The following is a 111561-nucleotide window of genomic DNA, read 5'->3' as shown; positions in this document are numbered from 1 at the left end:
CTGCCTCCGGGGGGCTGGGAGGAGAGAGCAAGAGGTTCGGGTGAGAGAAGTGATAGCGATCACTCCAGCCCCGCGTCAATGGTTCGGACCAAAGAAGGACTAGACCACTCCGACGCTATTTCCCCAAGTCAGAGACCTGAGCGCACATCAGAAACCGCTCGCCACCCCGGGTGACGAGCGGTTTAAGGCTGCCTTGAGACATCCCCCCGCAAGGTTTCGTCAACAAACCAGCCAAACCCCGTTTGCACAGGGTCAGTCGGCCTCCGGCGCCTGCACGGGCATGCCGTACGCATCTGCGACGAGCTCGTACGAACGCAACCGGGCGGCCCCGCTGTGGGCGTTGGCGGTGAGCATCAGCTCGTCCGCGCCCGTCCGCTTGGCGAGGTCGTCCAGTCCGGTGCGGACCTCGTCGGGGGTGCCGTGGACGATGTTCGCGAGCCAGCCGTTCACGAACTCCCGCTCCGCCGGGGAGAAGGGGTACGCCGCCGCCTCCTCGGGGGTAGGGACCAGTCCGGGGCGCCCGGTGCGCAGCCGCAGCATCGACAGCGCGCCCGTGAGCACCTGGGCGCGGGCCTCCGCGTCGGTGTCGGCGGCCAGCGCCGAGACCCCGATGACGGCGTACGGGGCGTCCAGGACGGCCGAGGGGCGGAAGCTCTGCCGGTAGAGGTCGAGCGCGGGCAGGGTGCCGGCCGCCGAGAAGTGGTGGGCGTAGGCGAAGGGCAGGCCGAGCTCGCCGGCGAGCCGGGCGCTGAAGCCGGAGGAGCCGAGCAGCCACAGCGGCGGCCGCCCGGCGGGGCCCTGCACCGGGCCCGGTACGGCGTGCACGCGGGTGTACGGGTGCCCGTCCGGGAAGTCGTCGTCGAGGAAGCGGGTGAGCTCCATGAGCTGCCGGGGGAAGTCGTCCGCGGCCTCGTCGAGGCGCCCGGCCCCGCGCAGGGCGGCGGCCGTACGGCCGTCGGTGCCCGGGGCCCGGCCGAGCCCGAGGTCGATCCGGCCCGGGGCGAGCGCCTCCAGGGTGCCGAACTGCTCGGCGATGGCGAGCGGGGCGTGGTTGGGCAGCATGACCCCGCCCGAACCGAGCCGTATGCGGGAGGTGTGCGCGGCGAGGTGGGCCAGGATCACGGCCGGCGAGGAACTGGCGACGCCGGGCATGGAGTGGTGTTCGGCCACCCAGTGGCGGTGGTAGCCGCGGGACTCGGCCAGCCGGGAGATGGCCACGCTGGTGCGCAGGGACGCGTGGGCGGTGCTGCCGGCGCCGACGGTGACGAGGTCCAGGACCGAGAGCGGTACGGCTGCCGTGCCGTGGGCGACGCCCCGGACGTTGCCGGCCCTGAAGTCCCCGCCGTCCTTGCCGTCCTTGCCGTCCCTGCCGTGCTGTCCATGTGCGCCACCGGTGTCACTCATCGTCGCTCCCGTCCCGCCGTGTCGTCCGTACGAAGAATTCGAACCGTGGAGGGTGTCCGGGCATTCCCGGCGGACACGGGCATGGCGCATGACCATGGCATATGCCAGTGGAGTAGATCCAGGCCGAGAGGCGTGATCGAGCCATCAATCTCATCAACAGGCGCTCCACATGGGCCTCTTGATGGCTATCGTGGTAGGGCAAGCGGTAACAACCTGCTAGGGGGAAACCGTGGCGCTGAAGCCCGAGCCGACCGCGCCGTTCCACTCGGTGCAGTACGCACTACGCGTACTCGAAACGATCGCACGGCACACCGGTGGTGTGACCGACGTGCAGATCGCGCGTGAGACCGGCCTGCCCGCCGTCCATCTCGCTCCGATGCTGCTCATGCTGCGCCGGGAGGGATATGTCCTGCAGGTCTCCGACGGCGCCTACGCCATAGGGGACTCCCTCGTCCTGCTCGGCTCGGGCATCGACCGGCAGCAGGCGCTCACGGACAAGCTCCAGGAGACCCTGGACCGGCTGCGCGACTCGGTCGGCGCGGCCGTCTACATCAGCCGGTACGTGGACGGCGAGGTCAGGATCACGCAGTTCGCGGACAGCCCCCGCACCCCGAAGGTGCACGAGTGGGTCGACTTCCGCTCCGCCGCGCACGCCAGCGCGGTCGGCAAGTGCCTGCTCACGCAGCTGGACCTGAACGGGCGGCGCGACCACCTGTCCCGGCACAAGATCGCCCGGCTCACGTCGAAGACGATCGTGAACGAGCGGATCCTGTTCTCCAAGCTGGACGCCCAGCCGGCCACCGTGCCGATGCTGGACCTGCAGGAGTACGCCGTGGGCACGGTCTGCGCGGCGGTCCCGATCACCGCCGGAGCCTCGGTGGGCTGCCTGGCCCTGTCGATGCCGGTCGAGCACGCGCACCGGCTGCGCGCCGCGGCGGACACCCTGAACCGGAAGGCCGCGCCGCTGCTGCTGTCGCTCACGCTCTAGGCGTCTCGGCGGTCTTGTCAGGAGAGGCCGGAAGAGGCCGGAAAACACTTCGGGCGGTTCCCGGTGAACCGGAAACCGCCCGAAGGACAGGTGCGCCGCCAGGGACTCGAACCCCGGACCCGCTGATTAAGAGTCAGCTGCTCTAACCAACTGAGCTAGCGGCGCCTGCTGACAGAGAAAATACTACCTGGTCCTCAGGGGTGCTCAAAACCAATAGACCGGCCCTAGGCGCGGAGGTAGGCGAGGACCGCCAGGACCCGGCGGTGGGTCTCCTCGGCGGGCGGCAGGTCGAGCTTGTGCAGGATGTTCCCGATGTGTTTGCCGACGGCCGCCTCGGAGACCACCAGATCGCGGGCGATGGCCCCGTTCGACTTCCCCTCCGCCACCAGGCCCAGCACCTCCCGCTCGCGCGGGGTCAGCGCGGCGAGCGGGTCGCGCCGCCGGCGCAGGAGCTGGCGCACGACCTCGGGGTCCACCACCGTGCCGCCGCCGGCGACCGTGACCACGGCGTCGAGGAACTGCTGCACCTGCCCCACCCGGTCCTTGAGGAGGTAGCCGACGCCGCTGCCGTCGCCGGAGTCCAGCAGGTCGGCGGCGTACGAGCGCTGCACGTACTGGCTGAGCACCAGCACCGGCAGGCCGGGACGCGCCGCCCGCAGCTCCACGGCCGCGCGCAGTCCGTCATCGGTGAGGCCCGGGGGCATCCGTACGTCGGTGACGACGATGTCCGGGTCGTGGGCGGCGACCGCGGTACGCAGCTCCTCCGCGTCCCCGACGGCGGCCGCCACCTGGTGGCCGAAACGCGTCAGCAGGCCGACGAGCCCCTCGCGGAGCAGGACCCCGTCCTCGGCGAGGACGATCCTCAGGGCCTGCGCGTGGGGCTGCACGTTGGGCTGCGCGTTGGGCTGCTCACCGGGCACGGGATCTCCAGGCTCAGGACGGTCGGCCCGCCGGGCGGGCTGGTGATCGTCAGTGTGCCATCGAGGACCGCGATCCGGTCGGCCAGTCCGGTCAGCCCGGACCCGGCCGCCGGATCCGCTCCGCCGCGCCCGTCGTCCCGTACGTCGATCAGCAGCACGGCGCCGGTGTGCCGGGCGGAGACGGCGGCGCGGGCGGCTCCGCTGTGCTTGCCGATGTTGGCGAGGGCCTCGCAGACGCCGAAGTAGGCGGCGGCCTCGACGGACGCGGGCAGCCGGGGCAGGCCGGTGCCCAGGCCGGTGCCCAGGTGGGTGTCGACGGGGACGGCCGAACGCTCGGCGACGTCGGCGAGCGCGCCGGTCAGGCCGTAGTCGGTGAGGACCTGGGGGTGGATGCCGTGGATCAGCTCGCGCAGTTCGCCGAGCACCTTGCCGGCCTCGTCGTGGGCGGTGGCGAGCTGGTCCGCGAGCGGGCCCGGGGGCGCGTCCAGGCGGGCGAGGCCGAGGGTCATCGTGAGGGCGACGAGCCGCTGCTGGGCCCCGTCGTGGAGATCGCGCTCGATCCGGCGCCGCTCGGCCTCGAAGGCGTCGACGAGACGCGCCCGGGAGCGGGTGACCTCGGTGAGCTGGACCCGGAGCTCGCGCTCGCGGGGGGCGAGCAGGGCGCGGGTGAGGGCGGCGCGGGCGCCGGCGAGGGCGCCGAGCGGGTAGAGGAGGGCGGGGAGGAGCACGGCCCCGGCGGCGGCGATGGCGAAGGCGGGCGGGTAGGAGGTGACCAGCCAGAGCTTGAGCACCTTGACCTCGCCGTCGTCGGAGAGGGCGAGCTGGAGGGGAGTGGTGAGCAGGAGGACGGGCAGGCCGAGGAGGGTCCCGACGGCGACGAGGTCGACCCACCAGAGCAGGAAGCCGTGCAGGACGGCGTAGCCGAGCTCGCGCCAGGTGGCCTGCTCGCGGTAGCGCAGCCCGGCCCAGGCGAGGAGGCCGGGCTCGGGGGGCGTGCGGTGGGGGGTGGCGGCGGGATCGCCGTCGACCCAGCGCAGGCGGCGGCGCTCGACGGCGGCGGTGGGGAGGCCGGCGAGACCGAGCAGGGCGAGGAGCGGCAGGCCGATGGCGACGGGGCCGAGGGCTGCGCCGGCGGTGGCGAGGAGGACGAGGGCGAGGAGGACGGGGATGCCGGTGAGGGTGCTGCCGGCGAGGTAGCCTGCGGCTCGCCAGGGCCAGGGCGAGCGGAGGTAGTGGGCGCGGGCCAAGGCCTGCCAAGTGCTGCGCGGGGCATCGTCCATAGCCGCACGCTAACCGCGCCCCACCCACCTGAACCATGGCCCCAGGGGGCGTCGGGGGGTATCCCTGGCCCTACCCGGCCCGCCCCAACTGCCCGCGACCGCGCGGCCGAGCGGTCACGTGCCCCCGCAGCGCGAAGCCTTGACCCGAGCCGGTACGGATCCCGCTGCGCGGGGCCTTGCGGCCGAGCCGGTGCGGGTGTCGCTGCGCGGGCCTTGCGGCCGAGCCGGTGCGGGTGTCGCTGCGCGGGCCTTGCGGCCGAGCCGGTGCGGGTGTCGCTGGACCGGAGCCGGACGCCGGGCCGGGTGGGGGGCCGCTGCGCGGGGCCTCTCTCCCCGCCCCGCCCTTTCGCCGTTTCTCCCGGGCGCTGCCCGGACCCGCGCCTCAAACGCCGGCGAGGCTGGATTTGGCTGGGGCCGCCTCCCCCCGCGCGCGTCAAAGCCCTGTGGCTCCGCCCCCGACTCCGTCTCCTTCCAGCCCTGCCGGGCAGAATCCAGCCTCGCCGCACCGTCCAGCCTCGCCGGCGTTTGAGGCGCGGGGTTCGGGGCGGAGCCCCGGTGCTTCGATCCCGCCGGGCCACCTGACCAACCGGTCTCGCGTGGCCAATCCAGCCCGCCGGCGTTTGAGGCGATCTTTCAGCCCCGCCGGCGTTTGAGGCGCGGGGGTCTGGGGGCTGGCACCCAGCGGCGGTGGGGCGGGGGCTAGCGGTGCAGGAGGTCCGCTCGGCCGTGGGACTCGTACGTCGCGAGGAGGGTGGTCAGGTCGGCCTCGGTGAGGAGGGCGTAGGTGCCGGTCGGGGTTCGGTGCCAGATCGGGTCGGGGCAGCGGAAGGCGGCTCGGCGGAGGGAGACCCGGTGGATCTTGTTCGTGGCCGTGACCGGCATGGCCGGCAGGATGCGGACGTAGCGGGGGGACATCTTCGTGCCCAGGTCCGGCTGTGCGGAGAGGAAGGACTCGAAGGCGGAGGGGGAGAACGCCGCGCCCTCCCGGAGGGACACCGCGGCCATGACTTGGTCTCCGGCGACCTCGTCCGGGACCCCGTAGACGGCGACCGCCGCCGCGTCGTCCCAGCGGGCCAGGATGTTCTCGATCACCGCCGCGGCGAGGTTCTCGCTGTCGACCCGCAGCCGGTCGTCCGTACGGCCCGCGAAGTACAGGAAGCCCGCCGCGTCGCGGAAGAAGAGGTCTCCCGTCCAGTACCAGCCGTCCCGGGTGCGGTCGGCCTCCGCGGCCGGGTTGCGCCAGTAGCCCTCGAACAGGCTGCGGCCCCGGTTGACCAGTTCGCCGATGGCGGCGGAGCCGTTGAGCAGGCGCCCGTCCGGGGACAGGAGCGCGGGCGGGCATTCCGCGCCCGTCTCCGGGTCGATCACCGCCAGGTCGTCCCCCGCGCCCGCCCGGCCCAGCGCGCCCGGCGGGGTGTCCGGGGTGCTCCCCCAGCTACCGCTGGGAGGTGCCCCCATGACCGAGGCGCCGCCCTCGGTGGCGCCGTAGCCCTCCACCAGCCGCACCCCGAACCGCTCCGCGAAGCGCGCCGCGTCCACCGCCCCGGCCTCGGTGCCGAAGCCGAGCCGCAGGCTGTGGGTGCGGTCGTCGGGGCGGGGCTCGGTGGCCAGGAGGTACTGGACCGCCCGGCCGACGTAGGTGAAGTAGGTGGCCCCGTACGCCCGTACGTCGTCCAGGAACGCGGAGGCCGAGAAGCGCCGGCGCAGCGCCACCGCGGCCCCGCCGACGAGCGCGGGGAGCCAGTCGGCGATGACGGCGTTGCCGTGGAAGAGCGGCATGCAGATGTAGTGGACGTCGTCCGGGGTGACGGAGAACTGGCGGGCCAGTGCCGAGCCGGCCGCGGCCAGCCGGCCCTGGGTGCAGATGGCGGCCTTGGGGGCGCCGGTGGAGCCGGAGGTGAAGTAGAGGAGGAGGCGCGAGTCGGGGGCGGGGGTGCCGAGGGCCGCCTCGCCGGGCTTGGCGGCGGCGTAGGGGGCGAGCAGGGCCTCGTACTCCTCGGTGCCGGTGACGAGGATGCGTACGCCCGGCAGGTCCAGCCCGCGCAGCAGCGGCAGGTGGGCGCGCTCGGTGATCAGGACCCGGCAGTCGGTGTGCAGGATGTCGCGGGCCAGCTCGGGGCCGCGCCGGGTGGGGTTGATCCCGGCGACGGCGGCCCCGGCCAGGGCCGCCGCGCCGAGCCAGAACGGGAACTCGGGGGTGTTGTCGAGCAGTACCCCGAGGTGCGGCTCGGCCCCCGGAGGCATGAGGTCGACGAGGAGCGCGGCGCGCGCGGCGGCCTCCTGGGCGGTCCGGTGGTGGGTGAGGACACCGCCCTCGTGTTTCAGCCCGGGCCGGTGGTCGCCCCATTGGCGCGCTATGAGCTCCGCGACGGTTTCGGGTGCAGTCGTCGTCCGCATGCCGCCGGAGGGTAGCTGACGTTCCGTCAGAATTGAACGTCGGAGCAGGCGTAGAAGGCCATTGGGGTGTCGTTGACGGTCCAGACGGCCAGGATCAGGTGCCGGCCGCTCTTGCCGCTCGGCATGGCTCCCTGGTGGACGGTGGTCATGGCGGGGCGGGCGCCGTTGTAGGCGACGGTGAGGAAGGGCTGGGGTTCGAGGTCGGCACGGGTGAGGGCCTTGGTGCCGGTCCAGCCGTTCTTGGTGACGTAGTACTTGAAGTCGGTGGTGGAGTGGTTGGCGGTGAACTGCCACCGGAAGGCGTAGCTCTGCCCGCTGGTCACCTTGGTGGTGGGCCAGGCGCCACCGCGCGGGTTGTCGAGCTCGGCGAACTGCGAGAGCCCGCCGGAACATATCTTGCCGTCGGCGGGGCCGGCGGCCGGGAAGCCCTTGAAGCCCTCGACGCTCTGCGGCTCCCACTGGATCGCGCCGCAGTCGGAGACGGTCTTGTTGGCGCAGAGCTTCTGGCGGCTGATGGGGGTGTCGGTGTAGCCGTGGCTGCTGGCGCTGGGGGCGCCGATGAGGGTGATTCCGGCGACGAGGCCGAGGCCGAGCGCGGCGACGCCGGCCCGTCCGGGCATGCGGACGTTACGCATGATGCTCCTTGAACGTGGGGGGAGTTCGACGAGAGCGCGCGCGCTGCGTGTGCGTGTACGTGTGGGGATTCAGGTCTAGACCAAGTCCCAGATTATTGACGAGAGTTGGCCATGTCCATACCAATGGGAGAACGGGTGGTCCGGTTGCTTCCGGCCACCCGTTCTCATCGTGCTCGTCGTCCTCGCCGTGGCGCTCGGAGCGTTACTCGGGGCGCCCCGTGTAGAAGGCGACCGTGAGGTCCTTCACCAGGGCCTTGCGCTCGTAGTCGTCGAGCTCGACCAGCCCGCGCGAGGTCAGCCGGTGGACGGTGTCGTCGACGGCGTCCACGACCGAAGTCAGCACGGTGTCCCGGTGCTTGGCGTCGATCGCCGCGACCCGGCGGCGGCGCATGGCCTCGGCGACCTCGGCCGCGTACTCGATCCGGGTCGGCTGGGCCGAGAACACCTCGATCCCGACGGCCTCGGTTTCGGCCGCCACCATCCGCGTCAGCGCGTCGCCGACCGCCTCGGCGTCCCGAAGGGTCGGGGCGTCCTCGTGGAAGGCGTCGGCGGGGAGCTGGGACAGCACGCGGGCCATGGCCGATTCGACCTGCTCGGCGAGGTACTCCGTGTGGTCCTCGACGGCGAGCGTGGCCCGGGCCGTGTCCTTGACCTGCCAGACGACCTGCACGACGACCTGGAGGGCGAGGCCGCCGGAGTCCACGGCGGGCATGGGTTCGCTGCGCCAGTGCCGCAGGCGTACGTCGACCCGGCGGCGCAGGAGGAGGGGGCTGACCCAGGTCAGGCCGGTACGGCGGACCGTGCCGCGGTAGCGGCCGAAGAGGGTGAGCACCCAGGCGTGGCCGGTGCGGGCCCGGCCGAGACCGCCGAGGGCGACGAGGGCGACGATGCCGAGGAAGGCGAGCGGGGGCCAGTGGGTGGCGCGCAGGCCCTGGTAGGCGCGGGGGGTCGCGCCGAAGGCGGCCACGAAGGGGGCGGGGACGGCCCCGGCCCGCCAGAGCACGGCCGTGCAGCCGGCGAGTGCGAGGCCGCCGACGGCCACACCGACCCAGCCGGGCAGCACCGGACCGCGGTGCTCCCGGAGGCGGTCGTCGCCACGGGGGACCCGGCGGCCGGGGGCGGGCCGGGGGGCGGCCTGTGACCGGCCGGGCCGCCGGGTGGCGGGCGCGGGCATCGGCTTCGGTTCGGCGCGGAAGGGGAGGTGCACCGGGACCTCGGTGACCGAGGTACCGCGGCGGGGCGGGAGGCCGGGCAGGTCCCGGGACCCGTCCTCCTCCAGGCCGCGCGCCACCGCCTGGGCGACGATCTCGGCGACGCCGGGCCCGGGCGCGTCCGCGGGGCCGGTCTCGGGCTCGGTCTCGGGCTCGGACTCGACGGCCCGCAGGCTCAGGGTGGCCACGCCGGCCTGGGCCTCCGCGTCCTGCGGGTGCGGGATCTCCGGGGCCGCGGCGGCCGCCACCGGCTCGGGCTCGGACTCGGCCCGCGCCGCCGGCACCTCGCACCCGAGCGGGGGCACCGGCACCGGGGCCGCGGCCCGGCCGGACGAGGTCTCGGCGGGGTCCCCCGCCCCGGCCTCCTCCCGCGGCGCGCCCACGGCGGCGGACGCCGGGTGCGAGCGGGGCGCGGCCGACCCGAACGAGCCCGAGGCCACTGCCTCGGCCTCCGCCGCCCATCCCGGGTGCTCGCGCGGCGCGTCCACTGCCGCACCGGAATCCGGGCGCGGCGCGGCCACGGCCACGGCCGAGCCGTGCGAGACCGCAGCCCCGGCCTCCGCCGCCCACGCCGGGTCCGGGCGCCCCGCGACCGGCGCCGTACGGGAATCCGGGCCGGCGACCGGCTCCCGCCCTGCGGGCCACGCGGGGCGGGCATGCGATGCGGACGCGGATACGCCCGCGGGGGCGAGAGCGGGCTCCGGCGCCACCCGCCCCGCGTGGGAGCGAGGCCCTTCCGGAGCCGTACGGGACGCCGGGCGGGATGCGGATGCGCCCGCAGGAGCGGACGCGGGCTGCGGCTCGGCCGTCCACTCGCGGTGGGAGCGTGGCGCGGACGCGGCCGTCCGGGCATCCGGGCGGGACGCGGCTGCGGCTGCGGCTGCGGCTGCGGCTGCGGGAGCAAGTGCCGGCTCCGGAGCCACCCGCCCCGGGTGGGAGCGCGGCGCTTCCGGAGCCACGCGGGAATCCGAGCGGGACGCGGAAACGACCGCAGGAGCGGGCTCGGCCGCCCATCCCGGGTGGGAGCGCGCTGTTTCCGGGGCGGTCCCGGACTCCTGGCGGGACGCGGACGCGGGCACCGGCTCGGCCGCCCACTCCGGGTGGGAGCGTGGCGCTTCCGCAGCCGTCCGGGACGCCGAATCGGCCGCAGGAGCGGGCTCGGCAGCCCACCCCGCGTGGGAACGCGGCGCCTCCGGGGCCGACCGGGCATCCGGGCGGGGCGCGGGCGCCGGTCCGGCCGGCGTGCCCGGGCCGGGCCGGCCTTGGGCAGCGGCGGACGCCGTACGGGCATCCGCGTCGGCCGGGCGGGTCTGCGGGCCGGACGCTGATACCGGGTCCGGGCGGGACTCGGACGCGGGAGCGGGCTGCGCGGCGCGGGCGGGTGCCGGCTCCGCAACCGCCCACGCGGGGTTCGCGCGCCCCGCAACCGAAGCCGTACGGGCATTCGGGGCGGCGACGGGCTCCGCCGGGCGGGCATGCGGCGCGGACGGTGCCGACGCGGATGCGGGCTCCGGCTCCACCCGCCCAGGGTGGGAGCGCCCCGCTTCCGGAGCCATACGGGAATCCTGGCGGAGCGCCGAGACGGACGTGGGAGCGGGCTCGGCAGCCCACTCCGGGTGGGAGCGCCGCGCTTCCGGAGCCACGCGGGATTCCTGGCGGGACGCGGATGCGGGAGCAGGCGCGGGCTCCGGGTGGGAGCGCCCTGCTTCCGGGGCCGTCCGGGAATCCTGGAGGGACGCCGAAACGGACGCAGGCTCGGGCTCGGTCGCCCACCCCGGGTGGGAGCTCCGCGCTTCCGGAGCCACGCGGGATTCCTGGCGGGACGCGGATGCGGGAGCAGGCGCGGGCTCCGGGTGGGAGCGCCCTGCTTCCGGGGCCGTCCGGGAATCCTGGAGGGACGCCGAAACGGACGCAGGCTCGGGCTCGGTCGCCCACCCCGGGTGGGAGCTCCGCGCTTCCGGAGCCACGCGGGATTCCTGGCGGGACGCGGAAACCGCCGCGGGACCGGGCTCCGCCGCCCGCCCCGCGTGGGAACGCGGCGCTTCCGGAGCCGTGCGGGCATCCCGGCGGGACGCCGAAACGGACGCAGGCTCGGGCTCGGTCGCCCACCCCGGGTGGGAGCGCGGGGCTTCCGGGGCCATACGGGAATCCCGGCGGAGCGCCGAGACGGACGTGGGAGCGGGCTCCGCCGCCCACCCCCGGTGGGAGCGCGGGGCTTCCGGAGCCGTCCGGGAATCCTGCCGGGACGCCGAGACGGACGTGGGAGCGGGCTCCGCCGCCCACCCCCGGTGGGAGCGCGGGGCTTCCGGAGCCGTCCGGGAATCCTGCCGGGACGCCGAGACGGGCACGGGAGCGGGCTCCGCCGGCCACCCCGGGTGGGAGCGCGGGGCTTCCGGGGCCGTGCGGGAATTCTGGTGGGCGGGTGTCGGTGCGGGCGGGGCCGATCGGACGGGGCCGGCCGGGGCCACGGCGGGGTCCGGCGGTGCCGTCCGTGTCGGGTGGGGGGGTGGGGCGGGTGTCGTCGGCGGTACGCGGAGGGTGCCCGTCGTCGAGGTGGTGCGCGTGGGGAACATCGTTACCTCCGTCATGCGAACAGCCGGCGCCAGGTTTCCGGGCCCGGGTAGCCGTTGGCCGAGGCGCCGCGCCAGCCCTGCGCGCGCTGGAAGGCCTCGACGTTGCGGCGGTCGGCCTCACCCCAGCGGGGGCCCGGGCCGGACGTGTAGTACTTGCCGAAGCCCTTCTTGAGCAGCTGCCGGCCGAGGGCCTCGACGGCCGCGTGGGACTGGCCCGGGCGGAACACCGCGGACCCCGGGAAGGCCCGTACTCCGCCCGGTCCCGGCGCCGCGCCCACCAGCGGCGGGATGTCGGCGCCCTGCTTGTCGACGAGCAGGCGCCAGGTGTGCGCGCCGGGGATGCCGTCGGCGTCCGCGCCCGACCAGCCCTGTGCGCGCTGGAAGGCCTGGGTGGCCAGCTTGTCGTGGTCGCTCCACGTCCGGTCCGCCACCCCCTTGGGGTAGAAGCGGTACGCGCCGCGCTCGATCAGCATCCGGCCCAGTTGCTCCACGGAGTCGTTCGCGGCGCCCGGGGCGAACTTGTCCGCGCCCGGGAAGGTCTTTGCGGCGTCGCCCGGCTTCGGGCCCGCCGCCGGCGGTTCGGGGGCGGGCACGGCGCCCGGGACCTCCGGAACGATCCCGCCCGTCACCCCGTTGAACCGGTACGGGACGTACTTGTCCGCGTTGCTCCAGTACCCGTAGGGCGTGGCCAGCTTCCGCGTGTTGGGGCGCGTCTGCTCGTAGGCGACGTAGTGGTTGCGCGTCTCGTCGACCCAGCCGCCGAAGATGACCACGTGCGAGCCGTTGTTGGGGTCCGCCGGGTTGTGGAAGAGCAGCATGTCCCCCGGCAGCAGCTCGTCCTTGGTGATCTTCGTGGCGAATTTGTCGAGGCTGCCGGTCCACTCGTTCGAGCCGAGGTTCCAGGCCATGGAGACGTAGCCCGAGCAGTCCTGCCGGTAGCCGTCCGTGAAGTACGTGGACATGCTGTACGGAACCTGCGCGTCCAGCCACAGCTTCGCCCGGTTGATGATCGTCGTGCGGTCGATCCGCTTCACGGCGCCGGGCTTGGCGGGGGATCCGGGCCGGCCGACCGGGCCGCCCTTCGGGCCGTGCAGCGGGGTCCGGCCGCCCTGGGGGGAGCCGGGGTCGTCCAGGGCCACCGGACCGGTGACCGGGGTGGTCACGGCCACCGCGGCCGTGCCGCCGCCGCCGAGGACCACTCCCGCGGCGGTGGCCAGGACCAGCGCCCGCCGGGCCCCGCGGGCCGCGGGGTGACCCCCGTCCCGCAGCGGTATGGCCCGCGCGCGGGCGAGGGAGCGGCGGCGCTGGGCGCATCCCCGGCACACGCAGTCGCCCGCGGGCTCGTACTCCTCGAAAGCGGGCATCGGCATCTGCACATGCGTCGGAGGCTGCGTCGTCATGCGGAACCGTCCACTCCCCTGCTCGTCCCCTGCTCGTCCACTGGTCGGCCGGGCCCACATCTGATAAAGCATCAGATGTGCACGGCGCAGACATATCGTGCACGATAAACCCCTCAAACATGGGTTAATCGGACAAGGCGGGCGTGGCTGGTCACGAGCACCCGCGGAGGTGGGGTAGAGTTTTCCCTGTCAGCAAGCGCCGCTAGCTCAGTTGGTTAGAGCAGCTGACTCTTAATCAGCGGGTCCGGGGTTCGAGTCCCTGGCGGCGCACAGACGGAGGAAGCCCCTCGCAGCGAAAGCTGCGGGGGGCTTCTTCGTTTCTCGGTGGACCAGGGTCAGACCGGCGTGCCCTGGCGGGCCGCCACGCCCGTCAGGTAGGCGGAGACCACCACGTTCGCCGTGTACTCCTTGGCCGCCTTGTCGTAGGTGCCCCCGCAGGTCACGAGCCTCAGCTCGGCCCGGCCCCGGACCCGCGGGCCGTACGCCTCGTGCGCGTCGAAGGCCGCGCGCTCGTAGACCCGTACGTCCTCGATCGTGAACTCGGCGACCGATCCGTCCGCCCGCACCACCCGCACCTTGTCACCCGGCTGCACCGTGCTCAGGCCATAGAACACCGCCGGCTTGGAGCGGGTGTCCACGTGCCCCACCATCAGCGCCGTCCCGGCCGTCCCCGGCTGGACGCCCTTGCCCCACCAGCCCACCGTGCCCGGGCTGTCGTACGGGGGCGGTTCGAGCGCGCCGTCCTTGTCCAGGCCCCGGGCGATCACCGGGGCCTGGATGCCTATGGAGGGCACGTCGACGCGCTGGGGCAGGGCCGCGGCGAGCGGGGCGTGCGCGGCCGGCAGTCCCAGGCCCACCGCCCCGCCGGCCGGGCCGGTGGGCGGGGCGGGCGCCACGGTGAGCTGGCGGCCCCACAGCCACAGGCCGAGCACCAGCACGGACCAGGCGGCGAAGGTCAGCAGCCGGCCGCCGGCGGAAGCCCTGACCTCACTCATCCGGCCCCCGCTCGTCCACCGTCCGGCCCCGGGTCATCCACGGCTCGCCTCATCCACCGCTCCCCTCGTCCGCCGTTCGTCTCACTCGCCGCTGCGGCGGCGGCGCAGGGCCAGGGCCCGGCCCGCGACGGCCAGGGTGGCGACCGCGGCCAGGATGGCGCCGACCACCGTGTGCGGCAGGCTCGGGCCGTCGTCGTCGTGGTTCTTCTTGGCCGCCGCCGCGACCGGCTTGCCCGCCTCCGCGAGCTCGGCGGACATGCCGCCGCCGCCCGCGTGGACCGGCCAGACCGGTGAGGCGTGGTGGGAGGGGTGGCGGTACGGGGCGATCTGGACGGAGCCGCTGACCTTGTCGTGGCCGTCGCACGTCACCCGGATGGAGTGCCAGCCGGGCGAGGCGTGCGAGCTGATCATCGCCTCGCCGTAGAGCGGGCTGCGGCCGCCGTCGCGGCCGTAGAGGTCGACGTCCGCGACGAAGGCGGCGGACTTGGCCCGCCCCCTGGTGCCGTCACATCCGTTGACGCGCAGCTTGACCTGCGCTCCGGGGTGGGCCGGGTCCGGGTCGACCGCGATGCTGCCGCGGTCGCCGCGGTCCTCCTCGCCCGCGAGGGCGGTGGGCGCGGTCACCGCGGAGAACGCCGCCAGGGCGACGGACACGGCGGCGGCGCGGAGAGCGATCGGGACACTGCGCATGGTGAACCTCCTCGTCAAGGAGATTCACGCGCGGCGCGCCGCTCCGCATCCGGAACGGCGCCGTACGTGTCAGCCGTACGCCTCAAACGCGGTGCGCCCCGTCGGCGGTACGCGCCGCATGCGATGCATACGCCGTATGCGCTGTATACGCCGTATGCGCCGTACGTCTCAGACGAGGTCGACCAGATCCGCGATCGAGTCGACCGTCTTGGTCGGGCGGTACGGGAACTTCTCGGTGTCCGCGATCGAGGTGAGGCCGGTGAGGACGAGGAAGGTCTGCATGCCCGCCTCCAGCCCGGCCAGCACGTCGGTGTCCATCCGGTCGCCGATCATCGCGCTGGTCTCCGAGTGCGCGCCGATCGCGTTCAGGCCGGTGCGCATCATCAGCGGGTTGGGCTTGCCGGCGAAGTACGGCTTCTTGCCGGTCGCCTTGGTGATCAGTGCGGCGACCGCGCCGGTGGCCGGGAGCGGGCCCTCGGTGGAGGGGCCGGTCTCGTCGGGGTTGGTGCAGATGAAGCGGGCGCCCGCGTTGATCAGGCGGACCGCCTTCGTCATCGCCTCGAAGCTGTACGTCCGGGTCTCGCCCAGGACCACGTAGTCGGGCTCGTGGTCGGTCAGGATGTAGCCGATGTCGTGCAGGGCGGTGGTCAGGCCCGCCTCGCCGATCACGTACGCGGTGCCGCCCGGGCGCTGGTCGTCGAGGAACTTCGCGGTGGCCAGCGCGGAGGTCCAGATGTTCTCGACGGGCACGTCCAGACCCATGCGGGACAGGCGGGCCTGGAGGTCGCGGGGGGTGTAGATGGAGTTGTTCGTCAGGACCAGGAAGGGCTTGCCGGACTCGCGCAGCCGCTTGATGAAGGCATCGGCGCCGGGGATCGGGGTGCCCTCGTGGATGAGGACCCCGTCCATGTCGGTGAGCCAGGATTCGATCGGCTTGCGCTCTGCCACTGGACTGTTCTCCGCTCTCTGCGACCGGTGAGGACCGGCCACTGACCTCTGATCTCTGGTCTGTACCACCCTATCGGGGCCGGGCCGTGGACGCTTCGGCCGTCCACAGCCCGGACCACGAGGGCCTGGATCAGCTCAGGCGGACGTTGTCGACGGTCCAGTACCAGTTGTTGTTCCCGCTGTAGCGGAAGCGGATCTGGACGTCGGTGGCGCCGGCCGGGACCTGGAGCGCGAGGGACTCGGCCTTGGCGACGGCGTCGGCGGTGTAGGACTTCACGACGGTCGGGGCGCCGCCGTTGTAGGAGACCAGGACCTGGGCGCTCTGACCCGCCTCCTGGCGGTAGTGCGTCTGGAAGGTCAGGGTGCGCGTGCTGCCGCCGGTGACCGCCCACTTCGGGGTGATCAGGGTGGAGTCGAAGGTGCCCGTGTGGCTCTTGTCGTCCCACTCGTCGGAGTCGGCGACGGCGAAGACGTCACGGGAGCGGACGTTCAGCTCGCGCCACTGGTCGCGCTGCGCCTGGCTCCAGAACTCGTCGGTCGCGAAGGCCCAGCCGGCCCACTCGGTGACACCGCCGGTGCCCATCCGGGAGTTGTCGACGGACCAGCCCGCGGGCGGGGTCCGAGTGAAGCCCTTGGTGCCGGCCGGGATGCCCGTCTCGTCCACGCGCGCCTGGAGGTTCGGGCGCAGGGTGTCGAAGGGGTCGTCGTCCGGGGCGTTCAGCGGGACCCCGTCGATGCCGGGGGCGGCGACGCCGACCTGGGCGAGCGCGGTCGCGGCCACGTCGACCAGCTTCACGTCGTCGCGGACCGAACCGGCCGGGATGCCCGCGCCCTTGGCGATGACGAAGGTGCCGCGCTCCTGGATGGTCGAGCCGCCGTGGCCGCCGGAGTTGGTGTGGCCGTGGTCGGTGCCGACCAGGACCTTCCAGTTCTCCTGGGCGTACGTCGGGCGGTTCTGGACGGCGGTGAGGAGCTGGCCGACCAGGGCGTCGACGCGGGCGATGGTGTCGAGGTACTGCTGGCTGGCGGCGCCGTAGGAGTGGCCGGCCGCGTCGATCTCGCCGAGGTAGACGAAGGCGGCGTCGGGGTTCTGGTCGCGCAGCTCGGCGGCGGCCGCGGCGGCGATCTTCGGGTCCTCGTTGCGGTAGCCGTCGCGGTCGCCCTTGAGGGAGAGGCGCTTGTCGACCTTGGCGGAGAAGATCGGGCCGTTCTGGTCGGTGGAGGTGATGGGCTCCCAGTCGGCGGCCGCGTACGTGTTGAGCGCCGGCTTGGCGTTCTCGATGCGGGTCAGGAAGTCCGGGTAGGCGGTGTAGTTCTTGCCGGTGAAGGAGTTGTCCTTCACGCCGTGCTTGTCGGGCCAGACTCCGGTGGCGATGGTGGACCAGCCGGGGCCCGAGGAGGTGGCGCCCATCGGGTTCGCGTAGAGGGTGCTGCGGGCGGTGAGGCCCTGGGCCATCAGGCCTTGCAGGTTCGGCGCGTTGGCGGCCTTGACGCGGTCCAGGACCGCGCCGTCGAGGCCGATGACGAGGACCTTGTCGGTGCCGGCGGCGGCCACGGCCTCGTCGGCGGTGGCGGCGTGTGCGCCGAGGGCGGTGGCGAGCAGGGCGGTGGCGGTGGCGGCCACGGCGAGGGTGCGTCCGGCGGGGACAGCAGTGGTCACGAACTCCTCCGGGAGTGATCGTGGGAAGGCGCGGGGGACGTGCGCCGGGTCCGGACCGAAGGTGCGGTCCTCGGTCCAGACCCGTTATGCAACGGTCACTCTGCTGGCCGTGGGTGGCCAGGAAGTAACCGGTCAGCTTCCGGTTGCCGACTTCCACGCGTCGACGTAGCCGGTGAGGTTCTTGTCGATGTCGGCCCAGTCCGGCTCGAAGATCTCCACGCCTCCCATGATCTTGGTGAGCTCGACCGCGTTGGCGTCGGTCGGCTTGACGTCGGTGCGCGCCGGGAAGCCGCCGCCGACCTCGCTGACCAGCTTCTGGGCCTCCTCCCCGAGGAGGTGGTCGAGGAGCTTCTTGCCGTTCTCGGAGTGCGGGGCCTTGGCGACCAGGCCGGCCGCGTAGGGCAGGGCGAAGCTGGTGGGCTTGCCGCCGTCCTTCGCCGGGAACCAGATGCCCAGGTTCGGCATGGACTTGGACTGCGCGAAGTTCATCTGGACGTCGCCGTTGGCCACGAACAGCTCGCCCTTGTCCGTCTTCGGCGCGAGCTTGCTGGTGGAGGAGGACGGGCCCACGTTGTTGGCCTGGAGCTTCTTCAGGTACTCCATCGCCGGCTCCTTGCCGCCGAAGTCGTGCATCGCCTTGATGAGGACGGCGGTGCCGTCGCCCGCGACGCCCGGGGTGGAGTACTGCAGCTTGCCCTTGTACTTGGCGTCGAGCAGCTCCTCCCAGGTCTTGGGGGCTTCGGGGAGCTCCTTCTTGTTGTGGATGAAGCCGAAGTAGTTCTTGACGACCGAGGTCCACTTGCCGTCGGGCGCCTTGTCCGCGCCGTTGACCTTGTCGGAGCCCTGCGGCTCGTAGGCCTGGAGCAGGCCCTTGCCGTCGGCCTGCTGGATGAACGGCGGCAGCGTGATCAGCACGTCGGCCTGGGTGTTGGTCTTCTCGCGGACGGCGCGCTGCACCATCTCGCCCGAGCCGCCCTCGACGTACTTGACCTCGATGCCGGTCTTCTTGGTGAAGTCGGCGAAGACCTTGTCGTACCAGCCGTCGCCCTTCTCGCTCTTGAGGCCGTCGGCGCTGTAGACGGTGACGACCTTCTCGCCGCCCTGGGAGTCTGCGGAGCCGGCGGAGGAGGAACCGCCGCAGGCGGTGAGGGAGGCGGTGAGGGCGAGGCTGCCGACGAGGGCGGCGGCGCTGCGGAGCAGGAGCTTGCTGGGCATGGAACTTCCTTACGGGGAAAGGGAGTCAGCGGGGAATCAGCGGGATCTGCGGGGGGGGTATGGGGGCTGCGGGGGCTGCGGGACCGGCTGGGGTCAGCGGTACGAGGCCTTGGTGCGGACGCGGGAGACGGCCAGGAGGACCAGCAGGGTGGCGGCCATCAGGACCACGGCGACGGCGGAGCCGCTGAAGAGCGAACCGCGGTCGGTGGCCGTGAAGATGCGGACGGGGAGGGGCATCCAGTCCGGCGGGTAGAGCATCATCGTGGCGCTCAGCTCACCCATGGACAGGGCGAAGCAGAGGCCGGCGGCGGCCGTGAGGGACGGCAGCAGGAGGGGGAGTTTGACCCGCCAGAGCACGTAAGCGGGGCGGGCGCCGAGGGAGGCCGCCGCCTGCTCGTACGCGGGGTCGAGCCGTACGATCGCGGCCGAAACCGACTGATAGGCGAACGCCGTGACAAGGATCGTGTGCGCCAGGATGACGATCGAGCTGGTGCCGTTGAGCAGGACCGGCGGCCGGCTGAAGGCGACGAGCACGGCGAGGCCGACGACCACGGACGGGACGGCGACGGGCAGCATGAACAGCGCGTCCAGGGCGCGCTTCCCGCGCTTCTTCAGCGTGGCGGCGGCGAGCGCGGCCCAGGTGCCGACGGCGAGGGCGAGGAGGCTGGCGGCGAGGGCGGTGACCAGGCTGGTGGTCAGCGCCTGGAGGGATTCGCCGCGCACGGCGGAGGCGTAGTTCGCGGTGGTCGGGCCGGAGGGGAAGGCGCCCGACCAGTGGGTGGCGAAGGAGGCCGCGACCACGACGAGCAGCGGCAGGGCGAACAGTGGCAGGAAGAGCAGACCGAAGAGGCCCCAGGCGGCCCAGCGGCCGGTCTTGCTATGCACCAGCACGCTTGCTCACCACCCGGTAGAGGCCGAACAGGCCGACGGAGATCGCGATGTTGACGACGGCGACCACGCAGGCGGCCGCGTAGTCGGATTCGAGGATGGCCTTGCCGTAGATGAGCATCGGCAGGGTCGTGACGTCCTTGGCTCCGGTGAAGAGGACGATCCCGAACTCGTTGAGGCACATGACGAGGACGAGGCTGCCGCCCGCGGCGAGGGCCGGGAGGGCCTCGGGGAGGATCACCTGCCGCACGATCCGGGCGGGCCGGGCGCCGAGCCCGGCGGCGACCTCCAGCTGGGCGGTTTCCAGCTGGGAGAAGGCCGCGAGCAGGGGGCGCATCACGAAGGGCGTGAAGTACGTGATCTCCGCGAGGAGGACGCCCCAGGGGGTGGTGAGGAAGTGGAAGGGCCCCTCGTCGGCCCCGGTGAGGCCGGTCCAGGCCCCGTTGGCCATGCCCACGGTCCCGTAGATGAAGAGGAGGGCGAGGGTGACGAGGAAGGAGGGGAAGGAGAGGAACACGTCGATGAACTTCGCGACGGCGCGGGCCCCGGGGAAGGGCACGAAGGCGATGATCAGCGCGAGGACGAAACCGAGCACGAGACAGCCGGCGGTGGCCCCGACGGCCAGCCAGACGGTGGTCCCGAGGGCCTCGCGGAAGCCCTGCGAGGCGAAGACGGAGGCGTACGCGTCGAAGGCGCCGCCACCGCTCTCGGGACTGAACGACTGCTGGACGACCAGCCCGAGGGGATACAGGAACACCAACGCGAGCACGACGACGGGCGGCAGTACCCATACGCTGCGCGGCACGGCCCACCCGTTCCGGGCCCCTTGCGGGGCAGCGTCCCCGCCGACGCGAGCATCATTCAGCCTCGCCGCACCCTCCAGCCCCGCCGGCGTTTGAGGCGCGGGGTCCGGGGCGGAGCCCCGATCTTTCAGCCCCGCCGGCGTTTGAGGCGCGGGCACGGCGGCCGGCCGCCGGACGGCATCAGGCACGGGACACCCTCCCCCAGCTACCGCCGGGGGGACCCCCAGCGGCCAGCAGCACCGCGTCGCGCGGCTCGAAGTGCAGCGTGACCCGGTCCCCCAGCGCCGGAGTCTCCCGCAGCTCGGGGAGGTCCGCCTTGACCCGGTGGCCGTCGACGTCGACGTAGAGCCGGTGCGTCGAGCCGCGCCACTGGACCTCGGCGATGGTGCCGCTCAGCGCGTTGGGGCCGGTCCCGAGGCCGAGCAGGTGCGGCCGTACGCACAGGGTGGCCGTGGAGCCGGGTGCCGCGCGGCCGCGGTCGAGGGTCAGGGCCCGGCCCTCGAAGACCGCGCCGGACTCGGCCACCGTCACCGGCAGCAGGTTCGCGTTGCCGACGAAGGACGCGGTGAACTCGGTGCGCGGGGCCCGGTACAGCTGCTGCGGGGTCCCGCAGTCCTGGAGGCGGGCCTTGTCCATGACGGCGATCCGGTCGGCCAGGGTGAGGGCCTCGACCTGGTCGTGGGTGACGTAGAGGATGGAGACGTCGGGCAGTTCGCGGTGCAGGCGGGCCAGTTCGGCGAGCATCCCGGAGCGCAGCTGCGCGTCGAGGGCCGAGAGGGGTTCGTCCAGCAGGAGCACCCCCGGGCGGATCGCGAGCGCGCGGGCGATGGCCACGCGCTGCTGCTGGCCGCCCGAGAGCTCGCGGGGGTAGCGCCGTGCGTAGGCGCCCATGCCGGTCAGTTCCAGGGCCTCGGCGACCCGGCCGGGTATCTCGGCCTTGGGTGCCTTCTGGGCCCGGAGGCCGAAGGCGACGTTGTCCTCGACCCGCATGTGCGGGAAGAGCGCGTACTGCTGCACGACCATGCCGATGCCGCGCCGGTGCGGCGGGAGCGCGGTGACGTCCCGGCCGCCGATCAGCACCCGGCCCGCGGCGGGCCGTACGAAACCGGCGACCGCGCGCAGCGCCGTGGTCTTGCCCGAGCCGGAGGGGCCGAGCAGCGCCATCACCTCGCCCGGCTCGACGGTCAGGTCGAGGGAGTCCAGGACGGTCGTACCGCCGTAGGCGACGCTGACCCCGTCGAAGCGGATGCCGCTCACGCCGACTCCAGGAGGAGGTCCGGGAGTTCGGCGACGGAGCCGAGGACGTGGGTCGCGCCGTTCCCGGTCAGCGTCGCGCGGTCGTGGGCGCCGGTGAGGACGCCCGCCACGATTCCGGCGCCGGCGCGGCGGCCGCTGAGCATGTCGTAGGCGGTGTCGCCCGCGACCACGGTGTCGCGTACGTCGGTCACGGCGCCGGTGCGCAGGAACGCGGTCAGCACCATGTCCGGGAAGGGCCGGCCGCGGCCGCCCGCGTCGGCGGGGCAGAGGGTGAGGTCGGCGAGGTCCCGCCAGCCGAGGGCGTCGAGGATGGCGTCCTGGGTGACGCGGGCGAAGCCGGTGGTCAGGACGACGGTGCGACCGTCGGCGCGGAGCTTCTCGATGGCGGCGCGGGCGCCGGGGATCGGGGCGATGAGGCCGCCGTCGACGAGTTCCGCGTACGCCTCCTCGAAGGCGGAGTTGGCGCGCCGGGCGAGTTCCTCCGTACCGAAGAGGTGACGGAAGACGGTGATCTTGGACTCGCCCATGGTGTCGCGGACGTACTGGAGCTTGGCGGCGTGGTCGGGGGTGCCGGGCTCGACGCCCAGGCGCTCGGCGGCGCGTTCGAAGGCGCGCTCGACGAGGCCGCCGTCGGCGACGGTGGTGCCGGCCATGTCGAGGACGATCAGGTTCTGCGTGCGGTTCTCGGTCATCTGATTCACCAGCCCAGTTCGTTCGCGGTGGTCTCGGCTATGGCGGGCGAGCAGGTCATGCCGCGGCCGCCGGGTCCGGTCACCAGCCAGACGCCGTCGGCCACCTGCTGGCGGTGGACGACGCGGGTGGTGTCGGTGCACTGCGCGTACACGCCCGCCCAGCGGCGCTGGATTCGCGGCAGCGGGCGGCCCAGGAAGCCCTCGACCACCCCGGTGAGGTGCTCGTAGGGGTCTTCGAGGGTGTCGAAGGCGAAGGGGTGCTCGTACTCGTGGGTGTCGCCGATGGTCAGTCCGCCGTCCTGGCGCTGGACCATCAGCAGCTGCATCTTGTGCGCGGCGGCCACCGGCGCCTGGTCCTGCCCGGCGTTGAGGGCGTCGAGCGCGGGGGACTTGTAGGCGGGGTAGTAGCGGAAGCTGTCGGCGTCGGCGACGGACGTCGTCAGCCGCTCGCCGAGCGGGGCGGTCTGCATCATCTGGAGCCGGACGCGGCGCACGGGCAGGTCGGGGACCAGCTCGCGGACCAGGCCGGACAGCCAGGCGCCGGTGGCGAGGACGACCGCGTCGCCGCGGTGCACGTCGCCGTGGTCGTCGCGGACGGCGCCGGGGCCCGTCACCTCACGCACCTCCCGGCCGGGAAGGAACGTGTACCGGCCGGTGGCCCTGAGCGCCTCCCGCAGGTGGAGCTGGGCGGTGCGCGGCTCGACGGCCGCGTCGCGCTCGCACCACAGGGCGGCCTCGAAAGCGCCGCGCAGGGCCGGGTTGATCTGCCGGGCCTCCTCGGCGGTGACCAGCTTGTAGCCGCGGGCGGCGGCGTCGGGGCGGGCCAGGGCCGCCTCGGCGACGGCGTACTCGCGGTCGGTGCGGACGGGGGTGAGGGAGCCGTTGGCACGGAAGCCCAGGCCGGGCACCTCCGCGCCGATGCGCTCCCAGAGCTCGCGGGCCCGCAGGGCGGTGTCGAGCTCCTCTCCCCCGGCCCGTCCGCTGACCCAGATCTGGCCGAAATTGCGCAGTGACGCGCCGCGGGCCTCCGCCTCTCGCTCGATCTGGACGACCTCGTGGCCGCGTTGGACTGCTTGCCAGGCGTGCATGGTGCCGACCACGCCGCCTCCGACGACTATGACTCTCACGCCGCCAACGGTGGGCGCGGACCGTGACCCGGAAGGGTCCGTCCGGCAACGCACCGGTGAACGGCCCTCGACACTTGGACTAGACCCGTTATCTTTTTGTGACCAAAGTGCGGTGTTCATATATCCCTTTACGGCTGGTAAGGGTGGATCGACCTGCGGCTATTCGGCCCGCAGGCGGGTCGTGAAACTGAACCGATCACCACGGTAGAGCGAACGGACCCGCTCCAGGGGCCGGCCGTCCTGATCCCGCGAGAAGCGGTGGATGAGCAGCATGGGAAGGGCCGGCGGGGTGCCGATCAGCAGCGCTTCGCGGGGGGTCGCGAGCACGGTCTCCAGCTTCTCGTCGGCCTCGCCGAAGGCAATGCCCAGGCTGTCGCGGAGGTATCCGTAGAAGGAGGAGTCCGGCTGGAAATCGCCGTCCAGGCGAGGGGCGCGGGCCACCCGGATGTACGTGCTCTCCAGGCCGACGCGCTCGTCGTCGGCCAGCAGGACCCGCTCCAGGTGCCAGACGGGCTCGCCGGGCTCGGCGCCGATGCCGGGGGCGAGGTCGGGCGGGCAGGGGAACTGCTCCAGGCCGATGAGGTGACGGCCCGGGCGGCGGCCCTGGCGGCGCACGCCCTCGGTGTAACTGGCGAGGGAGAGCGGCTGCTCCAGCTTCGGGCCGGCGACGACGGTCCCACGGCCGGAACGGCGCAGCCGGCCCTCCAGCAGCAGCTCGCGCAGCGCCTGCCGGACGGTCTCGCGGGACACCTCGTACTGCTCGGCGAGATCCCGCTCGGTGGGCAGCGCGCCGCCCTCGCCGAGCTCGTCGAGGAGCCCGGAGATGCGGGCCTTGACGGCGTAGTACTTGGGGATGCGGCCGTGCTCGGGAATGCCGGAACGCACGGGTGAGCCGGGGCGGTGGCGCGGGGTCTGTTCTTCCACGGTGGGACTCTATGCGGGTCGCTGCGCGGCTCGGGCGGTCGGTCGGGCTCGCCGGGTCGCTGCGCGGCACGGCAGGTCGGGCTCGTCGGCCTGGCCGTGGGCTCTCTCGGGGCGGCGGGCTTCGGCGGTGCGGGTGGGGTCGGGCGCCGGGTCGCTGCGCGGCACGGCAGGTCGGGCTCGTCGGCCTGGCCGGGGGCTCTCTCGGGGCGGCGGGCTTCGGCGGTGCGGGTGGGGTCGGGCGCGCGCCGGGGCGTCTCCTCGGGCGCCGAACGTGTCGGGGGGTCGGCGGGCCGGGGCACCTTGCGTTCGACGCCCTGCGGGGATCACCCCGACACACACCCGCCCCTGGCGGAACCGGCGGGCGATCAGGGGCGATCGGGGGTACGCAGGCGGCGGGCTCCCAGCAGGAGCGCGCCGCCGGCGGCGAGCGCGGCCACGGCGCCCGCTCCGTACGCCCACTCGCGCGGGCCGGTGTGGGCGAGGGAGCCCGCCTCGACGGGGTCCTCCGGACCCTCGACGGAGAACCGGTAGCCGCCGGCCTCGCCGATCCAGTCGCCGTCGTCGCCCTTGCGCTGGACGAGGGCGGCGTCGGCGAGGACCTCCCCGGTGGGGGAGTCGGGGGCGAAGGCCAGGCCGACCCTGACGGTCTTGGAGCCGCCGGGGCCGACGGTGAAGCCGGCGAAGGCATCGCCGCCGTCGAAGACGGCGATGATCTCGTCGCGGTCGCTCCGCTCCAGGCTGACGGGGAAGGTGCCGCCCGGCGCGTCGAACTCCATCTGCAGGTGGGCGGGGCGCAGGGTGCGGGCCTTGTCGGTGAAGACGACGACGGGGTGGATGGCCGTGCACTCGGAGTCCGTGGTGTTGGTCAGGTCCAGGTACCAGGTCTGCGGGCCGCCGCCGGTGCGGTACACGGCCGGGCCGCCCCGGATGCGCGCCCCGATGGGGAAGGCGTGGCTCTTCCCGTCGCCACAGGTGGCGTGCGCGCGGGAGGGCAGCGCGGGTGCGGGTCGGGCTCCGCCGCCGGTGCCGATGTCCGCGGCCGCGGTGGGGGCGGTGGTGGCTACGAGTACGGCGGTGAGGGCAAGGGCTTTGCGCAGTCGCATGGAAGACCTTCGCTGCTCGCCGGACGGGACGATGATCGGACCAGGTGACAATCACCCCGGTTCTGCCCGCACCGTGCCACGCCCGCGGACCCCCACCCCGCGCGCCACGCCTGAGCCGTTCCGGTTTACGCCCGATCGCAGGACGGGTCAACCCCCGGACATCACAGCCGAGCAACTCCCCCCACCTTCCAGCCCTACTCGCCGCCAACGACTCGTACTGCGAGCCCTGCGGCCACGCTGATCGCCCGACGCCGCCCCGACAAGCAGCCCCGCGGGGCCGGGTGTGTGCCCGGGCGCTCCCCGCAGGTCGCCGGTGGCCTCGCCGCCCGGGCACAGCCGCCCCAGAGCCGGCGACGCCCGACTCCCTGGACCTCTCCCGCACAGGGTCGGGTGTGTGTCGGGGTGATCCCCGCAGGGCGTCGAACGCAAGGTGCCTCGGCCTGCCGACCCCCCGACACGTTCGGCGTCCGAGGAGACGCCCCGGCGCGCGCCCGGCCCCACCCGCACCGCCGAAGCCCGCCGCCCGCCCGATCGAGGCGCAGACCCACGGCAGAGCCCCCACCTCTCCAACCCGGCCGCACCAACTCAGCCCCAGCGACGCTTGAGGCGCAGACCCACGGCAGAGCCCCCACCCCTCAGCCCAGCCGCACCAAAATTCAGCCCCGCCGGCGATTGAGGCGCGGGGTCCGGGGCGGAGCCCCGGTCTTTGAGGCCGGCCCCGAACCCCGCCCGCGGTCCGCTACGTCCGCCCGAACACAGGGCCCAGCACCAGCTCCGCCGCCCCCTCCGCCACCCCCACCTCCGCGAGCGCGACGAACACCCCCGCCCCCCACCCCCGGAGGGCCAGCACCGACCGGACCCCCTCCAGGAAGACCCCCGGCGCCGCCGCCACCACCCGCCCCCCGAGCAGCACGCGGTCCACGTCCAGCAGCGCGACCAGATTGGCCGCAGCCTCGCCCAGGATCCGTGCCGCCTCGGGAAGATCACCTCGGGCCACCGCCCCCAGGCACAGCGCCTCCACACAGCCGCGCGCCCCGCACCGGCACGGCGGGCCGTCCAGCAGGAGCACCTGGTGACCGAACTCCCCCGCCGCCGAGCGCTCACCGCGGTAGACCTCGCCGCCCAGCCACAACCCCGCGCCGAGCCCGGTCCCGACGTGCAGGTACACACAGGTACGGGGCCCTCCGCCGACAAACGGATACGCGTACGCATCCGGCAGGGCATCCGGCACGGCATCCACACCACGCCCGGCAGCCACAGCCTCAACCGCATCCCCATCCGCCCCCGCATCCGGCCAGGCCGCCCGGAGCCACGCCCCCGCAGCCGCAGCCGCCCCGGCGTTCGTGTCCTTGTCCAGCAGCACCGGCAGGCCCAGCCGCCCCTGCAGCACCCCCCGCAGCGGAAAGCCCCTCCAGCTCGGGTACCCCGTCACCCGCCCCATCGTCCCGGCCCGGTGGTCGAGCGGCCCCGGTGCGGCCACGCCGACGCCCAGGAGCGGCAGGCCGGCCGGGTCTCCAACTCGCGCGACCGCCCGTACGACGGCCTCCACCACCGCCTCCGGGCCGGTCGCGAAGTCCAGTGGGCCACTGCTCTCGGCAACGACGCGGCCCGCCAGGTCCACCCGTACCGCCCGGAGCTCGTCGCGGTCCAGGTGCACTCCGACGGCGTGATGGACGTCCGGCACCAGCCGGAGCAGGGTCCGCGGTTTGCCGCCGGTGGACGCGGCGCGGCCGGCCTCCGCGACCAGCCCGTCCGCGCCGAGCCGGGCCGTGATCTTGCTGACGGCCTGCGGGGTCAGTCCCGTACGGGCCGCGAGCTCGGCGCGGCCCAGGCCCGCCGGGCCCGCGCCGCGCAGCAGATCCAGCATCAGCGCTTCGTTGTACCCGCGCAGCGCCGGCAGGTTCACCCCGCCGCGCCCGTCCCCGCTACCCCTGTTCACGAGTCCATTGTCCACCTTCCTTGCACTTCGACAACACTGTTGCCAAAGTGGTTCCATGAGTACCCCCGCTTCCGCCTCCTCCTCCGCCCCCCTCCGCGTCGGCCTCATCGGCTACGGACTCGCCGGTTCCGTCTTCCACGGCCCCCTCGTGGCCGCCACGGACGGACTCGCCCTCGACACGGTTGTCACCTCCGACCCGGCCCGCCAGGCCCAGGCCCGCGGGGAGTTCCCCGACGTCCACATCGCCTCCACCACCGACGAGCTGTGGGACCGCGACCTCGACCTCGTCGTGGTCGCCTCCCCCAACCGGACGCACGTCCCGCTCGCCACCACCGCCCTCGAAGCCGGCGTCCCGGTGGTCGTGGACAAGCCGCTGGCCGCCACCGCCGCCGAGGCCCGCGCGCTCGCCGCCCTCGCGGACCGCAGCGGAACCTTCCTCTCCGTCTTCCAGAACCGCCGCTGGGACAACGACTTCCTCACCCTGCGCCGTCTCCTGGCCGAGGGCGAACTCGGCGAGATCCAGCGCTTCGAGTCCCGTTACGAGCGCTGGCGCCCGCAGCTGAAGGGCGGCTGGCGCGAGTCCGGCGCCCCGGAGGAGATCGGCGGCCTGCTGTACGACCTCGGCAGCCACGTCGTGGACCAGGCGCTCGTGCTGTTCGGTCCGGCCGTACGGGTCTACGCGGAGGCCGACGCGCGCCGCCCGGGCGCCGAGACCGACGACGACACCTTCATCGCGATCACGCACGCGAACGGGATCCGCTCCCACCTCTACGTCAGCGCGACCACCGCCCAGCTCGGACCGCGGTTCCGCGTACTGGGTTCGCGGGCCGGCTACGTGAAGTACGGCCTCGACCCGCAGGAGGGCGCCCTGCGCGAGGGGCTGCGCCCGGACGGCGAGACGCCCTGGGGCGAGGAGCCCCCGCACCTGTGGGGGCGGGTGGGCTCCGGCGAGTCCCCGCTGACCGGCGGCGGAACCCCGCTGCCGACCGAGCCGGGCGACTACCCGGCGTACTACGCGGCGGTGGCGGCCGCCCTGCGCACGGGCGGACCGGCCCCGGTCACGGCGCACGAGGCCGCGCGCTGCCTCGAGGTGCTGGAGGCGGCCCGCAGGTCGTCCGCGGAGGGCGTGGCGGTGGACGTTCCCGCCACACCTGCGTGATTCCGGCCGACACGCCGCACACCGCACACCGCACGCACGCGAAAGGGGGCGGGGCTGCCGATGGCAGTCCCGCCCCCTTTTCGGGTGTTCCCTAGGCGCCCTTGAACTCCTGGCGCTGACGGCCCAGGCCCTCGATGGCCACCTCCACGACGTCACCGGCCCGCAGGTACGGCTTCGGCTCCGGCTGGCCCATGGCCACGCCGCCCGGCGTACCGGTGACGATGACGTCGCCGGGGTACAGGGTCATGAACTGGCTCAGGTACCGGACGACCTCGCCGACCGGGAAGATCTGGTCCGAGGTGTTGCCGTCCTGCTTCAGCTCGCCGTTGACCCACAGCTTCACGTCCAGGACCTGCGGGTCCGGGACCTCGTCGGCGGTGACCAGCCAGGGGCCGAGCGGGGTGAAGGTCTCGCAGTTCTTGCCCTTGTCCCAGGTGCCGCCGCGCTCGATCTGGAACTCGCGCTCCGAGACGTCGTTGACGAGCACGTAGCCGCCGACGTGCGCGAGGCCCTCCTCGGCGGAGGACAGGTAGCGGGCGGTGCTGCCGATGACGACGCCGAGCTCGGCCTCCCAGTCGGTCTTCACGCTGCCGCGCGGGATCAGCACGGTGTCGTCGGGGCCGACCACGGTGTCCGCGGCCTTCAGGAACAGGATCGGCTCGGCCGGCGGCTCCGCGCCGATCTCGGCCGCGTGCCCGAAGTAGTTCAGGCCGATGCCCACGACCTTGCCGATGCGGCCGACCGGCGCCCCGATCCGGAGCCCTTCGGCGCCCAGGACCGGAAGCTCACCGGACGCGGCCGCGTCCCGTACCCGGGACAGCACGGAGTCGTCGGCCAGCAGGCCGCCGTCCACATCCGTGATCAGGCCGGACAGGTCACGCAGGGTCCCGTCCTGGTCGAGCAGCGCGGGGCGTTCCGACCCGACGGGTCCGACACGCAGCAGCTTCATGGGCATTCTCCCGTGGTCGTGGGTGGTCGGCCCATGGGCGTGCCCCGGGCCGGCCGATGGGTTGCGGCCATCGGAGGATTGGTTGATCCTCCAAGATGTCCGACCAATCCGCAAGACCCTGTTCACGGACTGGAACGCACCGCTCCACCGGCCGCTACCGTCTCCGCCCTCTCCACCTACGCCACCTGTTCCACCTGCGCGGTCGGCTCGGCCTTCTCCGCACGCTCGGCCCGCTCCTTGCGGTACTGCAGCCAGATCCGCTCCGCCACCGACCACGCGGTGGTGGTCAGCAGGTACAGCCCGGCGGCCAGCGGCACCACGGCAGCCGTGATCAGCGTCCCGAACGACAGCAGGGGCAGTACGCCGCCCAGCTTGCGCATGACCTCCTGCTGCTCGGCACTCACCTCGGCCACGACCCCGGCCTTGGCGCCCGGCTTGGCGCCCGGCTTCTGCTTGGCCTTGCCACGGCCGGCCGGCGTCGCCGCGGCGGCAGCGGCAGCGGCCTCCGCGGCCACCGCCGCCGCCTTGCGCCCCCGCACCGCACTCCACGCCGCGACCACCGCGATCGCACCGAACAGCCCGAGGAACACCAGCCCCTGCGCCCCGAACAGGCCGCCCTCCCCCAGCGCCTCGGTCCACGTGGAGCCCAGCGGCGCGGCGAAGAGCCGGTGCCCGAGCAGCTCGTTGGCCTCGCCGCCGACCTTCGACGAGGAGAACGCCTGGTACATCACGAAGAACACCGGCAGCTGGAGCAGCAGCGGCAGGCACCCCGCCGCCGGGGTCGCCCCGCGGAAGGCGGCCCGGCTCAGCGGGTGCAGGGCGAGCCGTACGAGGACGGTGAACAGCACGATCGCGGCAGCGGTCGCGGACTGGGCCAGTACCGGCTCGAGAAGCCGGCCCAGCTCAGCAACAAGGTGGGTGAAAACGGACACGTGGGCCCTCCGGAGGGTCTCGTCGAACGTCGAAAGAGGTGCATTTCGGCGTGACGACCCGCGAGGGGCGACAACAGTGATCAGTCAGCAGAAGGCGAGAACAAGCACAAGAACAAGAACAGCAACGAGATGTACTGCGCGCCCCTACGCGGCCGTCGGGAGGGCGCGGCCGGGTGCCCTGGGCCGCGACCGGCCCGAGGCGTCGGGATCACGCTGCGGCAGGAACGCCGTGCGCTGCTCGCGATCACGTATCGCGGTGCGTATGCGATGCGGCGGGACGGGCCGCACGAGCCGTGCGGCGGCGGCCAGGGCCTCGGTGCCCACGGCCACGGTGGCCGCGAGGGCCACCACGACGGCGCCGAGCCCGGTCTCCCCGGTGAAGAGCCCGAGAGCTCCCCCGAGCAGCATCAGCGGGAGCAGTACGGCAAGGGCCCGCGAGACCCGGGCGAACACGCCGGCCATACGAACCTCCCCCTCTCCACTCCGCGCGCGCAATTCACGTACGCGTTCGATGGTAACCGGCCCTGCTGACAACGGAACGGCTCAGGACGGCTTGAGGGTTCCCCAGACCACCAGCCGGTACTTGGAGCTGTACTCGGGCGTGCAGGTGGTGAGGGTGATGTACGCGCCGGGCTCGCCGTACCCCTGATCCGGCTTCACCAGGCTCCGCGGCACGGGCGCGATCACCCCGGTGTCCCGCTCGGTCGTCTCGCTCAGGATCTTCCCGACCACGTACGTGTACCGGCGCCCCCGCATGTCGACGATCAGCTCGTCGCCCGCCCGCAGCCGGTTGACGTACCGGAACGGTTCGCCGTGGGTGTTCCGGTGGCCGGCCAGCGCGAAGTTCCCCCGCTCCCCGGGCCCGGCGGTCCCGGGGTACTGCCCGACGTAGCCCTTGTCGAGGACGGCCCGCTTGTCGATCCCCTGCGCGACGGGGACGACGAGGCCGAGGCGCGGAATGCGCAGCACGGCGTACGCCCGGTCCCGCGCCGGCGCCGGGGCGGCCCGTCCGGCTTCGGGCCCGGCAGCCGTAGCGGCGGGGCCTGGTACGGGTACAGGTGCAGGGGCGGGTACGGCTACGGGACCAGTCGCAGCCGGCTCCGGAACTTGAGGAGGGTCAGGTGCGGGATCCCGCTCCCAGGACCGCTCCAGGGCCTGGACCTGTTCCTGCGCGGCGGCCGCGGCCTGCCGGTTGGTCCACCACACCTGGTGCACCACCAGCAACAACACCACCACGCCCACGGTGACGGTCAGCTCGGCGGCCGCCCACAACACACCCCCGAGCCCACCCCGGCGCGCCCGCCGGCCACGCCCCTGAACCACCACAGGTATGTGATCCCGCACGGGCGGCACCCTAAGTCCTCCCCCGTCAACTGACCAGCAGCAGTACGGTGTGAACCATGCGCCCCGACACGCCTGCCGAGCACATCGCCGAAGCCGAGCGCCTCATCCGCACGGCGACCCGCTACCCCGAGGACCAGGAGCCCTTGCTCCTCCAGGCCGCGGCCCACCTCGAACTGGCCGACGCACGCGACCGGGCGAGCGCCCTCTACGACCAACTCCTGTCCTCCTCACCTTCCGACCCCCACCTGATCAAGGCCCTGCAGGCGGCGAACCTGTGGGAGTACGGCCACGAGGCGGAGGCCCGCGCCCTCATCTCGGGCATCCGCGCCGCCTCCCCCAAGGACCCGGCGCCGTGGGAGGTCATCGCGGAAGCCCTGGAGGCCCACGACGAGTTGGAGGCCTCGCACGAGTGCTTCACCGAAGCGGCGACCCTCCTCATCACGGAGGACGACCCGCTCACCCAGGCCACCACCGCCCTCCTGACGGGCCGCCACCGGGTACGCCGCCTCCTCGGGCGCCCGCACGACGACTGGGACATGGTCGCCGACACCCGCCACATCGGCCCGATCCCCCTCGACGAGCTCCACGACCCGAAGCGCATCTGGGCGCTGGGCTCCGACGACCCCGCCGAGCTGCGCGCCGAGATCGCCCGGCTACGCGCCGAACTGGGCGACCGCCGCGCGGCCCTCTCCCGGCCCTTCCCGGTGGCGATCCTCCACTGGCCCGCGCGCGAACTGGCCGAGCTCCTCACCTCGTACCCCACGCTCGCCTCGGAGTACACCTCGCACGAGGCTCACCTGAGGGAGATCGAAACCTCCCTCCGCGCCCTGGCCGCCTCGGGCACCACGAACCTCGGCATCGTCACCGCGAGCGTCCCGTCCTACGAGGCCTTCGCGGCCTCCGAAAAGACCTCCCCGGCCTCCCCGTCCCTCCTGGCCGAATACGCCACCACCCTGGCCGCCCGCGGCAAAGCCACCCCCTGGCCCCCCACCCCCACCTCCTCCTGCTGGTGCACCTCGGGCAAGCCGTACGCGGAGTGCCACGGCAGCAACGAGAGCGCCCCGTAGGCCCACCCTGTGAACCCAGGGTCAGCTACGAGCAGTGCTGCGGCGTTCCTGCGACAGGGTGGGTCCGGGCTTCTACCATGGAGGGGTCCGCTGTTGCCGCCGCATGTCAGGGGGCGTGATGACTCAGGATGGTGCGCTCAGGCTCCGTATGGTGCGGACGTTCCCGGCAGCGCCCGGGGTGGTGTTCCAGGCCCTGACCGATCCCGTGGAGCTGGCGAAGTGGTGGGGGCCGGACGGGTTCGGCATTCCCCGGGTGGAAAGCGATCTGCGGCCCGGTGGGGCCTATCGGATCGAGATGCAGCCGCCCGAAGGGGATTCCTTCTTCCTCACCGGCGAATTCCTGGAAGTGGAGCCGCCCGCCCTGCTGTCGTACACCTTCTGCTGGGAAGACCCCGACCCCGAGGACCGGGAGACGATCGTGATCCTGGAGCTGCACGACGACGGCACGGGCTCGACCCGGCTCGTCTTCGTACAGGGCGGCTTCGCCACCGAGGGGCGGCTCGCCCTGCACGACGAGGGCTGGTCCCAGGGCTTCGACAAGCTTGAGGGGCTGTTGAAGGCCTGAGGGGCAGGGCGGGCTGAGCAGCCTGCGGGGCTAGGGCCTGAGCGGCTAGGCGGGCCCGGCGGGATCCGAAAGAGGCGCCCTAGCGGTCGGCCGCCGCGTAGGCGGCGGCGGCCATCGTGGTGGCTGCCGTGAAGACCGCGGGCCAGGGGCCGATCTTCTTTGCCAGGGGGTGGGAGCCCGCGAAGGCGGCGAGGTAGGCCGCGCCGAGGAGGGCCGTCGTCGTCGGGGACGTGCGGCGGTGCCATTCGCGGGCCGCGACGGTGCCGGCGGCTGCGAGGACGACACCGCCCAGGGGGCGCTTGCCGGTCCAGCGGGCGGCGGCGTAGCCGCCGAGGAGGCCGCCTGCGGCCACGAGTGAGGTGGGGATCTGCGCCATGGTGGGGGCCTCCAGCCGTTCGGACGTCACCGGTCGAGGCTAACGCGGCCGGCGGGTGAAGCGGCGGGCGGCCGCCACCCCCAGCACCACGACGGCTCCGCCGAGGACACCGGGCGGGACGGTGTCCTGGACCGCGCGGGGAAGGACGGCCATCACCCCCAGGATGATGAAGAACGCCACGGCGGCGCCCCCGAGGGCGACCAGGACGCGGGTGATGAGGGTGTTGGGCACGCTGGGCTCCGGGGTGTGTGGTGCGTCCGTGCGTTCGTGAGGCTTCTTGCCCTGCCGGGTTCAACGCCCGCCCGGGCGCCGCCGATACGGGTGGTCCGCGGCACCGTACGGAAGTCGGATTTGTCGCACACCCTCCGGATCCGCGCACCTGCCCTCCATGGAACCTCCCCGGCGTAGATTCACTCTCTGAGAGGGGCGATACGACCGAAGCCGCCCAAGCCGGCCCAAGGAGCTGCAAACGTGATCTGTTATGGACCGGCCGTCCTGGACCTGTCGGACGAACTGGCCGACGCCTACGGCGAGGTCTTCTCCGCGCCGCCGTGGAACGAAGACGAAGAAACCATTCGCCAGTTCGCCGCCCGGCTCCAGGCCGACAGCCGCCGCACGGGATTCCGTACCGCCTTCGCCCAGTCGCCCGTCGGCATCGACGGATTCGCCACCGCCTGGCTGACCCCCAAGGCCTTCCCCACCGACCGCGCCTACGGGCAGGTCACCGCGCAGCTCGGCCGGCAGCGCGTACGGGAACTCCTCATCGGCGCCCTGGAGATCGACGAGCTCGCCGTACGCCCGCACGCGCGCGGCCACGGCACCGGCCGCGCCCTCCTCGCCGAGATCACCGCCGACGCCCCGGACTCCCGTGCCTGGCTGCTCACCGCACGCGTGGCCACCGACACCGTCGCCACCTACCGCCGGCTCGGCTGGCACGAGGTCGCCCCGCTGCCCGGAACGGCGAACGGCGTCGTCGTCTTCCTCGCCCCGAACCACCCCTCGGCCTGAGCGTCGCCCGCACCCCACCGGGCATACCCGGGGCATGATCACGCGTATCGCCGTCGCCCGCCGCCAGCTGAACCTGGCCACCCACCACCAGCTCAAGCAGGCCGGGATCCCGGCCGCCACCATCAGCGGCCGAAGCCGCCACGGAGGGCCCTGGCAGCGGCTCCTGCCACGGGTGTACCTCCTGCAGACCGGCCCGCCGGACCCCAGGCAGCAGGCGCTGTCCGCCGTCCTGTACGCCGCCGAGCCCGCCGCGGATCCGCTCTCCGGGGCGACCGCCGCACTCACCGGCGGCGGCGCACTCGCGCTCCTCGGCGTCCGCGGCGCCCCGCCCGACCCGCTGCACGTACTCGTCCGCTCCCCGCGCACGGTGACGGCCGCCGGCCGCGTCCGGCCCGCCTCGACCTCCCGCTGGCCCGCGACCATCCACATCCACGGCGTCCCCAGCAGCCGCCCGGTGCGGGCCGCCGCGGACTTCGCGGCCCGCACCGACGATCCGGACCTGGTGCGCTCCGTACTCGCGAGCGTCGTCCAGGGCGGCTGGTGCCACCCTCACGACCTGCACGCCGAACTGCGCGCCGGCCGTGTCGCGAACCGCCCCGCCGCCCGCGCGGCGGCGGCGGAGCTGGTCGCCGGGGTCCGCTCCATCGCCGAGGGCCGCGCCCGCGACACCCTGGCCGCCACGGACCTCCCCGCCCCGTTGTGGAACGCCCGCCTCTACGGCCCGGACGGCGCCTTCCTCGCCAGCCCGGACGCGTACTGGCCCGAGGAGGGCGTGGCACTGGAGGTCGACTCCGCGGAGTACCACTACACGCGCGACTCCTGGCAGGCCACGCTGCACCGCCGGCTGCGCCTGGAGTCCCGCGGGGTCCTGGTCGCCAGTACGACCCCGGCGATCCTCCGGGACCGGCCGGCCGACGTGATCGGCGCGCTGCGCGCACTCCTCGCCCTGGGCGCGGCCCGCCCCGCGCCGCCGGGCGTCACCGCGCGCGGGCACACCCAGCTGGAGCTGCCACTGCCGACTCCGTAGCCGGGGCGTGCTGTGCTCGGGCTACGCCCCGAAGGCGCGGGACACCGAGTAGATCAGCAGGCCCGCCAGGGCGCCGACCACCGTGCCGTTGATCCGGATGAACTGCAGGTCGCGGCCGATGTGGGCCTCGATCTTCCGGGAGGTGTGCTCGGCGTCCCAGCCCGCCACCGTGTCCGTGATCAGCGAGGTGATCTCGGTCCGGTAGGTGGTGACGACGTAGACCACCGCGCCCTCGATCCAGCCCTCCAGCTTCGCCTGCAGCCGCCCGTCGGTGGCCAGCCGCGCACCCAGCGAGATCAGCGAGGCGCGGACCCGCAGGCGCAGCTCGCTCTGCTCGTCCTCCGCCGCCGAGATGATCATCGAGCGGATCGCCGACCAGGCGGAGGCGATGACGTCCTGGACCTCGTCGCGCGCCAGGATCTCGGACTTGAGGCGCTCCACCCTCGCGCGCGTCTCCGTGTCCGACTGGAGGTCGGCCGCGAAGTCCCGCAGGAAACGGTCCACCGCCCCGCGCGCCGGGTGCTCGGGCATGTCCCGCATCTCCGTGATGAACCGGAGCAGCTCCTTGTAGACGCGCTCGCCCACCTTGCGGTCCACGAACCGCGGGGTCCAGCCGGGGGCGCCGCCCTGGACCGCGTCCGTGATCGAGTCCCCGTGCGTGACGAGCCAGTCGTGGGCCTTGGCGCAGATCAGGTCGACGGCCCGGCGGTGGCCGCCGTCCGCGACGACCCGTTCCAGGGTCTTGCCGATGCCCGGCGCGATCTCGGCGGTCTCGGCGCGCCGGGTGATCGCCTCGCCGACGACGGCCTGCACGTCGGAGTCGCGCAGTACGGTCAGGGCCCCGCGCAGGGCGGCCGCCAGCTCGGCCGTGACCCGGTCGGCGTGGGCGGGCTCGGCCAGCCAGGCGCCGAGGCGGCCGCCGATGCCGAGGGCGTGGAGGCGGGCCCGGACCACGTCGGAGGAGAGGAAGTTCTCGCCGACGAACTCGCCGAGGGTGACGCCGAGCTGGTCCTTCTTGGTCGGGATGATCGCCGTGTGCGGGATGGGCAGGCCGAGCGGCCGCTTGAAGAGCGCGGTGACGGCGAACCAGTCCGCGAGCGCGCCGACCATGCCGGCCTCGGCGGCGGCGGCCACGTACGCGGCCCAGCCGCCGGCGCCCCAGGCGTGCTGGGCGTACTTGGCCAGGACGTAGACCAGCGCGACCAGGACCAGCAGACCGGTCGCGAAGGTCTTCATCCGCCGGACCCCGCGCCGGCGCTCCTCGTCGGCGGCGTTGAACACGAACGCTCCGCGGGCGGGGGGCGGTACGGGTGGTGGTGGCGGCGCCGGCGGCGGGGCGGTGCCTCCGGCTGTGCTGCGGTTCTCCACGTGCTCCTGCCTTCCCCCGGGGGCGCCGGTTTTGTCTGCATAGCATCCGACTCCCGGGAGGCCCGAGGAGTTCCCGCCACGCCCTTTCGCTCCCGCGGGGGCGGCGGTACGGGGCCGCCCCGCGCCCCGCCCTCTCCGCTCCCGCGAGGACTGCGGTACGGGTGACCCCGCGCCCGCCTTTTCGCTCCCGCGACGGCTGCGGTACGAGAGGCCCGCGCCCCGCCGCACCACTCCCGCAACGGGCCGTACGAGGCCCCTCACCCGCCTGCGCCGCTCCCGCGACGGGCCGCACGGGGTTGGGCCCCGCACCCCGCCGTACCGCTCCCGCGACGAGCCGCGCAGGGGCCCGCGAGTCGAGCTGGCCGGTGCCGGGCCGGCCCCTGCCCGGCACCGGCCGCCCGTCGGCCGAAGCCGAGACCTCGGTGGGGCTGCGCCCCGGGCCCGTTAGCCGGAGGCGCGCCGGGCAGCGGGTCCCGCCGGCCGGGCCGCCGACCCGGCGCGGCAGCGGCGGGAGGCGGTGGCCCTGGGCCCGGAGTACGGGGTACGGGCCTCCCCAGCGCAGCGGGCAGGGCCCAGTCGGGGCGGGCGTCGGCCCCGCGGGGTCCGCAGGGCGGCCGGTCGGCCCGGGCTCGGCGGCTCCGGCAGGACGGCTCGCCCGCGCCGCGGGCCCACAGCTCGCGGAGGTCGGCGTACCGCTCGGCCGGAGGCCAGGGGCGCTACAGCTCTTTGCGGAGGGACGGGCCGCCCAGTGGGGGTTTGGGGTTCTTGACCTTGATTTCCACGCCGCCCCAGAAGGCGAAGCCCGTGACGACCACCCGCGGAGCGCCCGGCCGGGACGGGCCCGGGCTGTGGCGCTGGTCGAAGGCGCCCATGAAGCCGAAGCCCCGTACGTCGAGTTCCACCCCCGGCGGCACCGTGATCTCGATGCCGCCCATGATCGCGACGCAGTTGATCACGACCTCGCGCTGCGCGAAGTCCGCCTCGCGCAGGTCCAGCTCGCCGCCGCCCCAGAACGCCACCGCGTCGAAGCGGGCGGGCACCGTCCACCGGCCCTTGCGCTGGAACCCCGACATGACCGCGACGGCCAGCGTCGAGCTGCCCGCCCCGCCGATCCGCCCCGCCCACGGCGCCGCCCCCGACCCGGCGACCGGTGCCGGCTGCGCGGCCGGTCCCTCCGCCGCCGGAAGGTCCCGCGTCAGCGGTTCCAGTTCCGCGTACGTCCGGGACTTGTACGCCGCGTCCAGCCGCTCCTCGAATTCCTCCATGTCGAGCCGGCCCTCGGCGACGGCGTCCCGCAGACGCTCCACCACCCGGTCCCGGTCGGCATCCGACGCCCTCAGCTCCGGCAACGGCTTCTCCGGCCGATCGTCAGTCATGCGCACCAGACTATGCAGGGTTTCCCGGGAGTTGTATGGGGCGGCCCTGGACGCGTCCCTGAGATCGACCCCGGTTTTCCCCTGAGCGAGCCGACGGATCAGCCGATGCCGGCCATGCGGCCGAGGAGTCAGCCGCGGCCCGCGTACATGCGCGCGATCACGTCCTCGATGTCCGGCTCCCGCACCGACAGGTCCACCAGCGGGTACTCCGCCGCCACCGCCGCCACCAGCGGGGCCGCCGACGTCCCCGCCGGGAAGGCCAGCCACTGCCGCGGCCCCTCCACCTTCACCACCCGCGCCCCCGCGACCTCGATCGGCGCGAGTTCCCGCTCCAGGTCCACCACCAGGGTCCGCTCGCTCTCCCCCGAGCCCGCCGAGCCCGCCGCGTGCAGACCCTCCAGCGCCCCGTCGTACATCAGCCGCCCGTGGTCGATCACCATCACCCGCTCGCACAGCTGCTCGATGTCCTGGAGGTCGTGCGTGGTCAGCAGGACCGTCGTCCCGAGCTCCTCGTTCAACTGCCGCAGGAAGCCCCGTACCTTCGCCTTGCTCACCACGTCGAGCCCGATCGTCGGCTCGTCCAGGTACAGCACCTCCGGATCGTGCAGCAGCGCCGCCGCGATGTCCCCGCGCATCCGCTGCCCGAGCGACAGCTGCCGTACCGGTACGTCGAGCAGCTCGGCCAGGTCCAGCCGGTCCACGCAGCGCTCCATGTTCTCCGCGAACCGGGCCGCCGGGATCCGGTACATCCGCCGCATCAGCCCGTACGAGTCCTTCAGCGGCAGGTCCCACCACAGCGTGGTGCGCTGCCCGAAGACCACCCCGATCCGGTGCGCGAGGCGCATCCGCTCCCGCGACGGGTCGATGCCCGCGACCCGCAGCCGGCCGCCGCTCGGGGTCAGGATGCCGGTCAGCATCTTGATCGTGGTCGACTTGCCTGCGCCGTTGGGCCCGATGTAGCCGACCATCTCGCCCCGGGCGACCTCGAAGCTGATCCCGTCCACCGCCCGCACCTGGCGTTTCTCCCGGCGCATCAGGCTCACCCGGCGCCGTACGTCGAAGACCTTCTCGACCCCGTCCAGCGAGATCAGCGCATCCGTGTCGGCCACAGCTAGCTCCCCGTGCTTCGGTACGAACGGACTCCCGCGCGCCACGCCAGCGACGCGGGCAGGAACACCACGAAGGCCACCAGCGGGCTCAGGTACGCGACCCACCCCGGCAGTCCCAGCGGATCGGGCCGCCCCAGCACGTACAGCGCGGGCAGCCAGTTGACGAAGGCGAGCGGCACGATGAAGGTGACCCCGCGCAGCAGGTCCTTCCCGAAGACGGTGGGCGGGTACTGCAGCATCGTGCAGCCGCCGTAGGTGAAGGAGTTCTGCACCTCCGCCGCGTCCCCGGCGATGAACTGGAAGGCCGCCCCGGTCACCATCACCGCCGCGAAGATCGCCGCCCCAGCCACGATCATCACGGGCACCATCAGCACCTTCCCGGCCGTCCAGTCCACGTCCAGCGTCCAGACCGCCCAGCCCAGCACCCCGAGCCCCTGCAGGACCCGCCCCAGCCGGCGCAGCGCGAACCGGTCCGCCGCCACCTGCGCGAGCACCGGAACCGGACGCACCAGCATCGTGTCCAGCGAACCGTCCCGGATGCGGGCGCCGATCCGGTCGGTGTTCCCCATCAGCAGGTCCGCCAGGCCGAGGGAGGCCGAGCAGGACCCGTACAGGAGGGCGATCTCGGGCAGCGTGAAGCCGCCGAGGGCGTCCACGTGGGAGAACATGATGAAGATCGCGACGAAGTCGAGGAGGGTGATCGCCGCGTTCCCGAAGGCGGCGAGCGCGAAGGACGCCCGGTACGTCATCGTCGACCGGATCCACATCGTCACGATCAGCCCGTAGCCGCGCAGCCCCTCACGGGCCTCCCGCACCCGGTCGCGGCCGCCGCGCGGACCCGCCCCCAGCGCCGTCAACTCCCGTCCCGGCACCGCCTCGACGGTCCCGGCCGCCACGGTCCCCGCCGCCTCCACCGCCTCAGCCTCAGCCTCAGCCTCAGCCTCAGCCTCAGCCACCCTGGACCACCACCTTCCGCGTCGCCGCCGACTGCAGCAGCCGTCCGGCGCCCAGCAGTACGAGCGCCCATCCGGCCTGGAAGCCCAGCGCCTCGGCCGCGCCCCCGGCCCCCGCGTGCTTGCCCAGCAGGACGTCCATCGGAACCTGCAGCATCGCCGCCCACGGCAGGACCCGCACGAACTCGCCGAAGGCGCCCGGGAAGACGGTCAGCGGCAGCAGCATCCCGGAGAAGAAGATCGAGACGACGGTGGCCATCATGTTGATCCCGGACCCGTCCATCAGCCAGAAGGCCAGCAGCCCCAGCAGGTAGCGCAGGGCGAAACTCACCACCAGCCCGAGCGTGACGGAGAGCAGGAACAGCAGCCAGCGCAGCGGATCGGCGGGCAGCGCCAACTGGAACGCCAGCGCCCCCGCCACCAGCGGGACCAGCCCGCGCCCAAGCAGCTGGAAGCCCGCCCGGCCCATGTCGGCCGCGAGCCACCACATCTGGAGGTCCGCCGGCCGGTACAGGTCGACGGCGATGTCGCCCGTGCGCACCCGCTCCTGGATCTCCTCCTGGAAGCCGCCGCCGATCAACGCCCCTGCGGCGAGCAGCGACTGGCTCACCCACACGAAGGTCAGGGCCTGTGCCTGGTCGTAGCCGCCGAGCCCCGGACGCTCGTCCCACAGCGCGATGTACGTGTAGGCGACGATGAAACCGAACGTGGTGTTGGTGAAGACCCCGGCCGCGGTCGCCGTCCCGTAGGTGGCGTACCGCCTGAACCCCCCTGCCGCGACCGCCAGGTAGAGACGCACTCTCCGGCGCACCGTATCCCTCCGTTTTCCACGTCGTTCCTACGTCGGCCAAAGCGCGCGAGCTTAGTGCGGAGGGGCGATCCACGCGACCGATTTACGCCCGTCCGGAGCGGAAACACCGGCCATCGGGTAGACACCATGAGGTACAGAAGTGGATATTTTGAACGGCGTCGAGGAGTCCTGGAGATGAGCGACCAGTCACCACCCCCGGGCTGGACCCCTCGCGACCCGGACACCCCGCCCGAAGCACGGCAACCACGGGCGAACCAGGGGCCCCGCCGACCACCCGGTGAACGGCAGCCGGGGGACCGGCCGCAGCCCCGGCCGCAGCCGCAACCCGGCCCGCCCGCACCGGGGAAGGGGCCCCGCCGGAAGCGGACCGGCTGGCGCCGCCTCATCCCCACCTGGCGCATGGTCCTGGGCGCCGTCCTGCTCCTGGCCCTGCTCGTCGGCGGCGCCCTCATGGCCGGCTACCTGCTGGTCGACATCCCGCCGGCCAACGCCGCCGCCACCGCCCAGTCCAACGTCTATCTCTATTCCGACGGTTCCCAGATCGCCCGCGACGGCGAGGTCAACCGCGTCAACGTGCCGCTCTCCCAGATCCCGCGGACCGTGCAGGAGTCCGTACTGGCCGCCGAGGACCGGGACTTCTACTCCGAACGGGCGGTGGACCCCAAGGCGATGCTCCGCGCCGCCTGGAACACCGCGACCGGCAAGGGCACCCAGTCCGGCTCCACCATCACCCAGCAGTACGTCAAGAACTACTACCTGGGCCAGGAACAGACGATCAAACGCAAGGTCAAAGAGTTCTTCATCGCGATCAAACTCGGCCGCGAAAAGTCGAAGGACTACATCCTCGAGGGCTACCTGAACACCAGCTACTTCGGCCGCAACGCCTACGGCATCCAGGCCGCAGCCCAGGCCTACTACGGCAAGGACGTCAGCAACCTCACCACCGCCGAGGGCGCCTACCTCGCCACCCTCCTCAACTCCCCCAGCGCCTTCGACGTGGTCGCCCACCCCCAGAGCCGCCCCCGCGCCCTCGCCCGCTGGAACTACGTACTCGACGGCATGGTCAAGAAGGGCTGGCTGTCCGAGACCGAGCGCGCCGCGACGCAGTTCCCCGAGCCCGGCAAGGTCCGCGCGGCCGCCGGCCTGTCCGGCCAGCGCGGCTACCTGGTGGAGGCGATCAAGGACTACATCGTCGAGAACAAGATCCTCGACGACAAGACCCTCGCCGAGGGCGGCTACCGGATCACCTCCACCATCGACAAGCGCCGCCAGAACGCCTTCGTCGACGCCGTCGACGAACAGATGGTCGGCAAGCTCGACCCCGAAACGCGCAAGGCGGACCGGCTGGTGCGGGCCGGCGGGGTCTCCATCGACCCGGCCACCGGCAAGGTCGTCGCCATGTACGGCGGCATCGACTACACCAAGCAGTACGTCAACAACGCGACCCGGCACGACTACCAGGTCGCCTCCACCTTCAAGCCGTTCGTGTTCGCCTCCGCCGTCGAGAACGACTCCCGCACCCAGGACGGCCGCCGGATCACCCCGAACACCGTCTACAACGGCGACAACAGGCGCCCGGTCGTCGGCGGCCGGATCCGCTTCAACCCCGAGAACGAGGGCCAGGTCTCGTACGGGAACATCACCGTCAACACCGCCACCGACCTCTCCGTCAACGCCGTGTACGCACAGATGGTGGTCGACGTCGGCACCGGCAAGGTCAAGCGGACCGCCATCGACCTCGGCATCCCCGAGAACACCCCCAACTTCGTTCCGGGACCCGCCATGGCGCTCGGCACGATGCAGGCCAGCGTCCTGGACATGGCGCAGGCCTACACGACCCTCGCCGACCACGGCCGCCGCACCCCGTACACCTTCCTGGAGAAGATCACCAAGGGCGGCGACACGATCGGCCTGCCCGAGCGCACCCCCGTCCAGGCCATCAGCCGCGAGGCCGCCGACACCACCACCTCCATGCTGGTCAGCGTCGTGGACAACGGCACCGGTTCGGCGGCTCTCGCCGCCGGCCACCCGGCCGCCGGCAAGACCGGCACCGGCGAACTGGACCGCTCGGCCTGGTTCGCGGCCTACACCCCGAACCTCGTCACGGTCGTCTCGATGATGGGCCAGGACCCGGACACCGGAACCCTGCAGTCGCTCTACGGGGCCCTCGGCGAACCCCGTATTGGCGGTGGCGGCTATCCGGCCCGGATCTGGGCCGCGTACACGAAGACCGCCCTGGAGGGCACCGACCCCGTCGACTTCGACCTGGAACTCCAGCCGGGCGCGGCGCAGCCCCCGCCACCCTCCCCGGAATTCAACCCTCCGCAGGAGACGCCGGACGACGAGCTCACGCCCACGCCCCCGGTACGGCCGAGCCCGCCGACGGGCGGACAGACCGAGGGCGGCCGCGACAACGGCGGCCAGAACCAAGGGGGTCAGAACAACGGCGGCCAGAACCAGGGAGGACAGAACAACGGCGGTCAGGACAACGGAGGCCAGAGCCAGGGCGGTCAGGACAACGGGGGCCAGACGCAGGGCGGTCAGGACAACGGCGGCACCAGCCAGGGCACCCAGGGCACCCAGGGGGCGACGGGTACCCAGGGCGCCGACGGCGGGCCGGCCGATGGCCTGCGCCCTCCGCCGTCGGCGTTCCTCGAATGATCGCCGACCCGGGGGGTCAGTGACCGGAGGTCACCTTCAGCCCCACCACGGCGACCAGCAGCAGACAGATGAAGAAGATCCGGGAGGCGGTGACGGGCTCGCCCAGCACCGCCATGCCGAGCACGGCCGCGCCGGCGGCGCCGATGCCCACCCACACCCCGTACGCGGTACCGATGGGCAGGGTCTTCGCGGCGTAGGACAGCAGCACCATGCTGGCGACGATCCCGGCGCCCGTGAACACGCTGGGCCAGAGCCGGGTGAAGCCCTCGGTGAATTTCATGCCGATCGACCAGCCGACTTCGATCACACCGGCGACGACAAGAAGAACCCAGGCCATGACGGCACCTCCGAGACATCGAGCGATACGGGGTGCGTCGTCTTGTCGTACCCGGTACGGCGCGTCTCGTCGGGTTCTCCTCCACCGTAGCAAAGGGCAGCGAAAAGGGCCGGTGACAAAGGCCACCAGCCCTTTTCGGCTCAGCTCAGCTCGGTATCGCGCGCACGCTCACAGGTACAGGCCGGTGGAGTCCTCCGACCCCTCCAGCCGCTCGGCGGCCACGGCGTGCAGGTCCCGCTCGCGCATCAGCACGTACGTCGCGCCCCGCACCTCGACCTCGGCCCGGTCCTCGGGGTCGTACAGGACCCGGTCCCCGGGCTCGACCGTCCGTACGTTCTGCCCGACCGCGACCACCTCGGCCCAGGCCAGCCGCTTGCCCACCGCGGCCGTCGCCGGAATCAGGATGCCGCCGCCCGAGCGCCGCTCGCCCTCCGGCAGGTCGGACTTCACGAGCACGCGGTCGTGCAGCATGCGGATGGGCAGCTTGTCGTGGGTGGTGTTCTCGCTCACGACCCGAACCTACCTGCCCGCGCCCGTCCCGTGCCGCTCAGGGTCACGCGCGCCTGCGTCGTGCCGACAGGACAAGCACACCGACGAGGCCCACCGCGAGCAGGGCGACCGGCACGATCCGCTCGGGGCGCGGAGTCCCGTCGTCGTGGCGCAGGCTGTCCCGCAGATCCGTCACGACACGGTTCACCGTGGCGAAGGCCCGCCCGGCCGTGTGGTCGACGGTCGAGGCGACCTTGGCCCGCGCATCCCCGATGATCGTCTTCGGGTGCACGCGCACGCCGATCTCGTCGAGCGTCTCGGCGAGCTGCTCGCGGCGGCGGACGATGTCCGCCTCGATCTGTGCGGGAGTCCTGGCTTCGGGCACCGCGCTGCCTCCGTCGTCGTGGTCGGGTGGGGGGGTAGTCCCCGGTGAACAGTCTGTCAGCTTAGTCTCGAGACGTACCGATCCCCTCTTGAGGAGACTGTCCAGATGAGCGAGCGACTTCAGCCGGGCGACACCGCCCCCGCCTTCACCCTGCCCGACGCGGACGGCAACGAGGTCTCGCTCGCCGACCACAAGGGCCGCAAGGTGATCGTCTACTTCTACCCGGCCGCCCTGACCCCGGGCTGCACCAAGCAGGCCTGCGACTTCACGGACAATCTGGACGCCCTGGCCACGGCCGGCTACGACGTCATCGGCGTCTCCCCGGACAAGCCGGAGAAGCTGGCGAAGTTCCGCGAGAAGGAGAACCTGAAGGTCACCCTGGTCGGCGACCCGGAGAAGGAGACCCTGACGGCGTACGGCGCGTACGGCGAGAAGAAGCTGTACGGCAAGACGGTCACCGGGGTCATCCGCTCCACGGTGGTCGTCGACGAGGCGGGCAAGGTCGAGCACGCCTTCTACAACGTCAAGGCCACGGGCCACGTAGCCAAGATCATCAAGGACCTGAACATCTGACCCACCCGCGCCCGACGCAGCGGCCCGCCTCGAATCCGGGGCGGGCCGCTCCGCTTATCGGACGAAACCGGCCGTAACCGCCCGACCATCGGTCCGTTAGTCCGTACGAGGCCCGCACGCGCGGCCGAGGACGAGGGGGCAACGATGGCGGTCAGGTACACGCGGGAGCTGCTGGAAGAGGCAGCCCGCCAGACGAACAACTGGGACGACGCAGTCCAATGGTGTGGCGGCACCCCGAGCCCCGGCAGCAGGCGCTATCTGCGGGCGAAGATGCGGGAGGCCGGGGTCGACTGTTCTCATTTCCCGACGAAGTGGGCACGACACACGGAAGAGCGGCTCAGGGAGCTGGTGGCCGAGTCCGCATCCATCGCGGAGGTGGTCACCCGCCTCGGCATCAGCAACGTCGGGGGCAACCAGACCCACATCGCCCGCCGAGTCGCGACTCTCGGGATCGACACATCGCATTTCGGGGCTTCTCGGAGCCCTCGCCCAAGGGGAGCGCTGGGGCCGACGCTCTCGCTCAGGCAGCCACAGGACGGCAGGGTCCCGGGCGAACGGTTGCGGCGACAGCTGCTGAAGGCCGGCGTCCCGGATGAGTGCGCCGAGTGCGGCATCGGGGACGTCTGGCGCGGCCGCAGACTCGTCCTTGAGATCGATCACGTCAACGGCGACCGGCTGGACAACCGCCGGGGGAACCTGCGCTATTTGTGCCCCTCGTGCCACAGCCAGACTCCGACCTTCGCCAAGCCGTCGGGCAAGGCCATCCCTTCGCAACGAACTGCCGTCGACGACCAGTAAGGTGTTCGCACGGGTCCGTACCCCAGCTGGCCAGAGGGCGCCGGTTTAGGTCCGGTGTGTCGTGGGTTCGAGTCCCACCGGGCCCACGACGAACGGGCGGTGCTCCTCTCACGAGGAACACCGCCCGTCGGCGTATCCGCCCGTCAGGTCAGGAGGGCGCGGACGAACGGGACCAGGGCGCGGAAGGCCTGGCCTCGGTGGGAGATGGCGTTCTTTTCGGCCGGGGTGAGTTCCGCGCAGGTGCGGGAGTCGCCCAGGGGCTGGAGGATCGGGTCGTAGCCGAAGCCGCCCGTGCCGGACGGGGTGTGGCGGAGGGTGCCCAGGAGGCGGCCTTCGACGACGCGTTCCGTGCCGTCGGGGAGGGCGAGGGCGGCCGCGCAGAAGAAGTGCGCGCCGCGGTGCTCGTCCGCGATGTCCCCGAGCTGGGCCAGCAGGAGGTCGAGGTTGGCCTTGTCGTCTCCGTGCGTGCCGGCCCAGCGGGCCGAGAAGATGCCGGGGGCTCCGTTCAGGACGTCCACGCAGAGGCCGGAGTCGTCGGCGACCGCCGGGAGGCCGGTGGCCTGTGCGAGCGCGTGCGCCTTGAGGAGGGCGTTCTCGGCGAAGGTGACCCCGGTCTCCTTGACGTCCGGGATCTCCGGGTACGCGTCCGCGCCGACCAGCTCGTGCGGCAGGCCGGCTTCGGACAGGATGGCGTGGAGTTCGGAGACTTTGCCCGCGTTGCGGGTGGCCAGGATCAGGCGGCTGGGCGTCGAGGTCATGCGCCCATTATCCCGGGGTGCAGACCTTGGAGATCTCGCTGGCCGCGTCCGCGACCGGCTGGATGTCCGGGACGCTGTTGCCGCTCTCGATGGAGGTGCGGACGTTCTTCACGGCCGTGTTCATCGAGTCGATGGCCTTGCCCAGGTCGGCGTTGTCCGTCTGGTCGCCGATCTTCTTGAGGTTGGCCTCGATCTGGTCGAGCGCGTTCTTTGCGTCCTGCGGGCTGTTGCCGGCCTGGGAGACCGCCTGCTGGAGGTCGTTCGCGCCGTCGGTGATGGCCACCGCCGTGTTCGCGCAGTCCATCGCCGTGGAGATCGCGTCGCAGGAGGACAGGGCCGGGACGGTCAGTACGGCGGCCACGGCTATGGCCGCGATGCGGAGCTTCATGCGGTTCTCCCCGGGAGCAGGATTCGGATGCGTGGACGGGCGCACGGCTGTGACACCGTGCGCCCGTGTCTTGCTAGACGCCGGGCCGGGCCCGGCGGTTGCCGCCTCGGGTTCGCCTAGAGTTCGAGCGCGCCCAGCTGGATGGCTTCCAGGTCCGCGCAGCCGCCGGCGGCGAGGTCGAGGAGGGCGTTCAGTTCCTTGCGGTCGAAGGGCTCGCCCTCGGCGGTGCCCTGGACCTCGACGAAGCGGCCGTCGCCGGTGCAGACCACGTTCATGTCGGTCTCGGCGCGCACGTCCTCCTCGTAGCAGAGGTCGAGGAGCGGGACGCCGTCGACGATGCCGACGCTGACGGCGGCGACGGTGCCGGTGAGCGGCTTGCGGCCGGCCTTGATGAGCTTCTTCTGCTGGCCCCAGGCGACGGCGTCGGCGAGGGCGACGTAGGCGCCGGTGATGGCGGCGGTGCGGGTGCCGCCGTCGGCCTGGAGGACGTCGCAGTCCAGGACGATGGTGTTCTCGCCGAGGGCCTTGTAGTCGATGACGGCGCGCAGCGAGCGGCCGATGAGGCGGGAGATCTCGTGGGTGCGGCCGCCGATCTTGCCGCGGACGGATTCGCGGTCGCCGCGGGTGTTGGTGGAGCGCGGCAGCATCGAGTACTCGGAGGTGACCCAGCCTTCGCCGCTGCCCTTGCGCCAGCGCGGGACGCCTTCGGTGAAGGAGGCGGTGCAGAAGACCTTGGTGTCTCCGAAGGAGATGAGGACGGAGCCCTCGGCGTGCTTGCTCCATCCGCGTTCGATGGTGACCGGGCGGAGCTGTTCGGGCGTACGGCCGTCGATGCGAGACATGGCTCCGAGCCTAGTCCCTGCGGGGGAACGCGAAGACCCCGTCCGGGTGGTTCCGGGACGGGGTCCGCCGCGCACATGGCCCTAATGGGTCCGGGTCACATCATGTCTTCGATGTCGGCGGCGATCGGGTCGGCGTCGGTGCCGATGACGACCTGGATCGCGGTGCCCATCTTGACGACGCCGTGGGCGCCGGCGGCCTTCAGCGCGGCCTCGTCGACGAGGTCGGGGTTGACGACCTCGGTGCGCAGGCGGGTGATGCAGCCCTCGACCTCTTCGATGTTGTCGATGCCGCCGAGCCCGGCGACGATCTTCTCAGCCTTGGTGGCCATGTGTTTCTCCCTGAGTTCTACGAAGAACGACCTGCGCAATCCGCTTTGTCACGGTAACGCACGGTTGGCCCATCTACACGAGCGCATGACCTGGGTCTGCCGAATCATGACGATCAGCAGCAGCCTGCCACCGCGACTGGTCTACACCAGTGTGCCGCACGTGCTGCCCCTGCCAAAACGGGCCGTTCAGGGAGACGCCGATGAGTGCGAGCAGCGCCGCAGCAGCAGCACCGCAGCAGCGGAAGTGGTGGAGCGGCTTGTACCCGGGGCTGCAGAAGATGGGGCGGAGCCTGCAGCTGCCGATCGCGGTGCTGCCCGCGGCCGGGCTCCTCAACGGGCTCGGGCAGCCCGGCGTCTTCGGCGAGGAGGGCCTGGGCTGGACCATCGTGTCCAGGGTGATGGTGGCGGCGGGCGGCGCGCTGCTGAACGCGGACCTCGGCCTGCCGCTGCTCTTCTGCATCGGCGTCGCAATCGGCATGGCCAAGAAGGCCGACGGCTCGACGGCCCTCGCGGCGGTGGCGGGCTTCCTCGTCTACCGGGGCGTGCTGCACGCCTTCCCCAATACCTGCCCGGTCGGCACCAGGGACATCGGCGGCGGCTGCCTGGGGCCGAACGACACCTTCGTGGAGTTCACATACCAGAACCCCGGAGTGTTCGGCGGCATCATCATGGGCCTGCTCTCCGCCTGGTTCTGGCAGCGCTTCCACCGGGTCAAGCTGGTCGACTGGCTGGGCTTCTTCAACGGCCGCCGGCTGGTCCCGATCATCATGTCGTTCGTGGCGATCGGGTTCGCGGCGCTCTGCCTGTGGGTCTGGCCGCCGGTCGGCAGCGCGCTGGAGAGCTTCTCCGACTGGCTGGTGGGGCTGGGTTCCTGGGGTGCCGGAATCTTCGGTGTCGCCAACCGCGCGCTGCTGGTGATCGGCCTGCACCAGTTCCTGAACGTTCCGGTGTGGTTCCAGTTCGGCAGCTACACCAAGCCGGACGGAGAGACGCTGCACGGTGACATCAACATGTTCCTGGCGGGCGACCCGAACGCGGGGCTGTTCCTGACCGGCTTCTTCCCGATCATGATGTTCGCGCTTCCGGCGGCGGCGCTGGCGATCACCCACTGCGCGAAGCCGGCCCGGCGCAAGGAGGTCGGCGGCCTGATGCTGTCGGTGGCCCTGACGTCCTTCGTCACCGGCATCACCGAGCCGCTGGAGTACTCGTTCCTCTTCGTGGCGCCGGTGCTGTACGCGATCCACGCGGTGCTGACGGGTGTGTCGATGGCGGTGACGTGGGGCCTGGGCGTCCACGACGGCTTCAGCTTCTCGGCGGGTCTGATCGACTACGTCATCAACTTCGGCCTGGCGACGAAGCCCTTGCTGATCATTCCGATCGGCCTGTGTTTCGCGGTGGTGTACTACGTCGTCTTCCGCTTCGCGATCACCAAGTTCGACATCCCGACTCCGGGGCGCGAGTCGGACGAGGAGATCGCGGCGATGCAGGCGGAGACCATCAAGGCCTGAGCCTCCCGGCAGGGTGGGAACGCGGTCCGTCAAGGGCCCTCGGATCACGATCCGGGGGCCCTTCGGCATACCCCGGGATATGTGATCCAGGCCACAGGAAATCGAAGGTTCCTTATCTAACCCTCACCGTGTTACAACTGGTCTACACCACAATTGGTGTAGACCACGAGGCGCGTTCGAGCCCCCGTGTATCCCCCCTTTCTAAGACGTCGCCGTCCCCGTTTCCCCCTGGCGGCGCCTTGCCCACTGGAGGACCTTGTGACCACGGCTGCCGCCCCCGCGGCCGAGAAGAAGAAGGGCGCTGGCGTGATGGCCGTCATGCAGCGCATCGGCCGGAGCCTCATGCTCCCCGTGGCCGTGCTGCCCGCCGGCGCGCTCCTGCTCCGCCTGGGCGCGGACGACATGCTCGGCGACAAGGACGTCTTCCCGACCTTCGTCCTGAAGATCGCCGGTTACATGGCGGCCGGCGGTGGCGCGATCCTCGACAACATGGCGCTGCTGTTCGCCGTGGGCATCGCGATCGGCTTCGCCAAGAAGTCGGACGGCTCCACCGCCCTCGCCGCCGTCACCGGTTACTTGGTCTTCCAGAAGGTCCTCGCGACCTTCACCGACAGCAACCTGCCCAAGGTCGCCAAGGTCGTCGGCGGCAAGATCGTCAACGTGGACGCCCCGGTCAACGCGGGTGTGCTCGGCGGTGTCGTGATGGGCATCATCACCGCCCTGCTCTACCAGAAGTTCTACCGGACCAAGCTGCCGGACTGGGCGGGCTTCTTCGGCGGCCGCCGCCTCGTCCCGATCCTCTCCGCCCTGGCGGGTCTGGCCACCGGTGTCGTCTTCGGTCTCATCTGGCCGGTCCTCGGCACGGGTCTGCACAACTTCGGTGAGTGGCTGACCGGTTCCGGCGCCGTCGGTGCGGGCATCTTCGGTGTCGCCAACCGTGCGCTCATCCCGATCGGCATGCACCACCTGCTGAACTCCTTCCCCTGGTTCCAGGCCGGCTCCTTCGACACCCCGACCGGCGCCGTCCACGGTGACATCGGCCGCTTCCTCGCCGGTGACCCGACCGCCGGACAGTTCATGACCGGCTTCTTCCCGATCATGATGTTCGCCCTCCCGGCGGCCTGCCTCGCGATCGTGCACTGCGCCCGCCCCGAGCGCCGCAAGGTCGTCGGCGGCATGATGCTCTCCCTCGCGCTCACCTCCTTCGTCACCGGTGTGACCGAGCCGATCGAGTTCACCTTCATGTTCATCGCCCCGGTGCTGTACGCGATCCACGCGGTGCTGACCGGTATCTCGATGGCCCTGACCTGGTCCCTGGGCATGCGCGACGGCTTCGGCTTCTCGGCCGGCCTCGTCGACTTCCTGCTGAACCTGGGCATCGCGGAGAAGCCGTGGATGCTCGCGGGCGTCGGCCTCTGCTTCGCGGTGGTCTACTACGCCGTCTTCCGCTTCGCGATCATCAAGTGGAACCTCCCCACCCCGGGCCGCGAGTCCGACGAGGAGCTCGCCGAGCTGCTGAAGGCCGAGGCCAAGTAGGCAGTCCCGTACGCACGAAGGAGCCCCCGCTCTCCCGGAAGGGAGGGCGGGGGCTTCCGCGTGTTCCGGTGCGTCAGACCTCGTAGACCGCGCCCGCGTACGCCAGGTCGACCCGGCCGTCGTAGACCGCGCGGGCGTCGGCGAGGTTCTGCGCCGCGTCCGTCCACGGCGGGATGTGGGTGAGGACGAGCCGGCCTACGTCGCCGCCGCGCGCGTACTCGCCGGCCTCGCGCCCGTTCAGGTGGAGGTCCGGGATGTCCTCCTTGCCGTGCGTGAAGGAGGCCTCGCAGAGGAAGAGGTCGGCACCGTCGGCGAGCAGCCCCAGCTCGGGGCAGGCGCCGGTGTCCCCGGAGTACGTGAGCGAGCGTCCGCCGTGCTCGATGCGGATGCCGTACGACTCGACGGGGTGGGCGACCCGCTCGGTACGGATCTGGAACGGCCCGATCTCGAAGTTCCCGGACTTCAGGGTGCGGAAGTCGAAGACCTCGCTCATCGAGCGCTCGTCGGGGACGTCGTCGTAGGCGGTGGTCAGGCGGCGCTCGGTGCCCTCGGGCCCGTAGACGGGGATGGTGCCGCAGCGGCCGCCCTCGTGCCGGTAGAAACGGGCGACGAAGTACGCGCACATGTCGATGCAGTGGTCGGCGTGCAGATGGCTCAGGAAGATCGCGTCGAGGTCGTAGAGGCCGCAGTGGCGCTGAAGATCGCCGAGGGCGCCGTTGCCCATGTCGAGAAGCAGCCGGAAGCCGTCGGCCTCGACGAGGTAGCTCGAACAGGCCGATTCCGCGGACGGGAACGACCCCGAACAGCCGACGACGGTGAGCTTCATGGAGCGTGAACCTCCGTGGACGGTCCGTGGACGGAATGCGGGCCGTGCGTGCGTCGAGCGTAAGGCGCGAAACGTCCGGTCGCTCCTCCGCGGCGGGCCGTTGTGGGGGAAGTCACCGCCTGCACCACTCATACCCAGTAATGGTGAGCGGTCAGGTGTACGGGCCTAGAGCAGAGTGCCCATGCCGCCGTGCGGCCGCGCCGGGTGCCGGGTGCCGGTGGCGCGGCTACGGTCGAGACATGGACACGTCCTGGTGGCCCGCGGTCGCTGCGGTCGTGGCCGTGGCGCTGGTGGTGCTGGTCGCCGGTGGACGGCTGGGGCTCCCCCGCCGGGCCCCGTCGGCGCACGGGTCCGGCCCGCCGCCGCACCCGCGCGCCGGCGAGCTGTGGTCCCTGGCGGACGGCCGTACGTGTCTGGTCCTGGCGGTCGAGTCGGTACGGGGCCACCGGGCGCGGGTCGCGTGGATCACCGGGAAGTACGACGACCGGCGGGCCGGGGTGATCCCGCTGCCCCCGGGGACGGTGGGGGCGCAGGGCCGGGCGGCCTTCCTTGAGGCGGACCGGCCGGAGGAGGTGTCGCTGTGGGATTTCCGGACGCGGCGGGGGGTACTGGACCCGGCGGTGTGGGACGAGATCAAGGGACTGGGAGGCGGGCGGTGAAGCCGGTGATCCGCTTGCGGCGCGTGTACGACGCGCCGGAGCCGGGCGCGGACGGGGTACGGGTGCTCGTGGACCGGCTCTGGCCGCGGGGCCTGGCGAAGGAGGCGGCGGGGGTGGACGAGTGGCCGAAGGCGGTCACGCCGTCGAACGAGCTGCGCAAGTGGTTCCACGGGGGTGGCTCGGCGGGGGAGTTCCGCGAGCGGTACCTCGCGGAGCTGGCGGGGCCGGAGGCGGTGGCGGAGCTGGCGCAGCTCCGGTCGCTGGCCTCGGCGGGCCCGCTCACCCTTCTGACCGCGGTCAAGGACCCGGCCGCCAGCCACGCGGCCGTGCTCGCCGAGCTCCTGTCCGCCTGACCGGGCTCCGCCCGGGCCCGGTCCTCAAGCGCCGGACGGGCTTGATGGTGCCCGGCGCCACTACACGACGCTCCGCGCCCGCGCCTCAAACGCCGGCGGGGCTGATTTTCAGCCTCGCCGGCGTTTGAGGCGCGGGGTCTGGGGCGGAGCCCCAGGAGGCGGCGCTGCGCGTGCTCGGCCGCGTACCCCCCGGCAGATCCCAGCGGCGGCGGACCGGCAGGGGCTACGCCCAGAGTTGGCCCTGGAGGACCTCGATGGCCTCTTCCGTGGTCGCGGCCGTGTAGACGCCGGTCGAGAGGTACTTCCAGCCGCCGTCGGCCACGACGAAGACGATGTCCGCCGTTTCGCCCGCGGCCACCGCCTTGCGGCCGACGCCGATCGCCGCGTGCAGGGCGGCTCCCGTGGAGACGCCCGCGAAGATCCCCTCCTGCTGCAGCAGCTCCCGCGTGCGGGTCACCGCGTCCGCCGAGCCCACCGAGAAGCGGGTCGTCAGGACCGAGGCGTCGTACAGCTCGGGGACGAAGCCCTCGTCGAGGTTGCGCAGCCCGTACACCAGGTCGTCGTACCTCGGCTCCGCCGCGACGATCTTCACTCCGGGGACGTTCTCGCGCAGGTAGCGGCCGACGCCCATCAGGGTGCCGGTCGTGCCGAGGCCCGCCACGAAGTGGGTGATCGACGGGAGGTCGGCGAGGATCTCCGGGCCCGTGGTGGCGTAGTGCGCGCCCGCGTTGTCCGGGTTGCCGTACTGGTAGAGCATCACCCAGTCGGGGTGCTCGGCGGCCAGTTCCTTGGCCACCCGGACGGCCGTGTTCGAGCCGCCGGCGGCCGGCGACGAGATGATCTCGGCTCCCCACATGGCCAGCAGGTCGCGCCGCTCCTGGCTGGTGTTCTCCGGCATCACGCACACGATGCGGTAGCCCTTGAGCTTGGCCGCCATCGCCAGCGAGATGCCGGTGTTGCCCGAGGTCGGCTCCAGGATGGTGCAGCCGGGGTACAGCCGGCCGTCCTTCTCGGCCTGCTCGACCATGTGGAGCGCGGGGCGGTCCTTGATCGAGCCGGTCGGGTTGCGGTCCTCCAGCTTGGCCCAGATGCGGACGTCGTCCGAGGGCGACAGCCGGGGCAGCCGGACCAGCGGCGTGTTGCCGACCGCGGCCAGCGGGGAGTCGTAGCGCATTACTTCGATCCGCCGGCCACGGCCGGGAGAATGGTGACGCTGTCGCCGTCCTTGAGCGCGGTGGAGATGCCGTCGAGGAAGCGGACGTCCTCGTCGTTGAGGTAGACGTTCACGAAGCGGCGCAGCTCGCCGCCCTTGGCGTCGTCAACGATGCGCTCCTGGATGCCCTTGTGACGGGTCTCCAGGTCGGCGAAGAGGTCGGCGAGGGTCGCGCCCTCACCGGAGACGGCCTTCTCGCCTTCGGTGTAGGTGCGGAGGATGGTGGGGATGCGGACCTCGATGGCCATGGCTGTCTCCAGTCGTCAGGGCGTGGGCAGGGGCGTGAGAACGTGCGGCGCGCGGTTCGTCGGCCCTCCGCGCAGAGGGGCTCTGGTGCTCAGACGGCAGGACAGATGGCGCTGGCGAGGCGGCACAGGTCGACGTGCAGCCGCGCCACGAGCAGCAGCCTGCCGGGCGTCTCGATGCTCACGTCGTGGGAAACCATGCGGTCATGTTAACGATTCCCGGTCCCGGGTTTGGAGTGTGATCCCGCATCGTGGACGCCAACTGCTCGCATGATGGTCAGTAGGCCTCGACGACCTGCACTTCTTCCTCGGTGATCACGCCATCGACGATCCGGTACGAGCGGAACTGGAACTCTCCGAGGCCGTCCTCGTCCGCCGTCGAGACGAGGACGTAGTGCGCGCCCGGCTCGTTCGCGTACGTGACGTCGGTGCGCGAGGGGTAGGCCTCGGTGGCGGTGTGCGAGTGGTAGACGATCACCGGCTCCTCGTCGCGGTCGTCCAGTTCGCGGTAGAGCTTCAGCAGATCCTTCGAGTCGAACTCGTAGAACGTGGGCGAGCGGGCCGCGTTGAGCATCGGGATGAACCGCTCGGGGCGGCCGGTGCCGGCCGGACCCGCCACGACGCCGCACGCCTCGTCGGGGTGGTCCTGGCGGGCGTGCTTGACGATCTGTTCGTACAGGTCCTGGGTGAGGGTCAGCATGAGCGACAGGATAAGCAGACGGGCCCCCGCGTACCGAGGAGTGGTACGCGGGGGCCCGAATGCTGGACAGGGGGTGCGTGGCGTCAGACGTCCACGCTCAGCGAGACCTTCACGGAGGTGTCGCCGCCCTGGCCGCGGTTCTTGGAGAACAGGTAGGCGAGACCCAGGATCAGGCCCCACAGCGGGGCGCAGTACAGCGAGACGCGGGCGTCCTTGTCGGCGCCCATCATCACGATGACCATGCCGATGAAGGCCAGGGCGAACCAGCTGGTGTACGGGGCGCCGGGCGCGCGGAACGCGGACTGCGGCAGCTCGCCGCGGTCGGCCTTGCCCCGGTAGCGGATCTGGCAGACCAGGATCATGATCCAGGCCCACATGCCGGAGATGGTGGCGAAGGAGACGACGTAGTCGAAGGCCTTGCCCGGGGCGACGTAGTTGATCCAGACGCCCACCAGCATCAGCGCGGCGGAGAAGGTGGTGCCGATGAGCGGGGTGCCGCTCTTGGTGAGCTTGGTGAAGACCTTCGGGCCCTGGCCGTTGAGCGCGAGGTCGCGCAGCATGCGGCCGGTGGAGTACATGCCCGAGTTGCAGGAGGACAGGGCCGCGGTCAGCACCACGAAGTTGACGATCGCGGCGCCGATGCCGAGGCCCATGCGCTCGAAGGCGGCGACGAAGGGCGAGACGCCGGGCTGGAAGTGCGTCCACGGGACGACCGACAGGATCATGATCAGTGCGCCGACGTAGAAGACGGCGATGCGCCACGGCACGGTGTTGATGGCCTTGGGCAGGGTCTTCTCGGGGTCCTTGGACTCGCCGGCGGTGACGCCGACCAGCTCGACCGCGAGGAAGGCGAACATGACGATCTGCAGGGTCATCAGCGTGCCGCCGATGCCCTTGGGGAAGAAGCCGCCGTCGTTCCACAGGTTGGTGACGGTGGCGGTGTCGGCCGCGTCGGAGAAGCCGATGGTGAGGATGCCGGCGCAGATCAGGATCATGCCGACGATGGCGGTGACCTTGACCATGGAGAACCAGAACTCCAGCTCACCGAAGAGCTTCACGGAGATCAGGTTGGCGGCGTAGAGGATGACCGTGAAGATCAGCGCGTAGGCCCACTGCGGGAAGCTGTCGTGGGTCCAGTACGACATGTACTGCGCGGCGGCCGTGACCTCGGTGATGCCGGTGACCACCCAGAACAGCCAGTACGTCCAGCCGGTGACGTATCCCCAGAACGGGCCCAGGAACTCGCGGGCGTAGTCCGAGAAGGAGCCGGAGACGGGGCGGTACATGAGCAGCTCGCCCAGGGCCCGCATGATGAAGAAGATGACCAGGCCCGCGATGGCGTAGGCCAGGATCAGGCTGGGGCCGGCCTTGGAGATCGCCTTGCCGGCGCCCAGGAACAGGCCGGTGCCGATGGCTCCGCCGATCGCGATCATCTGGATCTGCCGGGCGCCGAGCGTGCGGTGGTAACCCTCGCCGCCCTCGCCGCCGGCGCCCTCGCCGGGCGTCTTGTCGTGCTGCTCGACCTGCACAGAGGTCATGTCTGGTGCGCCTTTCTCCACGCCGACCCGCGCCTTGACTGGCTGCGGATCGGGTCCTCGATCCCCCCGGATACGGATGGAGTTGCACGCCGGCGGTCAGCCGGTCCAAGCGAGCCGGGGGACATGGGTGGCGTCCCTTCGGCAGTCGTGAAGATTTATCACGTGCTTACGGCTTCCCGAGGGGGAGAAAAGTGGCGCAGGGCACCAAAAATTCAGGACAAAGGCGCGGGAATGGATCAGATCACCGCATGGCGGTGATCTGATCGTTATCCGGATTTGAGCGTCCGCTGAGCGAACGGTGTACCCACTTGAGGATCTTCAGAGGATCTTCGGCGGGCCCGGCGCGCCTCAGCGGGTCACAGCGTCTCGATGAGCGTCTCCTGCAGCCCGCCCAGCCAGAGGTACGCCATCACCATCGGCTTGCGCGGGTCGTCGTCCGGCAGCCGGAACAGCGCCGCGCTCTCGTCGTCCTCGGTGATGTCGAGGCGGGCCGCGAGGGTCAGGCGCAGGTCGTTGAGCGCGCCGAGCCAGCGCAGCGGCAGCTCCCCGGTCAGCTCCAGCACCGCCGCCCCGTCACCGGCCGGGGTGAGCCCGTCCAGGCTGCGTACGACGGCCAGCGCGTCCTCCCGCTTGCGGGTGCGCAGGTCGTTCTCGGTGAAGCGGCGGAACTCCGCCGAGTGGGCCCGCAGCTCCTCCGGGTCCTCCTTGGGTCCCGGCCCGTCCGGGCCTCCGTAGGCGTCGGGGAAGAGCCGGGCCAGCGCCGGGTCGGTCGGGGGCTCGGAGGGACCCTCGGCGAACAGCGCGGCGAGCGGGTCGGCGTCCTCGGCGGGCTCCGGCTCGCCGGGGCCGATCAGTTCGAGCATCTGGACGGCCAGGGAGCGCAGGATGGAGATCTCGATCTCGTCGAGCGCGATGGCGGCGCCGCCGCCGCCCTTCAGGGGCTGGAACGTGCCGCCCATCAGGTGCGGTCCTGGGAGAGGGTCGCCCACAGGCCGTAGCCGTGCATGGCCTGCACGTCGCGCTCCATTTCCTCGCGGGTGCCGCTGGACACGACCGCCCGCCCCTTGTGGTGGACATCGAGCATCAGCTTGTGCGCCACGTCCTTCGAATAGCCGAAGTACGCCTGGAACACGTACGCCACGTAGCTCATGAGGTTGACCGGGTCGTTGTGCACCAGGGTCACCCAGGGGACGTCGGGTTCGGGTACCGCGAAGGTCTCTTCGGCCGATTCGGTGCGTTCGATCTCTACAGGAGCAACACTCACTTGTCCCATGCTGCCACCGCCGGGGGCCCGTCGCACAAACGGGTCGCACATCTCGTCACTTTGACGAAATGTGCGCTAGCATCCGTGACATGAACCCTGCGGACCTGGGCCTGCCGGTGGACGTGCCGTCGACAGCGCTCTTCACGGACCATTACGAGCTCACGATGCTGCAGGCCGCCCTGGCCAACGGCACCGCCGACCGCCGCTCGGTCTTCGAGGTCTTCACCCGGCGGCTGCCCGAGGGGCGCCGTTACGGGGTGGTCGCGGGAACCGGGCGGGTGCTGGACGCGGTGGAGAACTTCCGCTTCGACAGCGCGGTGCTGGAGTTCCTGCGCGAGCGGGCCGTCGTCGACATGCGGACCCTGGACTGGCTGGCCTCGTACCGCTTCTCCGGCGACATCTGGGGCTACCCGGAGGGGGAGGTCTACTTCCCCGGGTCGCCGATCCTGCGGGTGGAGGGCAGCTTCGCGGAGTGCGTGCTGCTGGAGACCGTGATCCTGTCGATCCTCAACCACGACTCGGCGATCGCCGCGGCCGCCTCCCGGATGTCCTCGGCGGCGGGCGACCGCCCGCTGATCGAGATGGGCGCGCGGCGCACGCACGAACTGGCGGCGGTGGCCGCCTCGCGGGCCGCGTACGTGGGCGGCTTCGCCTCCACCTCGGACCTGGCGGCCGGCTTCCGGTACGGGATCCCCACGGTCGGCACGAGCGCGCACGCCTTCACGCTGGTGCACGACAGCGAGCGGGACGCCTTCACCGCGCAAGTGGCCTCGCTGGGGCGGGGCACCACCCTCCTGGTGGACACCTACGACGTGGCCGAGGCCGTCCGCACCGCCGTCGAGGTGGCCGGCACCGACCTGGGCGCGGTCCGGATCGACTCCGGTGACCTGCTGCTGGTCGCCCACCGGGTGCGGCAGCAGCTGGACGAGCTGGGGGCGACCGCGACGAAGATCGTGGTCACCTCGGACCTGGACGAGTACGCCATCGCCTCGCTGGCGGCGGCGCCGGTGGACGCGTACGGCGTGGGCACGCAGCTCGTGACGGGCAGCGGGCACCCGACGTGCTCGATGGTCTACAAGCTGGTGGCGCGGGCCACCTCGGCGGACCCGAAGGCGGCGCTGGCCCCGGTGGCCAAGAAGTCCACGGGAGGCAAGACCTCCATCGGCGGCCGCAAGTGGGCGGCGCGGCGGGTGGACGCGGAGGGCGTCGCCGAGGCCGAGGTCGTCGGGACCGGGCCGGTCCCGTCGGCCCTGGCCGACCACCAGCTGCTGACCCAGCTGGTCAAGGCCGGCGAGGTGATCGCGCGCGAGCCGCTGGAGGCCGCGCGCGAGCGGCACCGCGCCGCCCGGGCGAGCCTGCCGCTCTCGGCGACGCAGCTCTCCCGCGGCGAGGCCGTGCTCCCCACGGAATACGCGTAGCCGGGGCCGCCTGCCAAGCGCGGCTGAAAGACCGGGGCTCCGCCCCGCACCCCGCGCCTCAAACGCCGGCGAGGCTGGATGTTTCAGCCTCGCCGGCGTTTGAGGCGCGGCGCGGAGCGCCGTAGGGGTCTGGGGCGGAGCCCCAGTTTCGGGAAGGGGCGGGGTGGGGGAAGAGCCTCCCGCAGGGCCGCCCGCCGCAGCACACCATCAAGCCGAAGGGCACGCGAAATGCACCGCGCACTGATCGTCGTCGACGTACAGAACGACTTCTGCGAAGGCGGCAGCCTCGCGGTCACCGGCGGAGCCGACGTCGCCGCCGCCGTCACCGAGTACATCGGCCAGGCCACGCCCGCGTACCGGCACGTCGTCGCCACCCGGGACCACCACATCGATCCCGGTGCCCACTTCGCGCACCCCCCGGCGGAGCCGGACTTCGAGACCTCCTGGCCCGTGCACTGCGTCGCCGGGACCGAGGGGGTGGGCTTCCACCCGAACTTCGCCCCCGCCGTGGCCTCGGGCGCCGTCGCCGCCGTCTTCGACAAGGGCGCGTACGAGGCCGCGTACAGCGGCTTCGAGGGCGCCGACGAGAACGGGGCGACGCTCGGCCAGTGGCTGCGGGACCGGCAGGTCACCGAGGTGGACGTGGTCGGGATCGCCACCGATCACTGCGTCCGGGCCACCGCCCTCGACGCCGCCCGCGCCGGCTTCGGCACCCGGGTCCTGCTGGACCTGACGGCCGCCGTCGCCCCGCACACCACCGCACGGGCCCTGGAGGAGCTCCGTGCGGCGGGGGTGACCCTGGTGAGCCACAAGGCGGGCCGGGACGGCCAGGACGGCCACGAGGGCGGCCAGGAGCCGTCCTAGGTGCCGCCCTAGGTCCCCAGCAGGGCCCGGATGGGGTGCCAGAGCTCCTGCGCGCGGTCGGGCGCGCCGCGCCACAGCAGGCCGTCCGGATGGTGCAGGACGGCCGTGACCTCGTCGGGCGTCGGCGGGTGCGCGTTGCCCCGCAGGTACACCGCCCGCATCCCGAGGTTCCGCAGCCTGGTCAGGGCGCGGGCCCGGTTCGCGGCGTGCACCAGAACGCGGACATTTCCACCTTCTCCGCACGGCCTAGGCAGCACGAGCGCTACGACCACGCTGCCGCCTGGCAATCTGACGAAACCTCCACCGGGCATGGCTGTCATCTCCCCCGTCAATAAGAAACTCGTACCGGGCATCTAAACGCGATCGGCCGCCGCCCGCTAGAGGGCGACGGCCGATCATGCTTTGACCTGCGGTTTTACCGAATTACTTCGAGGAGGGACCCACCTCGACGGTCATGACCTCACCGTCGTAGGTCTCCTTCAGGATCTTGATCTTGGTGTTGGTGTCAGTGACCTTCACCGATCCGGTCGGGTTCTCGTCGTAGAAGTACTTGCCCTTGCGGTCGTCGAAGACCAGGTTGGCGGGCTTCGGCTTCAGGAAGAGCGACTCGCCGTTCTTGTGCAGCGTGAACGCGTCCGTCGAGTAGGCGCTGAAGGTCGCGTCGTACGGCTGGATCTTGTTCCGCAGCAGGGTGCCGTCGGCCCACTTCATGGGCTTGGCGTTGGCGTCGATCGGAAGGATCAGACCCTGGCCCGGGTGCTGGCTGGTGTTGTTGTCCTTCTGGGAGGTGTCCCACTGCCAGATGAGCAGGCCGTCCTGGTACGGGTAGTGCTCGACCCAGTCCGGCTTGGTGTTGCCGAAGCCGAAGTTGTACGGGCCGACCTTGAGGGTCTTGTCGTACGAGACGTAACGGCGGTTCTCGGCCAGGTAGTACTGCGCGTACTCCTTGGTGAAGCTGGCGCCGATGCGGGAGAAGCCCTTGCCGGTCCAGCCGTTGTCGCCGTTCTCGGCGCCGTCGGTGAACAGCGCGGAGCCGTCCGCGGTGAGGGTCACGGCGTCGGCGGTGAAGCCCTTGCCGCCCGCGCCGCCGTCCGTCTGGTAGCGGAAGCGGAGGTCGACCTTCTTGCCCGCGTAGGCGTCGAGCGGGAAGTTCAGCGACTTCCAGGCACCCGAGACACCGGTGAGCGACGGGCTGCCGGAGGCGTCGGCCGGGATGGCCGTGCCGTCGGCGGTGCCGGCGAGGGCGTTCCAGGTGGCGCCGCCGTCCGTGGACACCTCGGTGTAGAGGTAGTCGTAGTCGGCCTCGATGTCCCACCAGCCCTTGAGGGACAGCGCGGCGGACGTCTTGCCCGTCAGGTCCACCGACCGGGTGAGGGTGTTCTTGAGGTCGTCACCCATGCCGCTCCACCACTGGGCGGAGCCCTCGGCGGGCGCGACGACCTCGGTCTTGACCTGCTTCTTCGGCAGCTCGACGACCAGGGCCTGCTTGTCCTTGGTGTTGAACTCCGCCACACCCAGCTTGTGGGTGGACTTCGTCGCGGCCTTGGCCGTGTCGTAGTTCAGCCAGCCCAGCTGGAGCTTGTCCCAGGCGGTCATGTCGCCCGGGAGGTCGCCGATGGAGTCCTTGCCGGTGCCGAGCCAGGAGCCGGCCGACATCAGGGACCAGAAGCCGACGCCGTTCTCGCCGCCACCGGAGGTGTCGTAGAGGTCGGGCAGGCCGAGGTCGTGGCCGTACTCGTGCGCGAAGACGCCGAGGCCGCCGTTCTCGGGCTGCATCGTGTAGTCGCCGACCCAGATGCCGGAGTTGCCGATCTGGGTGCCGCCGGCCTTGTTGTTGTCCGGGCCGGTCTTGCCCGCCGCGGTGCCGTAGGCGTACCAGCGGTGCGCCCACAGCGCGGTCGTGCCCTGCACACCGCCGCCGGCCGACTCGTCCTCGCCCGCGTGGACGATCTGGAAGTGGTCGATGTAGCCGTCCGGCTCGTTGAAGTTGCCGTCGCCGTCGAAGTCGTAGCGGTCCCAGAGGTCGTACTGGGCCAGCTTCGCCTTGATCTCGGCGTCGGTCTTCCCGGCCTTTTTCTGGGCCTCCACCCACGCGGTGACGCCGTCCTTGACGGTGTCCCACACGTTGGAGCAGTTGCTCTGGCCGCAGTAGTTGGAGCCGTAACGGCCCTCGTTGTACGGGACCTTGACCCAGTCGGCGACCTCGCCCTCGACCGAGTAGCGGCCCGAGGAGGTCTTCTCGTAGTAGGTCTTCAGCGAGTCCTTGCCCTGACCCGACGCGAAGTACAGGTCCTGGAAGTACTCGCGGCTGAAGTCCTTGCGCCAGGCGGTGCTGTTGTCCTTCGCACGGTCCGGCTCGGCGATCGTGTTGTGCAGCGGACCGGGGGTGCCGCCGTACTTCGGGACCGCCGGCTGCGGGCCGGGGCCGTCCGGGTCGTGCATGGTCGTGCTGTCGACCTGGTCGCCGAACTCGACGAGGATCGTGAAGATCTTGTCGGTCTTCTCGCGGCCGAGCTCGACGTACTTCTTGTCGTCGAGCTTGACGACCTTGGAGGCGCCGCGCTGCTCGACGTCCTTCTTGCCCTGGAGCACCTGGTCCAGGGCGGCCTTGCGCTGCTGGGCCTGCTGCTCGCTGAACGGGCCCTTCAGGTCGTGCTCGACGACCTTGGCAGGAGCGGTCGGGTCCTGCCGGTCGGCCGCGGGAGCCGGGGCGGCCGCGGTCTTGCCCTCGGCCTGGGCCGCGGTGACGGTGAAGAAGGTGGCGCTTGTCGCACAAGCAGCCATGGTCACGGTGACGGCGGCAGCGCGTATCGCACGCCGTCGGGCGGAATTGCTGGTCACTTGATGTCGTTCCCCTCCCGCGGCCGCGACGTAGGTCGGAACTTCTCCATAGGAGTGGGGGGTTCCGCGCGGCGCGCGTCTCAAGTGACGACATTTGACCGGAGGGAAGCAAGAAAAGACAGACCTTGACTTGCCCCTTACAACTGCACTATGCGGTCAGGGAGTTCCGGTATCCGGACGTTCCGCTGTCATACGGGGCGAAGGGCGCTTCCCGACCCGGCCGAAGGTCCGCCCCGTCCCCATTTTCCCGCTCTGCCGCGGCACGGAAAATGATCCCGTGCGCCCCCCGTGCTCCGGCACCGTGTGTTAGGTCACGCTTACCGGCGGTTCCTCTCGGGCATCTCCCGTCGTAGAGTCACTTGACGCGCGACCTAGTTGAGCCGACTCCCCCTCCCCTCCCGAGGACGGATATCGCCATGCCGCGTCCGACTGCCGCACAGCTCGCCTACGGGTCCGCCACGGTCATCGTGTCGACGATCGCCATGCTGCTGCTCTCGCAGACGAGTACCGGGCTCGGGGTCGCGGTCATCTCCGCGGCCGCGCTCGCCCTGGGTCTGCTCGTCGCCCTCACCGTGCCCGTGCCGCGCCGCCGCGGCCGTCACGCCGCCGGTACGAGGGCCTCCGCGGCCCCCGCGCCCGCCGCGGAGCCCGCCTCCCACGAGGGTGCGACGCCGGCCGCCCGGGTGCCCGATCCCCGGACCGCCGAGGCCGAACACCCCGTCCACCACTGAGCTTCCGCCCGCCGCGCGGACGGTGCGCGCGGCGGGCGGGAGCCGGGCACGACGCGGCGCGGGCGGCCGCCCCTGAGGACGGCCGCCCGCGCTGCGGCGCGCTGCCCGCGCGCTAGGTGGTGGCCTGGACCACGACCGTCTTGGCGGCCTTGTCGTGCAGGCCCTGCTTGTACGGCTTGTCGACGAGGATCGAGACCACCAGGGCGATCGGCCACAGGCAGAAGCAGCAGATCAGCGTCGGCAGCCAGAGCACGGCGGCCCGGCTGAGGGCCGCCTTGGAGCTCGGCACGCTGCCGTCGTTGAGCATCGCGACGCGCAGGCCCAGCGCCTTCTTGCCGACCGTCTGGCCGCTCTTCTTGGTGAACAGCCAGTCGTAGCCGACGTACGCGACGATCGAGATCAGTGTCATCAGCAGGCCGCTGCCGCTGTACGACTTCGTGATGACCTCGCTGACGTCCTCGCCCCGGTCCGTCTCGACCATGTACCGGTTGGTGCCGAAGGCCAGCTGGATGAGGAACAGCGGGACGGCGACGATCAGCACGTCGATGATGCGTGCGGCGAGCCGCCTGCCGAAGTCGGCGAGCGGGGGCATCCCCGCGAGCGGATCGGGCATGCCGTGGCCGCCGCCACCGCCGTACGGGTCACCGCCGCCGTACGGGGGCGGCGGGGGCGGGTATCCGCCGCCGGCCGGGCCTCCCGGGGGCGGCGGGGCGCCGCCGCCTCCGGGGGGCGGCGGGCCGTACGGCGAACCGCCCGACGGAGGCGTCGGTTCCTGGGGCTTCTTGCGGAACGGGTCCTCCTCGGGCGGCTCGCCCGGCGGCGGCTGGTCGGTACTCATGGCCCGAGTCGAACCCGGCTCCGTCAACCCCGCAACGGGACGGCGTCCGTTCGGGGGAGAGGGTCGGCTGGCGGTTGGCTGCCGGTTGGCTGCGCCGCTCGGGCGGGGCCGGGCCGTTGTGCCCCGGGACGGTCGGAGGGGTGGGGCCGGTGGCCTTGCCGGCCTGGGTGCAATGCGGGGCTGGCGGATCGGTGCGGCTTGGGCCGGGTGTGTTCCGGGGCGTCTCCTCGGGCGTCGAACGTGTCGGGGGGTCGGAGGGCCGGGGCACCTTGTGTTCGACGCCCTGCGGGGAGCGCCCCTGCACACACCCGACCCCGGCCGAGCTGCCCCGATCCCTCAGCCCCGCCACCCCAATCCAGCCTCGCCGCACCAAATCCAGCCCCGCCGGCGTTTGAGGCGCGGGCGCGGAGCGCCGTCGGGGTTCGGGGCGGAGCCCCGATCTTTGAGTCGCACCATCCAGCCTCGCCGCACCAACCCAGCCCCTCCGGCGTTTGAGGAGCGGGGTCCGGGGCGGAGCCCCGGGCTTTGAGCTGCACCGTCCCGCCCCGCTGGAGCGGGTGCGCGGGTCGGGTCGGGGCTAGCGGGCCACGTAGGTTTTGGCCGCCTTGTCGTGCCAGGCCTGGCGGCGGGGGCGGTCCACGAGGGCCCAGAGGCTGCCGGGGACGCCGAGGAGGGCGTAGACGAGCCAGCGGCGCAGGGCCGCGCCGAAGGTGGGCGGCCGCAGGGTGGCGGTGGCCAGCACGCGCACGCCGAGCAGCTTCTTGCCCGCGGTGCGGCCCCAGAGGGCCGTGGGGAGCGCCTCGTACAGCACCCCGAAGAGGAGGACCGCGCCGAGGACCAGGCCCAGGTGGCCGGCCATGGTCTCGTCGAACAGCCAGACGGTGGTGGTGCGTCCGCTGGCGCGGGCGGCGTCGACCTTGGCCTGCACGTGGGCGGTGGCCTCGGGGAGGAGGGGGCGGGCGACGGCCGCCGCGACGGCGGCGAGGACGAGGGAGTCCAGTGCGCGGGCCACGGCTCTGCGTGTCAGCCCGGCGGGGCGTACCGCCTGTTCGGCCATGCGCTCGAACACCTCGCGGGGCGTACGGGCGCCTGCCGGGGCGGAGGCGGAGTTCGCCGGGCGGTCGCCCTCGGAGCCGCTCGGCTCCCAGCCCTTGGACCGGGGTTCCGCCGGGGCCGCCGGCGCAGCGGTGCCCGTCACCTTCGGGCGGACTCCCGCGGGCCGGGGTGCCCACACCTCGTGCCGGGGTGGCTCGGCGGCCTGCGCCGTGCCCGGGCGGGGCGCGGCGGGGAGCTCGGCCTCCGGGCGCGAATCGGCCGGGGCGGCGGGCCGGGAGGGCGCGGGGGCGGGGGTCGGCGCGGGGGCGGGGGTCGGGGCGGCGGACCGGGAGGGGGTGGCTGCCCCGGGCCAGGAGGAGGTGACTCCGGAGACTCCGGCTCCGGGTGCGTCGGGCCATGCCGGGGCCGGGGCGACGGGGGCCGGGGCGACAGGGGCCGGGGCCGGGGCAGGGGTCTGCGCGGCCGGGGAGCGGGCCGACAGGATTCCCATGGGGGCCTGCGCGGGTAGCCGTGCGGGCGCCGCCGCGGCAGCCGCCGTACGGGCCAGGGAGATCCCCGTCGGCCGGGCGGCGGCCTGGCCGGCGCCGGGCTCCGGCTCGGGCTCGGGCTCTGCCGGGCTGCCCCACGAGACCCGGTGGTCGCGGGGCCCGCCGAAGCCGGCCTGGTGCAGGGGGTCGGCCTGCCACACCGCAGGTTCGGGCTCGGCGGCCGGTTCCGGCCCGCGTGCCCGTTCCGGTTCGGGTTCCGGCTCGGGCAGCGCCTCGGTCACGGAGGTCTCGTCCAGGAACACCGGCCCGGTCTCCTGGGCGGGGGCGGGGCGGCTCGTGCCGGGCACCCAGGCGGCACCGTTCCAGTACCGGATGTACCCGGGGATGGACGGATCGGGGTAGTAGCCCTCGCGGGCCGCGTGCTCGCCGTCACCAGGGGAGGCCGTCATGTCCCCAACTCCGATCGTGGCTTGAGGCTTGTGCAAGGGAGGACCATAGCCAAGAACCTCGGCCCGAGAGGTCCGGTAACGGGAGAATCCAAGCCATTGAGCGAACGCCACTCCTCCGACGCTTTTCGGTCAGCCGAAAGAATTCGGCCAATCTCCGGTTCGTTGCCGGAACTCGCGTCATACCCGGGCACATCGGCGCTCTCTCGGGGTGTGGGGCGCTTTCAGGCCCCGGCACCGAACCGAAGTGAGGCCGTCATGCACCACCCCGTCATCGAGCGCGAGCTGGAACTGAAGCTGGTCCTGTCCCCCGAGCGCAGCGTCCCCGTCCCGGCCCGGCTCCTCTACCTCACGGACGACCCGTACGCCGTTCACATCACCTTCCACACCGGCTCCAGCACCCCCGTCAACTGGACCTTCGCCCGCGAGCTGCTCGTCGAGGGGGTGTTCCGCCCGTCCGGCCACGGCGACGTCCGGATCTGGCCCACCAAGGTCGACAACAAGTCCGTGCTCTGCATGGCGCTCAGCTCCCCCGACGGCGACGCCCTCCTGGAGGCCCCCGCCGGCTCCGTGTCGGCCTGGCTGGAGCGCACCCTGCGGGTGGTCCCGCCCGGCACCGAGGCCGACCGGCTCGGCCTGGACGCGGCCCTGGCCGAGCTGCTCACCCCGACCCCCGCCGACGACCTGTGGCTGCGCGACCCGTGGCCGTCGGACGAGTCCGCGGACGGGGACCTGTGAGGGCGGACGGCACCGGCCCCGTGGAGCCGGAGTCAGAAGAGCTTGCCCGGGTTGAGCAGCCCCAGCGGGTCGAAGGCCTGCTTGACGGCGCGCTGCATCTCCAGCCCCACCGGGCCGAGTTCGCGGGCCAGCCACTCCTTCTTCAGCACGCCGACCCCGTGCTCGCCGGTGATGGTGCCGCCCAGCTCCAGCCCCAGCGCCATGATCGCGCCGAAGGATTCCCGGGCCCGCCGCGTCTCGTCCTCGTCGGCGGGGTCGAAGCAGACGATCGGGTGGGTGTTGCCGTCTCCGGCGTGCGCCACGACCCCGATGAGCAGGTCGTGGGCGCGGGCGATGGCGGCCGTCCCGTCGAGCATCTCGGCGAGCCGCGAGCGCGGTACGCACACGTCGTCGATCATCGTCGCGGGCCGCAGGGCCTCCAGCGCGGGGAAGGACATCCGGCGGGCCTGCAGCAGCAGTTCCGACTCCGCCTGGTCCTCGGCGGGCACGACGGCGGTGGCCCCGGCGGCGGTGCACAGCTCCCCCACGGCCGCGAGGTCCTCGGGGGCGTGGGGGGTGTCGAAGGCGGCCAGGAGGAGCGCCTCGGTGGCCTCCGGCAAGCCCATCTTGCCGAGGGCGTTGACGGCGCGGATGGTCGTACGGTCCATCAGTTCCAGCAGCGAGGGGGTCAGGCCCGCCTCCATGACGGCGCAGACGGCCTCGCAGGCGGCCGCGACCGAGGGGAACTCGGCGGCCAGGGCGAGCTGGCGGGGCGGAGCGGGCCTGAGGGCGAGGACGGCCTGGACGACGACGCCGAGGCTGCCCTCGGAGCCGACGAAGAGCCGGGTGAGGTCGTATCCGGCGACGCCCTTGGCGGTGCGGCGGCCGGTGCGCAGCAGCCGCCCGTCGGCGAGGACCACGTCGAGGCCGAGCACGTACTCGGCGGTGACCCCGTACTTGACGCAGCACAGGCCTCCGGAGGCGGTGCCGATGTTGCCGCCGATGGTGCACTGCTCCCAGCTGGAGGGGTCGGGCGGGTAGTACAGGCCCTGTTCGGCGACGGCCCGCGAGAGCACGGCGTTCACCACGCCCGGCTCGACGACGGCGATCCGGTCGACGGCGCTGATCTCCAGGATCCGGTCCATCTTCACCAGGGACAGCACGATGCAGCCGTCGGAGGCGTTGGCGCCGCCCGACAGGCCCGTGCGGGCGCCCTGCGGGACGACGGGGATCCGTAGGGCGGTGGCGGTGCGCAGGACGTGCTGGACCTGTTCGACGGTCCGGGGCAGTACGACGACGGCCGGGGTCCCGGCGGGGCAGAAGCTGGCCATGTCGGTGGCGTAGGAGGTGGTCACCTGGGGATCGGTGAGCAGGGCTTCGGCCGGGAGCCCTTCGAGGAGGTTCGCTCGCAGACGTGCGGAGAGATCGTCATCCATGGGACCAGCCTGGCACCCCGGTGGGGGTCGCTCCCAGTGGTCGTCGCGGGACCATCGGTGTGAACACGCCCGCGCCCCTCTTCGGGCACCTCCGTGAACTCTTCATATTGACGCACAGTGACCTCATGGACCGTATCGACGAGGAAACGCAGACACCGGCGCCGCCCGTGACCTTCACCGGCCGCAAGACGCTCGTGGCCGCCGCGGTCGCCGTGGTCCTGATCGCCGGGGCCCTGCTGATCCGCCCCGCCCGGACCGGTGACGACGCCCGGCCGCCGGGGCCGAGCGAGCGCGCCGCGTCGGCGGTGGGCATGGGTGCGCCCGCGGCGGCGGTGGACCTGACGGCGCTGGTGGCGGACCGGGAGAAGTGGGTCGCGAAGCACGCGGACGACGACGCCTCGTGGGCGGTCCTCGGCTCCGCCTACCTCGAACAGGCCCGGCGCACCGCGGACTCGGGCTGGTTCCCGAAGGCGGAGAAGGCGCTGAAGCGTTCGCTGGAGATCCGCCCGGCCGAGAAGGGCAACTTCGACGCGATGACGGGCATGGGCGCGCTGGCCAATGCCCGCCGGGACTTCGGGAACGCCAAGAAGTGGGGCGAGCTCGTACGGGCGCAGGCGCCGAAGCGGTGGACGGCGTACCCGGTGCTCGTGGACGCGTACACCGGGCTCGGCGACTACAAGGCCGCCCAGCAGGCGATGGAGCTGCTGCTGGAGCTGCGGCCGGGCCTGGCGGCGTACGTCAGGGCCTCGCAGGTCTACCGGGACCGCGGCTGGCGCGAGGACGCGGTGATGTCGATGGAGCAGGCGGCGGGCGCGGCGAAGGCCCCCGCGGAGAAGGCGTACGCGCTGTTCCGGCTCGGGGAGCTTTGCTGGGAGCGGGGCGACGCGGCGGAGGCGCTGCGGCACTACGAGGGCGCGCTGCGGACGGATCCGGCGCAGGCGGAGGCGCTGGGCGGCCGGGCGCGTGCGCTGGCGGCGCTGGGGCGTTCCGGGGAGGCGGTGCGGGACTACCGGCTGGCGCTGGGGCGGACGCCGGTGCCGCAGCTGGCGCGGGAGCTGGGCGAGCTGCTGGAGTCGCTGGGCCGGGCCCAGGAGGCGCGGGTGCCGTACGACATGCTCGGTTCGATGACGGCGCGGGACGGGCAGAACGGCGTCGACGACGATGTGGTCCTCGGCCTGTACGAGGCGGACCACGGCGATCCGGCGGCGGCGGTGCGGCGGCTGTCGCAGGAGTGGTCGCGGCACAAGAGCGTGCAGGTCGCGGACGCGCTGGGGTGGGCCCTGCACCAGTCGGGCGAGGACGTCGCGGCGCTGGAGTACGCGAAGAAGGCCACGGAGCAGGGTCTGCGCAGCGCCGACTTCTCGTACCACCGGGCGATGATCGAGCGCGGCCTCGGTGACGTGGCGGCGGCCCGCCGCAACCTTCAGGACACCATGCGGACGAACCCGTACTTCTCGCCGCTGCGCGGGCCGCGGGCGAAGGAGGCGCTGGCGGCCATCGGCCAGCCTGCGCCGGGCGGCCCGGAGCACCTGCAGCCGGTCACCCCGTGGGTCGAGCCGGAACTGCCCAAGCCCCGTCCCCAGCCGAAGCCGAAGGTCTCGCAGGAACCGAAGGCACCGAAGGCTTCGCAGGAGCCGAAGCCGGCTCCGTCCCCGTCCACCCGCTGACCGGCCGGCCGGCCGCGGCCCTCCCCTCACGGGGCCGCGGCGCAGCCGGCCGGACACGGGCGGGCCCCCCGGCGTCGGCCGGGGGGCCCGGAAGCCGCACGGGAACCTAGAGGTTGCCGCGCTTCTCCTGCTCGCGCTCGATCGCCTCGAAGAGGGCCTTGAAGTTGCCCTTGCCGAAGCCCATCGAGCCGTGGCGCTCGATGATCTCGAAGAAGACGGTCGGGCGGTCCTGGACCGGCTTGGTGAAGATCTGCAGCAGGTAGCCGTCCTCGTCGCGGTCGGCCAGGATCTTCAGCTCGCGCAGCTCGTCGATCGGCACGCGGGTGTCGCCGACCCACTCGCCGAGCGTGTCGTAGTAGCTGTCCGGGACGGAGAGGAACTGGACGCCGGCCGCGCGCATCGAGCGCACCGTCGCGACGATGTCGTTCGAGGCCAGCGCGATGTGCTGGACGCCGGGGCCGTTGTAGAACTCCAGGTACTCGTCGATCTGCGACTTCTTCTTCGCGATCGCCGGCTCGTTGATCGGGAACTTGACCTTCTTGGTGCCGTCCGCGACCACCTTGGACATCAGCGCCGAGTACTCGGTCGCGATGTCGTCGCCCACGAACTCCTTCATGTTCGTGAAGCCCATGACCTTGTTGTAGAAGGCGACCCACTCGTTCATCCGGCCGAGTTCCACGTTGCCGACGCAGTGGTCGATGGCCTGGAATGTGCGCTTGGCCGGGGCCGCGACCATCGGGTCGGCGGCCACGTAGCCCGGCAGGTACGGGCCGGTGTAGTCGCCGCGCTCGACCAGCGTGTGGCGGGTCTGGCCGTAGGTCGCGATCGCGGCCAGTACGACGGTGCCGTGCTCGTCCTTGACCTCGTACGGCTCGTCCAGGCCGCGGGCGCCCTGCTCGACGGCGTACGCGTAGGCCGCGCGGACGTCCGGGACCTCGATGGCGAGGTCGATCACGCCGTCGCCGTGCTCGGCGACGTGCTCGGCCAGGAAGCGGCCGTGGTCGGTGACCGGCTTGATGACCGAGGTCAGCACGAAGCGCGCGGAGCCGTTGGTCAGGACGTAGCTGGCCGTCTCGCGGCTGCCGTTCTCCGGTCCGGAGTAGGCCACGAGCTTCATGCCGAAGGCGGTCGAGTAGTAGTGCGCGGCCTGCTTGGCGTTGCCGACGGCGAAGACGACCGCGTCCATCCCCTTGACGGGGAAGGGGTCTGCCTCACGCGCGGTGTGCGGGGTGGTTTCGAGGTTCGCCAGAGACTCAGTCATGAGCGCAGAGTCCCGCCGATCCACAAGCTGCGCAATAGTTTCCTATTTGACTGTACAAGGTGACCAGTCCGAGCACAGGATGGCTGAAACATCTGTGCACTATGACCACCCACGAGCACGCGTGGGCACTGGGAGGCGTCCATGGGCATCGACGAACTCGACGGCCGGCTCATCGTCCTGCTCGCCCGCGAGCCCCGGATCGGGGTCCTGGAGGCCTCGCGCCGCCTCGGCGTGGCCCGCGGGACCGTGCAGGCCCGCCTCGACCGGCTCCAGTCGAACGGGGTCATCCGCGGCTTCGGCCCGCAGGTCGACCCGACGGCCCTCGGGTATCCGGTGACCGCCTTCGCCACCCTGGAGATCAAGCAGGGGCAGGGGGCCGACGTACGGGCCCACCTGGACGGGGTGCCGGAGGTACTGGAGCTGCACACCACCACCGGGCACGGGGACATGCTGTGCCGGCTCGTGGCCCGGTCCAACGCCGACCTGCAGCGGGTGATCGACCGCGTCGTCGGGTTCGAGGGCATCGTCAGGGCGTCGACGGCGATCGTGATGGAGAACCCGGTACCCCTGCGGATCATCCCGCTGGTCGAACAGGCGGCCGCGGACGACACCCGGCCCTGACGCCGGCCGGGCAGAGCCCAACGCCCTTACGCTCGACGCCCGTTCGCCGCTCGGCCGCGCGACCGCCTGCCAACCGGCCGATCGGTGTGGGGCGGGCGGTTCCCGTCAGCAGGACGGAACGGCCTCTCCCCGCTTCAGCGCACGCAGGGAGTCCACCGCGTCCGTCAGCGAAGTGACGGGGACCAGCCGCAGCCCCTCGGGGAGTTCCGACCGGGCGTCGGCGCACTCGTCCTTCGGTACGAGGAACACGCTCGCCCCGTCGCGCCGCGCGGCCTGGGTCTTCAGGGCCACCCCGCCGACGGCGCCGACCGTTCCGTCGGCGGTGATGGTTCCCGTACCGGCGATGCTGCGTCCGCCGGTGAGGTCGCCGCCGCTGCCGTCGCCGTCGAGCTTGTTGACGACGCCGAGGGAGAAGAGGAGCCCGGCACTGGGACCGCCGACGTCGGCGAGGTTGAGCTCGACCTTCACGTCCTTCGGGTCCTTGTGGAGATAGCCGAGCGCGGCTTCGGCGGCGGCCGACTGCGACTTGGCCATCTCCTCCAGGTTGTGCTTCTCGATCTCCTCGTCGCTTCCGCCCGAGGAGTAGACGGCCTCCTTGGGCATGACCGCCTGATCGGTCTTGAACCAGTGGTCGACGAGCTCGTGCAGCCGCATGGTCGAGGACGGACCGGTGGCCCGGATGGTCGTCATCCGCAGCTGGCCCTCGGTGTCCCGGACGGGCGCCCCGGTGACGGTGATGACCGGCTTGCCCTGGTCGGACCCCAGCACGTCGGCCGTGGGGCCGGGGATGGCGACCACGTAGGGCAGCGGCGCGAAGGCCGCGGCGACGAACAGCCCGACCACGGGCACGGCGCAGAGGGCCAGGGCAACGGGGCGCGACAGACGTGTGAGGCGTGAGAGCACCCACCCAATCTATCCGCAGCCCAAGCTCAACCCACCCGAGCCACCCCTCCGCCCCCGCCCGGGCCATTCCAGCCGCGCCGGGCCAATCCAGCCCCGCCGGCGTTTGAGGCGCGGGGTCCGGGGCGGAGCCCCCTGGGGGTCCCCCCGGACGGAGTCTGGGGGAGGCGCCGCACCCGCCCCCACACCGCACCCCGGCGAAAACCAGTCGGGCTCAGCGCAGCGTCAGCGCAGCGCGTCCGCGACCTCGCGCGCCGCGTCCACCACCCTCGGCCCCACCCGCTCCGGCACCGCGTCGGCCAGCATGACGACCCCGACGCTGCCCTCCAGCCCGGTGATCCCCACGAGCGGCGCGGCCGCACCGCTCGCGCCCGCTTCGAGCTCGCCGTGCGTCAGCGTGTACCCGGGTTCGATGAGGGAGCCCTGACGGGCCGCCAGGATGGCCCGCCCGGCGGCCCCGCGGTCCAGCGGGTGGCGGAAGCCGGCCCGGTAGGCCACGTGGTAGTCCGTCCAGGTCGGCTCCACGACGGCGACGGCAAGGGCCTCGGTGCCGTCGACGAGGGTCAGGTGCGCGGTGGCGCCTATGTCCTCGGCGAGCGAACGCAGCGCGGGCAGGGCGGCCTCGCGTACGAGGGGATGCACCTGCCGGCCCAGCCGGAGCACGCCGAGTCCGACGCGGGCCCGGCCGCCGAGGTCACGGCGGACCAGGGCGTGCTGTTCGAGCGTGGCGAGGAGCCGGTAGACCACGGTGCGGTTCACACCGAGGCGGTTGGAGAGCTCGGTGACGGTCAGACCGTGGTCGGTGTCGGCGAGCAGTTTGAGGACTCTGAGCCCTCTGTCGAGAGTCTGGGAGGTTTCCGCGGTCACGACGCCTCTCCCTCTTTCGGTGGGCGGCGGTGACTCTCGGGGTGGAACGCCGCCGGTCCCGCGGCGGCGCACGGAGAGGCCGCCGGTAGCGGCCATGGCACCGGCTGCGCTCCCGCGGCGGCGCTGCCACGGTGCGTTCGATGCGGGGACAGTAGCGAGCGGGTCCGCTCAGCGGAAGGGCTCGTCCAGAATCCGGGCGCGTGCTACCCGTTTATGCCGGTTCCTGATCGCTTCTGGTGTCGATTCGTAACCTCAATTGCCACAGGAGCTCTTTACCGCACCATTACTCTGATCATGTTCAAAAAGATGGTCATTCGGCTCGGGGGGGATGCGCTCGCGCGCACCTGGGCCGTTCGGAGGGGGAAAAACCGTATGAAGCTCAAGCGCATTGCCATGGTCGCCGCCGCCGCGGTGGTCGGCCCGACGGTCCTGATGGCCTCGCCGGCCATGGCCGACGAGGTCCGCAACCCGGCGGTCACGACCCCGGACGCGGCGCCGAAGGACGACACCGCCCCGGCGACCGGCGAGACCCCGAAGGCGCCGCAGGCACCGCAGGCCCCGGAGGTGTCGAAGCCCGAGGCCGGGCAGCAGCCGGCGGCCCCGGAGACCCAGCCGAAGCCGCAGCCGAAGCCGGCCGAGACGGTCACGCCCGAGGGCGCCGGGAAGACCGACCAGAAGACCGCCGCCGCGGCCCCGAAGCTGACCCTGGACGGCCTCCCGAAGGCGTTCACGTCCGGTGGCGGCTGGAGCGAGTTCTCCCTGCACGTGGACAACGCGGGCCGCCCGGCCGTCGACGACTACTCGCTCGAACTGGTCCTGTGGACCCTCGACACCTTCGGGTGGGAGGCCGGCGACATCCAGACCGAGGTCTACGCCCCCGACTCGAAGGGCGCCTGGGGCTGGCACGCCATCGCGGCGGACGGGTCCGAGGAGGTCTACAGCCTCGGCGTCGCCGACGTGGACATCGAAAACAACGAGGTCTTCGACCTCAAGCTTCGTATGAAGTTCGGCAAGGACACGCCGCCCTCCCGCTTCTCCCTGTCCACGACCGCCGAGGGCGGCACCGCGGACCGCGTCCGGTACGAGTCCAAGGTGACCTCGCCCGACGAGCAGGAGCAGGAGCAGAACAACGGGCCGAAGGTCGCCCTGCAGGGCCTGCCGCCCGGCGGCTTCACGGCGGGCGGTGGGTGGCAGACGTTCACGCTCGGCGTCGACAACTCCGGCAAGGAGAAGATCGACGAGTACGGCTTCGCGCTCTTCTTCGACAACAACAGCGAAACCCTCAAGTCGAAGCACCTCGCCATCGAGGTCTGGGACGGCGAGCGCTGGGTCGACGCCAAGAACGACACGTCGAGCCAGGTGGCCTGGGCGAACATCGACCGCGCGGTCGGCAAGGACGCGAGGTTCGGCATCTACCTGCGGGCCCAGTTCACCGCGGACGCCCCGGTCGGCCCGATGTTCCTCGCCGTGCTCGCGGGCGACCACGGCGAGGAAGGCATCACGTCCGACGTGGCCTTCGCCTACAGCTCGATCAACGCGCCGGGCACCAAGGACGGCGGCACCACCGGCAACCAGCCGAAGCCCGAGGGCGGCTCCACCCCGATCAAGGACACGACCCCGGTCACCACCGGTGGTCAGCTGGCCGAGACCGGCGCCGACGCGGCCACCAGCTGGGCCCTCGGCGGGGCCGGCGTGGCGCTCGCCATGGGCGCGGCCCTGGTCGCGGGCACCGGCCGCCGTCGCCGCCCCACCGCGTAAGACCGAAGGACCGTAGGACGGTAAGACCGTAGGACCGTCACAGGGGACGGGGTCCGTGCGATGCTCCGCACGGACCCCGTCCCCTGTTCTGTGTGAACTCACCGCGAGGTCACCGCATGCGGGTGGCCCACTCCTGCACCTTCTTGATCCGCTCGCGCAGCTGCCCCGCCGTCGCCTCCGCGCTCGGCGGCCCGCCGCACACCCGGCGCAGCTCCGTGTGGATCACCCCGTGCGGCTTGCCGCTCTGGTGGACGTACGCGCCGACCATCGTGTTGAGCGACTTCCGCAGCTCCAGCAGTTCCTTGTGCGAGACCACCGGCCGTCGCTCCGCCGGCAGCTCCAGCAGGTCCGCCTCGGTGTCCGGCTTGCGGCGGCTGTGCGCGATCTGCCGCGACTGCCGCTTCTGCAGCAGCATCTGCACCTGGTCCGGCTCCAGCAGTCCGGGGATGCCGAGGTAGTCCTGCTCCTCCTCGCTGCCCGGGTGCGCCTGCATGCCGAACTCGGCGCCGTCGTAGAGCACCCGGTCGAAGACCGCGTCGGACTCCAGCGCCTCGAAGGACATCTGCTCGTCCTCGCCGGTGTCCTCGTCCTCCTGCTTGTTCGCCTCGTCCATCTCCTTCTCGGACTCGGCGTACGGGTCTTCCTCGCCCTGCTTCTTCGGCTTGTCGAGCACGTGGTCGCGCTCGACCTCCATCTCGTTGGCGAAGCCGAGGAGGTAGGGAATGGTCGGAAGGAACACGGAGGCGGTCTCGCCGCGCCTGCGCGAGCGCACGAAGCGCCCGACGGCCTGGGCGAAGAACAGCGGGGTCGAGATCGTCGTCGCGTACACGCCCACCGCGAGGCGCGGTACGTCGACGCCCTCGGACACCATCCGGACCGCGACCATCCAGCGGCTGCCGTCCTCGCTGAACTCGTCGATCCGCTTCGACGCGCCGGTGTCGTCGGAGAGCACCACGGTCGCCTTGCTGCCGGTGATCTCCCGCAGCAGCTTGGCGTAGGCGCGCGCCGAGTCCTGGTCGGAGGCGATCACGAGGCCGCCCGCGTCGGGGATGCCCTTCCTGACCTCCGTCAGCCGCTGGTCGGCGGCGCGCAGCACGTTCGGCATCCAGTCACCGCGCGGGTCCAGCGCGGTGCGCCAGGCCTGCGAGATGGCGTCCTTCGTCATCGGCTCGCCGAGCTTGGCGGCGATCTCGTCGCCCGCCTTGGTGCGCCAGCGCATGTTGCCGCTGTAGGAGAGGAAGATGACGGGCCGGACGACGCCGTCGCCGAGGGCGTTCCCGTAGCCGTAGGTGTAGTCGGCGGACGACCGGCGGATCCCGTCGTTCCCCTCCTCGTACGAGACGAAGGGGATCGGGTTCGTGTCGGACCGGAAGGGCGTACCGGTCAGGGCCAGGCGCCGGGTCGCCGGGTCGAAGGCCTCCAGGCAGGCCTCGCCCCAGGACTTCGAGTCACCGGCGTGGTGGATCTCGTCGAGGATGACGAGGGTCTTGCGCTGCTCGCACCGGTTGCGGTGCAGCATCGGGCGGACGCCCACACCCGCGTAGGTGACGGCGACCCCGTGGTAGTCCTTGCTGAGCGGCCCGGCGGAGTACTCGGGATCCAGCCGGATGCCTATCCGCGCCGCGGCTTCCGCCCACTGCTTCTTCAGGTGCTCGGTCGGCGCGACCACGGTCACCTGCTGGACCACGTGGTGGTGCAGCAGCCAGGAGGCGAGGGTCAGCGCGAAGGTGGTCTTGCCTGCGCCGGGGGTCGCGACCGCGAGGAAGTCCCGCGGCTGCTTCTCGATGTAGCGGTCCAGCGCTCCCTGCTGCCAGGCGCGCAGTTTGCCCGCCGTACCCCAAGGGGCACGGCCGGGGAAGGCGGGTGAGAGGTGGTGGGAGGCGGTAGTAGTCACGGTCTCCGGTTCGTCGCTCTCGGCAGTCGTACGTAGGACAACCGGGCCACCTTACCGGGACGGGCCCGCCCCTCGCGGAGGGACAGGCCCGTGACCTCGCGCGGTGCGGCGAGCGTCACATCTGCGGGAGGAGCAGTGCCCTCAGCCGGCCGGCGATCCGCGCCACATCCGCCTCGTGCCCGGCGGCCACGTCGATGACCAGGGCGTACGCGGCCTCCTGGTCGACGTCGCCCGGGTCGGCCCCGTTCACCGCCAGGAAGGTGGCCGCGGCGAGCCACGCGGTGCGCTTGTTCCCGTCGACCAGGGGGTGGTTGGTGGCGATGCCGTGGAGCAGCGCGGCGGCCTGCTCGTACGGGTCCTCGTACGCCGGGGTCCCGAACATGCGGGCCCGGGGCCGGTGTACGGCCGACTCCAGCAGTCCGGGGGCGCGCAGTTCGACGGGCTGGTCCTGGGCGAGGCAGGCGTGCCGGGCCAGGTCGAGGACCTCGGCGAGCGTGAGGTGGCGCACCGTGACGGCGGCGGCGCTCATGCGCCGAGCCGCTTCAGCAGGGGCGCGTGCCGCCGGGCGAGCCGCAGCGCCTCGGCCCCGACCCGCTGCCGCTCGGCCCGCAGGTGCGCCCGTACGGCTTCCAGCGCGACCTCCTCGGGCCCTTGCCCGGTGGCGTCGGCAAGGTCGGCGAGCTCCGCGCGCTCGGCGTCGGAGAGCCGGATGGTCAACTCGTTCATGCGGCGAAGCTAGCGTGCCGGCCGGCCCCGGCGCACACGGATTCCGCCGGTCACTTCGCGGCCGGCTCCAGCCGGGTCGCGACCCACGCCCCCACCAGTGCCACGCAGGCCATCGGCAGGAACACCACCACGAATGCGGCGGGGTGCGAGGCCGACGCCCCGTCCGTCAGGGCGTGGGAGGCGCCGACGGCTCCACCGCCCAGCGCGGCGAACGCGGCGCCGCCACCGGCCAGCAGGACCACGTTCGCCAGCGCGTCCGAGATCTGCAGCGCGGCGGAGTTGGCCCCCGCCTCCTCCGGCGCCGACAGCTTCAGCAGCAGCACGCTCGTGGAGCCGATCACCAGCCCCATGCCCAGGCAGCCGACCGCCCAGGCCAGCGCCAGCGTCCACACCGGGACGGACTCGATGAGCACGGCGGGCGCCGCGGCGATGGCCAGGGCGACCATCACCATCCCGGCCACCATCAGCCGTTCCCGGTACGGGGCCATCCGCCCCTTCGACTGCACCCACGAGCCGCCCGCCCAGGTCACTCCGCCGAGCGCGAGCGAGAACCCGGCCAGGGTCGGGCTCAGCCCCCGCTGGGTGACCAGCATCAGCGGTACGAAGCTCTCGGCCGCGATGAACGAACCCGCGGCCACCCCGCGCAGCAGCACCACGGACGGCAGTCCGCGCCGCGCCAGGTACGTCCCGCGCGGCAGCAGCCCCAGCACGGCGGGCACGAGCAGGGCCGCGCCGGCGATGCCCGGCACCAGCGACAGCCAGCGCAGGTCCTGGGCGGCGTACTGGAGCAGGCCCGCGCCCAGCGAGATCCCGAGGGCCAGCCGGATCCGCCGCCGGTCGAAGGCCACGGGCGGCGCGTCGGGGTCGACGGGCCCGGACGCGGTCCGCCGTATCGCGGGCAGGGCCACCATCAGCGGTACGACGACCAGGGCCGGGATCCCGAGGAACACCCACCGCCACCCGAGGTGCTCGGTGACCGTCCCCGAGGCCAGCGGCCCGACGATCGAGGGCACCACCCAGCTCGCGGCGAAGGCGGCCATGATGGCGGGCCGCAGCCGCTCCTCGTAGGCCCGGCTGACCACCACGTACAGGGCGACGATGACCAGCCCGCCGCCGAAGCCCTGCACGGCCCGGCCGAGCACGAACACCCACATCGCCCCGGCGGTCCCGGAGACCACGAGCCCGGAGGCGAACGCGGCGATGCCGACGGCCAGCGGCCGCAGCGGCCCCTGCCGGTCGGCCCACTGCCCGGACAGGACCATGCCGAAGAGGCTGGTCGTGAAGTAGGCGGAGAAGGCGAAGGCGTAGAGCCCGATCCCCTCCAGCTCGCGCGCGGCGACGGGCATGGCCGTCCCCACGGCGGTGGCCTCGAAGGCGATCAGGAAGACGACGGAGATGATCCCGATGCTGAGCGTCCGGTACGCGGGCCCGAGGATCCCGCCCTGCTGCAGGGGCGGGACCGGTGTCTCGGTTCTCTGGGGCACGCGGGGCTCAAGGGCACTCATCGCCCCAGAGTAAGGTGCGTAGCCCCATCTCGACCCTGTCCGTTCGACGGATCCCGCCCTCCTCCGGGAGTCCTAGGCCCTCGGGTCACTGTGAACGCGGCATGGCAGTCGTGTTGCACCCGCCGCGAAACCCTTCCCGCTCCCCCGGGCCCCCCGTACGGTCGTGCACATCACCACCTCACAGCCGTGTGCCCGAGTGGTTGAGGGACTCGCCTGCAAAGCGGGTTACGCCGGTTCGATTCCGGTCACGGCTTCAAGTGCCTGAACAGGCGGACCGAATGGGCGGCACCCTCCGGGGGTGCCGCCCATTCGGTCGTCCGTCCCGGTCCCGCCCCGCGCTTCGTGTTCCACGCCGCGGGCCCGCGCCGTCGGAGCGGCGCGAGCGGTGTGAGGGCCGGAGAGGGCGGGGAGCTGCACCGAACCTCGACGGGGTGAACCATCGGCAAAACGCCTCCGCCCTGCACCTCGGCCTGGAATGATGGCGCCTCTTGATCCCGGCGGCCATGCCGGTCAGGCATCGCGCATAGGAGGAGCTATGACGCAGCTGCTAACCGACCCCGTTGTCCAAACCGCCGCCATCGCGGGACTCGCCACCGTCCTTCTGGCGGGCATCATCTGCGAACGCGGCACGAGGCGCACCCTGAGGCGAGAAATTTTCGAGGGAACGGAGCCCGCGCCACAGTTAGGGTTCTTTGAAACGATTCGCCGCGCGTCTCGACTCTCGTCCTCGGACGAGGCGCACACGTTCGCCCGCGACCAGATGCAATTCGCGAAGCAATGGAGAACCGAGAACCTCTCCCGCACGGCATTTACCACAAAGATGCGCCTCGGACTCAGCACGACCCAGGGCTCCATGAATTTGGGGCTGGCAGTCGCCTGCTGCGTGATGGCGCTCAGCGACCCGCTCGACAGCATCGATGAGTGGCTCCCGATGATCCTCAGCGACCGACGGCGCACGCTGGACAGTTTGACGGAGCAAGTGTCCAACGGATCGCTGATCCTGCGCATCACCACCCTGCTTGTCGCACTGACTGCAACGATTCGCTATTGCGCTCAAGTACGTGCCGTCTTCAAGAACAAAGGGCCTGCTGCAACCCTCTGGAGAGAGACGCGGCAGCTGAACCTGACCAACGCCCAAGGGGGCGTCTTCCTTTCCGCACTCACGATCGTGTGGCTCCTCCAAGGCCGCGGAATCGATGGCGTATGGATGGCCGTGCTGTCCTATGCCTTCGCATTCTTCATCGACGACTGGATCATCATCAGCGAGTACAGCGTCAAGCTGGACGTTCCGGCCCTCCCCCTCCACAAATGGCGACTGCGCTTCGCATACATCTGCCTGCTGACCCCCAGCCTTGCGCTCGCCTGGAATGAATTCGGTCGGTGGGGAGTAGCCGTCATGGCATGGTTCATCATGTCGTTGTCGGGCGTTTCCCTCGCGCACCGCCGAGCGACTGAGGGAATGATCTGGCCGAAGCGGGGAATCCCTCAGCAGCAGGGCGAACAAGCGCGGGTGAGCAGGAACCGGCGAAGCGAAGACGGCTCGGTCCAGACCTAGATCACGAGTGGGGGCCCATGAGCTGCCGCACCGGGTCTGCTGCTTCGCGTAGTCGGCGTACTTCTCCATGAGCCCGACGAGCACCGAGCGCGAGTCACCGGGCTTCTCCCCGTCGACGGATCCGCTCAGCTTTCGAGGCGCGAGCCGCCGACCATTCCTTGTCGAACGACCTCGCGTGAAACTCCGAGTCAGCGGTTGCGGCGTACGACGACCACCGTCACGGCCCCGCCGATGAGCACACAGGCTCCCAGACCGAGTGCGATCCAGGGAAGTGAGCTGCCGCTCTTCTTCTCCTCGGCCTTCGCCGCCGGCTCGGACGCGGCGGCGTCGGGAGCCTTGCCGTCCGTGGAGGGCGAGGGCGACTTGCCCGCGTTCGCCGCAGCCGCCAGGTCGGGCAGCGGGTACACGTCCGCCGGACCGGGGTCCCCAGGATTCTTCAGCGCGACATTGGGCCTCGCGATCCCGTAGCCGATGTAGTCGTTGCGCGCAGACCCGTCGACGGGCTTGCCGGCGGTGTTCAACAGGACCCGCAGAACCTGGTTGTTGGTCCAGTCGGGGTGGACGGACCATAGGAGGGCGGCGGAGGCGGAGACGAGGCCGGCGGCGTCACTGGTGCCGTGGGTCTTGCACAGCCCCGTTTTACGCTTGCACGCGGTGACAATGTCGATGCCAGGTGCGGCCATATCCACCTGGGGGCCGTGCTGAGACTCCTTGGTCGGCTCGCCTGTGCTGTCCACGGCTCCGACGCCTACGACTCCGGGGGTCCCGGCTGGGTAGGCGAGCTCGTTGGTCGAATCACCGTAATTGCCAACGGAAGCAAAGATCAGCTTGCCCTTCGAGAGCGCGTACTTCACAGCGGCGGCCCGCTCCGCATCTTCCTCAGGCTTGCTGGGCAGGCCCATGGAAATGTTGATGACCTTGGCCTCTGAGTCTGCCGCGTACCGAATGCCCTGGACCATCGAGGGGGTGTTCGCCCCTTCCAGCATGTTCGGCACGCGGATCGGGAGAATCTTGACTCCGGGTGCAAGCCCGAATACACCGTCACCACTTGGGTGCTTTCCGGTAGCGGCGATCATCGCGGAAATGCCGGTGCCGTGACCGTAGTAGTCGTTGTCCTTGTCGCCCGGGGCATCGCCAACAGGGAAGACCGCGCCGGGGAGAACCTGACCTTCCAGTTCCGGGATGCGGTTAACGCCGGTATCGATCACCGCAACGGTGATTCCCTTCCCGGTGGTGATCTTCCACATCTCGTCGGCCTTCATGGCGTCGAGATGCCATTGCTGCGACCGAACGGTCTCCGCGTGGGCCGGGGTCGCGGCGACCCCGGCCAGCAGGAGGCCCACCAGGGCCGAGGTCGCCTTACGCATGCGCATCCCGTGCAACGTCCGTTCTGCTCAGTCGATCACAGGCGGAACAACACGACGGTTGCCCTGCCAGGTCTCTTCGTCCTCGACCAGGTAGTCGGCGCGCTCGCCCTGCCGGTCGTCCCGCCGCGTACCCGGAGTCTGCGTACGTGCACCCGCGTGCCCCATGGCACCCGGGCCCATGCCACCCACGCTGTTGCGCACGAGGCCTGAGCCGCCCTGGGTGAACGGCTGGCCGCCCGCGATCGGGCGAGCACCCGTGCCGGGCTTTCCTCCGACGATGCCTCCCGGCTCCGAGGCAAGTCGACGACCTGCCGCGAAGCCGTTTTGCCCGCCGTGGCCACCGCCAACTCCGGGACCCATGCCGCCGCCGATGCCACGACCGGCGTGAGTGCCTTCACCGATGACGTTGCCCCGCGGGATGCCCGAGCTGGGGCCGGTGGACGTCACGGGCCGGCCGCCCGTGATGCCGCTGTCACGCGGGGGCATTCCGACAGCCTTGCCGCCGGGAGGAGGAGTGCCGGGACCGCCCAGTGTCGGGTACGGGCCGATGCCCGGGCCGGTGAGACTGGGCGGCTTCATACCGCCCACCGGCGGGAAACCCATGGGCGGGAGGACGGGTCCGGGGGTGGGGCTGACGGGACCCGTGGGAAGCGGGCCGGGCAAGGTGGTCACCGGAGGAACCGTCCGGTCCGGAAGCACCGCGACGCTGTCGAGGTCCACGTCCACCTCGCGGTCCGGAACCGACGGAGCGGACATCGACGGGACCGTGTTGTCCGGCTGCGGCGAACGCCCGGTCACCGATCCGGTGTCGCCCGAGGACGAACCGTGCGAGGACCCCGTCGTCGTGTACGAGGAGCCTGTCGAGCCGCCCCCTCCGCCGGACTCTCCTGTCGGCCTCTGCAGCTCTACCTCGTCGTAGTTATTGAACGGCACAAGCACACTCGGCGGCGGCGGGAACGTCGGGATCCTCGCCCTTTCCATCTGGGCGGACGTCTGGTCGTACGAATCGGAAAGCTTGACCATTGCGGTCACGGCCTGCCCGTGGTTTCCGTTCATCTTCGACCAGGCCTCCTGGCCGAGCTTCAGCGCGGCCGTGTTGCCCGGGTTGTCGCGGGCGGCCATGAGGTTCTGCGTGAGCTTCCCCTGCGCTGCCGCGTCGTACTTGGGCATCTCCCCTTCGCTGCCATCGACGGGCTTGATCTGGCGCATGATCTGGGCCGTCTCCAGCAGGTTCTCGCCGCCGGTAGCGCTGTACTTGGCCAGCTCCAACGTGGCGCTGCCCGTCTGGTTCACCCAGTTCTGGAAGGCATCGGCCGCCTCGCCCTCCCAGCCCTTGACCTTGTGGTCCTTGAGCTTCGCACCGATGTCCTCGATCACCTTGGCGGCATCGGTGAGCTGCCTTGCCCGCCGCTCGGCCGCCGCCGCATCGAGCCCGGCGATCATCGCGTAGAGCTGTGCGTGTGAGTAACCCTCGAACTGGCTCATCCGAAGTGACTGCCCTTCTTGGTCCCGTTCGGCTGCGGGGTGTTCGGCGTGCCCGGCTGTCCGGCGTCGGCCGTCTTCTTCGCGTACGGGTCGCGATCCTTGACGTACTGGTCATGGGCCTGCCTGGCAAGGAAGCCCATGCGCCGCTTCGTCTCCTCGTCCACCTCGCTGTAGCCGCCGTGCGCGGACTGGATGGCGATGCCCAGGGCCTCGATCTGCACCCCGAGCGCCTTCGACAGCTTCTCCAGCTCCGAGTGGACGGTGTTGTAGGCCTTGTAGAGCTTTTCAGCCGAGGTGAACCCCTTGCCCAGGGCTCCCGCCGGCATCGTGCCGTCCGCCAGCTTCCCGTGGTGCGCCGGGGAGTCGTTGAGAGTCGTCAGAAGCCCGTCCACCAGCTTCTGGTATTCCTTCAAGTCGTCGAACTGGACCCGCAGCGCCGCAGCGGCCGCTTGTGCGGCCACGCCTGCTACCGCGCCCAGCGGACCCGCCAGCCCCAGCGAGAGGGCCGTTGCCACCTGGCCCGCCCCGTTGTCGTCTGCCACGTTGGCTTCCCCGTCTCCCCGCGGGCGCGGCGTCTCCGCCGCTCCCCGTCCCCGTTCGCACCCGTGTCCACGCGCACGCGCACAGGTCTATTGATCACTCTAGCGACAGGCGACGACAGCCCCAATTCCGGGGTTGCACGTGCAATGTGGATCACGTGGTCACGAGTTGGGCGATGCCACCGCCGCCGACGGCCTGATCGGGAGCCTGTTGACCGGGCGGCCCGTGGCCGCGCGTACCGCCGAGGCGATCGCGGCCGGGGTCGTCACCACCGGGACCGCGCTCGCCGCCTTCGCGCCGAAGGGGGCCACCACGTCGCGTTCCTCGACCAGTTTGACGATGCGCACGGCCGGCGCGTCCAGCGACGTCGGCAGTGCGTAGCCCGTCAGGTCGGGGTGGCGGACCAGGCCGGAGACCGTGCGGAGGTTCTCCGTCAGGGCCGCGCCGACGCCCTGGGTGACACCCGCCTCGATACGGGCCTCCAGCTGGCGGGGGTTGAGGATGCGGCCCACGTCCTGGGCGACCGCGAGCTCCACGACGCGTACCGAGCCGAGTTCGATGTCCACGTCCACCACCGCGCGGATCGCGCAGAAGGCGAGGCCCACGAAGGCGTCGCCCTGGCCGTCCGCGTCCAGCGGTTCGGTCGGGTGCGGGCGGCACTGGGCCGTGGCCCAGAGCTCCTTGCCCTCTATGGCCTCCGAGACGCTCATCGAGAAGGCGCCGTCGTACGAGGTGATCCGGCCGTCCGCGATCTGCAGGAGCTCCGTCGACATGCCCAGCTTGTGGGCCATGGGCTGCAGGAGCTGGGTGCGGACCATCTTGGCCGCGCGCTCCACCGCGCCGCCCGACACCCACGTGTGGCGGCCGTGCGCCGACGGGCCCGCCGGCGGCTGGTCGGTGTCCACGGGGGCCACCGCCACCTCGTCGACGCCCAGCACCTCCTGGACGATCTGGCGGGCCAGCGTGCCGAAGCCCTGCCCGGTGTCGACCGCCGCGCAGATGACCGTGGCCGTGCCGCCCACGACCTTCACCGTGGCCGTCGAGACCTCGTCCGTGCCCTCCGCGCCGAGCATGTGCACCATGCCGACGCCGTAGCCGACGCCGCGGCGCACCGCGCCCGGCTCGCCCGCGCCCTCCGGGCCGCCCGGCAGCAGCCACTCGTCCTCCGGGGTGTCCTTCGGGAGGGCGGGCAGCTCGAAATCCCGTACAGCGCGCAGCAGTTCCGCCACCGGGGCCGGGCAGGTCACGGTCTGGCCGGTGGGGAGCAGGTCTCCCGTCGCCAGGACGTTGCGCATGCGCAGTTCCGCGCCGTCCATGCCGAGGGCGGCCGCGAGCTTGTCCATCTGGCCCTCGTACGCGGCGCACACCTGCATGGCGCCCTCGCCGCGGACGTGGCCGGAGGGCGGGTTGTTGGTGCGGACCGCCCAGCCTTCCACGAAGGCGTGCGGGACGACGTACGGGCCGCAGGCGAAGGCCACCGCCGCCGCCAGGGACTCGGAGGAGGAATCGGCGTAGGCGCCGGCGTCCATGAGGATCTGCGCCTCGACCTTGACGAGGCGGCCCTCAGCGTCCGCGTGGTGGCGGTAGCGCAGCAGGGTCGGGTGGCGGTGGGTGTGGCCGAGGAAGGACTCCTCGCGGGTGGCGGCCAGCTTGACCGGGCAGCCCGTGCGCAGGGCGAGCAGGCCGAGCGGGAGCTGGAAGGCGGCGTCCTCGCGGTCCGCGGTGGCGCCCGGCACGCCGGTGACCACCACGCGTACGCGGTCCGGTTCCAGGCCGAAGCAGGCGGCGGCCAGGGCGCGGTCGGTGTGCGGGTCGGTGGAGGCGGTGTAGAGCTCCACGCCGCCGTCGGGCCGGGGCACGGCCAGTCCGGCCTCGGCGCCGATGGGGGCGGGGTCCTGGCGGCCGATCCGGTACAGGCCCTCGACGACCACGTCGCCGGTCGCCTCCGGGTCGCCGTAGCGCAGCGGGATGTGCCGGATCAGGTTGCCGTCGGGGTGCAGGGCGGGCGCGCCGAAGGACTGCTCGGGGTCGGTCACCGGGTCGAGGAGCTCGTACTCGACGGCGATCGCCGCCGCGGCGAGCCGCGCGGTGTCCGGGTGGTCGGCGGCGACGGCGGCGATGGGCTCGCCGTGGTGGCGTACGACGTCGTGCGCGAACACCGGCCGGTCGGCGATCCGGCGGCCGTGCGTGGTGGCGCCGGGGACGTCGGCGTGGGTGACGACGGCGCGCACGCCGGGCATTTCGGCGGCGGCCGTGGTGTCGATGGACAGGATGCGGGCGTGGGCGTGCGGGGAGCGCAGCACGGCGGCCCACAGGAGGCCCTCGGCCCACAGGTCGGCGGCGTAGGGGAAGGTGCCCTCGGTCTTGGCGCGGGCGTCGGTGGCGGGCACGGACGCGCCGATGCCGCGCGGCACCTGCTGCTCGGAGGCCTCCGCCGACGGGGCGGCCAGGGCCGTCACCGTGCTGTTCACAGTTGTCGTCGCCGTCGCCGTCGCCGCGTCCTGCCCGCTCACGCCGTGCCTCCGTGGTGGATGCCGCCCTCGCCGGGCGCTGCCTGGTGCGGGATGCGCGCCTCCGGGGCCTGGCCCGCGGTCTGGCCCGCGGTCTGGCCCGCGGTCTGGCCCTGGTCCGGAGTGGGCTCGGCGGCGGCCGCCTCGCGCTCGGCCACGACCTCGCGCACGGCGTCGACGACCCCCGCGTAGCCGGAGCAGCGGCAGAGGTTGCCGCACAGCGCCTGACGGGTCTCCAGCTCGCTGGGGGCGTGGTTGCCCTCCAGCAGGTCGTGGATGGTCATGGCCATGCCGGGCACGCAGAACCCGCACTGCACCGCACCCGACCTGCACAACGCCTGCTGCACGTCGGAGAGTTCCCCGTTCGTCGCGAGCCCCTCGACGGTGCGGACCTCGCTGCCGGCGGCCGTCGCGGCCGGGACCAGGCAGGAGGCGACGAGCCGGCCGTCGACCTGCACGGCGCAGGCGCCGCACTCGCCCTGCGAGCAGCCGTCCTTGGCGCCGGCGAGGCCGAGGCGCTCGCGCAGCACGTAGAGCAGGGACTCGCCGATCCAGGCGCCGGTGACGGGCCGGTCGGCGCCGTTGACGCGCAGGACGTAGGAGGCCTGCGGGTGCTCGTGATGGGCGACGGCCTCGGCCGCCGTTCCTTCTTCGTACGTCGCCACCGCGGCCGGGACCCCTTGGCCGGTCCCCGCGTCCGGGAGTGCCACATCACTGTCGGCGGTGTCCGCACCCGGCATGAGGCCGGCCGGGGGCTCCGCCGCGGCCGGCTCCTCCGGCGAACCGGCGTCGGCGTCCGCGCGGCCGGGCTCCGGCAGGGCCGGCTCCGCCCCGGGCGCGGCGTCGTCCGCCGCAGGCACCGGCACCTGGTCCTGGTCCAGCACCGGCTCCGGCACCGCGTGGCCGAAGGCAGAGAAGCCGTGGCCGTCGGTGCCCCCGGGCTGCGCGGGCTCGGCGGGGTGCACGGGCTCGTCGGGCTGTGCCTCGGCCCGTACTCCGCCGAAGAGGTCCAGGCCGTCTGCGGCCACCGGCTGCGGGGCGGCGGGCTCGGCAGCCCCGCCCGGCTCCGGCGTCTCGCCGAAGGCCGTGAAACCGCGCCCGTCGGTGCCCGCGTGCGGCGCCGGCCCGGCGTACGCGCCGTGCCCGGCGTGCTCCCCGTACCCGGCGTGCTCGCCCTGCTCCGCGTGCCCGACGTGCTCGCCGTGCCCGACGTGCTCCGTGTGCTCGCCGTGCCCGGCCTGGCCCGCGTGTCCGACGTGCCCGACCTGCTCCGCGTGCTCGGCGGTCCGGGCGCCCTCGGGCTGCTCCGCCGCCGGGCCGTGGGCGGCCTCGATGTCGTGCGGGGCCGGGTGCACCGGCTCGGCGTCCGGGAGCGGGGTGCCCACACCGGGGCCGCCCAGCACGCGCGGCCCGCGCCCGGCGGCGCCCACTCCGGGTCCCCCGAGCAGCCGCCCGGCGCCGTGCGCCGTCGCGGCGGCGGCGGCCGAAGCCGCCGCGGCCTCGTCCGTGCCCGGCAGAACGCCCGGAAGGACGCCCGCGCCCAGGTTCCCGCCCAGGTTCCCGTCCAGGTGACCGTCCGGCTCCCCGGCCGGCTGCTGCGTCAGGTACGCCCACGGCGCCGGAGCGCCGCCCGGCAGGGTCGCCGGGGCCTGGCTCCAGTCGGCGTCCAGCCCGCCCGGCCGGAAGTCACCCTGCTGTCCGGAGAATTCGGAGAACTCGGGGACGGCCCACTGGCCGGTCGCCGAAGAGGCCGCCTCGGGCTCCTGCGCCGCCTCCGGGAACCGCCACTCCGCCGTCGCACCGGGATCGGTCAGCGGCTCCGGCTCCGCCTCGGCGAACGCCGCGGCGACCGACGCCGGGATCGGGATCGACGCCGGGATCGGCCCGCCCACCGGGCCGGACCCGGCCCCGGGACCGGACCCGTGACCCGAACCGCCCGCGGACCCCGGCTCGCCCTGGGCCGAACCCCCCGCCTCCGGCCACTGCACCGGGATCGTCCACGTACCCGTGGCCGCCGGATCCGTGGTGGCCGTGCCGAGCGGCACGATCATCGGCGGCGGCACGTACCCGTGCCCGGGCGCCGCGAGGGGCTCCCCGGTGCCGAGCGCGTCCAGCATGTCCTGCGGCAGTTTCACGAAGGCCGTGGCGTCCGAGTCGTACTCGCCGCCCTGCGGGACCGGTTCCCAGCCCCAGCTCGCCGTGCCGTTCCCCTGGGTCACGTTCTCGTTCTCGTTCTCGCTCATGAGGTCAGTGCCCTCCCCAGCGCCCGGCGTGCCAGCACGGCCACCGTCCGCCGCAGATGCAGTACACCGGGAGCCACCGGCTCCCCCTGGTCGGGCACGCAGGCGGCCGCGACGTACTCGCCGAAGGCCTCCAGCGCCTCGGGGGCCAGGCTCCGCTCGCCGTCCCAGTCGATCAGCGAGGCCACCCACTGCTCGGCCTCCAGGGGCCGCAGCGGCATCGGGGCCACCGCGCCGATCGCGCAGCGCACACCCCGGCGCGCGGGATCCAGGACGAGCCCCACGGACGCCACGGCGCGCCCCGGCCCGGTACGTCCCGTGGCCTTGAGGAACACCTGCGGCGCGTGCAGCAGCGGAACGCGGACGAAACCGATCAGCTCGCCGGGCCGCAGCATCTCGCGGCCGGCCAGCAGGTACGACACCGGGATCTCCCGCTGCCCGTCCGGGCCGACGATGACGAGGACGGCCTCCAGCGCGGCCAGTACGGGCAGTGCGTCACCCGTGGGCGCGGCGGTGGCGATGTTCCCGCCGAGGGTGCCCGCGTTGCGGATCTGCGGGGGCCCGGCGGCGCGCGCGGCGGCGGCCAGCGCGGGGATCAGTGCGGCGAAATCCGGCCGTCCCATCCGCGCGTGGGTGAGGCCGGCGCCGAGCAGCGCGTGGCCGTCCTGGTACTGCCAGCCGCGGATCTCGTTGATCCGGCCCAGGCCCACCAGCGCGGCGGGCCGCAGCAGCCCGGCGTTGACGGCGGCCATGAGGTCGGTGCCACCTGCGACGGGCACGGCCGCGGGCATGGCGGTGAGCGCCGCCACGGCCTCGTCGAGCGAGGCCGGCAGTGTCACGGACTGCGCCGCCTGGGGCCCGTGGGGGCCCTGAGATGAATCCGGTGCGTGCAGTGCATGCGGTGCGTGCGTGGTCAACCCAGCTGCCCCTTCCCGATGTCCCGGTCCCGGCGCTCACGCCTGTCCGCCGTACGGTACGTGCTCACCGCCGGGACGTGGCAACTCTGGCACATCTTCCGGGCCGCCCGGCGCGAGGGTCCACCCGGTGCCACCCGCCCCCGTGCGACCCCCCGCACGCCCCCGCGCCCGGCTCCCGCACGCCTGCGCCCCGGCCCTGCCCGGCCCCGTGCCCGGCGCCCCGTACGGCCCGCCGTGCCGCCTTCGACGACCCTCCTCCCCGAACGTCCGACTTTCCCCGTATAGCGGGAAATGCAGGCAGAGTTCCGGACCCGTTCCCATTCCGTTCAGGTCCGCGGCCCCGGCCGCGTGTCACACGTTCGGGGGCGCGCCCTCGATCGGGCGTCCCCGCACCCCGGGGCGCCGCTGCCACGGCAGGGGCCCGCCCGGTGGCCGGTAACCGACCCCGAGCGCGTCCAGCCGCGCGTAGTGCCCCGCGGCCATCCGGCTCTCGAACCAGGCGAAGTCGCGCTCCTCCGGGGCGGGCTGCCACGACCACACCACTTCCGCGAAGGCCGCGAGCCGCGGGAACACCTGGTAGTCGACCCGGTCTTGGTTCTCCATCACCTCGGTCCACACGTTGGCCTGCGCGCCCAGCACGTGCGCGGCCGCCTCCGGCGACAGCTTCGGCGGCACCGGCTCGAAGCGGTAGACGTCCTCCAGCGAGCGCACGTACCCGATGGGCATGGGCTCGTCCCCGCCGCCCGCCTGGCGGTGGTCCAGGTACACCTGCTGCTCGGGGCACATGACCACGTCGTGCCCGGCCTCGGCGGCGGCGATGCCGCCCGCGTAGCCGCGCCACGAGGAGACGGCCGCTCCCGGCGCGAGCCCGCCCTCCAGGATCTCGTCCCAGCCGATCAGCCGCCGCCCGCGCGCCGCCAGCCAGCCGTCGAAGTGCCCGATGAACCAGGCCTGCAGGCCGTCCTCCCCGTCCACCCCCAGCTCCCGGATCCGCTCCTGCGCGGTGGCGGAGGCCTTCCACTGCGCCTTCGGGCACTCGTCGCCCCCCACGTGCACGAAGGGGGAGACCTCCGCGGGGAACAGCTCCAGCAGCTCCTCGAAGACCCCCTCGTAGAACCGCAGCACGGCCTCGGTCGGCGCGAGGACGTTCTCGTTGATCCCCCAGTCGTCCCACACCCCCAGGGCCGCCGTGTCGACCACGTCGGTGTTGCCCAGTTCCGGGTACGCGGCGATCGCGGCCTGCGAATGCCCCGGTACGTCGATCTCCGGGACCACCCGGACGTGGCGCTCGGCGGCATACGCGACGATCTCGCGGATGTCGTCCTGCGTGTAGAAGCCGCCGTGCGGGGTCTCGTTCCACAACGGCGAGGCCCGGTGCCCCCACCGGCTGCGCTCCCGCCACGCGCCGACCCCGGTGAGGCGCGGGTACCGCTTGATCTCGACCCGCCAGCCCTGGTCGTCCGTCAGGTGCAGGTGCAGCACGTTGAGCTTGTGGGCGGCGAGCAGGTCGATGTACCGCAGCACCCCGTCCTTGGGCAGGAAGTGCCGGGCCACGTCGAGCATCATCCCGCGCCAGCCGAACCGCGGGCCGTCCACGACCGCCCCGTACGGCAGGCTCCACGCCCGCCCCGGCCCCACCGGCGGCGCCTTCCGGTAGGCGTCGGGCCCGAGCAGCTGACGCAGCGTCTGCGCGGCCCAGAACAGCCCGGCGGCGGTCGCGCCCGTCAGCTCGGCGCCGTCGGATCCGATCTCGATGCGGTACGCCTCCGACCCCGCCTCCCCCACGCCGCCGGGATCGATGCGCAGGCGCAGCTCCGTACTCCGGCCGGCCGGGGCGGCGGGCAGGTCCCACCCGGTGGCCGCCCCGAGCTCCCGCCGCAGCCAGCGGGCGACCGTCCCGGTCCCCGGCCCGGCGTCGAGACACGGCTCGGGCCCGAAGGCGAACCGGCTCCCGTCCTCGTGGAAGCGAGCAACCCGGGGTGCCGGGATCAGGTCCATGCGGGTCAGGTCCATGCGTCGGCCCTTCGCGGCAGCGTGTTGCACCCTGCGCAACGTCCGTTCCACAGAGTGCTCGTGGCGCCGACCCTAACGCGCCCCGCGGACACGGCAAAGGCCCCCGAGCACGCTGTGGCGCACCGGGGGCCTTGATTCCAGACCGCGGGGATCCTCAATCCTCGCTCCACTCAAACCAATAAGAAATTGATCAGATAAGGGCAATATCTATCTTTTCGGGTGTTCCTTACCATCGAGCAGAACTGGAGTCCTAGATTTCAATACATGCAGTTGCGATACAACTACCGCGCGTTTCCGACAGCCTCGCAGCGTCAAGCGCTGGCCCAGGCGTTCGGGTGCGCTCGCGTGGTGTGGAACGACTGCCTGCGCGCCCGTAAGGACGCGCACAGGGATGGGCTGCCCTACGTGACATCGGCACAACTCTCCAGGGAACGGATCACCCAGGCAAAGCGCACCGATGAACGCGGGTGGCTGAGCGAAGTGTCGGCTGTGGCATTGCAACAGTCCTTACGGGACCTGGATTCCGCGTTCAAGAACTTCTTCGCCTGCGCGAGGGGCGAGCGCAAGGGCCCCCAGGGCGGGTCCGCCGCGGTTCAAGTCGAAGAGGGACGCCAGCAAATCATTTCGACTCACCCGGGGCGCCTTCGCCTTGAAAAGCAGCGGCAGGGTCTACGCAGCCAAGATCGGCGACCTCAAGGTCAAATGGTCACGACCACTCCCGGCCACTCCGACGTCTTTGACCATCGTGAAGGATTCGGCTGGGCGGTACTTCGTGAGCTTCGTCGTGGAGACAGGCCCCAAGCACCTATCCGATAGCGAGTCCGAGATCGGCATCGACCTCGGACTCTCCACCTTCGCCGTCCTGTCCGACGGCACCAAGATCTCCTCCCCGAGGTTCCTACGCCGGGCCGAGAAGAAGCTGAAGCGGCTGCAGCAGGAGCTCTCGCGCAAGGCACAAGGCTCGAAGAACCGAGCGAAGGCCCGCCTGAAGGTCGCCCGGCAGCACGCACGGGTGGCGGACCGGCGACGGGACTGGCACCACAAGACGTCAACACGCCTCATCCGCGACAACCAAGCGGTGTACGTGGAAGACCTCGCAGTGCGCGCCTTGAGTCGTACACGGCTGGCCAAATCCGTGCTCGATGCCGGCTGGGCCGCGTTCGTGAACATGCTCGAATACAAGGCCGCCAAGCACGGCCGCCACTTCGGGAAGATCGGGCGCTTCGAACCGACATCCCAGGTTTGCTCTGTATGCGGACACAGAGACGGCCCCAAACCCCTGCACGTCCGCCAATGGACGTGCGAAAGGTGTGGGGCCCTCCATGACCGCGACGAGAACGCAGCGATCAACACTCTGGCCGCCGGACGGGCGGACAGGCTAAACGCCTCGTGGAGCGCAGGTAAGACCAGGACCAAGGTCCCGGCACAGCGCGATGAAACAGGAAGCCGCCTGCACGGCCTCAGCACCGTGGAAGGAGCCCCCGGACACAGGCCCGGGAGTGCGCGTCAATTGTCCTTCCCGCCCTTGTCCTTGTCCCCGCCGGGGCCCATGGACTCGTAGATCTCCTTGCACATGGGGCAGACCGGGTACTTCTTCGGGTCCCGGCCCGGTACCCAGACCTTGCCGCAGAGCGCGACGACGGGGGTGCCGTCGAGCGCGCTCGCCATGATCTTGTCCTTCTGGACGTAGTGGGCGAAGCGCTCGTGGTCGCCGTCACCGTGCGACACCTGCGGCGTCGGCTCTACGAGGGTCCCCGTGCCAGTCCCGCGCTCGGGCTCAAGAGTGCTCATGCAACCCAGGGTACTTAACCCCGCGGCCGTCAGTTGAGCGACGGGTCGTCCGGATAGGTGGCGACCATCGCGAGTTCGCTGCGCTGGCGGCGCAGGACGGCGCGCCACAGTTGTTCGGGGTCGGGGTAGGACACGTCGCCGGGCTCCGATTCCACGACGTACCAGGCGCCGTCGCCCAGCTCCTCCTCCAGCTGGCCCGGGCCCCAGCCCGAGTAGCCGGCGAAGATCCGCAGGCCGCCGAGGGCCGCGGCCAGCAGTTCCGGCGGCGCCTCCAGGTCGACGAGCCCGATGGCCCCGTGCACCCGGCGCCAGCCGAGCGGCCCCTCCTCGCCCGGGATGACCGCCAGCCCGAGGGCCGAGTCCAGCGCCACGGGCCCGCCCTGGAAGACCACGCCGGGGGCGCCGGCCAGGGGCGCCCAGGCGAGCAGGACGTCGCCGACGCCGACGGGCGTGGGCCGGTTGAGGACAACGCCGAGGGAGCCCTGCTCGTCGTGGTCGAGCAGCAGCACCACCGCGCGGTCGAAATTCGGGTCCGCGAGGGCGGGGGTGGCCACGAGCAACCGCCCTGTGAGGGAGGACACCTCGGTCATGCCGCCATGATCCCGCACATTCGCGCTTTGCGGGGCCCCGGCGGAGAGATCGGATCGTACGCAGCTCAGGGCGCACGGCAGCAGCGAGGAGCGCGCACGGACGGAGTAGCCGGAACGCAACGCTCCGCCATGTGGTGGATACGCAGGGTGTTGTACCGAATTCATGACAGTCCTACGGCCACGTCGGCCTTACGAACAAGGGGGTGGTGGCCCTTACCCTTTTCCCTGGCCCCCCTGCCCACCCCTCTCCGGAACGCGAGATTCATGACCGGCATCAGTGACGATGTACTGCTTGTCCACGGCGGTACCCCGCTCGAGGGCGAGATCCGTGTCCGTGGTGCGAAGAACCTCGTGCCCAAGGCCATGGTCGCCGCTCTGCTCGGCAGCGAACCCAGTCGACTGCGCAACGTTCCCGACATCCGTGACGTGCGTGTCGTCCGCGGGCTGCTCCAGCTGCACGGGGTGACGGTCCGCCCCGGCGAGGAGCCGGGCGAGCTGGTGCTCGACCCCACCCACGTCGAGAGCGCCAACGTCGCCGACATCGACGCCCACGCGGGTTCGTCGCGCATCCCGATCCTGTTCTGCGGCCCCCTGCTGCACCGCCTCGGCCACGCCTTCATCCCGGGCCTCGGCGGCTGCGACATCGGCGGCCGACCGATCGACTTCCACTTCGACGTGCTCCGCCAGTTCGGCGCGACCATCGAGAAGCGCGAAGGCGGCCAGTACCTGGAAGCCCCGCAGCGCCTGCGCGGCTGCAAGATCCGCCTGCCCTACCCGTCCGTCGGCTCGACCGAGCAGGTGCTCCTGACGGCCGTCCTGGCCGAGGGCGTCACCGAGCTCAGCAACGCCGCGGTGGAGCCGGAGATCGAGGACCTCATCTGCGTCCTGCAGAAGATGGGCGCGATCATCTCCGTCGACACCGACCGGACCATCCGGATCACGGGTGTCGACCGCCTCGGCGGCTACAACCACAAGGCCCTCCCGGACCGTCTGGAGGCCGCGTCCTGGGCTTCCGCGGCCCTGGCCACCGGCGGCAACATCTACGTGCGCGGCGCCCAGCAGCGCTCGATGATGACCTTCCTGAACACCTTCCGCCGGGTCGGCGGGGCGTTCGAGATCGACGACGACGGCATCCGCTTCTGGCACCCGGGCGGCCCGCTCAAGGCCATCGCCCTGGAGACGGACGTCCACCCGGGCTTCCAGACCGACTGGCAGCAGCCGCTCGTCGTGGCGCTCACCCAGGCCTCCGGCCTGTCGATCGTCCACGAGACGGTCTACGAGTCCCGGCTCGGCTTCACCTCGGCGCTCAACCAGATGGGTGCTCACATCCAGCTGTACCGCGAGTGCCTGGGCGGCTCGGCCTGCCGCTTCGGCCAGCGCAACTTCCTGCACTCGGCGGTCGTCTCCGGCCCCACCAAGCTGCAGGGCGCCGACCTGGTCATCCCCGACCTGCGCGGCGGGTTCTCGTACCTCATCGCGGCGCTGGCCGCCGAGGGCACCTCGCGCGTGCACGGCATCGACCTCATCAACCGCGGCTACGAGAACTTCATGGAGAAGCTCGTGGAGCTCGGCGCGAAGGTCGAGCTGCCCGGCGGCGACCTCGTCTGAGCCGTACCCGCTGATCCGTACCCGCGTACGCGGAAGCCCCCCGGCCCCTCAAGGGCCGGGGGGCTTCCGCGTGCTCCGGCGCCTGACACGCACTCACGTGCCCACCTGCGCCCGCGCACGCCCGACGGGGGCACGAGGGGGACCGGCGGGACCCGAGGGGGCCGAACGGGCCCGCACGGCGCCCTGACAGGCCCTCACGGGGCCTGCGACGCCCGCCCGGACCCACCGCACGCCCCGCGCCACCGCCCGCCCCGGACCACCCGGACGCCCCGGGGCCGCCGCGCGCCCGGCGCCGCACGCCCCCGGACAGGCCGAAGGGCGGCCACCCCGCCCGGGGGTGGCCGCCCTTCGCCGTTCTACGTATTGCTGCGCACTGCCGGCGTTCCCAGGGCCTGCGCGGCCCTCGGCGCCGGGGCAGGACTACTTGCCCTTGGCGGCTTCCTTGAGCTTCGAGCCCGCGGAGACCTTCACGCTGTAGCCGGCCGGGATCTGGATGGGGTCGCCGGTCTGCGGGTTGCGCGCGGTGCGAGCGGCACGGTGGGTGCGCTCGAAGGTCAGGAAGCCGGGGATGGTGACCTTCTCGTCGCCCTTGGCGACAATCTCGCCGACGGTCTCGGCGAGCGCGGCCAGAACGGCGTCGGCGTCCTTGCGGGTCACCTCGGCGCGCTCGGACAGAGCGGCCACCAGCTCACTGCGGTTCATGTTGTACTCCCGTGTTCAACTTGCCTTAGAGGCGTGAGATCGAAGCCGATGCTGCCAGGGCCCTAGGACAGTCCCCGGACCCGGGTCTGAACGTCAGACCCTCTCGCCCGGTTACGCATCCTGCCCCCACCAGCGGCGGGAAAGCCAATCCGGCACCCGCCGGGGTCACACGAAAAGCGCCACAGTCACGCCGCGGTGACGCTCCGTCCATGCCTTCGCTCGCACGCCGCTGCGGACCGCGGACCCCGCGGGCATCCCCGCAACCCTAGAGGCGCCCCGCCGGGCCCGCATCTCGCGACGCGCCGGGAGCGGTGCGCCGTGAGGGCTCTCACAGCGGGCCTCAGCAGCCCTTCAGGAGCCCGACGCCGCCTTGCGGACGGCGCCCGCGACCGCGCCCGCGACCTTGTCGTTGAAGACCGACGGGATGATGTAGTTCGCGTTCAGCTCGTCCTCGCCGACGACGTCCGCCAGCGCGCTCGCGGCGGCCAGCATCATCTCCGTGTTCACCGTGCGGGACTGGGCGTCCAGCAGGCCGCGGAAGACGCCCGGGAAGACCAGCACGTTGTTGATCTGGTTCGGGAAGTCGGAGCGGCCGGTGGCGACGACGGCGGCGGTCTGGCGGGCGACGGCCGGGTCCACCTCGGGGTCCGGGTTCGCGAGCGCGAACACGATCGCGCCCTCCGCCATGGCGGCGACGTCCTCGCCGGACAGCACGTTCGGGGCCGAGACGCCGATGAAGACGTCGGCGCCGACCACGGCCTCCTTCAGCGTGCCCGTGTAGCCCTCGGGGTTGGTGTTGTCGGCGATCCAGCGCAGCGGGGAGTCGGGGGCCGCGTCGACGAGGTCGGGGCGGTCCGCGTGCACGACACCGTGGATGTCGGCGCTCACGGCGTTCTTGACGCCCGCCGCGAGGAGCAGCTTGAGGATGGCCGTACCGGCCGCGCCGGCGCCCGACATGACGACCTTGACGTCGCCAACTGCCTTGCCCACCACGCGCAGTGCGTTGGTGAGTGCGGCGAGCACGACGATGGCGGTGCCGTGCTGGTCGTCGTGGAAGACGGGGATGTCGAGGGCCTCGCGCAGCCGGGCCTCGATCTCGAAGCAGCGCGGCGCGGAGATGTCCTCCAGGTTGATGCCCGCGAAGCCGGGGGCGATGGCCTTGACGGCGGCCACGATCTCGTCGGGGTCCTGGGTGTCGAGGCAGATCGGCCAGGCGTCGATGTCGGCGAAGCGCTTGAACAGGGCCGCCTTGCCCTCCATGACCGGCATGGCGGCCATCGGGCCGATGTTGCCGAGACCCAGTACGGCGGAGCCGTCCGTCACGACTGCGACGGTGTTGCGCTTGATGGTGAGGCGGCGCGCGTCCTCGGGGTTCTCGGCGATCGCCATGCACACGCGGGCCACGCCCGGGGTGTAGATCATGGAGAGGTCGTCACGGTTGCGGATGGGGTGCTTGGACGCCATCTCGATCTTGCCGCCGAGGTGCATCAGGAAGGTGCGGTCGGAGACCTTGCCGAGGCTGACGCCCTCGATCCCGCGCAGCTTCTCGACGATCTCGTCCGCGTGCGCGGTGGAGGTCGCGGCGATGGTGACGTCGATCCGGAGCTTCTCGTGGCCGGAGGCGGTCACGTCGAGGCCGGTGACCGATCCGCCGGAGGACTCCACGGCGGTGGTGAGCTGGGAGACCGCGGTTCCGCTCGCGGGCACTTCCAGGCGGACCGTCATCGAATACGAGACGCTGGGCGCCGTTGCCATGGCCGTGTTTCCTCTTCTGTCCCTGGTTCGCTTAACACAGGGCCCCGCGCTGCACCGGCCGAGAACCTGGCAGGCACGACAGGGGACCTGTTGTCCGATCGTCCCACCTACCAGCCAGTACAAGGTAACCAGCTACAAATTTCGGAAAGACTCTTCCACCATACGAGATAGCAAGGGTGTTCGGAATGGTGGGTCCATACAAAACAGGTCCGCGCCCTCCACTGGTGGAGGACGCGGACCTGGTGATTTATACGTCTATGACACCGACCCGCCATGCTCGCCTCGCGGCAAGTGGTCGCTCTAAGCGACGAAGGTTGGGCCCGGGGGCTTGGATCGAGTCGGTGCCGTACCCAGGCTAACAAAGGATCGCCGAATGTGATCCCCCTGCTCGCGGTCGGTTCACGGCACCACGCTCCTGGCCGCGGACCATACGGATGTACGGGGCCTTGAGCAGGGCCGGAGCCGTGCGATGAACCGCCCCCGCCGGGCCGACACCCCGGGGCCGCCACCGCGCGGCCCCACCCCGACCCCTACGGCAGCAGCAGCTCCGGCACCCCGTCCGCGTCCGGCTTGTCCCGGTCCGCCGAGACCACCGTCAGCTGCTGCGTCGCACGCGTCAGCGCCACGTACAGCACCCGCAGGCCCGCCGGGGACTCGTCCGCGATCTCCGCCGGGGAGACGACCACCGTGGCGTCGTACTCCAGGCCCTTGGCCTCCAGACTGCCCAGTGCCACCGCCCGCGCGCCCAGGTCGGCGAGCCAGCCCGCGGCCTCCGCGCGCCGGTCCATGGCCACGACCACGCCGACGGTCCCGTCCACCTGCTCCAGCAGCCGCCGGGTCTCCTCGCGGACCGCCGCGCCGAGGTCGCCTTCCGCGGCCGTGAACCGGGGCTCCAGCCCCGTGGAGCGGACCGCCGACGGCGGCTCCATGCCGGGCATCGCCAGCCGCAGCACGCGGGAGGCGACCTCGGCGACCTCCGCCGGGTTGCGGTAGTTGACCGTCAGCGTGAACCGCCGGCGCGGCCGGCTGCCCAGCGCCTCGTCGCGGGCCGCGGCCGCCTCCTCCGGATCGGTCCAGGAGGACTGCGCCGGGTCGCCGACGACCGTCCAGGTGCCGTGCCGGCCCCGGCGGCCCACCATCCGCCACTGCATCGGCGTCAGGTCCTGCGCCTCGTCCACGATGACGTGCGCGTACTCGGTGCGCTCCGCCGCGAGCCGCTCGGCCCGCTCCCACTGGGTCTCCTCGCGGGTGGGCATCAGCTCCTCCAGCCCGCTGAGCTGGTCGAGCGGATCCATCTCCCGCCTCCGCTTGGGCCGCGCGGGCGCGCCGAGCAGCTGCTGGAGCTCGTCGAGCAGCGCCACGTCGTGCACCGAGAGGGGGCCCTTGCCGTCCGGGCCCACCCGGCGCAGCGAACGGGCCAGCTGGCGGCTCTCGCGCGGGTTCAGGTCCCGGCGCGACCAGCGGCCGAGGTGGCGCTCGTCGGCGAGCGCGGCGAGCACCGCGCGCGGGGTCAGCTCGGGCCACCAGGCGTTCAGGAAGCCGATGAAGGCGTCCTCGGTGGAGATGTCCTCGTCGAAGGCGGAGCGCAGCTCGGCGGCCAGCTCCGGGTCGCTGTGCCGGCCGGCGCCGCCGGACTTCGCGTACAGGGCGTCGAGCAGCAGCTTGCGGGCGCGCGGGCGCAGCAGGTTGACCGGGGCGGTGCCGCCGAGCACGTTCTGCCGGATCCGGTTCAGCTCGTCGGCCTCCAGCTCCTGGCGGCGGCCGAAGGCCACCACGCGCAGCCGGTCGGGGGCGCCGCCGAGTTCGAGCGCGCCCCGTACGGCCTTGCGGAGCACCTTGAGCATCCGGGAGGAGCCCTTGATGCGGGCCACGGCCGGGGAGTCGTAGGTGGTGGCCTCCGCACCGTCGACGAGCGAGCCGAGCGCGCGGATGGCGACCTGGCCCTCCTCGCCGAGGGAGGGCAGCACGCCCTCGGTGTAGGCGACGAGCAGCGGGGTCGGGGAGACGATCAGGATGCCGCCGGAGTAGCGGCGCCGGTCCTGGTAGAGCAGGTAGGCGGCGCGGTGCAGGGCGACGGCGGTCTTGCCGGTGCCGGGTCCGCCGGCGACCTCGGCGACGGAGGCGGCGGGGGCCCGGATGACCAGGTCCTGCTCGGCCTGGATGGAGGAGACGATGTCCCGCATCGAGTGCGTACGGGCCCGCCCGAGGGCGGCCATCAGGGCGCCGTCGCCGATGGCGGGCAGCTCCCGGCCACCGAGGAAGGCGGTGACCTCGGGGCGCATCAGGTCGTCCTCGACGCCCAGCACCTTGCGGCCCTTGGAGCGGATGACGCGGCGGCGCACGACGCGGCCGGGGTCCTTGGGCGTGGAGCGGTAGAACGGCGCGGCGGCCGGGGCGCGCCAGTCGATGACCAGCGGCGCGTAGTCGGAGTCCAGGACTCCGATGCGGCCGATGTGCAGCGTCTCGGCGACGTCGGCCGTGAGATCCGCACGGATCGCGTCGTCGGCGGGCTCGACGGAGGTGTACGCGCCGTCCGGGCCGCGCTCCCCGTCCTTGCCGAGCACCAGGTCGATGCGGCCGAAGAGGAAGTCCTCGAACTCGTTGTTGAGCCGGTTCAGGTGGATGCCCGCCCGGAAGACCTGCGCGTCGCGCTCGGCGAGTGCGCCGGGCGTCCCCACTTGGCCGCGCTTGGCGGCGTCGTTCATGAGGAACTCCGCCTCGTGGATCTTCTCCTCGAGGCGTCGGTACACGTGGTCGAGATGCGTCTGCTCGACCGCGATCTCCCGATCGCGGACGGAATCCGCCGTGCTGTCGACAGCGGCATTCTGCGCGGCCACCAAGGCCCCCTTCTGACGTGCATGGGCGACCGTCAACCGTACGCGAACCGGCCCCCTGTCCGCACGCCCGTTCCGGAACCGGTCTCGCTGAGTGATACGCGCGTTACCGGGATCCGGACGCCAGGACCCGGCGGCGGTGCCGGGCGACGCGCTCGCGGTTGCCGCACAGCTCGCTGGAGCACCAGCGGCGGCGGTGGCCGCGGGAGGTGTCCAGGTAGACGCGGGTGCAGCCGTCTCCCTCGCAGGCCCGCAGGAGTGCCAGGTCACCGGGGTCGGTGAGCAGCTCGACGGCGTCCCGGGCGACGGCGGCGAGCAGCGCGCCGCATTCCACGCCGCCGCACAACTCCCGTACGAGGTGCCCCTCTTGGTCCCGTACGGCACACAGTCCGGGGGGTGGTCCGGCGGCCAGCGCGTTGACCCGGGCAAGGGCGTTCGCCGCGCCCGCGGACGGGGCCGCGGTGCCGGCGAGCTCCGCCCGTACGAGGGTTTCCACGTCGCCGCGCAGGGCCCGGAAGGCCGCGGCCCAGTCGGGTCCCACCCGCGCCAGCGGTGTCCGGTCGGGCACCAGCCCGGCCCCGGCGAGCCAGACCCGCAGCTCGTCGCCGTCCGGGATCCCCTCGTGGGGGGTGAAGGTGGCCACCAGGTCCAGACAGACGCGCCCGGAATCGAACCGCATGCCGTCAGCCTCCCGTCGTGGGGTGCCGTACCAGATTGCCCGCCTGCCGCCTGCGGGGGAAGCCCCCGAACCGGTGGGCCCGGGTCGCCGCTGCGCGAAGCCGTCCCCTACCCGCCCTTCCTCCGTTCCCCGGGCTCTGCCCGGACCCCGCGCCTCAATCGCCGGCGAGGCTGGATACGCCGATGCGCGCACTTGTGAGCTGACGCCGGCCAAAATCAGCCCCTCCGGCGTTTGAGGAGCGGGTCCGGGCGGAGCCCGGTACCCGGCGGAGCCGGGTTTCTCCCCCCAGCTACCGCTGGGAGGTGCCCCCTGGGGCTCCGCCCCAGACCCCGCTCCTCAAACGCCGGAGGGGCTGAAACGGCGCCCCGGCTAAAGGGGTGGGGGGTTGTCGTGGAGGAGGCGTTGGAAGAGGCGGTGGTCGCGCCAGGCGCCGTTGATGTGGAGGTAGCGAGGGGCGAGGCCGTAGAACTCGAAGCCCGCCTTCGCCAGCACCCGCTGCGAGGCGAGGTTGTCGACCAGGGTCCCGGCTTCCACCCGGTGCAGGCCGACCTCGTCGCGGGCGACCCGGCAGACCTCCTCCACCGCCGCCGTGGCCAGCCCCTTGCCGTGCCAGGCGGGGTCGACCCAGTAGCCCAGGCCGCCGCTGCACAGCGGCCCGTGGGCGATGGAGCCCAGGTTGATCGCGCCGACGGGTGCGCCCGTGGCCGTCTCCACGAGCACGTACGGGAGGATCCGCCCCGCGTCCCGCTCGGCGAGGATCCCCTCGATGCGTTCCCGCTGGCCCTGCTCCGTGTAGTACGCGTCCGACCGGTTCGGCTCCACGAACGCCATGAACGCCCGGTTCCGCGCGAACGTCTCCGCCAGCCCGGCGGCGTCGCCGAGCTCGACGCCCCTCATCTCCACGCCGTCAATGATCATCCCGGCACGCTAGCCGAGGACCCCCCTGGCCGTCACGGCGTCCAGCGGGAGCTCCCCGTACTTGGTCTCGCCGCCCGCGTCCAGCGACAGCCGGTACCCCCGCTTGACGACGGTCTGGATCAGGTTCGGCACGCCGAGCGCCGCCCGCAGCCGGGCCATCGCCGTCTCCACGGCGTGCTCGTCGCGGCCCGCGCCCGGCAGCGCCCGCAGCAGTTCCGCGCGGGCCACCACCCAGCCGGGCCGCCGGGCCAGGGCCCGCAGCAGGGCCATCCCGGCGGGCGGGACCGGCCGCAGCCGCGCGTCCACCAGAACGGCGTGCCCGCGGATCTCGACCCGGTGCCCGGCCACCGGCAGCACCCGGGCCCGGCCCGGCAGCTCCTGGCAGAGCAGCTGCACCAGCGGGCCCAGCCGGAAGCGTTCCGGCTGCACCGTGGCCACCCCGTGCGCCTGCAGCGGCAGCGCGGTCACGGGCCCGACGCACGCGGACACCAGCGGGCCGCGCAGTGCCTCCAGCACGGCCTCCCGTACGCCCCGCTCCTCGGCCCGGGACAGCAGGGAGGCGGCCGCCGGCGCCGAGGTGAAGCTGACGGCGTCCACCCCGCCGCCGACGATCGCGTCGAGCAGCCGGTCGAGCGGCCCGAGGTCCTCCGGCGCCATCCACCGGTACACCGGCACCACGACCACGTCGGCTCCGCCGGCCCGCAGCGCCTCGACGAAGCCGGGCAGCGGCTCCCCGTGCAGCTGGAGTGCGATCCGCCGGCCAGCCACCCCGGCCGTCAGCAGGCGTTCCAGTACCTCGGCGAGGGATTCGGACTCCGGGGACCAGGTCTCCACGAGCCCGGCGGCTCGGATGGCGCCCTTCACCTTCGGTCCGCGCGCGAGGAGTTCGGTGGCCCGCAGCCGCTCCAGCAGTTCCTCGCCGATGCCCCACCCGTCGGCGGCCTCGATCCATCCCCGGAAGCCGATGGCGGTGGTGGCCACGACGACGTCCGGTGCGCAGCCGATGAGTTCCTTGGTGGCGGCGAGGAGTTCGCTGTCGTCGGCGAGGGGCACGATCCGCAGCGCGGGCGCGTGCAGCACCGCCGCTCCGCGCCGCCGCAGCAGCGCGATGAGTTCGTCCGCCCGCCGGGCAGCGGTGACGCCGACGGTGAAGCCCGCGAGTGGGCCGGTGTTCGTGTCGTCCATCGTGACCTGCCTAGTGACGCATGTGGGGGCGGTACGGGTGGACCGAGTCTGCCCACACGTCGTGTCGGACTCGGTTCACCTGTATTTCGCCCCGGTTACACCGACGTGAGCTGCGGTTTCGTCTCGACGCCGACCGTGTGGATCACCGGGGCCGCCGGCCGGCGAAGGTATACCGCCCAGGTCACCGCGCAGCACAGGGCGTAGAAGCCGAGGAAGGTGACGAAGGCCGCCGTGCCGGACCCGGAGCTGAGGAAGGCCTCCCGGAAGACGAGGTTGATGCCGAGTCCGCCGAGTGCGCCGACCGCTCCGATGAGTCCCATGGCGGCTCCGGAGAGGCGCCGTCCGTAGGCCGCGGCCTCCTCGCCGCCCATGCCGCGGGCCAGTGCCTTCGCCTGGAAGATGCCCGGGATCATCTTGTACGTCGACCCGTTGCCGAGGCCGCTCAGGACGAACAGCGCCACGAACCCGACGAGGAAGACGGGCAGCGAGGACCGGCCCGAGGCGAACACGACGACCCCGGTCGCCGCCGCCATCGCCACGAACGTCCCCAGGGTGATCCGCGCCCCGCCGAAGCGGTCCGCCAGCGCCCCGCCCACCGGCCGGATCAGCGATCCGAGCAGGGGCCCGATGAAGGTCAGCGAGGCGGCCTGCAGCGGGGTGCGGCCGAACTGGGTCTGCAGCACCAGGCCGAAGGCGAAGCTGTAGCCGATGAAGGACCCGAACGTCCCGATGTAGAGGAACGACATGATCCAGGTGTGGGCGTCCTTCAGCGCCTCGCGGACGGCGCCGGTGTCGTTGCGCACGGGCGCCAGGTTGTCCATCCGTACGGCCGCCAGGACCGCCGCGAGCACGATCAGCGGGATGTAGGCGCCGAGCAGGAGCCGCGGGTGCGTGGCCCCGGCGGTGGCGATGACCAGCAGTCCGGCCAGCTGCACCACGGGCACGCCGATGTTGCCGCCGCCGGCGTTCAGGCCGAGCGCCCAGCCCTTCTTGCGGAGCGGGAAGAAGGCGTTGATGTTGGTCATGGAGGAGGCGAAGTTTCCGCCGCCCACCCCGGTGAGGGCCGCGACGAGCAGGAAGGTCCCGTACGAGGTCCCGGGCTCCATGACCACCATTGCGGCCACCGTCGGCGCGAGCAGCATCAGCGCGCTGAAGACGGTCCAGTTCCGGCCGCCGAAGCGGGCGACGGCGAAGGTGTACGGCACCCGCACCACGGCGCCGACGAGGGTCGCGGTCGCAATGAGGAAGAACTTCCCGGCCGGGTCGATCCCGTAGGCGGGGCCCATGAAGAGCACCATCACGGACCAGAGCGACCAGATGGAGAACCCGATGTGTTCGGAGAGCACCGAATAGATGAGGTTGCGGCGGGCGGTCTTCTCCCCCGTCTCCTTCCAGAAGGTCTCGTCCTCGGGATCCCACTGCTCGATCCAGCGGCCTCCCCTGCGCGGTGCGGTCGTACCGGTCATCACACGCCTCCACAGCTGTCGCGTCCGTGGTGACGACCGTAGGAAGGGCGCGTTTCGGCCCCGGTCCCCGCCGGATGACCGCCGGGAAACCTTGCTCTCACCCGCCGCCGGGGCCGTGTGTGAGCCCCTTCGGCCGCCAGCTGCCGGGAGGAGGATCCAGCCACCCTCGGTCGGCCGCGAGGCCGGCGGCCGCGGCGCGCAGGGCGTCCAGCCCGGGATGGGCGAGGCCCCTCCTCCACACCATGGACAGCGGGGACAGCGGCACCGGGTCGGTCAGCGGCCGCTTCACGGATGCCGGCATGTCGAGGAAGCCCACGGTCACCAGCACCGGGTTGCGGGTCTTGGCCATGACCCGGACGAACTCCTCCTTGCCGACCGCCACCGGCGCGGGCGGCGCCGGCTCGATGCCCCGCCCGGCGAACAGCTCGCGGGCCAGCCCCGTCCACTCGGCGGTCCGCGGGTTCCCGGCGCCGACGTACACGGTCTCCCCGGCGAGCGCGTCCAGCGGTACGGTCTCCCGCGCAGCCAGCGCGTGACCCTCGGGCAGCAGCACGGCGAGCGGCTCGTACCGCACGGGCATCGCCTCGAGCCCCGCCCGCAGCGCCGGGTCCAGACCGTCCGCGTATCCGAAGGCCACGTCGAGCCGGCCTGCGGTGATCTCGGCGGCGGCGTAGGTGAGCCCGCTCTCGAAGCGGGCCATCAGCTCGCAGTCCGGGGCGAGTTCGCGGGCCCTCACCAGCACGGTCCGCTGGGTGCAGGGCCCGTCGGTGTTCAGGTCGACGAGGAGCGGGCGGGGCGCGGCGAAGGCGGCGGCGAGCTCCTCGTGCGCGGCCAGCACGCGCCGGGCCAGCGGCAGCAGCCGCTGCCCGTCGGCGGTCAGCTCCACCTGCCGGGTGGTCCGCAGGAACAGGGGTGCGCCCAGGGCCTGTTCGAGCCGCCGGACATCGCGGCTGAGCGCCTGCTGGGCCACGTAGAGGCGGGCGGCGGCGCGGGTGAAGTGCAGCTCCTCGGCGGCCGCGACGAAGCCGCGCAGCAGCCTGGGGTCGACATCGCGGGGATTCACCCCCGGAGACTAACAACAGAGGGCGGTGAATGGGCTCCGAACAGGTGTTGGACCGGGACGGGGGCCGGGCCCGAGGCTTTTCCCATGCCCGCCACGACCACGACCGCCGCCCGCACTGCAGCCGCCCGCCCCGCTGCCGCCCGTACCGCCGCCGCCCCGCGCATGACCGTCACCGGCAGCACCCTCGTCATCGCCGGACCGCTCGCCGGACCGCCCGCCGGTCACTCCCGGCCCGCCCGCACGCCCCAGGGCCCCTACCGCCGCCTGTTCGCCCGGCCCGGTACCCGCGGATTCACCGCCGGGAACCTCCTCGCCCGGCTCCCCATGGGCATGTTCGGGGTCAGCGCGGTCATGATGATCGCCGGGCAGCGCGGCTCGTACGCCCTCGCCGGCGCGGTCACGGCGACCGGCCTGGCCGCCACCGCGCTGGTCGCGCCCTTGACCGCCCGGCTGATCGACCGCCACGGCCAGGCCCGGATCGCCGTACCGGCCACCCTGATCGCGGTCCTCGGCTCGCTCTCGCTGATCGCCTGCGTGCGTACCGGGGCCCCCGCCTGGACCCTCTTCGCCTCGTACGCCGCGACCGCCACCACCCCCAACATCGGCGGCATGTCCCGCGCCCGCTGGACGCACCTGCTGCGCGACTCCCCGGCCGCGCACCACACGGCGATGTCCTTCGAACAGGCCGCGGACGAGCTCTGCTTCATGCTCGGACCGGTCCTGGCGGCCTTCCTCTGCAGCGCCGTCTTCCCCGAGGCGGGCACCCTCACCGGCGCGGCCCTGCTGCTCACCGGCATGCTGGTCTTCACCTCCTGCCGCGCCACGCAGCCCCCGGTGGCCGCGGCGCCCCGGAAGGGCTCACCGCTGCGCGCCCTCGGCCCGCTGCTGCCGCTCTTCCTCGTCACCGGCGTGGTCTTCGGCTCGATGGAGATCACCTCGATCGCGTACCTCGACGCCCGCGGCCTCGGCGCCTCCTCCGGTCTGGTCCTGGCCCTGCAGGCCGCGGGATCCTGCGCGGCGGGCCTGCTCTACGGCACCCTGCGCCCCCGCTCGCTGAAGGCCTGCGTGTGCGTCCTGGCCGTCTTCATGACCCTCCCTTGGGCCGCCGCGGCCACCGGCTCCCTGCCCGCCCTCGGCTGCGCCCTCCTCCTGGCCGGCATGGCCACGGCCCCGACGATGGTCGCGGCGATGTCCCAGGTCCATGCGCTGACCCCCGAAGGACGCCTCAACGAGGGCATGACGCTGGCGGTCACCGCGATCTTCGCGGGCATCGCGGCCGGTTCGGCCGGCGCCGGCCTCGCGGTGGAGAGCCTGGGCCCGGCCGCCGCCTACGCGGTGCCGGCCGCGGCCGCGCTGATCGCGCTGGCGACCACCGTGCCGGGACGATTCGTGCGGCGGCCGAGTGATCGTTCCCGCGTGGTACGCACCGCCACCGCTCATGATCCGCAATAACTGGGGGTGCCTTCCCCCGCGCCCTTCTCCTTTGCGGAGGAACACCCCTTGCTGTCTGCTTCCCGCTCCGTGCCCGCGGCCCTGATCGTCGCAGCCGTCACCGCCACCTGTCTGGTTCCGGCCGTACCGGCCCTCGCCGACTCGACGAACATCCGGTTCTCCCAGCCGTACGTCCCCTCGATCGCCCCCGGGAAGAGCGCCCGCGTGGTCATCGCGGCCGTCAGCGGGTCGGACCCGGCCGTCAGCGGCACCTTCCGGATCACCGCCCCGGAACGGACCACGTTCCCGGAGACCCGCTTCTACTGGAACGGCCGGCGCGTGGCCAGCGCCTGCACCCGGTCGGCGGACGCACGCCTGCTGACCTGCGACGCGGGCACCCGCGCCGGCTTCCGCTTCCCGGCGAACGCACAGACCCAACTCGGCGTGTCCGTACGGGTCGACGCGAGCGCCCCGCAAGGCACGACGCTGACCGGCGGCGAGTGGGAGACCGGAGCCTCCGAGGCCGTGCTGTTCGCCGTGGCCACCGCGGTGACCGGCCCCAAGGGCGACAGGGGTGACAAGGGAGACGACGGACACCACGGGCACGACGGCAAGCCCGGCCACCACGGCAAGCCCGGCCGCCCCGGCCCCAAGGGCGAGAAGGGGGACAAGGGCGAGCGCGGCGAACGGGGCGAGCGTGGCGACACCGGCCGGGAGGGCCCCGCCGGCCCTCAGGGCCCGCAGGGTGAACAGGGCGAGCAGGGTGAACGGGGCGAGCAGGGTGAACGGGGCGAACCGGGCCCGTCCCGAGGCCCGAAGGGCGAGAAGGGCGAGAAGGGCAAGCCCGGACCGGAGGGCAAACGCGGCCCCGGGGCCACAAGGGCGACGACGGCAAGCCCGGACGCCAGGGCCCGAAGGGCCACACGGGCAAGACCGGCCCCCAGGGACCGAAGGGGCACCCCGGCAAGACCGGGCCTCAGGGACCGAAGGGACACACGGGCAAGACCGGCCCCGAAGGACCCCGCGGCCCCAAGGGCGACACCGGCAAGCCCGGCACGTGCAAGAAGTGCGACGGCCACCACGAGACCCCGAAGGCCAAGATCGTCTCCCCCGGGAAGGGCCTCCGCGTCCACTCCGGCCCCGGCACGCACTACGCGAAGACGGGCAAGGTCCACACGGGCACCGTGGTCCCCCTCCAGTGCAAGGTCAACGCCCAGAACGTCGAGGGCAATTCGCTCTGGTACAAACTCGCCGACGGCTCCGGCTGGATCGCGGCCCGCTACGCCCTGAACCTCAACAAGGTGCCGTTCTGCTGACAGCGGCCCGCCCGGCATGACAAAGGCCCCGCAGCCTCTCGGCTGCGGGGCCTTCGGGCTGTCCACGACAGGGACGCCTCCCGGCAGCGGACGGCCACCACGAGCCAGAAGCAACGGTTGCCGTGCAGCGGGCCGCGGGCGTGCGTTACCGGCGGGGGGCGAGGGCGGTGAGGTCGATGTCCCCAGGGAACGGCACGGGCACGCTCAGCCGGTTGCGGTGGATGCCTGTCGCCACGTACGAGCGGGTAAGGGTGTCGAGCTCATAGGTGTGGATGACCGGGGTGCCGTTCTCGTCCTCAACCCGCCAGAAGTGCCGGATGCCTGCCTGGGCGTACTTGAACGGCTTGATGCTCCGGTCGCGGTCGGCCGACTCCTCCGAGACGACTTCGACCACCAGGGCCACGTCATCGGGCGCGTACCAGGTGCGGTCCGGGTCGTAGGCCGCCGTGACCGCGAGGATGTCCGGCTCAGGACGGGACCGCTTGTCGAGGCGGACGCTCATTTCCCGCTCGACCTCGAACCCCTCGGGGGCGGCGTGTCGCAGGGCGAAGGTCAGGTTCTCCACGACGCGGGAGTGCCACGACCGTTGCGGCGACATCATGAAGATCAGCGCTCCGTCGATCAATTCCGTGTGCCGGGGCGCCTCGGTGAGGTGGTCGAGGTCGTCCGCCTCCCAGCCGCTCGGGCGCGGAGGGAACATCCAGTCGGGGAGCGCGGGTGTGGCCATGGCGGTCTCCTCGGTGGTGGGTGGTGTGACCACGCTACCGGCCGGCGGGTGCGACAGGGGTGGAACCCTGCGGAAACGCCTGGCTCCTTCGAGGTCAGCGACGTTGTACGTTCGCCGTCGCGGGTGCCGATGGCCGCGAAATGAGAAAAACCCCCTGCCCTGCCGAAGTTCGCAGGTCAGGGGGCCTTTGCCCACATGGGATGAGTGGAGATGGCGGGAATCGAACCCGCGTCCAACGGTGCAGAAGCAGGGCTTCTCCGAGCGCAGTCCGCTGCGCTTTTCTCAGCCCCGGAGATCACACGGACAAGTCTCCGACGGGCTCAGTCACTGTTTGATTTCC

The 111561-nt window shown here is 72.3% G+C and carries 101 protein-coding genes, 4 tRNA genes, 1 other RNA gene, 1 pseudogene and 1 riboswitch (1 of these 108 cut by a window edge); of the genes and pseudogenes, 28 read left to right on the top strand and 79 right to left on the bottom strand.

Annotation, left to right across the window (positions count from 1 at the left end; all coding sequences use genetic code 11):
- Positions 1-252: 252 nt before the first annotated feature.
- Positions 253-1404: an LLM class flavin-dependent oxidoreductase gene (locus ACIPYQ_RS00765; RefSeq protein ID WP_401244937.1), complete on the bottom strand. Its 1152-nt coding sequence runs from the start codon at positions 1402-1404 to the stop codon at positions 253-255.
- Positions 1405-1633: 229 nt separating this feature from the next.
- Between ACIPYQ_RS00765 and ACIPYQ_RS00760 the strand changes: the two genes are divergently transcribed.
- Positions 1634-2392: an IclR family transcriptional regulator gene (locus ACIPYQ_RS00760; protein WP_030718073.1), complete on the top strand. Its 759-nt coding sequence runs from the start codon at positions 1634-1636 to the stop codon at positions 2390-2392.
- 91 nt (positions 2393-2483) lie between these two features.
- Here ACIPYQ_RS00760 and ACIPYQ_RS00755 read toward each other — a convergent pair.
- The 7 genes from ACIPYQ_RS00755 to ACIPYQ_RS00725 form a co-directional block, all read right to left on the bottom strand.
- A tRNA-Lys gene (locus ACIPYQ_RS00755) sits at positions 2484-2557 on the bottom strand.
- Between the two features lie 59 nt (positions 2558-2616).
- Positions 2617-3312, bottom strand: a complete 696-nt coding sequence (locus ACIPYQ_RS00750) for a response regulator (RefSeq protein WP_401244935.1) — start codon at positions 3310-3312, stop codon at positions 2617-2619.
- On the bottom strand, positions 3255-4592 hold the full coding sequence (locus ACIPYQ_RS00745; protein ID WP_401244933.1) for a sensor histidine kinase: 1338 nt from the start codon (positions 4590-4592) through the stop codon (positions 3255-3257). The genes ACIPYQ_RS00750 and ACIPYQ_RS00745 overlap by 58 nt, the downstream gene beginning before the upstream one ends.
- A gap of 699 nt (positions 4593-5291) precedes the next feature.
- On the bottom strand, positions 5292-6989 hold the full coding sequence (locus ACIPYQ_RS00740) for an AMP-binding protein (RefSeq protein WP_401244931.1): 1698 nt from the start codon (positions 6987-6989) through the stop codon (positions 5292-5294).
- A gap of 26 nt (positions 6990-7015) precedes the next feature.
- Positions 7016-7609: a lytic polysaccharide monooxygenase gene (locus ACIPYQ_RS00735; protein ID WP_030718064.1), complete on the bottom strand. Its 594-nt coding sequence runs from the start codon at positions 7607-7609 to the stop codon at positions 7016-7018.
- Positions 7610-7826: 217 nt separating this feature from the next.
- Positions 7827-9323 (bottom strand): SPFH domain-containing protein, encoded by a 1497-nt coding sequence (locus ACIPYQ_RS00730; protein WP_401244929.1) that lies wholly within the window; start codon positions 9321-9323, stop codon positions 7827-7829.
- Positions 9324-11419: 2096 nt separating this feature from the next.
- Positions 11420-12778, bottom strand: coding sequence for a peptidoglycan-binding protein (locus tag ACIPYQ_RS00725; protein WP_401246072.1), 1359 nt, complete (start codon positions 12776-12778; stop codon positions 11420-11422).
- Positions 12779-13004: 226 nt separating this feature from the next.
- Between ACIPYQ_RS00725 and ACIPYQ_RS00720 the strand changes: the two genes are divergently transcribed.
- A tRNA-Lys gene (locus ACIPYQ_RS00720) sits at positions 13005-13078 on the top strand.
- Between the two features lie 65 nt (positions 13079-13143).
- On the opposite strand, the gene ACIPYQ_RS00715 is transcribed toward ACIPYQ_RS00720, so the two are convergent.
- From ACIPYQ_RS00715 to ACIPYQ_RS00655, 13 genes are all read right to left on the bottom strand, one after another.
- Positions 13144-13803, bottom strand: coding sequence for a class F sortase (locus ACIPYQ_RS00715; RefSeq protein WP_401244927.1), 660 nt, complete (start codon positions 13801-13803; stop codon positions 13144-13146).
- An 81-nt stretch (positions 13804-13884) separates the two neighbouring features.
- Entirely contained in the window at positions 13885-14493 is a 609-nt protein-coding gene (locus ACIPYQ_RS00710; RefSeq protein ID WP_401244925.1) for a hypothetical protein, read from the bottom strand.
- A 168-nt stretch (positions 14494-14661) separates the two neighbouring features.
- Complete coding sequence (locus ACIPYQ_RS00705; protein WP_319732742.1) at positions 14662-15441, bottom strand: HAD-IIA family hydrolase; 780 nt, start codon at positions 15439-15441, stop codon at positions 14662-14664.
- 130 nt (positions 15442-15571) lie between these two features.
- Positions 15572-17101, bottom strand: coding sequence for an alkaline phosphatase family protein (locus ACIPYQ_RS00700; RefSeq protein WP_401244922.1), 1530 nt, complete (start codon positions 17099-17101; stop codon positions 15572-15574).
- Positions 17102-17233: 132 nt separating this feature from the next.
- Positions 17234-18316 carry a 2-aminoethylphosphonate ABC transporter substrate-binding protein gene (locus ACIPYQ_RS00695; protein WP_401244920.1) on the bottom strand — a complete coding sequence of 361 codons (1083 nt, stop codon included), beginning with the start codon at positions 18314-18316 and terminating at the stop codon, positions 17234-17236.
- 93 nt (positions 18317-18409) lie between these two features.
- Complete coding sequence (locus ACIPYQ_RS00690) at positions 18410-19207, bottom strand: ABC transporter permease subunit (RefSeq protein ID WP_361768079.1); 798 nt, start codon at positions 19205-19207, stop codon at positions 18410-18412.
- Positions 19194-20069, bottom strand: coding sequence for a 2-aminoethylphosphonate ABC transporter permease subunit (locus ACIPYQ_RS00685; RefSeq protein ID WP_401246070.1), 876 nt, complete (start codon positions 20067-20069; stop codon positions 19194-19196). The genes ACIPYQ_RS00690 and ACIPYQ_RS00685 overlap by 14 nt, the downstream gene beginning before the upstream one ends.
- Positions 20070-20187: 118 nt before the next feature.
- Positions 20188-21264: an ABC transporter ATP-binding protein gene (locus ACIPYQ_RS00680; protein WP_401244918.1), complete on the bottom strand. Its 1077-nt coding sequence runs from the start codon at positions 21262-21264 to the stop codon at positions 20188-20190.
- Positions 21261-21956, bottom strand: coding sequence for a phosphonatase-like hydrolase (locus tag ACIPYQ_RS00675; protein WP_401244916.1), 696 nt, complete (start codon positions 21954-21956; stop codon positions 21261-21263). Before ACIPYQ_RS00675 ends, ACIPYQ_RS00680 begins: the two co-directional genes overlap by 4 nt.
- 5 nt (positions 21957-21961) lie before the next feature.
- Positions 21962-23083: a TIGR03364 family FAD-dependent oxidoreductase gene (locus ACIPYQ_RS00670; protein WP_401244914.1), complete on the bottom strand. Its 1122-nt coding sequence runs from the start codon at positions 23081-23083 to the stop codon at positions 21962-21964.
- Positions 23084-23242: 159 nt separating this feature from the next.
- A complete protein-coding gene (locus tag ACIPYQ_RS00665; RefSeq protein WP_361768064.1) occupies positions 23243-24007 on the bottom strand; it encodes a GntR family transcriptional regulator in 765 nt (254 codons plus the stop codon).
- A gap of 365 nt (positions 24008-24372) precedes the next feature.
- Positions 24373-25110: a hypothetical protein gene (locus tag ACIPYQ_RS00660; RefSeq protein ID WP_401244911.1), complete on the bottom strand. Its 738-nt coding sequence runs from the start codon at positions 25108-25110 to the stop codon at positions 24373-24375.
- 739 nt (positions 25111-25849) lie between these two features.
- A complete protein-coding gene (locus ACIPYQ_RS00655; RefSeq protein ID WP_401246068.1) occupies positions 25850-26977 on the bottom strand; it encodes an ROK family protein in 1128 nt (375 codons plus the stop codon).
- A 127-nt stretch (positions 26978-27104) separates the two neighbouring features.
- On the opposite strand from ACIPYQ_RS00655, the gene ACIPYQ_RS00650 reads away from it, so the two are divergent.
- Complete coding sequence (locus ACIPYQ_RS00650; RefSeq protein ID WP_401244909.1) at positions 27105-28208, top strand: Gfo/Idh/MocA family oxidoreductase; 1104 nt, start codon at positions 27105-27107, stop codon at positions 28206-28208.
- A gap of 91 nt (positions 28209-28299) precedes the next feature.
- On the opposite strand, the gene ACIPYQ_RS00645 is transcribed toward ACIPYQ_RS00650, so the two are convergent.
- The 4 genes from ACIPYQ_RS00645 to ACIPYQ_RS00630 form a co-directional block, all read right to left on the bottom strand.
- On the bottom strand, positions 28300-29157 hold the full coding sequence (locus ACIPYQ_RS00645) for a fumarylacetoacetate hydrolase family protein (RefSeq protein WP_362238938.1): 858 nt from the start codon (positions 29155-29157) through the stop codon (positions 28300-28302).
- Between the two features lie 176 nt (positions 29158-29333).
- Positions 29334-30089, bottom strand: coding sequence for a YidC/Oxa1 family membrane protein insertase (locus ACIPYQ_RS00640; protein ID WP_401244907.1), 756 nt, complete (start codon positions 30087-30089; stop codon positions 29334-29336).
- Positions 30090-30233: 144 nt separating this feature from the next.
- Positions 30234-30551, bottom strand: coding sequence for a DUF6412 domain-containing protein (locus ACIPYQ_RS00635; RefSeq protein WP_401244905.1), 318 nt, complete (start codon positions 30549-30551; stop codon positions 30234-30236).
- Positions 30552-30632: 81 nt separating this feature from the next.
- Entirely contained in the window at positions 30633-31364 is a 732-nt protein-coding gene (locus ACIPYQ_RS00630) for a class E sortase (protein ID WP_401244903.1), read from the bottom strand.
- Positions 31365-31489: 125 nt separating this feature from the next.
- On the opposite strand from ACIPYQ_RS00630, the gene ACIPYQ_RS00625 reads away from it, so the two are divergent.
- Positions 31490-32500, top strand: a complete 1011-nt coding sequence (locus ACIPYQ_RS00625) for an SEC-C domain-containing protein (protein ID WP_361768046.1) — start codon at positions 31490-31492, stop codon at positions 32498-32500.
- Positions 32501-32648: 148 nt separating this feature from the next.
- Positions 32649-33065, top strand: coding sequence for an SRPBCC domain-containing protein (locus ACIPYQ_RS00620; RefSeq protein ID WP_401244901.1), 417 nt, complete (start codon positions 32649-32651; stop codon positions 33063-33065).
- A gap of 79 nt (positions 33066-33144) precedes the next feature.
- Here the strand turns inward: ACIPYQ_RS00620 and ACIPYQ_RS00615 are convergent, their stop codons facing one another.
- Both ACIPYQ_RS00615 and ACIPYQ_RS00610 read right to left on the bottom strand, forming a co-directional pair.
- A complete protein-coding gene (locus ACIPYQ_RS00615; protein ID WP_361768094.1) occupies positions 33145-33441 on the bottom strand; it encodes a hypothetical protein in 297 nt (98 codons plus the stop codon).
- 39 nt (positions 33442-33480) lie between these two features.
- Positions 33481-33672 (bottom strand): hypothetical protein, encoded by a 192-nt coding sequence (locus tag ACIPYQ_RS00610; RefSeq protein WP_401244899.1) that lies wholly within the window; start codon positions 33670-33672, stop codon positions 33481-33483.
- A gap of 240 nt (positions 33673-33912) precedes the next feature.
- On the opposite strand from ACIPYQ_RS00610, the gene ACIPYQ_RS00605 reads away from it, so the two are divergent.
- Complete coding sequence (locus ACIPYQ_RS00605; RefSeq protein ID WP_401244897.1) at positions 33913-34449, top strand: GNAT family N-acetyltransferase; 537 nt, start codon at positions 33913-33915, stop codon at positions 34447-34449.
- Between the two features lie 34 nt (positions 34450-34483).
- Entirely contained in the window at positions 34484-35476 is a 993-nt protein-coding gene (locus ACIPYQ_RS00600; RefSeq protein WP_401244895.1) for a hypothetical protein, read from the top strand.
- A 21-nt stretch (positions 35477-35497) separates the two neighbouring features.
- Here ACIPYQ_RS00600 and ACIPYQ_RS00595 read toward each other — a convergent pair whose 3' ends face one another.
- The 5 genes from ACIPYQ_RS00595 to ACIPYQ_RS00575 form a co-directional block, all read right to left on the bottom strand.
- A complete protein-coding gene (locus tag ACIPYQ_RS00595; protein ID WP_401246065.1) occupies positions 35498-36712 on the bottom strand; it encodes a DUF445 domain-containing protein in 1215 nt (404 codons plus the stop codon).
- Between the two features lie 848 nt (positions 36713-37560).
- Positions 37561-38220 carry a DUF1707 domain-containing protein gene (locus tag ACIPYQ_RS00590; RefSeq protein WP_401244893.1) on the bottom strand — a complete coding sequence of 220 codons (660 nt, stop codon included), beginning with the start codon at positions 38218-38220 and terminating at the stop codon, positions 37561-37563.
- A gap of 128 nt (positions 38221-38348) precedes the next feature.
- Positions 38349-39329 (bottom strand): ATP-binding cassette domain-containing protein, encoded by a 981-nt coding sequence (locus ACIPYQ_RS00585; protein ID WP_361768025.1) that lies wholly within the window; start codon positions 39327-39329, stop codon positions 38349-38351.
- A gap of 2 nt (positions 39330-39331) precedes the next feature.
- A complete protein-coding gene (locus tag ACIPYQ_RS00580) occupies positions 39332-40243 on the bottom strand; it encodes an ABC transporter permease (RefSeq protein ID WP_401244891.1) in 912 nt (303 codons plus the stop codon).
- Between the two features lie 34 nt (positions 40244-40277).
- Positions 40278-41081 (bottom strand): ABC transporter permease, encoded by an 804-nt coding sequence (locus ACIPYQ_RS00575; protein ID WP_401244889.1) that lies wholly within the window; start codon positions 41079-41081, stop codon positions 40278-40280.
- A 186-nt stretch (positions 41082-41267) separates the two neighbouring features.
- On the opposite strand from ACIPYQ_RS00575, the gene ACIPYQ_RS00570 reads away from it, so the two are divergent.
- Positions 41268-43754, top strand: a complete 2487-nt coding sequence (locus ACIPYQ_RS00570; RefSeq protein ID WP_401244888.1) for a transglycosylase domain-containing protein — start codon at positions 41268-41270, stop codon at positions 43752-43754.
- Between the two features lie 16 nt (positions 43755-43770).
- Here the strand turns inward: ACIPYQ_RS00570 and ACIPYQ_RS00565 are convergent, their stop codons facing one another.
- The 3 genes from ACIPYQ_RS00565 to ACIPYQ_RS00555 form a co-directional block, all read right to left on the bottom strand.
- On the bottom strand, positions 43771-44091 hold the full coding sequence (locus ACIPYQ_RS00565) for a multidrug efflux SMR transporter (protein ID WP_319728230.1): 321 nt from the start codon (positions 44089-44091) through the stop codon (positions 43771-43773).
- 31 nt (positions 44092-44122) lie between these two features.
- Positions 44123-44192: riboswitch (guanidine-III (ykkC-III) riboswitch) on the bottom strand.
- Positions 44193-44259: 67 nt separating this feature from the next.
- On the bottom strand, positions 44260-44601 hold the full coding sequence (locus ACIPYQ_RS00560) for a co-chaperone GroES (protein WP_030009035.1): 342 nt from the start codon (positions 44599-44601) through the stop codon (positions 44260-44262).
- Between the two features lie 43 nt (positions 44602-44644).
- On the bottom strand, positions 44645-44965 hold the full coding sequence (locus tag ACIPYQ_RS00555) for a DUF3618 domain-containing protein (RefSeq protein ID WP_361768016.1): 321 nt from the start codon (positions 44963-44965) through the stop codon (positions 44645-44647).
- Between the two features lie 105 nt (positions 44966-45070).
- Here ACIPYQ_RS00555 and bcp point away from each other — a divergent pair, with 105 nt between their 5' ends.
- From bcp to ACIPYQ_RS00540, 3 genes are all read left to right on the top strand, one after another.
- A complete protein-coding gene (gene bcp / locus ACIPYQ_RS00550) occupies positions 45071-45538 on the top strand; it encodes a thioredoxin-dependent thiol peroxidase (protein ID WP_401244886.1) in 468 nt (155 codons plus the stop codon).
- Between the two features lie 144 nt (positions 45539-45682).
- Positions 45683-46336: an HNH endonuclease gene (locus ACIPYQ_RS00545; RefSeq protein WP_401244884.1), complete on the top strand. Its 654-nt coding sequence runs from the start codon at positions 45683-45685 to the stop codon at positions 46334-46336.
- Positions 46337-46347: 11 nt separating this feature from the next.
- Positions 46348-46422 (top strand) — tRNA-Leu (locus ACIPYQ_RS00540).
- A 57-nt stretch (positions 46423-46479) separates the two neighbouring features.
- Here ACIPYQ_RS00540 and rdgB read toward each other — a convergent pair.
- The 4 genes from rdgB to ACIPYQ_RS00520 form a co-directional block, all read right to left on the bottom strand.
- Positions 46480-47094 (bottom strand): RdgB/HAM1 family non-canonical purine NTP pyrophosphatase, encoded by a 615-nt coding sequence (rdgB, locus tag ACIPYQ_RS00535; RefSeq protein WP_401244882.1) that lies wholly within the window; start codon positions 47092-47094, stop codon positions 46480-46482.
- Between the two features lie 7 nt (positions 47095-47101).
- Positions 47102-47482 (bottom strand): hypothetical protein, encoded by a 381-nt coding sequence (locus ACIPYQ_RS00530; RefSeq protein WP_361768004.1) that lies wholly within the window; start codon positions 47480-47482, stop codon positions 47102-47104.
- 116 nt (positions 47483-47598) lie between these two features.
- The gene (gene rph / locus ACIPYQ_RS00525) at positions 47599-48324 is read right to left on the bottom strand and encodes a ribonuclease PH (protein WP_030717976.1); all 726 of its coding nucleotides are present in this window, start codon (positions 48322-48324) and stop codon (positions 47599-47601) included.
- 95 nt (positions 48325-48419) lie between these two features.
- Entirely contained in the window at positions 48420-48692 is a 273-nt protein-coding gene (locus ACIPYQ_RS00520) for a PTS glucose/sucrose transporter subunit IIB (protein ID WP_361768001.1), read from the bottom strand.
- A gap of 161 nt (positions 48693-48853) precedes the next feature.
- Between ACIPYQ_RS00520 and ACIPYQ_RS00515 the strand changes: the two genes are divergently transcribed.
- Both ACIPYQ_RS00515 and ACIPYQ_RS00510 read left to right on the top strand, forming a co-directional pair.
- Positions 48854-50161, top strand: coding sequence for a PTS transporter subunit EIIC (locus ACIPYQ_RS00515; protein WP_401244879.1), 1308 nt, complete (start codon positions 48854-48856; stop codon positions 50159-50161).
- Positions 50162-50470: 309 nt separating this feature from the next.
- The gene (locus ACIPYQ_RS00510) at positions 50471-51697 is read left to right on the top strand and encodes a PTS transporter subunit EIIC (protein WP_361768085.1); all 1227 of its coding nucleotides are present in this window, start codon (positions 50471-50473) and stop codon (positions 51695-51697) included.
- Positions 51698-51770: 73 nt separating this feature from the next.
- Here the strand turns inward: ACIPYQ_RS00510 and ACIPYQ_RS00505 are convergent, their stop codons facing one another.
- On the bottom strand, positions 51771-52523 hold the full coding sequence (locus tag ACIPYQ_RS00505; protein ID WP_401244877.1) for an MBL fold metallo-hydrolase: 753 nt from the start codon (positions 52521-52523) through the stop codon (positions 51771-51773).
- A 239-nt stretch (positions 52524-52762) separates the two neighbouring features.
- Here ACIPYQ_RS00505 and ACIPYQ_RS00500 point away from each other — a divergent pair, with 239 nt between their 5' ends.
- Both ACIPYQ_RS00500 and ACIPYQ_RS00495 read left to right on the top strand, forming a co-directional pair.
- The gene (locus tag ACIPYQ_RS00500; protein WP_361767992.1) at positions 52763-53182 is read left to right on the top strand and encodes a hypothetical protein; all 420 of its coding nucleotides are present in this window, start codon (positions 52763-52765) and stop codon (positions 53180-53182) included.
- A 5-nt stretch (positions 53183-53187) separates the two neighbouring features.
- Positions 53188-53535 carry a DUF488 domain-containing protein gene (locus ACIPYQ_RS00495; protein WP_401246063.1) on the top strand — a complete coding sequence of 116 codons (348 nt, stop codon included), beginning with the start codon at positions 53188-53190 and terminating at the stop codon, positions 53533-53535.
- Positions 53536-53758: 223 nt separating this feature from the next.
- Here ACIPYQ_RS00495 and ACIPYQ_RS00490 read toward each other — a convergent pair whose 3' ends face one another.
- The 7 genes from ACIPYQ_RS00490 to clpS all read right to left on the bottom strand — a co-directional run bounded on the left by ACIPYQ_RS00490 (position 53759) and on the right by clpS (position 58504).
- Positions 53759-54709, bottom strand: a complete 951-nt coding sequence (locus ACIPYQ_RS00490; RefSeq protein WP_361770606.1) for a cysteine synthase — start codon at positions 54707-54709, stop codon at positions 53759-53761.
- A complete protein-coding gene (locus ACIPYQ_RS00485) occupies positions 54709-54996 on the bottom strand; it encodes a MoaD/ThiS family protein (protein ID WP_319728248.1) in 288 nt (95 codons plus the stop codon). The genes ACIPYQ_RS00490 and ACIPYQ_RS00485 overlap by 1 nt, the downstream gene beginning before the upstream one ends.
- 89 nt (positions 54997-55085) lie before the next feature.
- The gene (locus tag ACIPYQ_RS00480) at positions 55086-55193 is read right to left on the bottom strand and encodes a putative leader peptide (protein WP_312847437.1); all 108 of its coding nucleotides are present in this window, start codon (positions 55191-55193) and stop codon (positions 55086-55088) included.
- A 77-nt stretch (positions 55194-55270) separates the two neighbouring features.
- Positions 55271-55693: a Mov34/MPN/PAD-1 family protein gene (locus ACIPYQ_RS00475; protein ID WP_401244874.1), complete on the bottom strand. Its 423-nt coding sequence runs from the start codon at positions 55691-55693 to the stop codon at positions 55271-55273.
- An 83-nt stretch (positions 55694-55776) separates the two neighbouring features.
- Positions 55777-57231, bottom strand: coding sequence for an amino acid permease (locus ACIPYQ_RS00470; RefSeq protein ID WP_401244872.1), 1455 nt, complete (start codon positions 57229-57231; stop codon positions 55777-55779).
- 356 nt (positions 57232-57587) lie between these two features.
- Positions 57588-58190, bottom strand: a complete 603-nt coding sequence (locus ACIPYQ_RS00465) for a DUF2017 domain-containing protein (RefSeq protein ID WP_327414240.1) — start codon at positions 58188-58190, stop codon at positions 57588-57590.
- Complete coding sequence (clpS, locus tag ACIPYQ_RS00460; RefSeq protein ID WP_319728254.1) at positions 58190-58504, bottom strand: ATP-dependent Clp protease adapter ClpS; 315 nt, start codon at positions 58502-58504, stop codon at positions 58190-58192. The genes ACIPYQ_RS00465 and clpS overlap by 1 nt, the downstream gene beginning before the upstream one ends.
- Before the next feature lie 80 nt (positions 58505-58584).
- Between clpS and ACIPYQ_RS00455 the strand changes: the two genes are divergently transcribed.
- The gene (locus tag ACIPYQ_RS00455) at positions 58585-59913 is read left to right on the top strand and encodes a nicotinate phosphoribosyltransferase (protein ID WP_401244869.1); all 1329 of its coding nucleotides are present in this window, start codon (positions 58585-58587) and stop codon (positions 59911-59913) included.
- 228 nt (positions 59914-60141) lie between these two features.
- Positions 60142-60777, top strand: a complete 636-nt coding sequence (locus ACIPYQ_RS00450) for an isochorismatase family protein (RefSeq protein WP_401244867.1) — start codon at positions 60142-60144, stop codon at positions 60775-60777.
- Positions 60778-60785: 8 nt separating this feature from the next.
- Here ACIPYQ_RS00450 and ACIPYQ_RS00445 read toward each other — a convergent pair whose 3' ends face one another.
- Positions 60786-61088, bottom strand: coding sequence for a hypothetical protein (locus ACIPYQ_RS00445; protein WP_401244865.1), 303 nt, complete (start codon positions 61086-61088; stop codon positions 60786-60788).
- 112 nt (positions 61089-61200) lie between these two features.
- Positions 61201-63561 (bottom strand): immune inhibitor A domain-containing protein, encoded by a 2361-nt coding sequence (locus ACIPYQ_RS00440; RefSeq protein WP_401244863.1) that lies wholly within the window; start codon positions 63559-63561, stop codon positions 61201-61203.
- A 473-nt stretch (positions 63562-64034) separates the two neighbouring features.
- Here ACIPYQ_RS00440 and ACIPYQ_RS00435 point away from each other — a divergent pair, with 473 nt between their 5' ends.
- Positions 64035-64349 carry a hypothetical protein gene (locus ACIPYQ_RS00435; protein WP_361770619.1) on the top strand — a complete coding sequence of 105 codons (315 nt, stop codon included), beginning with the start codon at positions 64035-64037 and terminating at the stop codon, positions 64347-64349.
- A 112-nt stretch (positions 64350-64461) separates the two neighbouring features.
- Here ACIPYQ_RS00435 and ACIPYQ_RS00430 read toward each other — a convergent pair whose 3' ends face one another.
- Complete coding sequence (locus tag ACIPYQ_RS00430) at positions 64462-65187, bottom strand: RDD family protein (protein WP_401244860.1); 726 nt, start codon at positions 65185-65187, stop codon at positions 64462-64464.
- A gap of 577 nt (positions 65188-65764) precedes the next feature.
- Positions 65765-67180 (bottom strand): RDD family protein, encoded by a 1416-nt coding sequence (locus ACIPYQ_RS00425; RefSeq protein ID WP_401244858.1) that lies wholly within the window; start codon positions 67178-67180, stop codon positions 65765-65767.
- 255 nt (positions 67181-67435) lie between these two features.
- Here ACIPYQ_RS00425 and ACIPYQ_RS00420 point away from each other — a divergent pair, with 255 nt between their 5' ends.
- Complete coding sequence (locus tag ACIPYQ_RS00420; protein WP_361771116.1) at positions 67436-67915, top strand: SsgA family sporulation/cell division regulator; 480 nt, start codon at positions 67436-67438, stop codon at positions 67913-67915.
- Between the two features lie 32 nt (positions 67916-67947).
- On the opposite strand, the gene ACIPYQ_RS00415 is transcribed toward ACIPYQ_RS00420, so the two are convergent.
- Positions 67948-69330, bottom strand: a complete 1383-nt coding sequence (locus ACIPYQ_RS00415) for an FAD-binding oxidoreductase (RefSeq protein WP_401244856.1) — start codon at positions 69328-69330, stop codon at positions 67948-67950.
- Between the two features lie 125 nt (positions 69331-69455).
- On the opposite strand from ACIPYQ_RS00415, the gene ACIPYQ_RS00410 reads away from it, so the two are divergent.
- Complete coding sequence (locus tag ACIPYQ_RS00410; protein WP_401244854.1) at positions 69456-70997, top strand: tetratricopeptide repeat protein; 1542 nt, start codon at positions 69456-69458, stop codon at positions 70995-70997.
- A 106-nt stretch (positions 70998-71103) separates the two neighbouring features.
- Here the strand turns inward: ACIPYQ_RS00410 and hppD are convergent, their stop codons facing one another.
- Entirely contained in the window at positions 71104-72258 is a 1155-nt protein-coding gene (gene hppD, locus ACIPYQ_RS00405; RefSeq protein WP_401244852.1) for a 4-hydroxyphenylpyruvate dioxygenase, read from the bottom strand.
- Between the two features lie 141 nt (positions 72259-72399).
- On the opposite strand from hppD, the gene ACIPYQ_RS00400 reads away from it, so the two are divergent.
- Complete coding sequence (locus ACIPYQ_RS00400) at positions 72400-72879, top strand: Lrp/AsnC family transcriptional regulator (RefSeq protein WP_361768884.1); 480 nt, start codon at positions 72400-72402, stop codon at positions 72877-72879.
- Positions 72880-72984: 105 nt separating this feature from the next.
- Here ACIPYQ_RS00400 and ACIPYQ_RS00395 read toward each other — a convergent pair whose 3' ends face one another.
- Both ACIPYQ_RS00395 and ACIPYQ_RS00390 read right to left on the bottom strand, forming a co-directional pair.
- Entirely contained in the window at positions 72985-73782 is a 798-nt protein-coding gene (locus ACIPYQ_RS00395; protein WP_401244849.1) for a S16 family serine protease, read from the bottom strand.
- 222 nt (positions 73783-74004) lie between these two features.
- Positions 74005-74646 (bottom strand): IclR family transcriptional regulator, encoded by a 642-nt coding sequence (locus ACIPYQ_RS00390; protein ID WP_007264382.1) that lies wholly within the window; start codon positions 74644-74646, stop codon positions 74005-74007.
- 372 nt (positions 74647-75018) lie between these two features.
- Here ACIPYQ_RS00390 and ACIPYQ_RS00385 point away from each other — a divergent pair, with 372 nt between their 5' ends.
- A complete protein-coding gene (locus ACIPYQ_RS00385; protein WP_401244847.1) occupies positions 75019-76404 on the top strand; it encodes a hypothetical protein in 1386 nt (461 codons plus the stop codon).
- 109 nt (positions 76405-76513) lie between these two features.
- Here ACIPYQ_RS00385 and ACIPYQ_RS00380 read toward each other — a convergent pair whose 3' ends face one another.
- The 4 genes from ACIPYQ_RS00380 to ACIPYQ_RS00365 form a co-directional block, all read right to left on the bottom strand.
- Positions 76514-78298 (bottom strand): DEAD/DEAH box helicase, encoded by a 1785-nt coding sequence (locus tag ACIPYQ_RS00380; RefSeq protein ID WP_361768890.1) that lies wholly within the window; start codon positions 78296-78298, stop codon positions 76514-76516.
- 115 nt (positions 78299-78413) lie between these two features.
- The gene (locus ACIPYQ_RS00375; RefSeq protein ID WP_401244845.1) at positions 78414-78827 is read right to left on the bottom strand and encodes a type II toxin-antitoxin system death-on-curing family toxin; all 414 of its coding nucleotides are present in this window, start codon (positions 78825-78827) and stop codon (positions 78414-78416) included.
- A complete protein-coding gene (locus tag ACIPYQ_RS00370; RefSeq protein ID WP_401244843.1) occupies positions 78824-79024 on the bottom strand; it encodes a hypothetical protein in 201 nt (66 codons plus the stop codon). The genes ACIPYQ_RS00375 and ACIPYQ_RS00370 overlap by 4 nt, the downstream gene beginning before the upstream one ends.
- 50 nt (positions 79025-79074) lie before the next feature.
- Positions 79075-80529: an MFS transporter gene (locus ACIPYQ_RS00365; RefSeq protein ID WP_401244841.1), complete on the bottom strand. Its 1455-nt coding sequence runs from the start codon at positions 80527-80529 to the stop codon at positions 79075-79077.
- 182 nt (positions 80530-80711) lie between these two features.
- Between ACIPYQ_RS00365 and ACIPYQ_RS00360 the strand changes: the two genes are divergently transcribed.
- Both ACIPYQ_RS00360 and ACIPYQ_RS00355 read left to right on the top strand, forming a co-directional pair.
- Positions 80712-80783: transfer RNA gene (locus tag ACIPYQ_RS00360), tRNA-Cys, on the top strand.
- A 281-nt stretch (positions 80784-81064) separates the two neighbouring features.
- Positions 81065-82084, top strand: coding sequence for a hypothetical protein (locus tag ACIPYQ_RS00355; RefSeq protein ID WP_401244839.1), 1020 nt, complete (start codon positions 81065-81067; stop codon positions 82082-82084).
- A gap of 188 nt (positions 82085-82272) precedes the next feature.
- On the opposite strand, the gene mycP is transcribed toward ACIPYQ_RS00355, so the two are convergent.
- The 7 genes from mycP to ACIPYQ_RS00320 all read right to left on the bottom strand — a co-directional run bounded on the left by mycP (position 82273) and on the right by ACIPYQ_RS00320 (position 93156).
- Positions 82273-83457 carry a type VII secretion-associated serine protease mycosin gene (gene mycP, locus ACIPYQ_RS00350; RefSeq protein ID WP_401244837.1) on the bottom strand — a complete coding sequence of 395 codons (1185 nt, stop codon included), beginning with the start codon at positions 83455-83457 and terminating at the stop codon, positions 82273-82275.
- A gap of 21 nt (positions 83458-83478) precedes the next feature.
- Positions 83479-84936: a WXG100 family type VII secretion target gene (locus ACIPYQ_RS00345; RefSeq protein ID WP_401244835.1), complete on the bottom strand. Its 1458-nt coding sequence runs from the start codon at positions 84934-84936 to the stop codon at positions 83479-83481.
- Positions 84933-85478: a hypothetical protein gene (locus ACIPYQ_RS00340; RefSeq protein WP_401244833.1), complete on the bottom strand. Its 546-nt coding sequence runs from the start codon at positions 85476-85478 to the stop codon at positions 84933-84935. Before ACIPYQ_RS00340 ends, ACIPYQ_RS00345 begins: the two co-directional genes overlap by 4 nt.
- Positions 85479-85637: 159 nt before the next feature.
- Complete coding sequence (locus ACIPYQ_RS00335; RefSeq protein ID WP_401246061.1) at positions 85638-87935, bottom strand: xanthine dehydrogenase family protein molybdopterin-binding subunit; 2298 nt, start codon at positions 87933-87935, stop codon at positions 85638-85640.
- Positions 87936-87985: 50 nt separating this feature from the next.
- On the bottom strand, positions 87986-90229 hold the full coding sequence (locus tag ACIPYQ_RS00330; protein WP_401244831.1) for a 2Fe-2S iron-sulfur cluster-binding protein: 2244 nt from the start codon (positions 90227-90229) through the stop codon (positions 87986-87988).
- Complete coding sequence (locus ACIPYQ_RS00325) at positions 90226-91119, bottom strand: FAD binding domain-containing protein (RefSeq protein WP_361768916.1); 894 nt, start codon at positions 91117-91119, stop codon at positions 90226-90228. The genes ACIPYQ_RS00330 and ACIPYQ_RS00325 overlap by 4 nt, the downstream gene beginning before the upstream one ends.
- Before the next feature lie 375 nt (positions 91120-91494).
- Positions 91495-93156 (bottom strand): beta-N-acetylhexosaminidase, encoded by a 1662-nt coding sequence (locus ACIPYQ_RS00320; RefSeq protein WP_401244829.1) that lies wholly within the window; start codon positions 93154-93156, stop codon positions 91495-91497.
- A gap of 264 nt (positions 93157-93420) precedes the next feature.
- On the opposite strand from ACIPYQ_RS00320, the pseudogene ACIPYQ_RS00315 reads away from it, so the two are divergent.
- Positions 93421-94717: pseudogene (locus ACIPYQ_RS00315) on the top strand (RNA-guided endonuclease InsQ/TnpB family protein).
- On the opposite strand, the gene ACIPYQ_RS00310 reads toward ACIPYQ_RS00315, so the two are convergent.
- A complete protein-coding gene (locus ACIPYQ_RS00310) occupies positions 94663-94947 on the bottom strand; it encodes a DUF3039 domain-containing protein (RefSeq protein WP_215018346.1) in 285 nt (94 codons plus the stop codon). The pseudogene ACIPYQ_RS00315 and the gene ACIPYQ_RS00310 overlap by 55 nt on opposite strands.
- A 29-nt stretch (positions 94948-94976) precedes the next feature.
- The gene (locus ACIPYQ_RS00305; protein WP_361768908.1) at positions 94977-95537 is read right to left on the bottom strand and encodes a YqgE/AlgH family protein; all 561 of its coding nucleotides are present in this window, start codon (positions 95535-95537) and stop codon (positions 94977-94979) included.
- Positions 95538-95801: 264 nt separating this feature from the next.
- Between ACIPYQ_RS00305 and murA the strand changes: the two genes are divergently transcribed.
- Positions 95802-97145 (top strand): UDP-N-acetylglucosamine 1-carboxyvinyltransferase, encoded by a 1344-nt coding sequence (gene murA, locus ACIPYQ_RS00300; protein WP_030388665.1) that lies wholly within the window; start codon positions 95802-95804, stop codon positions 97143-97145.
- A gap of 420 nt (positions 97146-97565) precedes the next feature.
- On the opposite strand, the gene ACIPYQ_RS00295 is transcribed toward murA, so the two are convergent.
- The 8 genes from ACIPYQ_RS00295 to ACIPYQ_RS00260 all read right to left on the bottom strand — a co-directional run bounded on the left by ACIPYQ_RS00295 (position 97566) and on the right by ACIPYQ_RS00260 (position 107747).
- Complete coding sequence (locus ACIPYQ_RS00295; RefSeq protein WP_007264399.1) at positions 97566-97847, bottom strand: HU family DNA-binding protein; 282 nt, start codon at positions 97845-97847, stop codon at positions 97566-97568.
- Positions 97848-98198: 351 nt separating this feature from the next.
- Positions 98199-99602: an NAD-dependent malic enzyme gene (locus ACIPYQ_RS00290; RefSeq protein WP_361768910.1), complete on the bottom strand. Its 1404-nt coding sequence runs from the start codon at positions 99600-99602 to the stop codon at positions 98199-98201.
- Positions 99603-100132: 530 nt separating this feature from the next.
- The gene (locus ACIPYQ_RS00285) at positions 100133-102439 is read right to left on the bottom strand and encodes a HelD family protein (RefSeq protein WP_401244826.1); all 2307 of its coding nucleotides are present in this window, start codon (positions 102437-102439) and stop codon (positions 100133-100135) included.
- A gap of 103 nt (positions 102440-102542) precedes the next feature.
- The gene (locus ACIPYQ_RS00280; protein WP_401244824.1) at positions 102543-103115 is read right to left on the bottom strand and encodes a CGNR zinc finger domain-containing protein; all 573 of its coding nucleotides are present in this window, start codon (positions 103113-103115) and stop codon (positions 102543-102545) included.
- 369 nt (positions 103116-103484) lie between these two features.
- Entirely contained in the window at positions 103485-104033 is a 549-nt protein-coding gene (locus ACIPYQ_RS00275; protein WP_401244822.1) for a GNAT family N-acetyltransferase, read from the bottom strand.
- 9 nt (positions 104034-104042) lie between these two features.
- A complete protein-coding gene (locus ACIPYQ_RS00270; protein ID WP_401244820.1) occupies positions 104043-105218 on the bottom strand; it encodes a uroporphyrinogen-III synthase in 1176 nt (391 codons plus the stop codon).
- 95 nt (positions 105219-105313) lie between these two features.
- Positions 105314-106684: a nitrate/nitrite transporter gene (locus ACIPYQ_RS00265; RefSeq protein ID WP_401244818.1), complete on the bottom strand. Its 1371-nt coding sequence runs from the start codon at positions 106682-106684 to the stop codon at positions 105314-105316.
- Between the two features lie 97 nt (positions 106685-106781).
- The gene (locus ACIPYQ_RS00260) at positions 106782-107747 is read right to left on the bottom strand and encodes a LysR family transcriptional regulator (RefSeq protein ID WP_401244816.1); all 966 of its coding nucleotides are present in this window, start codon (positions 107745-107747) and stop codon (positions 106782-106784) included.
- An 84-nt stretch (positions 107748-107831) separates the two neighbouring features.
- Between ACIPYQ_RS00260 and ACIPYQ_RS00255 the strand changes: the two genes are divergently transcribed.
- On the top strand, positions 107832-109199 hold the full coding sequence (locus tag ACIPYQ_RS00255; RefSeq protein WP_401244814.1) for an MFS transporter: 1368 nt from the start codon (positions 107832-107834) through the stop codon (positions 109197-109199).
- Here the strand turns inward: ACIPYQ_RS00255 and ACIPYQ_RS00250 are convergent.
- Entirely contained in the window at positions 109184-109462 is a 279-nt protein-coding gene (locus tag ACIPYQ_RS00250; protein ID WP_401244812.1) for a hypothetical protein, read from the bottom strand. The genes ACIPYQ_RS00255 and ACIPYQ_RS00250 overlap by 16 nt on opposite strands.
- Positions 109463-110278: 816 nt before the next feature.
- On the opposite strand from ACIPYQ_RS00250, the gene ACIPYQ_RS00245 reads away from it, so the two are divergent.
- Positions 110279-110494, top strand: coding sequence for an SH3 domain-containing protein (locus tag ACIPYQ_RS00245; protein ID WP_401246059.1), 216 nt, complete (start codon positions 110279-110281; stop codon positions 110492-110494).
- Between the two features lie 145 nt (positions 110495-110639).
- Here the strand turns inward: ACIPYQ_RS00245 and ACIPYQ_RS00240 are convergent, their stop codons facing one another.
- Both ACIPYQ_RS00240 and ssrA read right to left on the bottom strand, forming a co-directional pair.
- Complete coding sequence (locus ACIPYQ_RS00240) at positions 110640-111221, bottom strand: Uma2 family endonuclease (protein WP_351297544.1); 582 nt, start codon at positions 111219-111221, stop codon at positions 110640-110642.
- Positions 111222-111423: 202 nt separating this feature from the next.
- Positions 111424-111561: a transfer-messenger RNA gene (gene ssrA, locus ACIPYQ_RS00235) on the bottom strand (it continues 251 nt past the right edge of the window).

It is taken from the genome of Streptomyces sp. NPDC090045 (assembly GCF_044747975.1).
Classification (GTDB): Bacteria; Actinomycetota; Actinomycetes; order Streptomycetales; family Streptomycetaceae; genus Streptomyces.
Note: the sequence above shows the minus strand (reverse complement) of the source record. Positions and strands in the feature narration are given on the sequence as shown.

Bases quoted from the DNA above. Each gene is read 5' to 3' on its own strand.
- ACIPYQ_RS00765 (WP_401244937.1), bottom strand. From the start codon at position 1,404: ATGAGTGACACCGGTGGCGCACATGGACAGCACGGCAGGGACGGCAAG.
- ACIPYQ_RS00745 (WP_401244933.1), bottom strand. From the start codon at position 4,592: ATGGACGATGCCCCGCGCAGCACTTGGCAGGCCTTGGCCCGCGCCCAC.
- ACIPYQ_RS00740 (WP_401244931.1), bottom strand. From the start codon at position 6,989: ATGCGGACGACGACTGCACCCGAAACCGTCGCGGAGCTCATAGCGCGC.
- ACIPYQ_RS00735 (WP_030718064.1), bottom strand. From the start codon at position 7,609: ATGCCCGGACGGGCCGGCGTCGCCGCGCTCGGCCTCGGCCTCGTCGCC.
- ACIPYQ_RS00725 (WP_401246072.1), bottom strand. From the start codon at position 12,778: ATGCCGATGCCCGCTTTCGAGGAGTACGAGCCCGCGGGCGACTGCGTG.
- ACIPYQ_RS00715 (WP_401244927.1), bottom strand. From the start codon at position 13,803: ATGAGTGAGGTCAGGGCTTCCGCCGGCGGCCGGCTGCTGACCTTCGCC.
- ACIPYQ_RS00710 (WP_401244925.1), bottom strand. From the start codon at position 14,493: ATGCGCAGTGTCCCGATCGCTCTCCGCGCCGCCGCCGTGTCCGTCGCC.
- ACIPYQ_RS00695 (WP_401244920.1), bottom strand. From the start codon at position 18,316: ATGCCCAGCAAGCTCCTGCTCCGCAGCGCCGCCGCCCTCGTCGGCAGC.
- ACIPYQ_RS00675 (WP_401244916.1), bottom strand. From the start codon at position 21,956: ATGACCGAGAACCGCACGCAGAACCTGATCGTCCTCGACATGGCCGGC.
- ACIPYQ_RS00660 (WP_401244911.1), bottom strand. From the start codon at position 25,110: ATGCGACTGCGCAAAGCCCTTGCCCTCACCGCCGTACTCGTAGCCACC.
- ACIPYQ_RS00655 (WP_401246068.1), bottom strand. From the start codon at position 26,977: ATGCTGGATCTGCTGCGCGGCGCGGGCCCGGCGGGCCTGGGCCGCGCC.
- ACIPYQ_RS00650 (WP_401244909.1), top strand. From the start codon at position 27,105: ATGAGTACCCCCGCTTCCGCCTCCTCCTCCGCCCCCCTCCGCGTCGGC.
- ACIPYQ_RS00645 (WP_362238938.1), bottom strand. From the start codon at position 29,157: ATGAAGCTGCTGCGTGTCGGACCCGTCGGGTCGGAACGCCCCGCGCTG.
- ACIPYQ_RS00635 (WP_401244905.1), bottom strand. From the start codon at position 30,551: ATGGCCGGCGTGTTCGCCCGGGTCTCGCGGGCCCTTGCCGTACTGCTC.
- ACIPYQ_RS00625 (WP_361768046.1), top strand. From the start codon at position 31,490: ATGCGCCCCGACACGCCTGCCGAGCACATCGCCGAAGCCGAGCGCCTC.
- ACIPYQ_RS00620 (WP_401244901.1), top strand. From the start codon at position 32,649: ATGGTGCGGACGTTCCCGGCAGCGCCCGGGGTGGTGTTCCAGGCCCTG.
- ACIPYQ_RS00615 (WP_361768094.1), bottom strand. From the start codon at position 33,441: ATGGCGCAGATCCCCACCTCACTCGTGGCCGCAGGCGGCCTCCTCGGC.
- ACIPYQ_RS00600 (WP_401244895.1), top strand. From the start codon at position 34,484: ATGATCACGCGTATCGCCGTCGCCCGCCGCCAGCTGAACCTGGCCACC.
- ACIPYQ_RS00595 (WP_401246065.1), bottom strand. From the start codon at position 36,712: ATGAAGACCTTCGCGACCGGTCTGCTGGTCCTGGTCGCGCTGGTCTAC.
- ACIPYQ_RS00590 (WP_401244893.1), bottom strand. From the start codon at position 38,220: ATGACTGACGATCGGCCGGAGAAGCCGTTGCCGGAGCTGAGGGCGTCG.
- ACIPYQ_RS00570 (WP_401244888.1), top strand. From the start codon at position 41,268: ATGAGCGACCAGTCACCACCCCCGGGCTGGACCCCTCGCGACCCGGAC.
- ACIPYQ_RS00565 (WP_319728230.1), bottom strand. From the start codon at position 44,091: ATGGCCTGGGTTCTTCTTGTCGTCGCCGGTGTGATCGAAGTCGGCTGG.
- bcp (WP_401244886.1), top strand. From the start codon at position 45,071: ATGAGCGAGCGACTTCAGCCGGGCGACACCGCCCCCGCCTTCACCCTG.
- ACIPYQ_RS00545 (WP_401244884.1), top strand. From the start codon at position 45,683: ATGGCGGTCAGGTACACGCGGGAGCTGCTGGAAGAGGCAGCCCGCCAG.
- rdgB (WP_401244882.1), bottom strand. From the start codon at position 47,094: ATGACCTCGACGCCCAGCCGCCTGATCCTGGCCACCCGCAACGCGGGC.
- ACIPYQ_RS00530 (WP_361768004.1), bottom strand. From the start codon at position 47,482: ATGAAGCTCCGCATCGCGGCCATAGCCGTGGCCGCCGTACTGACCGTC.
- rph (WP_030717976.1), bottom strand. From the start codon at position 48,324: ATGTCTCGCATCGACGGCCGTACGCCCGAACAGCTCCGCCCGGTCACC.
- ACIPYQ_RS00515 (WP_401244879.1), top strand. From the start codon at position 48,854: ATGAGTGCGAGCAGCGCCGCAGCAGCAGCACCGCAGCAGCGGAAGTGG.
- ACIPYQ_RS00510 (WP_361768085.1), top strand. From the start codon at position 50,471: ATGGCCGTCATGCAGCGCATCGGCCGGAGCCTCATGCTCCCCGTGGCC.
- ACIPYQ_RS00505 (WP_401244877.1), bottom strand. From the start codon at position 52,523: ATGAAGCTCACCGTCGTCGGCTGTTCGGGGTCGTTCCCGTCCGCGGAA.
- ACIPYQ_RS00500 (WP_361767992.1), top strand. From the start codon at position 52,763: ATGGACACGTCCTGGTGGCCCGCGGTCGCTGCGGTCGTGGCCGTGGCG.
- ACIPYQ_RS00490 (WP_361770606.1), bottom strand. From the start codon at position 54,709: ATGCGCTACGACTCCCCGCTGGCCGCGGTCGGCAACACGCCGCTGGTC.
- ACIPYQ_RS00485 (WP_319728248.1), bottom strand. From the start codon at position 54,996: ATGGCCATCGAGGTCCGCATCCCCACCATCCTCCGCACCTACACCGAA.
- ACIPYQ_RS00480 (WP_312847437.1), bottom strand. From the start codon at position 55,193: ATGGTTTCCCACGACGTGAGCATCGAGACGCCCGGCAGGCTGCTGCTC.
- ACIPYQ_RS00475 (WP_401244874.1), bottom strand. From the start codon at position 55,693: ATGCTGACCCTCACCCAGGACCTGTACGAACAGATCGTCAAGCACGCC.
- ACIPYQ_RS00470 (WP_401244872.1), bottom strand. From the start codon at position 57,231: ATGACCTCTGTGCAGGTCGAGCAGCACGACAAGACGCCCGGCGAGGGC.
- ACIPYQ_RS00465 (WP_327414240.1), bottom strand. From the start codon at position 58,190: ATGGGCGGCACGTTCCAGCCCCTGAAGGGCGGCGGCGGCGCCGCCATC.
- clpS (WP_319728254.1), bottom strand. From the start codon at position 58,504: ATGGGACAAGTGAGTGTTGCTCCTGTAGAGATCGAACGCACCGAATCG.
- ACIPYQ_RS00455 (WP_401244869.1), top strand. From the start codon at position 58,585: ATGAACCCTGCGGACCTGGGCCTGCCGGTGGACGTGCCGTCGACAGCG.
- ACIPYQ_RS00450 (WP_401244867.1), top strand. From the start codon at position 60,142: ATGCACCGCGCACTGATCGTCGTCGACGTACAGAACGACTTCTGCGAA.
- ACIPYQ_RS00445 (WP_401244865.1), bottom strand. From the start codon at position 61,088: ATGCCCGGTGGAGGTTTCGTCAGATTGCCAGGCGGCAGCGTGGTCGTA.
- ACIPYQ_RS00440 (WP_401244863.1), bottom strand. From the start codon at position 63,561: ATGGCTGCTTGTGCGACAAGCGCCACCTTCTTCACCGTCACCGCGGCC.
- ACIPYQ_RS00435 (WP_361770619.1), top strand. From the start codon at position 64,035: ATGCCGCGTCCGACTGCCGCACAGCTCGCCTACGGGTCCGCCACGGTC.
- ACIPYQ_RS00430 (WP_401244860.1), bottom strand. From the start codon at position 65,187: ATGAGTACCGACCAGCCGCCGCCGGGCGAGCCGCCCGAGGAGGACCCG.
- ACIPYQ_RS00425 (WP_401244858.1), bottom strand. From the start codon at position 67,180: ATGACGGCCTCCCCTGGTGACGGCGAGCACGCGGCCCGCGAGGGCTAC.
- ACIPYQ_RS00420 (WP_361771116.1), top strand. From the start codon at position 67,436: ATGCACCACCCCGTCATCGAGCGCGAGCTGGAACTGAAGCTGGTCCTG.
- ACIPYQ_RS00415 (WP_401244856.1), bottom strand. From the start codon at position 69,330: ATGGATGACGATCTCTCCGCACGTCTGCGAGCGAACCTCCTCGAAGGG.
- ACIPYQ_RS00410 (WP_401244854.1), top strand. From the start codon at position 69,456: ATGGACCGTATCGACGAGGAAACGCAGACACCGGCGCCGCCCGTGACC.
- hppD (WP_401244852.1), bottom strand. From the start codon at position 72,258: ATGACTGAGTCTCTGGCGAACCTCGAAACCACCCCGCACACCGCGCGT.
- ACIPYQ_RS00400 (WP_361768884.1), top strand. From the start codon at position 72,400: ATGGGCATCGACGAACTCGACGGCCGGCTCATCGTCCTGCTCGCCCGC.
- ACIPYQ_RS00385 (WP_401244847.1), top strand. From the start codon at position 75,019: ATGAAGCTCAAGCGCATTGCCATGGTCGCCGCCGCCGCGGTGGTCGGC.
- ACIPYQ_RS00375 (WP_401244845.1), bottom strand. From the start codon at position 78,827: ATGAGCGCCGCCGCCGTCACGGTGCGCCACCTCACGCTCGCCGAGGTC.
- ACIPYQ_RS00370 (WP_401244843.1), bottom strand. From the start codon at position 79,024: ATGAACGAGTTGACCATCCGGCTCTCCGACGCCGAGCGCGCGGAGCTC.
- ACIPYQ_RS00365 (WP_401244841.1), bottom strand. From the start codon at position 80,529: ATGAGTGCCCTTGAGCCCCGCGTGCCCCAGAGAACCGAGACACCGGTC.
- ACIPYQ_RS00355 (WP_401244839.1), top strand. From the start codon at position 81,065: ATGACGCAGCTGCTAACCGACCCCGTTGTCCAAACCGCCGCCATCGCG.
- mycP (WP_401244837.1), bottom strand. From the start codon at position 83,457: ATGCGCATGCGTAAGGCGACCTCGGCCCTGGTGGGCCTCCTGCTGGCC.
- ACIPYQ_RS00345 (WP_401244835.1), bottom strand. From the start codon at position 84,936: ATGAGCCAGTTCGAGGGTTACTCACACGCACAGCTCTACGCGATGATC.
- ACIPYQ_RS00330 (WP_401244831.1), bottom strand. From the start codon at position 90,229: ATGAGCGAGAACGAGAACGAGAACGTGACCCAGGGGAACGGCACGGCG.
- ACIPYQ_RS00320 (WP_401244829.1), bottom strand. From the start codon at position 93,156: ATGGACCTGACCCGCATGGACCTGATCCCGGCACCCCGGGTTGCTCGC.
- ACIPYQ_RS00310 (WP_215018346.1), bottom strand. From the start codon at position 94,947: ATGAGCACTCTTGAGCCCGAGCGCGGGACTGGCACGGGGACCCTCGTA.
- ACIPYQ_RS00305 (WP_361768908.1), bottom strand. From the start codon at position 95,537: ATGACCGAGGTGTCCTCCCTCACAGGGCGGTTGCTCGTGGCCACCCCC.
- murA (WP_030388665.1), top strand. From the start codon at position 95,802: ATGACCGGCATCAGTGACGATGTACTGCTTGTCCACGGCGGTACCCCG.
- ACIPYQ_RS00295 (WP_007264399.1), bottom strand. From the start codon at position 97,847: ATGAACCGCAGTGAGCTGGTGGCCGCTCTGTCCGAGCGCGCCGAGGTG.
- ACIPYQ_RS00290 (WP_361768910.1), bottom strand. From the start codon at position 99,602: ATGGCAACGGCGCCCAGCGTCTCGTATTCGATGACGGTCCGCCTGGAA.
- ACIPYQ_RS00280 (WP_401244824.1), bottom strand. From the start codon at position 103,115: ATGCGGTTCGATTCCGGGCGCGTCTGTCTGGACCTGGTGGCCACCTTC.
- ACIPYQ_RS00275 (WP_401244822.1), bottom strand. From the start codon at position 104,033: ATGATCATTGACGGCGTGGAGATGAGGGGCGTCGAGCTCGGCGACGCC.
- ACIPYQ_RS00270 (WP_401244820.1), bottom strand. From the start codon at position 105,218: ATGGACGACACGAACACCGGCCCACTCGCGGGCTTCACCGTCGGCGTC.
- ACIPYQ_RS00265 (WP_401244818.1), bottom strand. From the start codon at position 106,684: ATGACCGGTACGACCGCACCGCGCAGGGGAGGCCGCTGGATCGAGCAG.
- ACIPYQ_RS00255 (WP_401244814.1), top strand. From the start codon at position 107,832: ATGCCCGCCACGACCACGACCGCCGCCCGCACTGCAGCCGCCCGCCCC.
- ACIPYQ_RS00240 (WP_351297544.1), bottom strand. From the start codon at position 111,221: ATGGCCACACCCGCGCTCCCCGACTGGATGTTCCCTCCGCGCCCGAGC.